General features: G+C 45.1%; 91 protein-coding genes and 1 riboswitch. Of the genes, 47 read left to right on the forward strand and 44 right to left on the reverse strand.

What is annotated here, in order from left to right; all coding sequences use genetic code 11:
* Positions 1-100: 100 nt before the first annotated feature.
* A complete protein-coding gene (locus tag AB6E08_RS06110) occupies positions 101-646 on the forward strand; it encodes a gamma carbonic anhydrase family protein (RefSeq protein WP_050642894.1) in 546 nt (181 codons plus the stop codon).
* Here AB6E08_RS06110 and AB6E08_RS06115 read toward each other — a convergent pair.
* From AB6E08_RS06115 to AB6E08_RS06130, 4 genes are all read right to left on the reverse strand, one after another.
* Positions 643-912: a DUF1488 domain-containing protein gene (locus tag AB6E08_RS06115; protein WP_372064189.1), complete on the reverse strand. Its 270-nt coding sequence runs from the start codon at positions 910-912 to the stop codon at positions 643-645. The two genes, AB6E08_RS06110 and AB6E08_RS06115, sit on opposite strands and share 4 nt — an antisense overlap.
* A gap of 17 nt (positions 913-929) precedes the next feature.
* On the reverse strand, positions 930-1760 hold the full coding sequence (gene aroE, locus AB6E08_RS06120; protein WP_012605082.1) for a shikimate dehydrogenase: 831 nt from the start codon (positions 1758-1760) through the stop codon (positions 930-932).
* Positions 1761-1835: 75 nt separating this feature from the next.
* Entirely contained in the window at positions 1836-2753 is a 918-nt protein-coding gene (gene hemF / locus AB6E08_RS06125; RefSeq protein WP_248402644.1) for an oxygen-dependent coproporphyrinogen oxidase, read from the reverse strand.
* Between the two features lie 19 nt (positions 2754-2772).
* Positions 2773-3330, reverse strand: coding sequence for an L-threonylcarbamoyladenylate synthase (locus tag AB6E08_RS06130; RefSeq protein ID WP_041472946.1), 558 nt, complete (start codon positions 3328-3330; stop codon positions 2773-2775).
* Between the two features lie 195 nt (positions 3331-3525).
* Here AB6E08_RS06130 and purE point away from each other — a divergent pair, with 195 nt between their 5' ends.
* Both purE and AB6E08_RS06140 read left to right on the forward strand, forming a co-directional pair.
* The gene (purE, locus tag AB6E08_RS06135; protein WP_135445436.1) at positions 3526-4011 is read left to right on the forward strand and encodes a 5-(carboxyamino)imidazole ribonucleotide mutase; all 486 of its coding nucleotides are present in this window, start codon (positions 3526-3528) and stop codon (positions 4009-4011) included.
* 5 nt (positions 4012-4016) lie between these two features.
* Positions 4017-5147 (forward strand): 5-(carboxyamino)imidazole ribonucleotide synthase, encoded by a 1131-nt coding sequence (locus AB6E08_RS06140; protein ID WP_372064192.1) that lies wholly within the window; start codon positions 4017-4019, stop codon positions 5145-5147.
* Positions 5148-5214: 67 nt separating this feature from the next.
* Here AB6E08_RS06140 and AB6E08_RS06145 read toward each other — a convergent pair whose 3' ends face one another.
* Genes AB6E08_RS06145 through AB6E08_RS06160 form a run of 4 tightly spaced genes read right to left on the reverse strand, consistent with a single transcriptional unit; the run spans position 5215 to position 8477 of the window.
* A complete protein-coding gene (locus AB6E08_RS06145) occupies positions 5215-5784 on the reverse strand; it encodes a type I DNA topoisomerase (protein WP_372064194.1) in 570 nt (189 codons plus the stop codon).
* A gap of 12 nt (positions 5785-5796) precedes the next feature.
* Positions 5797-6273, reverse strand: coding sequence for a DUF494 family protein (locus tag AB6E08_RS06150; protein WP_009848094.1), 477 nt, complete (start codon positions 6271-6273; stop codon positions 5797-5799).
* 3 nt (positions 6274-6276) lie between these two features.
* The gene (gene dprA, locus AB6E08_RS06155) at positions 6277-7389 is read right to left on the reverse strand and encodes a DNA-processing protein DprA (protein WP_372064197.1); all 1113 of its coding nucleotides are present in this window, start codon (positions 7387-7389) and stop codon (positions 6277-6279) included.
* Positions 7386-8477 carry a LysM peptidoglycan-binding domain-containing protein gene (locus AB6E08_RS06160; RefSeq protein ID WP_372064199.1) on the reverse strand — a complete coding sequence of 364 codons (1092 nt, stop codon included), beginning with the start codon at positions 8475-8477 and terminating at the stop codon, positions 7386-7388. The genes dprA and AB6E08_RS06160 overlap by 4 nt, the downstream gene beginning before the upstream one ends.
* A gap of 140 nt (positions 8478-8617) precedes the next feature.
* Here AB6E08_RS06160 and def point away from each other — a divergent pair, with 140 nt between their 5' ends.
* The 6 genes from def (at position 8618) to AB6E08_RS06190 (ending at position 15145) form a co-directional block, all read left to right on the forward strand.
* Positions 8618-9130: a peptide deformylase gene (gene def, locus AB6E08_RS06165; protein ID WP_372064201.1), complete on the forward strand. Its 513-nt coding sequence runs from the start codon at positions 8618-8620 to the stop codon at positions 9128-9130.
* A 38-nt stretch (positions 9131-9168) separates the two neighbouring features.
* Positions 9169-10134, forward strand: coding sequence for a methionyl-tRNA formyltransferase (gene fmt / locus AB6E08_RS06170; RefSeq protein WP_017099686.1), 966 nt, complete (start codon positions 9169-9171; stop codon positions 10132-10134).
* 119 nt (positions 10135-10253) lie between these two features.
* Positions 10254-11534: a 16S rRNA (cytosine(967)-C(5))-methyltransferase RsmB gene (rsmB, locus tag AB6E08_RS06175; protein ID WP_017099685.1), complete on the forward strand. Its 1281-nt coding sequence runs from the start codon at positions 10254-10256 to the stop codon at positions 11532-11534.
* A gap of 110 nt (positions 11535-11644) precedes the next feature.
* Complete coding sequence (gene trkA / locus AB6E08_RS06180; RefSeq protein WP_004735766.1) at positions 11645-13021, forward strand: Trk system potassium transporter TrkA; 1377 nt, start codon at positions 11645-11647, stop codon at positions 13019-13021.
* Between the two features lie 97 nt (positions 13022-13118).
* Complete coding sequence (locus AB6E08_RS06185) at positions 13119-14564, forward strand: TrkH family potassium uptake protein (RefSeq protein ID WP_017099684.1); 1446 nt, start codon at positions 13119-13121, stop codon at positions 14562-14564.
* 26 nt (positions 14565-14590) lie between these two features.
* Positions 14591-15145, forward strand: coding sequence for a DUF3157 family protein (locus AB6E08_RS06190; RefSeq protein ID WP_009848100.1), 555 nt, complete (start codon positions 14591-14593; stop codon positions 15143-15145).
* A 22-nt stretch (positions 15146-15167) separates the two neighbouring features.
* On the opposite strand, the gene AB6E08_RS06195 is transcribed toward AB6E08_RS06190, so the two are convergent.
* Together AB6E08_RS06195 and AB6E08_RS06200 are read right to left on the reverse strand one after the other, a co-directional pair.
* Positions 15168-15821, reverse strand: coding sequence for a hemolysin III family protein (locus AB6E08_RS06195; protein WP_004735763.1), 654 nt, complete (start codon positions 15819-15821; stop codon positions 15168-15170).
* Positions 15822-15994: 173 nt separating this feature from the next.
* Positions 15995-16786 carry a sporulation protein gene (locus AB6E08_RS06200; protein ID WP_009848102.1) on the reverse strand — a complete coding sequence of 264 codons (792 nt, stop codon included), beginning with the start codon at positions 16784-16786 and terminating at the stop codon, positions 15995-15997.
* Positions 16787-17069: 283 nt separating this feature from the next.
* Here AB6E08_RS06200 and AB6E08_RS06205 point away from each other — a divergent pair, with 283 nt between their 5' ends.
* The 6 genes from AB6E08_RS06205 (at position 17070) to AB6E08_RS06230 (ending at position 22184) form a co-directional block, all read left to right on the forward strand.
* Positions 17070-17237 carry a hypothetical protein gene (locus tag AB6E08_RS06205; protein WP_009848103.1) on the forward strand — a complete coding sequence of 56 codons (168 nt, stop codon included), beginning with the start codon at positions 17070-17072 and terminating at the stop codon, positions 17235-17237.
* Between the two features lie 131 nt (positions 17238-17368).
* Positions 17369-17632, forward strand: coding sequence for a YihD family protein (locus tag AB6E08_RS06210; protein ID WP_009848104.1), 264 nt, complete (start codon positions 17369-17371; stop codon positions 17630-17632).
* A gap of 326 nt (positions 17633-17958) precedes the next feature.
* Positions 17959-19377 (forward strand): cytochrome c oxidase accessory protein CcoG, encoded by a 1419-nt coding sequence (ccoG, locus tag AB6E08_RS06215; RefSeq protein ID WP_009848106.1) that lies wholly within the window; start codon positions 17959-17961, stop codon positions 19375-19377.
* Positions 19378-19451: 74 nt separating this feature from the next.
* Complete coding sequence (locus tag AB6E08_RS06220; RefSeq protein ID WP_029225329.1) at positions 19452-20438, forward strand: serine/threonine protein kinase; 987 nt, start codon at positions 19452-19454, stop codon at positions 20436-20438.
* A 53-nt stretch (positions 20439-20491) separates the two neighbouring features.
* The gene (locus AB6E08_RS06225; RefSeq protein ID WP_012605095.1) at positions 20492-21091 is read left to right on the forward strand and encodes a thiol:disulfide interchange protein DsbA/DsbL; all 600 of its coding nucleotides are present in this window, start codon (positions 20492-20494) and stop codon (positions 21089-21091) included.
* A gap of 139 nt (positions 21092-21230) precedes the next feature.
* Positions 21231-22184, forward strand: a complete 954-nt coding sequence (locus AB6E08_RS06230) for a DUF2860 domain-containing protein (protein ID WP_372064206.1) — start codon at positions 21231-21233, stop codon at positions 22182-22184.
* Between the two features lie 141 nt (positions 22185-22325).
* On the opposite strand, the gene AB6E08_RS06235 is transcribed toward AB6E08_RS06230, so the two are convergent.
* A complete protein-coding gene (locus AB6E08_RS06235) occupies positions 22326-23849 on the reverse strand; it encodes a YifB family Mg chelatase-like AAA ATPase (protein ID WP_135382206.1) in 1524 nt (507 codons plus the stop codon).
* 471 nt (positions 23850-24320) lie between these two features.
* On the opposite strand from AB6E08_RS06235, the gene ilvG reads away from it, so the two are divergent.
* Genes ilvG through ilvA form a run of 5 tightly spaced genes read left to right on the forward strand, consistent with a single transcriptional unit; the run spans position 24321 to position 30656 of the window.
* Positions 24321-25967, forward strand: coding sequence for an acetolactate synthase 2 catalytic subunit (ilvG, locus tag AB6E08_RS06240; RefSeq protein WP_017103134.1), 1647 nt, complete (start codon positions 24321-24323; stop codon positions 25965-25967).
* A gap of 1 nt (position 25968) precedes the next feature.
* A complete protein-coding gene (ilvM, locus tag AB6E08_RS06245; protein ID WP_009848112.1) occupies positions 25969-26253 on the forward strand; it encodes an acetolactate synthase 2 small subunit in 285 nt (94 codons plus the stop codon).
* Between the two features lie 12 nt (positions 26254-26265).
* The gene (locus AB6E08_RS06250) at positions 26266-27234 is read left to right on the forward strand and encodes a branched-chain amino acid transaminase (protein ID WP_017103133.1); all 969 of its coding nucleotides are present in this window, start codon (positions 26266-26268) and stop codon (positions 27232-27234) included.
* 33 nt (positions 27235-27267) lie between these two features.
* Entirely contained in the window at positions 27268-29109 is a 1842-nt protein-coding gene (ilvD, locus tag AB6E08_RS06255; RefSeq protein ID WP_009848114.1) for a dihydroxy-acid dehydratase, read from the forward strand.
* A gap of 2 nt (positions 29110-29111) precedes the next feature.
* Entirely contained in the window at positions 29112-30656 is a 1545-nt protein-coding gene (gene ilvA / locus AB6E08_RS06260; RefSeq protein WP_017099679.1) for a threonine ammonia-lyase, biosynthetic, read from the forward strand.
* A gap of 96 nt (positions 30657-30752) precedes the next feature.
* Here ilvA and punR read toward each other — a convergent pair whose 3' ends face one another.
* On the reverse strand, positions 30753-31667 hold the full coding sequence (gene punR / locus AB6E08_RS06265; RefSeq protein ID WP_009848116.1) for a DNA-binding transcriptional activator PunR: 915 nt from the start codon (positions 31665-31667) through the stop codon (positions 30753-30755).
* Positions 31668-31830: 163 nt separating this feature from the next.
* On the opposite strand from punR, the gene punC reads away from it, so the two are divergent.
* Positions 31831-33042, forward strand: coding sequence for a purine nucleoside transporter PunC (punC, locus tag AB6E08_RS06270; protein ID WP_017099678.1), 1212 nt, complete (start codon positions 31831-31833; stop codon positions 33040-33042).
* Positions 33043-33165: 123 nt separating this feature from the next.
* On the opposite strand, the gene glmU is transcribed toward punC, so the two are convergent.
* The 23 genes from glmU to AB6E08_RS06385 form a co-directional block, all read right to left on the reverse strand.
* Positions 33166-34527, reverse strand: a complete 1362-nt coding sequence (glmU, locus tag AB6E08_RS06275; RefSeq protein WP_029222948.1) for a bifunctional UDP-N-acetylglucosamine diphosphorylase/glucosamine-1-phosphate N-acetyltransferase GlmU — start codon at positions 34525-34527, stop codon at positions 33166-33168.
* Positions 34528-34709: 182 nt separating this feature from the next.
* Positions 34710-35132, reverse strand: a complete 423-nt coding sequence (locus tag AB6E08_RS06280; protein WP_004735742.1) for a F0F1 ATP synthase subunit epsilon — start codon at positions 35130-35132, stop codon at positions 34710-34712.
* Positions 35133-35150: 18 nt separating this feature from the next.
* Positions 35151-36554, reverse strand: a complete 1404-nt coding sequence (atpD, locus tag AB6E08_RS06285; RefSeq protein WP_009848119.1) for a F0F1 ATP synthase subunit beta — start codon at positions 36552-36554, stop codon at positions 35151-35153.
* Positions 36555-36588: 34 nt separating this feature from the next.
* Positions 36589-37455, reverse strand: a complete 867-nt coding sequence (atpG, locus tag AB6E08_RS06290; protein ID WP_009848120.1) for a F0F1 ATP synthase subunit gamma — start codon at positions 37453-37455, stop codon at positions 36589-36591.
* A gap of 48 nt (positions 37456-37503) precedes the next feature.
* Complete coding sequence (gene atpA, locus AB6E08_RS06295) at positions 37504-39045, reverse strand: F0F1 ATP synthase subunit alpha (protein ID WP_009848121.1); 1542 nt, start codon at positions 39043-39045, stop codon at positions 37504-37506.
* Positions 39046-39058: 13 nt separating this feature from the next.
* Positions 39059-39592 carry a F0F1 ATP synthase subunit delta gene (gene atpH / locus AB6E08_RS06300; RefSeq protein WP_009848122.1) on the reverse strand — a complete coding sequence of 178 codons (534 nt, stop codon included), beginning with the start codon at positions 39590-39592 and terminating at the stop codon, positions 39059-39061.
* Between the two features lie 15 nt (positions 39593-39607).
* Positions 39608-40078: a F0F1 ATP synthase subunit B gene (atpF, locus tag AB6E08_RS06305; protein WP_010433231.1), complete on the reverse strand. Its 471-nt coding sequence runs from the start codon at positions 40076-40078 to the stop codon at positions 39608-39610.
* A gap of 59 nt (positions 40079-40137) precedes the next feature.
* Positions 40138-40395 (reverse strand): F0F1 ATP synthase subunit C, encoded by a 258-nt coding sequence (gene atpE / locus AB6E08_RS06310; protein ID WP_004411110.1) that lies wholly within the window; start codon positions 40393-40395, stop codon positions 40138-40140.
* A 49-nt stretch (positions 40396-40444) separates the two neighbouring features.
* Positions 40445-41242 carry a F0F1 ATP synthase subunit A gene (gene atpB / locus AB6E08_RS06315; RefSeq protein ID WP_009848124.1) on the reverse strand — a complete coding sequence of 266 codons (798 nt, stop codon included), beginning with the start codon at positions 41240-41242 and terminating at the stop codon, positions 40445-40447.
* 8 nt (positions 41243-41250) lie between these two features.
* Positions 41251-41640 (reverse strand): F0F1 ATP synthase subunit I, encoded by a 390-nt coding sequence (locus tag AB6E08_RS06320; RefSeq protein ID WP_008221392.1) that lies wholly within the window; start codon positions 41638-41640, stop codon positions 41251-41253.
* A gap of 192 nt (positions 41641-41832) precedes the next feature.
* A complete protein-coding gene (locus AB6E08_RS06325) occupies positions 41833-42714 on the reverse strand; it encodes a ParB/RepB/Spo0J family partition protein (protein ID WP_371707307.1) in 882 nt (293 codons plus the stop codon).
* A gap of 23 nt (positions 42715-42737) precedes the next feature.
* Entirely contained in the window at positions 42738-43511 is a 774-nt protein-coding gene (locus AB6E08_RS06330; RefSeq protein ID WP_371995790.1) for a ParA family protein, read from the reverse strand.
* Positions 43512-43525: 14 nt separating this feature from the next.
* A complete protein-coding gene (gene rsmG, locus AB6E08_RS06335; protein ID WP_009848127.1) occupies positions 43526-44158 on the reverse strand; it encodes a 16S rRNA (guanine(527)-N(7))-methyltransferase RsmG in 633 nt (210 codons plus the stop codon).
* Positions 44158-46053: a tRNA uridine-5-carboxymethylaminomethyl(34) synthesis enzyme MnmG gene (mnmG, locus tag AB6E08_RS06340; RefSeq protein ID WP_012605106.1), complete on the reverse strand. Its 1896-nt coding sequence runs from the start codon at positions 46051-46053 to the stop codon at positions 44158-44160. The genes rsmG and mnmG overlap by 1 nt, the downstream gene beginning before the upstream one ends.
* A 480-nt stretch (positions 46054-46533) precedes the next feature.
* Positions 46534-46968 carry an FMN-binding protein MioC gene (gene mioC, locus AB6E08_RS06345; RefSeq protein ID WP_009848129.1) on the reverse strand — a complete coding sequence of 145 codons (435 nt, stop codon included), beginning with the start codon at positions 46966-46968 and terminating at the stop codon, positions 46534-46536.
* 50 nt (positions 46969-47018) lie between these two features.
* A complete protein-coding gene (gene mnmE / locus AB6E08_RS06350) occupies positions 47019-48380 on the reverse strand; it encodes a tRNA uridine-5-carboxymethylaminomethyl(34) synthesis GTPase MnmE (RefSeq protein WP_029222947.1) in 1362 nt (453 codons plus the stop codon).
* Positions 48381-48509: 129 nt separating this feature from the next.
* On the reverse strand, positions 48510-50129 hold the full coding sequence (yidC, locus tag AB6E08_RS06355; protein ID WP_009848131.1) for a membrane protein insertase YidC: 1620 nt from the start codon (positions 50127-50129) through the stop codon (positions 48510-48512).
* A 2-nt stretch (positions 50130-50131) separates the two neighbouring features.
* Positions 50132-50389, reverse strand: coding sequence for a membrane protein insertion efficiency factor YidD (yidD, locus tag AB6E08_RS06360; RefSeq protein WP_004735802.1), 258 nt, complete (start codon positions 50387-50389; stop codon positions 50132-50134).
* Positions 50356-50679: a ribonuclease P protein component gene (gene rnpA, locus AB6E08_RS06365; protein ID WP_029223763.1), complete on the reverse strand. Its 324-nt coding sequence runs from the start codon at positions 50677-50679 to the stop codon at positions 50356-50358. Before rnpA ends, yidD begins: the two co-directional genes overlap by 34 nt.
* Positions 50680-50724: 45 nt before the next feature.
* On the reverse strand, positions 50725-50859 hold the full coding sequence (gene rpmH, locus AB6E08_RS06370; protein WP_004735800.1) for a 50S ribosomal protein L34: 135 nt from the start codon (positions 50857-50859) through the stop codon (positions 50725-50727).
* 194 nt (positions 50860-51053) lie between these two features.
* A complete protein-coding gene (locus AB6E08_RS06375; RefSeq protein ID WP_135445416.1) occupies positions 51054-51803 on the reverse strand; it encodes an amino acid ABC transporter ATP-binding protein in 750 nt (249 codons plus the stop codon).
* Positions 51800-52471: an amino acid ABC transporter permease gene (locus AB6E08_RS06380; protein ID WP_372064212.1), complete on the reverse strand. Its 672-nt coding sequence runs from the start codon at positions 52469-52471 to the stop codon at positions 51800-51802. The genes AB6E08_RS06375 and AB6E08_RS06380 overlap by 4 nt, the downstream gene beginning before the upstream one ends.
* Before the next feature lie 134 nt (positions 52472-52605).
* Positions 52606-53355 (reverse strand): amino acid ABC transporter substrate-binding protein, encoded by a 750-nt coding sequence (locus AB6E08_RS06385; protein ID WP_372064214.1) that lies wholly within the window; start codon positions 53353-53355, stop codon positions 52606-52608.
* Positions 53356-53664: 309 nt separating this feature from the next.
* Between AB6E08_RS06385 and dnaA the strand changes: the two genes are divergently transcribed.
* The 5 genes from dnaA to AB6E08_RS06410 all read left to right on the forward strand — a co-directional run bounded on the left by dnaA (position 53665) and on the right by AB6E08_RS06410 (position 60796).
* The gene (gene dnaA / locus AB6E08_RS06390) at positions 53665-55086 is read left to right on the forward strand and encodes a chromosomal replication initiator protein DnaA (RefSeq protein WP_372064216.1); all 1422 of its coding nucleotides are present in this window, start codon (positions 53665-53667) and stop codon (positions 55084-55086) included.
* Positions 55087-55167: 81 nt separating this feature from the next.
* Complete coding sequence (gene dnaN / locus AB6E08_RS06395) at positions 55168-56268, forward strand: DNA polymerase III subunit beta (RefSeq protein WP_017107516.1); 1101 nt, start codon at positions 55168-55170, stop codon at positions 56266-56268.
* A gap of 74 nt (positions 56269-56342) precedes the next feature.
* Positions 56343-57422: a DNA replication/repair protein RecF gene (gene recF / locus AB6E08_RS06400; RefSeq protein ID WP_017103129.1), complete on the forward strand. Its 1080-nt coding sequence runs from the start codon at positions 56343-56345 to the stop codon at positions 57420-57422.
* A gap of 17 nt (positions 57423-57439) precedes the next feature.
* Positions 57440-59857: a DNA topoisomerase (ATP-hydrolyzing) subunit B gene (gene gyrB / locus AB6E08_RS06405; protein WP_017099671.1), complete on the forward strand. Its 2418-nt coding sequence runs from the start codon at positions 57440-57442 to the stop codon at positions 59855-59857.
* A 504-nt stretch (positions 59858-60361) separates the two neighbouring features.
* Positions 60362-60796, forward strand: a complete 435-nt coding sequence (locus AB6E08_RS06410) for an Hsp20 family protein (RefSeq protein ID WP_009848140.1) — start codon at positions 60362-60364, stop codon at positions 60794-60796.
* 119 nt (positions 60797-60915) lie between these two features.
* On the opposite strand, the gene AB6E08_RS06415 is transcribed toward AB6E08_RS06410, so the two are convergent.
* Positions 60916-62166 carry a valine--pyruvate transaminase gene (locus tag AB6E08_RS06415; protein WP_017103128.1) on the reverse strand — a complete coding sequence of 417 codons (1251 nt, stop codon included), beginning with the start codon at positions 62164-62166 and terminating at the stop codon, positions 60916-60918.
* Between the two features lie 331 nt (positions 62167-62497).
* Between AB6E08_RS06415 and AB6E08_RS06420 the strand changes: the two genes are divergently transcribed.
* Genes AB6E08_RS06420 through AB6E08_RS06485 form a run of 14 tightly spaced genes read left to right on the forward strand, consistent with a single transcriptional unit; the run spans position 62498 to position 73989 of the window.
* The gene (locus AB6E08_RS06420) at positions 62498-62716 is read left to right on the forward strand and encodes a Flp family type IVb pilin (RefSeq protein WP_009848142.1); all 219 of its coding nucleotides are present in this window, start codon (positions 62498-62500) and stop codon (positions 62714-62716) included.
* Between the two features lie 3 nt (positions 62717-62719).
* Entirely contained in the window at positions 62720-63157 is a 438-nt protein-coding gene (locus AB6E08_RS06425) for a prepilin peptidase (RefSeq protein WP_372064219.1), read from the forward strand.
* 7 nt (positions 63158-63164) lie between these two features.
* Positions 63165-63953: an RcpC/CpaB family pilus assembly protein gene (locus tag AB6E08_RS06430; protein WP_017103126.1), complete on the forward strand. Its 789-nt coding sequence runs from the start codon at positions 63165-63167 to the stop codon at positions 63951-63953.
* A gap of 10 nt (positions 63954-63963) precedes the next feature.
* The gene (locus AB6E08_RS06435; RefSeq protein WP_009848145.1) at positions 63964-65283 is read left to right on the forward strand and encodes a type II and III secretion system protein family protein; all 1320 of its coding nucleotides are present in this window, start codon (positions 63964-63966) and stop codon (positions 65281-65283) included.
* A complete protein-coding gene (locus AB6E08_RS06440; protein WP_372064221.1) occupies positions 65280-65798 on the forward strand; it encodes a hypothetical protein in 519 nt (172 codons plus the stop codon). The genes AB6E08_RS06435 and AB6E08_RS06440 overlap by 4 nt, the downstream gene beginning before the upstream one ends.
* Before the next feature lie 24 nt (positions 65799-65822).
* Positions 65823-67046 carry a P-loop NTPase gene (locus tag AB6E08_RS06445; RefSeq protein ID WP_017099667.1) on the forward strand — a complete coding sequence of 408 codons (1224 nt, stop codon included), beginning with the start codon at positions 65823-65825 and terminating at the stop codon, positions 67044-67046.
* A 9-nt stretch (positions 67047-67055) separates the two neighbouring features.
* Positions 67056-68339 (forward strand): CpaF family protein, encoded by a 1284-nt coding sequence (locus AB6E08_RS06450; RefSeq protein WP_135385717.1) that lies wholly within the window; start codon positions 67056-67058, stop codon positions 68337-68339.
* 9 nt (positions 68340-68348) lie between these two features.
* Complete coding sequence (locus AB6E08_RS06455) at positions 68349-69269, forward strand: type II secretion system F family protein (protein ID WP_372064224.1); 921 nt, start codon at positions 68349-68351, stop codon at positions 69267-69269.
* On the forward strand, positions 69269-70174 hold the full coding sequence (locus AB6E08_RS06460) for a type II secretion system F family protein (RefSeq protein ID WP_372064226.1): 906 nt from the start codon (positions 69269-69271) through the stop codon (positions 70172-70174). Before AB6E08_RS06455 ends, AB6E08_RS06460 begins: the two co-directional genes overlap by 1 nt.
* Positions 70167-70946, forward strand: coding sequence for a tetratricopeptide repeat protein (locus AB6E08_RS06465; protein WP_372064228.1), 780 nt, complete (start codon positions 70167-70169; stop codon positions 70944-70946). Before AB6E08_RS06460 ends, AB6E08_RS06465 begins: the two co-directional genes overlap by 8 nt.
* On the forward strand, positions 70936-71421 hold the full coding sequence (locus AB6E08_RS06470; RefSeq protein ID WP_372064230.1) for a TadE/TadG family type IV pilus assembly protein: 486 nt from the start codon (positions 70936-70938) through the stop codon (positions 71419-71421). The genes AB6E08_RS06465 and AB6E08_RS06470 overlap by 11 nt, the downstream gene beginning before the upstream one ends.
* A complete protein-coding gene (gene tadF, locus AB6E08_RS06475; protein ID WP_009848153.1) occupies positions 71396-71974 on the forward strand; it encodes a tight adherence pilus pseudopilin TadF in 579 nt (192 codons plus the stop codon). Before AB6E08_RS06470 ends, tadF begins: the two co-directional genes overlap by 26 nt.
* 16 nt (positions 71975-71990) lie before the next feature.
* Positions 71991-73298 carry a hypothetical protein gene (locus tag AB6E08_RS06480; protein WP_372064232.1) on the forward strand — a complete coding sequence of 436 codons (1308 nt, stop codon included), beginning with the start codon at positions 71991-71993 and terminating at the stop codon, positions 73296-73298.
* A 49-nt stretch (positions 73299-73347) separates the two neighbouring features.
* A complete protein-coding gene (locus AB6E08_RS06485) occupies positions 73348-73989 on the forward strand; it encodes an OmpA family protein (protein WP_017099661.1) in 642 nt (213 codons plus the stop codon).
* Positions 73990-74004: 15 nt separating this feature from the next.
* Here the strand turns inward: AB6E08_RS06485 and AB6E08_RS06490 are convergent, their stop codons facing one another.
* The 4 genes from AB6E08_RS06490 to glyQ all read right to left on the reverse strand — a co-directional run bounded on the left by AB6E08_RS06490 (position 74005) and on the right by glyQ (position 79163).
* The gene (locus AB6E08_RS06490) at positions 74005-75387 is read right to left on the reverse strand and encodes a sensor histidine kinase (protein WP_017099660.1); all 1383 of its coding nucleotides are present in this window, start codon (positions 75385-75387) and stop codon (positions 74005-74007) included.
* 1 nt (position 75388) lies between these two features.
* Entirely contained in the window at positions 75389-76069 is a 681-nt protein-coding gene (locus tag AB6E08_RS06495) for a response regulator transcription factor (RefSeq protein ID WP_009848157.1), read from the reverse strand.
* Between the two features lie 110 nt (positions 76070-76179).
* Positions 76180-78246, reverse strand: coding sequence for a glycine--tRNA ligase subunit beta (gene glyS, locus AB6E08_RS06500; protein ID WP_372064235.1), 2067 nt, complete (start codon positions 78244-78246; stop codon positions 76180-76182).
* 2 nt (positions 78247-78248) lie between these two features.
* Positions 78249-79163, reverse strand: coding sequence for a glycine--tRNA ligase subunit alpha (gene glyQ, locus AB6E08_RS06505; protein WP_009848159.1), 915 nt, complete (start codon positions 79161-79163; stop codon positions 78249-78251).
* A gap of 210 nt (positions 79164-79373) precedes the next feature.
* Positions 79374-79549, forward strand: a riboswitch (yybP-ykoY riboswitch).
* 34 nt (positions 79550-79583) lie between these two features.
* Between glyQ and AB6E08_RS06510 the strand changes: the two genes are divergently transcribed.
* Both AB6E08_RS06510 and AB6E08_RS06515 read left to right on the forward strand, forming a co-directional pair.
* Positions 79584-80138 (forward strand): TMEM165/GDT1 family protein, encoded by a 555-nt coding sequence (locus AB6E08_RS06510; protein WP_372064237.1) that lies wholly within the window; start codon positions 79584-79586, stop codon positions 80136-80138.
* 151 nt (positions 80139-80289) lie between these two features.
* Positions 80290-80544 (forward strand): hypothetical protein, encoded by a 255-nt coding sequence (locus tag AB6E08_RS06515; protein WP_004736676.1) that lies wholly within the window; start codon positions 80290-80292, stop codon positions 80542-80544.
* 83 nt (positions 80545-80627) lie between these two features.
* Here AB6E08_RS06515 and tusA read toward each other — a convergent pair whose 3' ends face one another.
* Entirely contained in the window at positions 80628-80879 is a 252-nt protein-coding gene (tusA, locus tag AB6E08_RS06520) for a sulfurtransferase TusA (protein WP_004736675.1), read from the reverse strand.
* Positions 80880-81028: 149 nt separating this feature from the next.
* Here tusA and AB6E08_RS06525 point away from each other — a divergent pair, with 149 nt between their 5' ends.
* Entirely contained in the window at positions 81029-81214 is a 186-nt protein-coding gene (locus tag AB6E08_RS06525) for a hypothetical protein (protein WP_004736674.1), read from the forward strand.
* A 156-nt stretch (positions 81215-81370) separates the two neighbouring features.
* Positions 81371-82312: a LysR family transcriptional regulator gene (locus tag AB6E08_RS06530; RefSeq protein WP_012602956.1), complete on the forward strand. Its 942-nt coding sequence runs from the start codon at positions 81371-81373 to the stop codon at positions 82310-82312.
* A gap of 109 nt (positions 82313-82421) precedes the next feature.
* On the opposite strand, the gene AB6E08_RS06535 is transcribed toward AB6E08_RS06530, so the two are convergent.
* The 3 genes from AB6E08_RS06535 to fadB all read right to left on the reverse strand — a co-directional run bounded on the left by AB6E08_RS06535 (position 82422) and on the right by fadB (position 87006).
* Complete coding sequence (locus AB6E08_RS06535; RefSeq protein WP_102462814.1) at positions 82422-83402, reverse strand: MDR family oxidoreductase; 981 nt, start codon at positions 83400-83402, stop codon at positions 82422-82424.
* Between the two features lie 242 nt (positions 83403-83644).
* Positions 83645-84808, reverse strand: coding sequence for an acetyl-CoA C-acyltransferase FadA (gene fadA / locus AB6E08_RS06540; RefSeq protein ID WP_004736671.1), 1164 nt, complete (start codon positions 84806-84808; stop codon positions 83645-83647).
* 26 nt (positions 84809-84834) lie between these two features.
* A complete protein-coding gene (gene fadB, locus AB6E08_RS06545) occupies positions 84835-87006 on the reverse strand; it encodes a fatty acid oxidation complex subunit alpha FadB (RefSeq protein WP_372064240.1) in 2172 nt (723 codons plus the stop codon).
* A 227-nt stretch (positions 87007-87233) separates the two neighbouring features.
* On the opposite strand from fadB, the gene AB6E08_RS06550 reads away from it, so the two are divergent.
* From AB6E08_RS06550 to hemG, 3 genes are read left to right on the forward strand one after another with little or no spacing between them, the layout of a single operon-like run.
* Positions 87234-87857, forward strand: coding sequence for a YigZ family protein (locus AB6E08_RS06550; protein WP_004736669.1), 624 nt, complete (start codon positions 87234-87236; stop codon positions 87855-87857).
* Positions 87858-87891: 34 nt separating this feature from the next.
* On the forward strand, positions 87892-89349 hold the full coding sequence (locus tag AB6E08_RS06555; protein WP_017077285.1) for a TrkH family potassium uptake protein: 1458 nt from the start codon (positions 87892-87894) through the stop codon (positions 89347-89349).
* Between the two features lie 9 nt (positions 89350-89358).
* Positions 89359-89886, forward strand: coding sequence for a menaquinone-dependent protoporphyrinogen IX dehydrogenase (gene hemG / locus AB6E08_RS06560; protein ID WP_017100519.1), 528 nt, complete (start codon positions 89359-89361; stop codon positions 89884-89886).
* The last annotated feature ends 59 nt before the right edge of the window (positions 89887-89945 follow it).

Consider the following 89945-nt stretch of genomic DNA (forward strand, 5'->3'; position numbering starts at 1 on the left):
TACTTTTTTGATTGTTCGAGCGTTTTTTGTTCAAAGCACTCCATTTTCACTAGTATTCCCCTTAATTAAGAGCTTAAGGTGCCTATATAAAGGAGGATTTATGAGTTCAATACGCAGTTATAAAGGAATATCCCCTCAGATTGGGCAAGGTGTCTATATAGATACAAGTTCGGTACTGGTTGGTGATATCAAAATCGGTAACGACTCTAGCGTGTGGCCTTTGGTTGCAGCTCGAGGGGATGTGAACCACATTCATATCGGAGAGAGAACGAATATCCAAGATGGTAGTGTCTTGCACGTCACCCATAAGAATGCTGAAAACCCTGACGGTTATCCTCTATTAATAGGTAATGATGTCACTATCGGGCATAAAGTAATGCTGCATGGCTGCACCATTGAAGATCGTGTACTTGTTGGTATGGGAGCGATCGTGTTGGATGGCGTGATTATCCAAAAAGAAGTGATGATTGGTGCTGGTAGCTTAGTGCCACCAAACAAGGTACTTGAAAGCGGTTATCTCTATGTAGGAAGCCCAGTAAAACAAGCACGTCCATTAAACGACAAAGAACGTGCTTTCTTACAAAAGTCCGCTGACAACTATGTTCAGAATAAAAATGACTATCTAGACTCTGTGCTGCCAGTCTAAAGCGCTTTGATCTGAATCCGATTAGAGGAGTCATACTCCTCTTCTTCTATTAACTCTTCCGCTAGCTCTTCAATATCGAAACGTAACTCTGAAAAGATAGCTAAAGCTTGATCGCCTTCTTCTATATATTTACCTGCCAATCGTGATAATTCTTCAATAGACATGACACATTCAATCAATGCACCCGACTGTTGTGCTGGGAAGGTGATTGATTGATTCTCTTCATCCCAATCTTGGATATCAGGAAATATAATTGATTGATTCATTTTTTATAAATACCTCATTACATCTCTAGGTTTTTACGTAATTCTCTTAAAATCTGTTTTGTTCCCGGACGAAGACCACGCCAAAGCATAAAGCTCTCTGCTGCCTGCCCCACTAACATACCCAAACCATCATAAGCAGCATGAACACCATTATCTAATGCCCATTGATTGAATACCGTGGTTCCCGATCCATAAACCATGTCATAAACGGTGCTATTAGAATTGAAAATAACGTCAGACACTTCAGGAAGCTGCCCACTTAGGCCAGATGAGGTCGAGTTAATAATGACATCAAAGCCTTCATTAACATCACTTAGCCCTATACCTTTGATATTTCCATGCGACGAAAACATCTCAGCCAGAAGTTCAGCCTTTGAGCTGGTTCGATTAGCGACCACCAGCTGTTGTGGCTTTTGGTCGAGAAGAGGTTGAATCACTCCTCTCGCAGCACCACCAGCGCCAAGAAGAAGAACACGTGCTCCTTTTAGCGTGACTTGATGTTGAAGCAGGTCTTGAACTAAGCCCTCACCATCGGTGTTATCACCAATGATTTCTCCGTCATCTAACTTCTTAAGGGTATTTACGGCACCGGCCAGTTCAGCCCTCTCAGTTAGGCGATTGGCAAACTGATAGGCATCTTCTTTAAAAGGTGCTGTGACGTTACATCCTCGACCACCTTCGCTGAAAAAGGCTTTGGCCGCAGTGATAAATTCACCATGCTCTGGCTGTAATGCTGAATAGGTAAGTTGTTGGCTGGTTTGGCGAGCAAATAATGTGTGAATGAATGGCGATTTGCTTTGCCCAATAGGGTTACCGAAAACGGCATAACGATCTACTTGCTGTGTCATATCCTTACCTAACAGAAATAAAAAAGGGTCATCTATATAGATGACCCTATCACTATCCCTATAAGGAAGGAAGAACTACCAAACTCGAGGCTTTAGGTAGTCGCTATAAAGCAGAGCTTCTGGTGAACCCGCTTGTGGCTCGTAGCGGTATTCCCAGCGAGCCAATGGCGGCATCGACATCAATATAGACTCTGTGCGACCACCGCTTTGTAGACCAAATAGGGTGCCACGGTCATACACTAAGTTAAATTCAACATAGCGACCACGACGATAAAGTTGGAAATCACGCTCGCGCTCACCATAAGGCGTCTCTTTGCGTCGTTCTACAATTGGTAAGTATGCGGCTGCGAAACCTTCACCGACCGCCTGCATATAAGCAAAGCTCTTTTCAAAGCCCCACTCGTTAAGATCATCAAAGAACAACCCACCCACACCACGTGTTTCATCTCTATGCGGAAGATAGAAGTACTTATCACACCACTCTTTGTGCTCTTGATAAACATCGTCACCAAATGGCGCACAAAGATCTTTGGCTGTTTGATGCCAAGATTGGCAATCTTCATCGACAGGATAAAATGGCGTTAAGTCAAAACCACCACCAAACCACCAAATTGGGTCTTCCCCTTCTTTTTCTGCTATGAAGAATCGAACGTTCGCGTGTGAGGTAGGGATATATGGGTTTTTAGGGTGGATAACTAATGAAACCCCCATCGCCTCAAACTTACGTCCGGCTAATTCAGGGCGATGAGCTGTAGCTGAGGCAGGCATAGCCTTACCCGCTACGTGAGAGAAGTTAACCCCACCTTGCTCAAATACCGCACCGTTGGTCATCACACGAGTTCGACCACCGCCACCCAGGCGCTCGCCAGGTTCACGCTGCCATGCATCTTCTTCAAACAGTGCAGTACCATCAGCTTGCTCAAGCTGCTGGCAAATCGAATCTTGTAGGCTCAGTAAAAACTGCTTTACTGCTTCTTTATCAATTGCTGACATCTTTCTTCCTCTGCAGGGTTTAACCCTGTCTTAATATTTTCGACGTTTTTGCATCTCTAATTTCGCTTGGCTTCTCACGACCACCCGTTTGACCTTCTAAAATAGCCACCAAATGTTGGCCAAGTTGCTGCTGAACTTCTTCAGTCGTCATACAAGGCGGCTCGCCGGTCAGGTTAGCACTGGTAGAGGTTAACGGCTTACCAAACTCATTACACATTCTTTGAACCAAAGGGTGATCAGTCACTCGTACCGCGATGGAATCAAATTGACCACTTACCCAGTCAGTAACTTTGCTGCTGGTTGGCATGATCCAAGTGACTGGACCTGGCCATGTCGCTTTCACTGTTGCCAACTGCGCTTCCGTCAATTGGCTTTCATCAATGTAAGGTAACAGTTGCTCGTAGCTCGCAGCAATTAAGATCAACCCTTTCTCGATCGGTCGCTGTTTTAAGTCGAGTAATTTCTTGATGGCTTGTGGATTATCGGGATCACAACCGACCCCAAAAACGCCTTCGGTCGGGTAAGCAATGACTTCACCTTGTTGTAATGCCTGCAAAGTATGTTGAAAGTTATCCACGGGTTGCCTCATTAATTCAGTTATCTAACTCACTAAGTGTACAAATTATCATTCACTGTGACTAAAGCTATTTGTTTATAAAATGTATCAATTAACAACTTAGACTGACGCAAACGTTTTCCTTAGGCGATTTTACCCGTATAATGCGCGCAAAATATCTAATCACTAATTAAATCGTACCTGAAGGAGTTTGAGATGACTGTCGGTATTATCATGGGTTCTAAATCTGATTGGCCAACAATGAAGCTAGCTGCAGAAATGTTGGATCAGTTTGGCGTGGCGTACGAAACAAAAGTGGTTTCTGCTCACCGCACACCTCAGTTGCTTGCAGACTACGCAACCAGTGCGAAAGAGCGCGGTATTAAAGTGATTATTGCTGGTGCTGGCGGTGCAGCGCACCTTCCGGGCATGGCGGCTGCTTTCACAAGCGTACCAGTTCTGGGTGTTCCAGTTCAGTCTAAAGCACTGAAAGGCATGGACTCTCTGCTTTCTATCGTGCAGATGCCAAAAGGTATCGCGGTAGGTACTTTGGCTATCGGTGAAGCTGGCGCTGCCAATGCAGGCATCCTAGCGGCTCAAATCATTGGTACACACAATGAAGAAGTAATGACAAAAGTAGAAGCGTTCCGCTCTGAACAAACAGAAACGGTTCTGGCTAATCCAAACCCTGCAGAGGACTAATTTCCATGCATGTTCTTGTGTTAGGCGCGGGCCAACTTGCTCGCATGATGTCCCTAGCTGGGGCACCGCTGAATATTGAAATTTCTGCTTTTGATGTTGGCAGCAAAAATATTGTTCACCCATTAACGCAAGCGATTCTAGGTAACGGCTTAGAAAATGCGATTGAGCGTGCGGACGTCATTACTGCTGAATTCGAACATATTCCTCACGATGTACTTGAGGTATGTGAGCGCAGCGGTAAGTTCTTACCGACAACAGAAGCAATTAAAGCTGGCGGTGACCGTCGCCTTGAAAAAGCTCTGTTAGACGAAGCAAACGTGAAAAACGCTAAGTACTACGTGATTAACTCTCGCGAAGACTTTGACGCTGCGATCGCTCACGTTGGCTTACCAATGGTACTGAAGAGCACACTAGGCGGCTACGATGGCAAAGGTCAATGGCGCTTAAATACATTAGACAATGTTGACGCGACTTGGACAGAAATGGCTGAGTGCATTGCCGCAACAGACAACCAAGCGATTGTGGCTGAAGAGTTTGTTCCGTTTGACCGCGAAGTATCACTGGTTGGTGCTCGTGGTACCAATGGCGAGATTCAAGTGTACCCACTGGCTGAGAATGTTCACACCGACGGCGTATTGAGCTTATCGACAGCGATTGATGACATTGAACTGCAAGAGCAAGCAAAAACCATGTTCACCGCTGTTGCAGAACGTTTGGATTACGTTGGCGTGCTAGCACTTGAGTTCTTTGATGTTCAAGGTTCACTGCTGGTTAATGAGATTGCACCACGCGTTCATAACTCTGGCCATTGGACACAGCAAGGCGCTGAAACTTGTCAGTTTGAGAACCACCTACGTGCTGTGTGTGGTATGCCACTAGGCAGTACTAAACTGATTCGCCCAACCGCAATGATCAACATTCTTGGTGAAGATACCCTACCTGGGGCTATTCTAGCTCAAGGTGGCTGTCATGTTCATTGGTATGGCAAAGAGAAGCGTGCAGGTCGTAAGATGGGCCACATTAACGTGAGCGCTGACTACAACGCAGAACTGCAAAGAGCGTTATGCTCACTGGCAGACATTCTCGATAAGCAAGCTTACCCTGCTGTGCATGAGTTTGCTGAGCAGATGAAGTAGCCGACATTGTGGATTTGATATAAAAATGGCGCTCATTGAGCGCCGTTTTTTTGTCTATAACATCAGGTTATTGAGATTGAATGTGATGACACTTGCGATCAGCGCATTGTTTCTTGGTTCCATTGGCTGCTTTCTTCTCAATTAACAACGGGAACTGACACTGTTCACAACGACCGATAATAGGTGGTTGGTTTACTGCGAACTTACACTTAGGATAGTTATCGCACGCATAAAAGGTTTTGCCATAGCGAGATTTACGCTCAACCAAATGGCCTCTGCCACACTCAGGGCAGGCAACAAGTGGCTGCTCTTCAGGTTGCTCTTTCGGTTGGTCCAAAGATTCGATGTGATTACACGTTGGGTAACTACTACAACCAATGAACATCCCAAAGCGACCTTGCCTTAATACCAATTCGTTTTGGCATTTAGGACACGGCACACCCAGCTCTTTCACCACATGACCATCATTTTGATGAAGAGGTTTGATGTAATCACAGCTCGGATACTGCTTACAGCCTAAAAATGGGCCGTGCTTACCATGGCGAAGCTGAAGCTCCCCACCACACTGTGGACATGGTTCATGCTCTAACGCATGTTCATGTGCTGAAAAAAGCTGATTATCAATCTTACTACTCATGACAAGCCTGTATTAATGCAAGATACCTTGCTCTTTGGTGTACAACAGCTCTTCCATTTGCGTGTAAGCACTTTCATTACCCGGCACATTAAATAGCACCATTAAGATAATCCATTTCAGATCATCCAATTCAAATTCGTTGGTCTCAAGCCCCATCACACGATCAATCACCATTTCACGAATCTCTGTCGTAAGCACGTTGATCTGCTCAAGGAACAATAAGAAGCCTCGACACTCCATATTAATACGTGAAATCTCTCGACTGGTATAAATACGCATCGAGGTATTGGAACACACACTAATCGCCGCTTGGTTCTCGGTATCTTGCAATGCAGCAAGATCTTCTAACCAATGGAGGGCCTTATAAATATCATCTTGGTGAAACCCTGCTCGAAGAAGCTCATCTTCCAGCTCATCTTGATCCACCTGCAATTCAGAATCGCTATGGATGTAGGTTTCAAACAAGTACATCAGTATGTCCATCATCATAGCTTAGCCTCTCCCCTTTCGAATATAGCCACCGGAAACTGCAACAACATGCCCTGAGAGCTCAAGCTCTAAAAGCTGCATCATGACCTCATGCACAGGTATATGGGTTCTCTGTGCCAAAATATCAACGGGTGTCGCCTCTAATCCTACGTTAGCTAACAGCTGTGGAAATGGCAATTGTTCATTTTCACTCTCATTCGGCGTAGGCTCGAACAAACTGGGCTGCTGATCTATAGACCAGTCTAACAGACTCTTTATTTCGATCAGAACATCTTGAGCATTTTGCACCAAACATGCACCGGCTTTAATTAAGCTATTGCCGCCACGGCTGGTAGGGCTATGAATTGAACCGGGCAGCGCAAACACTTCTCGGCCTTGCTCCATGGCATAGCGAGCTGTAATCAAAGAGCCGCTCTTCTCAGCCGCTTCAACTACCAAGGTTCCGAGCGATAATCCACTTATAATACGGTTACGGCGAGGGAAATGTTCAGGTCGTGGTTTGGCACTTGGGCGAAACTCTGAAACCAATGCACCATTTTCACAGATCCTATCGGCTAAGTTTCTGTGCCGCGCTGGGTAAATGGAATCTAAGCCAGAGCCCAGCACTGCGAAAGTCTCCCCTCCTTTATCCAAAGCACCATCATGAGCATAACCATCAATACCCAACGCTAAGCCACTAGTGACAATCAAGCCATTTTGGACGAACTCTTTGGCGAAGGACTTCGCTGTCTGCAGCCCTTCGATACTGGCATTACGGCTACCAACCATCGCGATCTGAGGCTCGATCAGTTTTTCAACGTGACCTTTAACGAAAAGTACGCTTGGCGCAGAGGCGATCTCGTTCAGTAGTTTCGGATAATGTGAGCAATTAGGGGTAATGATGTGATGGTTAGTTTGTTTTGCTTGCCATGCTAAGCAAGCCTCCACTTCTCTAGGGGCTTGCTGTCTTAAGTAGGATATTTGCTTGGCTGACAAACCAATCGCTTGCAGCTGCTGGCTGGAGTAACCAACAATATTCGATGGGGAATCAGCACTCAGCAGACGAGAAAGACGCTTACCACCCAGTTGTGGAACAAAGCTCAGCGAGAGCCAAGCGATCAGTTGTTGCTCATTCACTCGGTGCCCTTAACCTCTTCCGTCAACGCAAGGTCTAAAGGCGATACCGCCAGAATGTCATTACTAACCGGCTTGGAGCTTTGAGTGATCAACGCCAAGCTAAAATACTCGTAAGGGCGAATAACCATCAAACTACCGAGTGAGGTACTTGGCAACTGCACCTTATCGCTCGCCGCTGACTCTTTATAGCTGTATTCACCTTGCTTACCAAACACCACAGCCCCGCTCTCGCTAAGAGTGAACATAGAGCCTTGACGAAGGTTGTCCTGTGAGCCTTTATTAATAACGACCACCTGATTCTTTGCACTGTATTGGCTGCCATCTAACGAACCCAAGATATTAGCAAACTGACCCGCCGCACTAGGCGCAGGATAAAACGTGGTTGAGAGCTTCACCAGATCAACGCCAAGCTCTGGTAACACGAGGTCGTTAAGCAGCACCTCTTGCAGTTGAGTCTCTATCTGTAAGCTACTGAACTCAGTGTCCACTTCTTTTAAGCGTGCCGTGGCGACCAAACGCAACGAGGTCATACTCGCTTGAGGTTGCTGTCGCTGGTAGGTTTCAACGGCGCGGTAGATACCCCACTTTTGATGTTGTTGGTTACCCGAGATAAACAACCGGTCTTCACCCGATAAGAATCTCTTACCATCACTCGTTCCTAACACTCGTTGAGCCGATTGAATATCTTGCTGTTCAACCAAGCGATCAGATTGTAGGTAAGGAAGAACCAATCCTTCATTGACGGTTGGCACCGCTTTCTTCTCCGAGACACGAATCTTAGGGCTCAGCTTGATAACCGGTTTAAGACTCAATACCGGTTCACCATTAATCCAAACCAAAGACAGTTTATCTCCGGGATATATAAGATGAGGGTTTTCTATCTCAGGGTTTACCTGCCATAACCTTGGCCACAACCACGGGCTATCAAGATACATCGCAGATATATCCCATAAGGTATCGCCCTTTACCACCACATACGCCTCAGGTGCGCCCTGCTTAATGGTTAAAGGTTGAGCACTATTTTCAGCCACAACGGCGAACGAAAGCGAGGCACAAACAAGAGAAAAAATGGGAGAAAAATGACGCATGACCTAGGTTCCTTGGTCTGAATATATGACATCTGATTAGAGAATTAACTTCAGGATGCTGTCATTTGACCTCTAAAATGTCTAGAATTGAGCCAACAAGGTTTAAGCTGTTTCGGCACAGTTCAATATTTCGAGTGTATATGTCTGTATTACAAGTATTAACATTACCAGATGATCGTCTACGTACCGTGGCGAAACCGGTAAAAGAAGTTACCCCAGAGATTCAAAAGTTCGTTGATGACATGATTGAAACCATGTACGACGAAGAAGGTATCGGCCTTGCTGCAACGCAAGTAGATTTCCACCAGCGCATCGTTGTTATCGACATTTCAGAAACACGTGACGAGCCTATGGTCCTGATCAACCCTGAAATTACCGACAAACGTGGCGAAGATGGTATCGAAGAAGGCTGTCTATCTGTACCAGGCGCTCGAGCTCTAGTCCCTCGCGCTGCAGAAGTAACGGTTAAAGCATTCGACCGTGAAGGCAACGAATTCACATTCGACGCTGACGACCTTCTGGCTATCTGTGTTCAGCACGAACTTGACCACCTAGAAGGCAAGTTGTTTGTTGATTACCTATCGCCACTAAAGCGCAAACGTATTCAAGATAAGCTAGCGAAGATTAAACGTTTCAACGAGAAACAAGGTTAATAACCGCTGCTATTACTAAATTAAGAAGGAAGTCTACCTTGAGTCAATCTTTAAGAATTGTCTTCGCAGGTACTCCGGATTTCGCCGCCCGTCACTTGGCGGCGTTGTTGTCTTCGGAGCATGAAGTTATTGCTGTTTACACACAGCCAGATCGTCCAGCAGGCCGCGGTAAAAAATTGACTGCGAGCCCGGTAAAAAACATCGCACTTGAAAACAATATTCCGGTTTACCAACCAGAAAACTTCAAGTCAGATGAAGCTAAGCAAGAGCTAGCAGATTTGAATGCTGACATCATGGTTGTTGTCGCTTACGGCTTGCTTCTTCCACAAGCTGTATTAGATACGCCTCGCTTGGGTTGTATCAACGTGCATGGTTCAATCCTGCCACGCTGGCGTGGTGCTGCTCCTATCCAACGCTCTATCTGGGCAGGTGATAAAGAGACAGGCGTGACGATCATGCAGATGGATATCGGCCTTGATACCGGTGATATGCTCAGCATCGCGACGCTACCAATCGAATCTACAGATACTAGTGCGTCAATGTACGAGAAGTTAGCTGGTCTTGGTCCTGATGCGCTTGTTGAGTGTTTAGCAGACATAGCTTCTGGTAAGGCTGTTGCTGAGAAGCAAGACGACGAACTTGCTAACTACGCGAAGAAGCTGAGCAAAGAAGAAGCTAAAATTGATTGGAATGACAGTGCAGAACACATCGAACGTTGTGTGCGCGCTTTCAACCCGTGGCCAATGAGTCACTTTGCGATTGTTGATAGCAGCTCTAATGATGAAAAAAGCATTAAAGTTTGGCAGACACGTGTTGATGAAGAATCGACATCTGCGCCAGCTGGCTCAATCATCAAAGCAGATAAGACTGGTATTTATGTTGCGACTGGCGACAAAGTACTAGTATTGGAACAGCTACAAGTTCCAGGCAAAAAAGCCATGTCAGTTCAAGACATCTTGAACTCACGTGCAAGCTGGTTTGAAGTTGGTACTCAACTTTCTTAACCGCTTTAAAGCTACTCAATATGTACTTAAAAACGTGTAGCTTGTAAAAACACTATTTAGAAAACCTTTACGAGGGCAGAGATGCCCTCATGTATTCAAATAAATATTCGGTACCCCTCATGAATGTTCGCGCTGCTGCTGCAAATGTCCTATTCCAAGTTGTCGATAAAGGCCACTCTCTTTCACACGCTCTCCCTGCGGCTCAAAAAACGATCCGTCCGCGAGACCATGCTCTACTGCAAGAGATTTGCTACGGCGCACTTCGTTACCTGCCTCGCTTAGAGTCAATCGCTAACGAACTGATGGAAAACTCGCTTAAAGGTAAAAAGCGCGTATTCCACCACCTGATCTTAGTAGGCATTTACCAGTTGAGCTTTATGCGCATTCCTTCGCATGCTGCCGTTGCTGAAACAGTTGAAGCAACCAAAACACTGCGCGGCCCAAGCCTGAGTGGTTTGATCAACGCAGTGCTTCGCAGCTACCTGCGCGATCAAGAAGAGCTAGATGAGAAAGCCGTTAGCCACAATGCGGGCAAATACAGCCATCCAAGCTGGATCCTAAAAATGCTTCAAGAAAGCTACCCAGATCAGTGGGAGCAATTAGTTGAAGCAAACAACAGCAAGGCACCAATGTGGCTGCGTGTAAACCGCCAACACCACACTCGTGACGAGTATGTTGAACTGCTTAAAAACGAAAACATTGAATACACGCTGCACCCTGAAGCGGCTGATGCCATAAAATTAGCGTCACCTTGTGATGTTACTTTGCTTCCTGGTTTCGACCGAGGCTGGGTATCAGTACAAGACGCTGCAGCTCAGCTTTCTGTTGATTACCTAACACCAAAAGATGGTGAACTAATCCTAGACTGCTGCGCAGCACCTGGCGGTAAAACTGCACACATTCTTGAACATACTCAAGACACTGAAGTGGTTGCAATCGACAGTGATATTAAACGCCTAGACCGCGTTTACGATAACCTTGAACGCCTACAACTGCGTGCCGACGTGATCTGTGGTGATGCTCGCTACCCTGAAGAGTGGTGGACAGGCAGTCAGTTTGACCGCATCCTACTTGATGCTCCGTGTTCAGCGACGGGTGTAATCCGCCGTCACCCTGACATTAAGTGGCTACGCCGTGCATCTGATATTGATGCACTAGCAGAGCTGCAAAGTGAGATTTTGGATGCAATGTGGCGCCAGCTAAAAGAAGGCGGCACCATGGTTTATGCGACATGTTCTATCACGCCGCAAGAAAACGTGCTGCAAGTGAAAGCATTCTTAGAGCGCACCGAGAACGCAACGCTAGTTGGGTCTGATATCGAAAAACCGGGTCGTCAAATACTACCTGGTGAAGAAGATATGGATGGCTTCTACTACGCAGTTCTAGTAAAACAGGCATAACAACTAACAGCGGCTAAGAATTTATTTCTTAGCCGCTGTTTCTTTCTAGTGCATTATCAAAGCGAAAAGAGATCACTAGAATTACAACGGCAAAAAATAAGAGAAAGGCTATGAAGATCATTATTCTAGGTGCTGGACAAGTTGGCGGTACCCTTGCTGAAAACCTAGTGGGTGAAAACAATGACATCACGATTGTCGACCGTAATGCCGACCGACTTCGTGAACTTCAGGACAAATACGACCTTAGAGTTGTAAACGGTTATGCCAGCCACCCGAACACACTACGTGAAGCGGGCGCGCAAGATGCCGACATGTTGGTTGCCGTAACCAACATGGATGAAACCAACATGGCCGCATGTCAGGTTGCCTTTTCTCTGTTTAACACACCAAACCGTATTGCCCGTATCCGCTCTCCACAGTATTTAGAAGAGAAAGAAGCACTCTTCAAATCAGGGGCGATTCCGGTCGATCATTTGATTGCCCCAGAAGAACTCGTCACCAGCTACATCGAGCGCCTGATTCAATATCCAGGTGCATTGCAGGTTGTGAGCTTTGCTGAACAGAAGGTTAGCCTAGTAGCAGTAAAAGCTTACTACGGTGGACCATTGGTTGGTAACGCACTGTCTGCTTTGCGTGAACACATGCCGCACATTGATACTCGTGTAGCCGCTATCTTCCGTCAAGGTCGCCCTATTCGCCCACAAGGCACTACCATCATTGAAGCCGATGATGAGGTTTTCTTCGTCGCAGCAAGTAACCATATCCGCTCTGTAATGAGTGAGCTTCAACGCCTAGAGAAGCCGTACCGCCGCATCATGATTGTTGGTGGCGGTAACATTGGTGCAAGCTTAGCTAAACGCCTTGAGCAGAGCTACAGCATCAAGCTTATCGAACGCAGCTACACTCGCGCCGAGAAGTTATCTGAAGAATTAGAAAACACCATCGTATTCTGTGGTGATGCAGCCGACCAAGAACTGCTAACCGAAGAGAACATCGATCAGGTGGACGTGTTCATTGCCCTAACCAATGAAGATGAAACCAACATCATGTCAGCGATGCTGGCGAAGCGAATGGGTGCCAAGAAAGTAATGGTGCTGATTCAGCGTGGCGCTTATGTCGACCTTGTTCAGGGTGGTGTGATTGATATTGCTATCTCGCCACAGCAAGCGACCATTTCTGCGCTGCTTACCCACGTTCGTCGTGCTGATATTGTAAATGTATCATCTCTACGCCGTGGTGCTGCTGAGGCTATCGAAGCGATTGCTCACGGTGACGAAACCACCTCTAAGGTTGTTGGTCGAGCGATTGGCGACATCAAACTACCACCGGGTACCACTATTGGTGCGATTGTTCGCGGAGAAGAAGTACTTATCGCGCACGATAGAACCGTAATCGAACAAGATGACCACGTAGTGATGTTCCTAGTGGACAAGAAATACGTACCTGATGTTGAGTCTCTATTCCAACCGAGCCCGTTCTTCTTATAGCCTTGTTCTCGTAAGCATCGTTCTCGCAACTTTCTTTTTGTGGGAACGACGCTCCGACACAAAGCTGTAATCAATTAAAGCTATGGTCTATTAAGCTATGGTCAACTTTCGTCCGATATTATTAGTAATAGGGTTAGTGTTATCAAAACTCGCCCTTTTCATGTACATCCCCACATTGGTTGCCTTCTTTACTGGCACCGGTGGTTTTCTCGAGTTTGGTCAATCGGTCGTGATCACGCACATTGTGGCGTTCATCTGCTTGAGTTTAGGCCGCTCCGCTAAGTTTCGATTGGGGGTGCGGGATATGTTCCTGATCACCTCTCTGGTCTGGACTATTGCCAGTGCCTTTGCTGCATTGCCGTTTGTCTTCATCAACCACATCAGCTTCACTGACGCCTATTTTGAAACCATGTCTGGTATCACCACAACAGGCTCAACCGTATTAAGCGGCTTAGACAGCATGGCACCAAGCATCCTATTGTGGCGTTCAATACTGCAATGGTTAGGTGGCATCGGCTTCATCGTTATGGCGGTAGCAGTTCTACCAATGCTCAACGTTGGTGGTATGCGCCTGTTCCAAACCGAATCATCCGATTGGTCAGATAAAAGTAGCCCACGAGCGAAAACAGTCGCGAAAAACATCGTGGCGGTTTATTTGGTTCTGACTGGCTTATGCATCATTAGCTATCTGTTTGCAGGCATGGGCATCTTCGATGCGATCAATCATGCCTTCACAACACTGTCGACGGGTGGTTACTCAACATCAGATGGCTCAATGAACCACTTCTCTAATAGTGCTCACTGGGTAGGAACACTGTTCATGTTCCTTGGCGGCCTGCCGTTCTTACTGTTTGTTAGCGCACTGCGAGGCAGAAAACTCTCAATACTCTACAAAGATGCGCAAGTCAGAGGCTTCACTTACCTATTCTTAGTCACCAGTGCCGTGATCTCCACATGGTTGGTCATGAGAGATGGCTACACAGTCATGGATGCGATGCGAGTTTCGATGTTCAACATCGTATCAGTCGTCACCACAACCGGTTTTGGCTTAGAAGACTTCACCGCGTGGGGTGCACTACCAACTACCTTGTTTGCATTCCTAATGATGGCGGGTGCTTGCTCGGGTTCAACCTCTGGCGGTATCAAAATCTTCCGCTTCCAGATCGCGATGACCATGCTCCACAAACAAATGATGAAGCTAATTCACCCATCGGGCGTGTTTGTTCAACGCTACAATCAGCGACCTGTGAATGACGACATTGTGCGTTCACTCGTCGCATTTGGTTTGATGTTCTTTATTACGATTATCTTAATTGCTGGTGGTTTGAGTGCGATGGGGTTAGACCCAATAACAAGCATCTCAGGCGCTATCACAGCCGTTGCCAACGTGGGCCCAGGCATGGGCAGCGTGATCGGTCCAACCGGGAACTTTGCTCCACTGCCAGACGCCGCTAAATGGTTGCTAAGTTTAGGCATGCTAATGGGACGACTCGAGATACTGACGCTCATTGTTCTATTTTTCCCAGCCTTTTGGCGACGCTAATTCCGCGAATATTTAAGGAAACACAGATGAAATCATACGTACTTCTCGCTAGCGCATTGCTCGCAAACTCAGTATTCGTAAGTTCTGCCTTTGCTGATCAAATGGTCACATTGTCTGATGGTAAGCAAGTGTTACTAAAAGACGATTTTACTTGGCAGTATGTGAGTAACGCATCATCGAATGCAGAGTCAGCATTGACGAGTATTCCTGTAGCCAAAAACACACGCGGTACCACAATCAAGATTGGAGACACCAAGCCAAGCTTGCAGCTTTCCAAATCAGGTGTGGACGTTTTGATTGGGGCAGGACTCTACGAGAATGAACAGCTAATCTTACCTATTTCAGTCACTAACCAAAGCACAGAAGCCGTCGTGCTAGTTACGCTAAATATCACTGTCTACTCACCAACGGGTGAGCTGCTGCATCAAGGCAGTATCAACACTTGGCAATCCATTAAGCGCCTTGCTGATACCTACCTTCGACCACAAACTTCGGCAGAAGGTAAATACTTAGCGATCGATGTTGATAAGTATCCTGAATATAAAATAGACGTGGAGATCACTGACGTTTCTACCCGTTAGGGGCATACCGGTTCAATCAAAACTAAACCGGTGTCACAAACAGATAGATAGCGAAGAAATGGCAAGCGCAGCCCGCCAATACAAACAAGTGCCAGATGGCATGGTTATAAGGGATGCGTTTTGCCACATAGAAAATCACACCCAGCGAGTAAATCACTCCGCCAACTGCCAGTAACACCAAACCACCTATATCGATATTCATCGCTAATTGATAAACAACTATCAAAGATAGCCAACCCATCGCTAGGTAAATGAACAGCGATAAACGCTTGAATCGATAAACGAAGGCTATCTTCATGATGATGCCCACTAGCGCAATCCCCCAGATCACCGCCATCAAGCCCATCGCTAATGGAGTTCTTAAGCCCACTAAGAGAAACGGCGTGTAACTGCCCGCAATCAACAAATAAATCGCACAGTGGTCAAGGGTTTTGAGTAAGCGCTTGGTTTTCTCAGTGGTGATAGAGTGGTACAACGTGGAGGCGAGAAAGAGCAGAATAATACTGCTGCCATACACAGCCATACTAGCAACAGTTAGCATGTCGGCTTGGTAATCAAACGCACGAATAAGCAGCAAGATCAGACCAACCACGCCGAGCACAACGCCCAAGCCATGGGTTATTGCATTAGCGCGTTCTTCGATGTCACTGTATTCGCTGGCTGATGATGCAGACATGAATATCCTACTAGAGTAAATGTTCGATTGACCCAGTATTGCACATTAAGCTTACACGTGTAAGCTTAAATTTTTATGACACCTTTTATGACATTAATGACGCCTGAAATATGTAATGAGGCTAAAAGATCCAAAACTAAATAACCAAAGAGTTAATTAAAGGGTTATAGGAACTAAGAGGCGTTATCTAGATATTCAAGTACCATCTTGCCAGCATCTTGTGGTGAGGTATCCAGTGGCACACTCAATTGACGCTGTAGCTTACCAACGCCTAGCAAGCTAGCTAACATGCCTTTTGCACCATCGCGATTTCTATCAATCTCGAACCACAACTTCAGCTCTGTTTCATCACGATGAGCCACCACTTCCAATTCACGCCAACGGCCATGATAAGGACCCGTCGTCGGCACAAACTCAAACTCTTGTACAAACGGCAGTTCAAAGCCTTTGACCGCTTCACATTCCACTTGACGAATACGCAGGCCTTGAGCTTCAAGCTCGTTAAAAATACCATCGAGCAGTGGGTCGGGACGAACCGTTAAGGTGTCTTTATCCGATGGGTCAATCGCCATCGCAATATCCAACCCGGTTTCCAGCCATACCTTTGAATCACCAATCGTAACCGGTGTGTTCAGTGGCACATCAAACTCACATTCAAAGTCACGGGTTTCACCCGGTTGAATCACAAAGGCATACGGCAAGCTCCATTTTGCCAGCGAGTATGTCTGGTGCATTCGGCGTTTATGACCGCCCTCTTGCCCTTGCGAGTTCGCGGTAACTTCTTTGACGTAGCGACAGCATAAGTTGAGATCAATGTTATCGATCTCCTGCGGCTGAGCACCTCCGTAGACATGTACAATAATGCTCGCCTTCTTACCTGGATAAAGCACTTCCTGTTGCAATACAGAATCCACCTTGGCAGATCCAATTCCAAAACTTGCTAACGTTTTCTTTAAGAACGACATATGCACCTCCTTTAAAACATCATCTTAAGCCTGAAAGAGGTTCAAACTCAAATATACTGCTCACACTATTTTAGCTCTAATATCGTTTAATTATCACTCAGGCGTCGATCGATAACTTAGATAGTGATAATCTAACCCTTGATATGCATGCATATCATTATCCTGATTTATTTTTCGGATTGGCGAAAGCCAGACGAGTGACGCTTCAAGCAATTGAGGCGGAGCTCATGATAAATCAGGCCATTAGATTGGCAATGGATATGCCTGACCGTTAGGTAAATTAATGCGCCCAACAGCTGTCAGGTTCTCGCACACCAACCGTAGTGCGATGCGTCGTCGTAGTGGCTTTGTTGCTGCTCCAACGGCTAAGAAATTGGCTCCTACAATGACTCTCGTTGAGAAGGCTGCTTTATTAGCACCGACTGCAACAAAAGTAATTAAAGCCGCTTAACAAAAAGCGCAGTTTATACTGCGCTTTTTTCTTGCCCGCTCCCATCTTGAAATGTGTTTACACATTGGTATTCCCTACCCGATTTGATACCTTAGCCACAAATCATTATAAAATTTGTGGAGAAATAAAGTATGAAGTGCCACCGCATTGAAGAACTGCTTGAACTGATGGAGCCTGAGTGGCAGAAAGATCAAGAGCTTAACCTATTAGAGTTCATCATTAAGCTATCAAAAGAAGCGGGCTACCAAGGTAAGCTTGAAGAGCTAACTGACGATGTTCTTATCTACCATCTAAAAATGCGTAATAGCGAAAAAGATGAAATGATCCCAGGCCTTAAAAAAGACCAAGAAGATGATTTCAAAACCGCAATTCTAAAAGCGCGTGGCCTTCTTTAGTCGCCTATTTATTTAGGGCTCAATTGCCGTATAGATAAAACACTCAATGTTTAAAAGCGACCACTCGGTCGCTTTTTTGTTTCTGTTCGCTATTTTTTCGTCACAACTGTTATGACTTTTGTTGTTAAAGGTTGATAGCGTTAAAGAAATGAGAACAAGATTGTCGCTATAATCGCCATCCATAAGAATCTTCTAAAATAATAAGAGTGAGTGCGATACCAACAAATGCACCAAGCTCAATTTCTACAGGTTCTCTAAACCATACTTTCAAGTAATGTCGTCATGCTCGAGTTAACCGGGCAAACAAGCCACAAAAAGGATAGTCCATGAGTCAGGATAAAATCGATATCAAAGATGTGACTCCTAAAACCTTTAACCCAAAAACACATAAAGGTAATGGAGATCGATTTAACCCAAGTAACCGAATCTATGTTCGAGAAAGCAAAGGTAAATTCCAACAACTTCGTCGTTACGGAGGTTGGTTCTTACTTTTACTTTTTGCGCTTATCCCATGGATCCCATTTGGTGAACGACAAGCGATCTTGCTCGATATAGGTAGCCAGCAGTTCAACTTCTTTGGCACCACGCTATACCCACAAGATCTAACGCTACTCGCTATCCTCTTCATGATTGCGGCGTTTGGCTTGTTCTTCATAACCACCTTCTTAGGGCGAGTCTGGTGTGGCTACCTGTGTCCACAAACCGTCTGGACCTTCATGTACATCTGGTTCGAAGAGAAACTGGAGGGTGCTGCCAATAAGCGAAGAAAACAAGACTCGGGCAAACTGACGAGCAATTTAATTCTCAGAAAAACCATCAAACACATCGCATGGTGGGCGATTGCGATTGCGACGGGCTTAACCTTTGTCGGTTATTTCATCCCAATCAAAGAGCTGGTGGTTGGCTTCTTTACCTTTAACTCGACTTTTTGGCCTGTGTTTTGGGTATTGTTCTTTGCTGGGTGTACTTATGCGAATGCCGGATGGATGCGTTCTATTGTTTGTCTGCACATGTGTCCTTACGCGCGTTTCCAATCGGCAATGTTCGATAAAGATACCTTCATCGTGGGTTACGACACTGAACGAGGTGAAAGCCGCGGCCCTCGCTCTCGTAAAGCCGATCCAAAAGAACTTGGTCTAGGCGACTGTATTGACTGTAATTTATGCGTTCAAGTGTGCCCGACGGGTATCGATATTCGTGACGGTCTGCAATACGAGTGTATTAACTGTGGCGCGTGTATTGATGCTTGTGACAACACCATGGAACGTATGGGTTATGAGAAAGGTCTGATCAACTACACCACCGAACATAGGCTTGAGGGGCACTCAACCAAGGTGATGCGTCCTAAGCTCTTGGGCTATGGCGTAATACTGATCGTTATGTTGGGGCTGTTTTTCGCACAAATCGCGAGTGTTGATCCTGCAGGCTTAAGCGTTCTGCGCGATAGAAACCAACTATTTAGAATCAATAGCCAAGGGCTTGTCGAAAATACTTACAACTTGAAAGTCATCAACAAGACTCAGCAAGAGCAAGAGTACAAACTTGATGTCAGCGGGCTACCGGATTCTATCTGGTACGGTAAACAAAAGATTACCGTAGACCCAGGTGAGGTTTTAAACCTTCCTATCAGTTTGGGCGTCGATCCAGAAAAACTGAGCTCACCAGTTTCGACAATTCAGTTTATACTCTCGGATAATGAAGAGTTTACGATGAAAGTCGAAAGCCGCTTTATCAAAAAGCTCTGATACCAGTCACCTTAGTGCTAGGTATAACAACCCAATAAATGGAAAAAGGCTCAGTAATGAGCCTTTTTTATTCTATGACGATGCAAGCCTTTAACTTTGATAACCTGACTCCTGACTTCATGTGGTACGCACTGGAGAGTATTGGAGTCCGTGCTGAATCCGGGCTTCTCGCTCTCAACAGTTACGAAAATCGAGTGTATCAATTCACCGATGAAGACCGTAAACGCTACGTCGTTAAGTTTTATCGTCCGCAGCGCTGGAACAAAGCACAGATCCAAGAAGAACACGACTTCGCGTTAGAGCTAATCGAACAAGAGATGCCAGTCGCTCCACCCATACGAGTCAACGGCGCAACCTTGCATGAATATCAAGGCTACCTATTTGCCTTATTTGAAAGTGTTGGTGGCAGACAGTACGAAGTCGACAATCTAGACCAATTGGAAGGCGTTGGGCGTTTCCTTGGTCGTATTCATAAAGCCAGCGCGGGGAGAACATTCCAACATCGCCCAACCATCAGCTTAGATGAATACCTTTATCAACCACGTAAAATTCTAGAGAACTCTCAGTTTATCCCGACACACCTAGAGAACGCGTTCTTTAATGATGTCGACCTTCTGATCAAAGAGCTAGAGAGCCAGTGGCCAAGCAATATTGAAAATATCCGCCTGCATGGTGACTGCCACCCTGGCAATATCTTATGGCGTGACGGGCCAATGTTCGTCGATCTTGATGACGCACGTAACGGCCCTGCGATACAAGATTTGTGGATGCTGCTCAACGGCGAGCGTCAAGATAAGCTAATGCAACTGGATACTCTGCTAGAGAGCTATCAAGAATTTTGCGATTTTAATACCGCGCAACTGAAACTAATCGAACCACTACGCGGTCTACGTATGGTGCATTACATGGCATGGTTGGCGAAACGATGGAACGATCCTGCATTTCCTCTAGCCTTCCCATGGTTTAATGATCCAAAATATTGGGAGCAACAAGTACTTGCTTGTAAAGAGCAAATTGCTACCCTGCAAGAGCCACCACTTTCGTTAATGCCTCAGTGGTAACAGCAATCGCAACACAACTAGATAAAAATTCAAACATAATGGAGATTGGATAAATGAAAAAGCTATTCGCATTTTTCTCATTGATCATGTTGAGCCTTTCAGCTCACGCTGCGAAATTTAACGAAGGTGAACACTACAAAGTTCTCGATCTAGAAGCATCAAAAAAACCAATGGTGACAGAGTTCTTCTCTTTCTACTGCCCACACTGTAATAGCTTTGAACCAATCATCCAGCAGCTAAAACAACAGCTACCAAAAGACGCTAAGCTACAGAAGAACCATGTTTCATTCATGGGTGGCAACATGGGTCTGCCAATGAGCAAAGCTTACGCAACCATGATTGCCCTGAAAGTTGAAGACAAAATGGTGCCAGTGATGTTTAACCGCATCCACACCATGAACAAGCCACCACGCGATGAAGCAGAATTGCGTCAAATCTTCCTAGACGAAGGCGTTGATGCTAAGAAATTCGATGCGGCATACAACGGCTTTGCAGTCGACTCTATGGTTCGCCGCTTCGACAAAGCATTCAAAGACAGCGGTCTTTCTGGTGTTCCTGCGGTCGTCGTTAACAACCGCTACCTAGTAGACGCTCAAGGTATCAGCTCTCTCGATGAGTACTTCGAGCTCGTTAACTTCCTACTTAAGAAGTAACGTATTGATTAAAGGAAGCTTCGGCTTCCTTTTTTGCACTAGTTCAAAAATATTCATAGATAAACAATCATCCTGAAAACGTTGTGCTTTACTGATATTAATATCCAGTCCTAAGAACTGGTAGGCAAGGAGCCTTTGAATGAAAATAAAAATAACGCTTTTGGCACTGAGCATTGCAACCTCTCCTGCTTTTGCCAAGCTTGCAGACGAACAAGGTTTCAGTGGTGAAATTTCTATTAATACAGGGGTTACCTCTTCCACCTCAAACTTTAATACCGATGCAGATAGCACCATTTCGTCCATTAACCAGAAAGCCTCATCTGAGAGCTCATTTCTTATCGCTCCTTTGGGTAGTATTGCTTACACCTTTGGCGAAAAATTAAATCACCAGGTATACACAGGTACAACTCGTGATGACGTAGCAACAGGTACTGTGGTGCTTGAATTGGGTTATAAATACCAACTAGAGTCAGGCATGACCATCGACGCTTCACTTCTGCCGACTGTCATGTCTGGTGCGACTTGGGCCGATCCGTACAACACCACTTCAGGTCGCACCAAAACGGATGAAACAGGCAATGCCTTTCGTTTGAAACTAAGTAGCATTGCGGGCTCAGCTTTCTCGTTAGACATGGCCTACGCCACCAAAGATGTAGAAGATGATCGAGTTAGAGAAGAACTTCAGCGTGATGCCAATACTTTCTATCTGAAAGGTCAGTACCGTCAACCAATCAATCGCACCATGATGTTAGTACCATCATTGATTTACCAATCAAGTTCTGCCGATGGCAAAGCTGCCTCTTATGAACAGTTTGGCGGTGAAGTGAGTTTGTTTGGCGGTATGGGTCGTCACCAATACGCACTAACAGCGGGCTATAACCAACGCTCTTACGATGCAAGCAACCCTATCTACAGCAAGAAGCGCAGCGACGACAACATCAACCTATTTGCCGCGTATGAATATGATCAATTCATGGACTGGGAAAACTGGTCGTTTGTTTCACTTGCGGGCTACGGCACCAGCGACTCGAACATTACCTTCTACGATGAATCACAATACATCGTCTCAGTCGGCCTGAACTACAAGTTCTAGTTAGGCATCACTGATCGCTAATAACCATTAGTTCATAACAATTGGTTCATAACAACGAAAGCCTACGTAAAAAGCAGGCTTTCTTGTTTCTATACCAATCACAGTAAATAAATGACCCGTTGTTTACTAGGATTGGTATGACTACACCGCTTGAGCCGTAAGTTGCTTCAACAATCGATCCATCGCTCGGTAACCAAGCGCTTCCGATAAATGCTTCTTTTCAATCTGTTCGTTACCGTCTAGGTCTGCAATGGTTCGCGCTACCTTAATAATGCGATGATAAGCACGAATTGATAAACCTAATCGATGCAGAGCCGTTTCCAGAAATTCTGCATCCTCACGCCTCAATGGGCAGTACTTTTCAATTTCTCGGCTACCTAACAGTGCGTTCGACTTATGGTTTCGAGATAACATCAACTGACGCGCTTGTTTAACTCGTTGCTTCACGACTTGAGTGGTTTCACCACGGTCACCTCCTTCGGCTAACATCCCTTTGGGCAATAGAGGGATCTCTAACGACATATCAAATCGATCCAATAACGGCCCTGATAGTCGATTGAGGTAACGCAGGATAATTTGCGGGTTCGCTCGAGCTTGATTGCCCTCATAATAACCTGTTGGGCTTGGGTTAAGTGCACCAACTAATTGAAAGCGAGCAGGGAAACGTGTCTTGCCTGCCACGCGTGAAATAATGATCTCACCTGACTCTAGTGGCTCTCGTAGTGAATCAAGTACCTTACGCTCAAACTCTGGCATCTCATCAAGAAACAATAAGCCATTATGTGCTAAAGAGATCTCACCGGGGCGAGGTATCGAGCCACCACCGACCAATGCTGCCATCGAACTCGAATGGTGTGGAGAACGGAAAGGTCGTTGTTTCCAGTTGTATTGATTGATTTCTTGTTGTGTTAAAGAAGCCACCGAAGCGGTTTCCATCGCCTCGTCGTCACTCATCTCAGGTAACAAATCGCGCAATCGAGACGCCAACATGGTTTTTCCAGTTCCGGGCGGGCCGAGAAAAAGAAGGTTATGGTTGCCCGCTGCGGCGATCTCCAGTGCTCGCTTACCTTGTTGCTGGCCAATAATATCTTGTAGGTCACGATTATCAGACACATCGACATGATGATGCTCGGTTCGATATAAACCAAGCTGAGCCTGGCCACACATATCAGCGCAAACCTCCAACAAGGTTTGTGCAGATTTATGCGCTCCCTTGCCAACTAAGGCCGCCTGATCACCGTTATGGTGCGGAACCACCAAGCATCGCTCAACACTATCCGCCGCTAATGTTGCTGGTAGCACTCCTTTGACTGAACGCAGCTCTCCCGATAACGCCAACTCACCGATAAATTCATGTTGAACTATTTTTGATGTAGGAAGCTGATCTGACGCCACCAAAATCCCAAGCGCAATTGGCAGATCGAAACGTCCTCCCTCTTTGGGTAAATCTGCAGGTGCAAGGTTGACCGTGATTCTTTTCGATGGAAATTCAAAGCGAGAATTGATGATGGCACTCCTGACTCGATCTTTAGATTCCTTAACCGTCGTTTCAGGTAAACCCACCAGCGTAAAACCGGGCATTCCGTTGCTAATATGCACTTCCACAGTCACTTCTGGTGCCTCTACACCCACACTAGCTCGGCTATGAATTATTGCGAGTCCCATAACTTTCCTTTGTCTTTGATTTAAAAGTATTCACTCTGGATATTCATTGCTCACCAAAGCGATAAGGTTGTTATATAGCGTGGTGGAATGGTGTTTTAATGTGAAAAAAGAATGACATTTTCCTTGTCATGCAGCAGATTTGTGTGATAACACTAGAGATGTAGACATTTACTTAAGACAATAAACGAGAAAACTCGAACTTTATGACATTTAACGCTCGCATTTACGCACTGATTAACCTGATTATCGTAGTCATTATTGAGACTGCGCGGGGGCGAGTGGGAAAAAAGTAACCACGAATTAGAAAAAACCCCCGCACTGAAAAGTCCGGGGGTTTTTTCTAATTTAGACATTCGATTTTATATTTTGAAACATTTTCGGCTTTGCCGATTTACAGGAAGAATGGGAGCACAAGATGTGCAGAGACAATGGAAACAATTACCAAAACAAAGGTAATACGGAGGAATTACGATGAAAGGCGCAGAACTGGTCGTATCCGCACTCAAGCAACAAGGCATTGAGACCGTATTTGGTTACCCTGGCGGTGCCATCATGCCAATCTACGATGCACTCTATGACGGCGGGGTTGAACATATCCTATGTCGTCATGAGCAAGGCGCTGCAATGGCCGCTATCGGTATGGCTCGAGCAACGCAAGACGTCGCTGTTTGTATGGCAACCTCAGGCCCGGGGGCAACTAACCTAGTCACAGGTCTTGCTGATGCTTTTATGGATTCCATCCCACTCGTAGCTATCACTGGTCAAGTTGCTAGTTCCCACATTGGTACCGATGCATTCCAAGAAATGGATGTGATTGGTATGTCTCTGTCATGTACTAAACACAGCTACCTTGTTACCGATATTGAAGATCTTGCGCCGACATTGGCTGAAGCATTTATCGTTGCAAAAGCAGGACGTCCCGGTCCGGTTATTGTCGATATAGCTAAAGACGTTCAATTAGCAGAGTCCCCTGTGAAAGTTCTTCCTGAATTTACACCACCAGCCATTCCCGTAGTGACAACGGATGCCATTGAGCAAGCTCAGTACTTCTTGTCTCAAGCGACTCGTCCTGTTTTATACGTAGGTGGTGGCGTTCAACTGGCGAAAGCAACCGATGCAGTTCGTGAGTTTTTACGTCTAAATCCAATGCCTGCAGTAAGCACACTAAAAGGCTTAGGCACCATTGAACGTGACGACCCACACTACCTGGGTATGCTGGGTATGCACGGCACCAAAGCCGCTAACCTAGTGGTTCAAGAAAGTGACCTGTTAATTGTTGTTGGCGCTCGTTTTGATGACCGAGTTACTGGTAAGCTCGACACCTTTGCACCGCACGCTAAAGTTATCCATATTGATATCGATGCTGCTGAGTTCAGCAAACTACGTCTTGCCGATGCACCAATTCGTGGTGACATCAACAAGATCATGCCTCAACTGGAGCTAAGCCAAGACATCTCTTCTTGGGTTCATCACTCCGAAGGCCTTCGTAGCTCATTCAAATGGCGTTACGACCACCCTGGCGACCTTATCTTCGCACCTCTGTTGTTGAAACAACTGTCAGACATGATGCCTGCGAGTTCTATGGTTTCGACCGATGTTGGCCAACATCAGATGTGGGCAGCTCAACACATTCAGCCACGCGATCCACAAAACTTCATCACTTCAGCGGGCTTAGGCACTATGGGCTTTGGCCTACCTGCAGCCATGGGTGCATCGGTTGGTCGTCCTAATGACCAATCTATACTTATCTCAGGTGACGGCTCGTTCATGATGAACATTCAAGAGCTTGGTACGCTGAAGCGTCGCCAAATCCCAGTAAAAATGGTGCTGCTTAACAACTCGCGCTTAGGCATGGTTCGCCAATGGCAATCGCTGTTCTTTGATGGCCGACACAGTGAAACCATCTTGGATGACAACCCGGATTTCGTCATGCTAGCGAAAGCATTTGATATCCCGGGCAAAACCATCACGCGTAAAGAAGAAGTAGAACCAGCACTGAAAGAGATGCTAGAGAGCAAAACCGCTTACCTACTTCATGTTCTTATCGATGAAGAAGAGAACGTATGGCCACTAGTACCGCCAGGTGCTTCAAACAGTGAGATGTTGGAGAACACATAACATGAAAAGATACCTATTAGACATCAAAGCCGATGATAAGCCTGTACTACTAGAGCGTGTTCTTCGTGTTATCCGCCACCGTGGCTTTATTGTTAAGCAAGTAGCTGGCACTCAAAACCACGAAAGCAAAGTGGCGAGTGTTGAGATCATTGTCGACAGTGAGCGTCCGATCTCTTTCTTGGTAAACCAAATCGAAAAACTGTGGGATGTGCGTACCGTTGACGTTATCTCGATCAGCCGTAATGAATTGCCAAACAACAACTTACAACAAAAGATAAACGCATAAGGAACCGCTAACATGACAGCTAAAACAGCAGACTATATTTGGTTTAATGGTGAGATGGTTCCTTGGGCAGAGGCGAACGTTCACGTCCTGACTCACGCAATGCACTACGGTACTTCTGTGTTTGAAGGTGTTCGTTGCTACAACACACCAAAGGGTCCGGTTATCTTCCGTCACCCAGAGCATGCTAAGCGCCTAAAAGACTCAGCAAAAATCTACCGCTTCCCTATTCCTTACACTGAGGAAGAAATTATGGATGCGACTCGCGAAACGCTACGCCAAAATAAGCTAGAGTCAGCGTACATCCGCCCTCTCGGCTTTGTCGGTAACGTTGGCTTAGGTGTTTGCCCGCCTGAAAACACAGAGATGGATCTGATCATCGCTGCTTTCCCTTGGGGTTCTTACCTAGGCGAAGAAGCGCTAGAAAACGGCGTTGATGCGATGATTTCTAGCTGGAACCGTGCCGCTCCAAACACTATCCCAACCGCAGCAAAAGCCGGTGGTAACTACCTATCTTCACTACTGGTTGGTGGTGAAGCTCGCCGTCATGGTTACGATGAAGGCATCGCACTGAGTGTTGATGGTTACCTTTCAGAGGGTGCAGGTGAGAACATCTTTGTGGTACGTAACGGCGTACTATCAACGCCACCAGCGACCAGCGCAATTCTGCCGGGTATCACTCGTGATTCGATCATGACACTAGCAAAAGACATGGGTTATGAGATCCGTGAGGAGAACATTGCTCGTGAAGCACTATACCTTGCCGATGAAGTATTCATGACAGGCACAGCTGCCGAAATCGTTCCGGTTCGCAGCGTAGACAAAATTACAGTAGGTGAAGGCAAACGCGGTCCTATCACTGAAAAAGTTCAAGCGGCTTACTTTGGTTTATTCAATGGCACGACTGAAGATAAGTGGGGCTGGTTAGATTATGTTTACCCAGCAGACCAAACTTCAGCAAACCAAACGCAAACAACTAAGTAAGCAACAGCCAAATATTTTATAAGGATTTAAGCAATGCCAATCTATCGTTCAGCAACGACTACCCACGGACGCAACATGGCTGGTGCGCGCGCTTTATGGCGTGCAACTGGCGTTAAAGATGATGACTTCGGTAAGCCGATCATCGCGGTTGTAAACTCGTTCACTCAATTTGTACCAGGCCACGTTCACCTTAAAGACATGGGTCAACTGGTTGCGGGTGAAATCGAGAAAGCCGGCGGTATCGCTAAAGAATTCAACACCATCGCAGTCGATGATGGTATCGCAATGGGCCACGGCGGTATGCTGTACTCACTGCCATCACGTGAGCTTATCGCAGACTCGGTAGAGTACATGGTCAATGCACACTGTGCAGATGCGATGGTGTGTATCTCTAACTGTGACAAAATCACTCCGGGAATGATGATGGCAGCAATGCGCCTTAACATCCCAGTGATCTTTGTATCAGGCGGTCCAATGGAAGCAGGTAAAACCAAGCTTTCAGATCAAATCATCAAGCTCGACCTTGTTGATGCGATGATTCAAGGCGCCGATCCAACGATTTCAGACGAGCAAAGTGAGCAAGTAGAACGTTCTGCATGTCCAACCTGTGGTTCATGTTCAGGTATGTTCACAGCAAACTCAATGAACTGTCTAACAGAAGCACTTGGCCTATCTCAGCCGGGTAACGGTTCAATGCTGGCGACGCACGCAGACCGCGAAGAACTGTTCATCAATGCCGGTAAGCGCATCGTTGATCTAACCAAGCGTTACTACGAGCAAGACGACGAGTCAGCACTGCCACGCAACATCGCAAACCGCGCTGCTTTCGATAATGCGATGGCGCTTGATATCGCAATGGGTGGTTCTAGTAACACCGTTCTTCACCTTTTAGCAGCCGCTCAAGAAGGCGACATTGATTTCGATATGGATGATATCGATGCGATGTCTCGCCGTGTACCACACCTATGTAAAGTGGCACCTTCAACACCGAAGTACCACATGGAAGACGTTCACCGTGCTGGTGGCGTAATGGCTATCCTTGGTGAACTTGACCGTGCAGGTCTATTGAACAACCAAACTCGCACTGTGCTTGGTCTAAGCATGCAAGAGCAACTTGCTCAGTACGACATCATGCAGACAGAAGACGAAGCCGTGCTTAAGTTCTTCCGTGCTGGCCCTGCGGGCATCCGTACAACTAAAGCTTTCTCACAAGATTGCCGTTGGGATCGCCTTGATGACGATCGCAAAGAAGGTTGTATTCGCACTAAAGAAAACGCATTCAGCCAAGAAGGCGGCCTAGCGGTACTTTCAGGTAACATCGCGGTTGATGGTTGTATCGTTAAGACCGCGGGTGTTGATGAAGAAAACCTTAAATTCCAAGGCCCTGCTATCGTATTCGAAAGCCAAGATACGGCAGTAGACGGCATCTTAGCGGGTAAAGTAAAAGCCGGCGAAGTGGTTGTTATTCGTTACGAAGGTCCTAAAGGTGGTCCGGGTATGCAAGAGATGCTCTACCCAACGACTTACCTAAAATCTATGGGGCTAGGAAAGTCGTGTGCGCTTCTAACTGACGGACGTTTCTCTGGTGGTACATCAGGCCTGTCTATCGGTCACGCATCTCCAGAAGCTGCAAGTGGCGGTGTGATAGGTCTAGTAAACACTGGCGATATCATCACTATCGACATCCCTAGCCGCTCAATCACACTTGATGTGCCAGAAGCAGAGCTTGAAGCACGTCGCGTTAAACAAGATGCACTAGGCTGGAAACCAGAAAACCGTCAGCGTGAAGTGTCTTTCGCACTGAAAGCTTATGCAAGCATGGCGACCAGTGCCGACAAAGGCGCTGTACGTGATAAGTCTAAACTTGAGGGCTAACTATGAGTGATGACACCTCCAGCCCCCAAAAACAAACTGGCGCAGATTATCTGCGTCAGATCCTGAGAGCGCCGGTTTACGAAGCGGCAATCGTGACACCTCTGCAGGATATGCCACGTTTAAGCGCGCGCATTGGTAATCAGGTTCAGCTTAAACGAGAAGACCGTCAGCCGGTGCACTCGTTCAAGCTACGTGGTGCCTACAACATGGTATCAAGCCTTTCTGAACAACAGAAAGCCGCAGGTGTGATTGCTGCATCGGCAGGTAACCATGCTCAAGGTATGGCGCTGTCCGGTTCTAAGCTTGGTATTCAGACCACGATTGTGATGCCAAAAACGACGCCGGATATCAAGGTTGATGCGGTACGCGGATTTGGTGGTAACGTGGTTCTGCACGGCAGTAATTTCGATGAAGCAAAAGCGGAAGCGGAACGCCTATCGGCTGAACATGGCTTCACCTTTGTACCTCCTTTCGATCACCCACTGGTGATTGCAGGGCAAGGTACTATGGGCATGGAGATGCTGCAGCAAAACGGTCACATGGATTATATCTTTGTGCCGGTTGGTGGTGGTGGCTTAGCCGCTGGTGTTGCAGTGCTTATCAAACAACTGATGCCAGAGATTAAAGTGATTGCGGTAGAGCCTGAAGACTCAGCTTGCTTGAAAGCAGCACTGGATGCGGGTGAACCAGTGGTACTGGATCAGGTCAGCATGTTTGCTGATGGTGTTGCGGTTAAACGCATTGGTGAAGAAACCTTCCGTCTTTGCCAACAGTACATTGATGGTCATATTACAGTCTCTAGCGATGAAATCTGCTCTGCGGTAAAGGACATATTTGAAGACACCCGTGCAATTGCTGAGCCTTCAGGAGCGCTTGCTCTGGCAGGCCTTAAGAAGTTTGCAGAACAAAACCAACTGCAAAATAAGCAACTAGCAACGGTACTTTCTGGTGCGAACACCAACTTCCACGGTCTGCGTTATGTCTCTGAGCGTTGTGAATTGGGTGAGAAGCGAGAAGGTCTACTTGCGGTGACTATTCCAGAACGACAAGGTGCGTTCCTAGAGTTCTGTAACATTATTGGTGGTCGAGCGGTGACTGAGTTTAACTACCGCCACAACGACGAAAGCCTCGCGAATATCTTCGTTGGTGTACGTCTACAAGGTGGACAAGAAGAACTCGAACACATCATCAATGACCTACGTGAGGGCGGCTACCCAGTTGTCGACTTGTCTGATGACGAGATGGCAAAGCTGCACATTCGTTACATGATTGGCGGTAAACCATCGAAGCCATTGAAAGAACGTCTTTACAGCTTTGAGTTCCCTGAATACCCAGGGGCATTGATTAAATTCCTTGATACCTTAGGGACTCACTGGAATATCAGCTTGTTCAACTATCGTAACCATGGTGCTGATTACGGTCGCGTGCTGTGTGGTTTTGAGCTTGGTGATGACGATTTGGCTCAGTTCTCTACGCACTTAGAAGAACTCGGCTACCAATGCAAAGATGAAACCGATAACCCTTCCTACAAGTTCTTCTTGTCATAAGAGTTAACGACCGAATCAAAAAGAGCGAGTATTTACTCGCTCTTTTTATGGGCGAGACTAAAACCTAACCCGAATGATCTTCAACGGATCACATCATTAGATCGCTTTGCGATGATCCAACCAATCTTGGTGAAGCTGTTCACTCGATCCTAAATACTTAACCATCCACTCGATCAACTTATGGTTGTCGTCTTTACGCCACACTAAGCAGCAATGACTCTGCGGGCTTGGCTCGGGCAATATTTTTTCTACCAGCAAACCTTGCTCAATAATAGGTGCGGCGATATGCCTTGGCATGTAACCCACCCCAACACCATTTTTAAGACACTCTATCGCACTGTACCAGTTAGGTAACAATAGACGCCTTTGATTCGAAAAGTGCCCTGTGTGTCGCTTAGGTAGTACACTAGAGGTATCATCCAAACATATTGCTGGGTATTGACTGACAAAGGCTTCATTAAGGTTTTGCTCTCGCACACACGGGTGACTGGGTGACATCACAAATGCCCAATCTAACCGCCCCATATCCTTAACTTCAAAGTCACCACCAACCGGAATCGCCGAGGTTGCACCAATCACGACATCCGCCCTGCCCTGTGCAATGGCTTCCCAAGAGCCGTTAAACACTTCCATGTTAATCTGCAGCTCAGCGAACTCAAAGGTTTGATAAAACTCTTCAATCATAGGCTTCATCTTGTCGAGCTTAACCACGTTATCAAGCGTTAGGCGCAAGGTTTTCTTCCAACCACGCGCTGCTCGGCGAGTCTGGGCACTGAGTTCTTCCATCTGTCTCAGCAGTTGACGAGCCTCTTCAATAAACAGCTCTCCTGCAGGTGTCAGCTCTACTTTTCTTGGTAAGCGTCTGAAAAGTAGAACATCAAGCTCTTGCTCTACCTGCCTAACCCCATAGCTGATCGCTGAGGGCACTTTGTGCAACTGTTCAGCAGCTGCGGTAAAACTACCCAAGCGCGCCACAGTGTCGAGCATTTCTAACGAGGATTTAGAGAACATAAGCCTTCAAATTTTTTGATTGATAACCACATATTTTAGCGTTTTATTTTATCAGGTCTGAAAAATAGAATGTCAGCACAAATAAACAGGGGCTTTCACTTCTGTATATCAAACAATTTTTTTGATGATAAAAACATCACTACCTTTAGCTTAATGGCATCTTATGAATATTTCTAAATTTCAATTAGTCTACCTTGCAGTTCTTTCAATGCTTGGCTTTATTGCGACTGATATGTACCTTCCTGCATTTAAGGCAATGGAAGTTGATTTCGCAACCGGCCCAGAGCAAATTGCTCTGTCTCTAACTGTATTCCTTGGTGGTATGGCACTAGGTCAGCTTCTTTGGGGTCTCGCAAGTGACAAGTATGGTCACCGCAACACGCTGGCAGTCGGTCTAGTAATATTCACCGCAGCTTCATTTGGCTTAGCATTCAGTACCGAAGTATGGCATCTACTGACACTGCGCTTCATTCAAGCGATCGGTGTATGTGCGCCTGCGGTAATTTGGCAAGCCATGGTTATCAAGCGTTACTCTCAGAGCAGTAGCCAGCAAATTTTTGCTACTATCATGCCTCTAGTAGCGCTATCTCCAGCATTAGCACCTCAACTGGGTGTGTTGCTAGCAGACAGCTTTGGCTGGCACAGTATCTTCATTACATTGACTTTGATGGGCGCACTACTAATTGCAACAACAATGGCTCAACCAAAAGAAGCGCCTGAAGTAAAGCAGACATCGATTAAGACAGACATCAAGATGTTGATAAAATCAAAGCCTTACATGGGTAATGTTTTAATGTTTGCTTCGGCATCTGCAGCGTTCTTCGCTTACCTAACGGGTATGCCAGAGATAATGGCTCAGCTAGGTTATGAAGCAAAAGACATCGGTTTGAGCTTTATCCCACAGACAATCGCGTTCATGGCGGGTGGTTATTTCGGTAAGCAAGCGGTGAAGAAATATGGCGATGGCGTTGTACTAAGAAATCTTATCGGTTTGTTCAGCGTTGCAGCTATGCTTATCTTCATTGCATCACAGTGGGAACTGACGTCAATCTGGCCTCTACTTGCGCCTTTCTGTTTAATTGCTGTAGCAAACGGTGCACTTTACCCAATCGTAGTAAACCGTGCTCTATCAAGTGCCAAGCAAAGCCCAGCAACAGCTGCTGGCCTACAAAACAGCCTGCAAATCAGTATCAGTGGCCTATCAAGTGCATTAGTCGCGGCAATGGCTAGCCAAGCACTAAGCGCAACGGGTATCGCGGTTGTGATTTGTTTGGGTGCATTGTGGGTTGGCTATATTGTTTCAAACAAAGAGCTTTCTGAACACTTCGCGACACCAGACAACTCTCGAGTGGTCGCTGACGAGAAACAAGACTAGTTTCTAGGTTAAAGAAAACAAAAAAGAGCGAGATTAATCGCTCTTTTTTTATATCTAGATATCTAAGAAAAACCAGTAGCAGTGCTATTAGCTCTATCGCAGTCATCTGATTTATAGTTGAGACTACTTTTTCTTAGTCGGACGCTGCCAGTTGGCAATCTTGCGCTCTTTCGCACGGCTGATAACTAGCTCATTTTCAGAAACATCGCGCGTTACTGTAGAGCCAGCACCAACGGTAGCACCATTACCAATCGTAACAGGCGCTATTAATTGGCTGTCAGAGCCAACAAATACGTCATCGCCAATGATGGTCTTAAACTTGTTCGCACCATCGTAGTTACAAGTGATAGCACCCGCACCCACATTTACACGTTGACCGATCTCAGCATCACCTAGGTAAGTAAGGTGATTCGCTTTAGAACCCTCACCAAGACGAGTGTTCTTCACTTCAACAAAGTTACCTACATGCGAATTGTTACGCATGTCAGCTCCAGGACGTAAGCGAGTGAATGGACCAACCGTACAGTCTTCACCAATTGTCGCACCTTCGATTACGCTGTATGGGCGAACGATAGTGTTGTCATCAATCTCACAGTCTTTAAGTACACAACCAGTGCCGATAACCACATTGTCGCCAATGCTTACACTGCCTTCAATGATAACGTTAGTATCAATCTCAACATCCATACCACACTGCAATTCTCCACGTAAGTCAAAGCGGCTTGGGTCGCGTAACATTACGCCTTGCTTCAATAGCTTGTCTGCTTGTTCAGCTTGGTAAGCGCGCTCTAGACGAGCCAGTTGTGAGCGGTCATTCACGCCTTCAACTTCAATTGGGCTTACTGGATGTACAGCCTCAACCGCACGCCCTTCATCGTGAGCCGCTGCAATAACGTCAGTCAGGTAGTATTCACCTTGTGCGTTATCGTTGCTTAAGCCAGACAACCAACGCTTCAGATCGCCACCAGTAGCCACCATAACGCCAGTATTAATCTCTTTGATAAGCTTCTGCTCATCGGTTGCATCTTTTTGCTCAACGATAGCGACAACCGGGCCATTGCGACGAATGATACGACCGTAGCCCATCGGGTTGTCTAACACGACCGTTAGTAGTGCGATACCACCGTTTGGTTGAGCGTCTAATAGGTTTTCAATGGTTTCAGGAGAGATCAGTGGAACATCACCGTATAGCACCAAAACTTTTTCATCATCAGCGAAATGTGCAGATGCTTGATCTACAGCGTGACCAGTACCTAGCTGCTCAGCTTGCAGTGCCCAATTTACAGATTCTTCAGCTAGAGTAGCCTTCATCTGATCACCACCGTGGCCGTAAACCAGGTTGATATTTTGAGCGCCTAAACCATTACATGTATCGATAACATGCTTCACCATTGGCTTACCCGCAAGCGTGTGCAGAACCTTTGGTGTGTTTGAATACATGCGAGTGCCTTTGCCCGCCGCGAGAATCACTGCGCTAAACTTCATTGTAAACCTATCCAACAGTATTTTTATTAAGCCGATATTGTAACCGTTTTTGGCCAAAAAATTAAATCACAATAACCATTTAACCAGTAGTGATGCTTAAAAGATGCATTTTTCAGAACCTAAAAATGCAAAAAGGCGACCCTTAGGTCGCCTTTATCTCAGAGTCTATAATCTTAAAAAGATTAACGACGCTGCTTTGTCAGTTCGATAACTCGTAACTGAGCAATGGCTTTAGCCAGTTCACCGGCCGCTTGTGCGAAGTCTATGTCGCCATGCTGATTTTGGATATTCTCCACAGCCTTGCGTTTAGCTTCTTCCGCCTTTGCTGCGTCTAGCTCTTCACCACGGATAGCTGTATCAGCCAGTACAGTCGCTGTACCAGGCTGAACTTCTACCATACCACCAGAAACATAAATAATTTCTTCGTGGCCGTGCTGCTTAACAATACGCACCATACCAGGCTTGATAGCGGTCAGCAGTGGAGTGTGACCATGGAAAATACCAAGCTCACCCTCACTACCGGTCACCTGAAACGTCTCAACAAGACCAGAGAAAATTTGTTTCTCGGCACTTACAACGTCTAGGTGAAAGGTTATTGCTGCCATATCGCCTCCTAGTTAGCCTTATAGCTTCTTAGCATTCTCGATAGCTTCGTCAATTGCACCACAGTACATGAACGCTTGCTCTGGAATGTCATCGTATTCACCAGATAGAAGACCTTGGAAGCCACGTAGAGTCTCTTTAAGAGGTACGTAAACGCCTGGGTCACCTGTAAATACTTCCGCTACGTGGTAAGGCTGAGTTAGGAACTTCTCAATCTTACGAGCACGAGATACAACTTGCTTATCTTCTTCAGATAGCTCGTCCATACCTAGGATAGCAATGATATCTTTCAGCTCTTTATAGCGCTGAAGAGTAGACTGAACGCCACGAGCGATGTCGTAGTGTTCTTGTCCAACTACCAATGGATCCAGTTGACGTGAAGTAGAATCTAGCGGGTCGATCGCTGGGTATAGACCCATAGATGCGATGTTACGGTTAAGTACAACCGTTGCATCCAAGTGAGCGAACGTTGTTGCTGGAGACGGGTCAGTCAAGTCATCCGCAGGTACGTATACCGCCTGTACAGACGTGATAGAACCAGCTTTAGTTGACGTGATACGCTCTTGTAGAACACCCATTTCTTCAGCTAGTGTAGGTTGGTAACCTACCGCAGAAGGCATACGACCTAGAAGTGCTGATACTTCAGTACCTGCTAGTGTGTAACGGTAGATGTTATCAACGAACAGTAGAACGTCACGACCTTCGTCACGGAAACGCTCTGCCATTGTTAGACCAGTCAGTGCAACACGTAGACGGTTACCTGGTGGCTCGTTCATCTGGCCGTAAACCATCGCTACTTTTGATTCTTCAGGTTTTTCGATGTTTACAACACCTGCTTCCTGCATCTCAAAGTAGAAATCGTTACCTTCACGAGTACGCTCACCTACACCTGCAAATACAGATAGGCCTGAGTGTTGAAGTGCGATGTTGTTGATAAGTTCCATCATGTTAACGGTCTTACCTACACCAGCACCACCGAATAGACCGATTTTACCACCCTTAGCGAATGGACAAATCAAGTCGATTACTTTAACACCAGTTTCTAGAAGAGCTGTCTCGTTAGACTGCTCTTCGTAGCTTGGAGCTTCACGGTGAATGGCGTAATGCTCTTCAGCACCAATTTCGCCACACTCATCAATCGCGTCACCTAGGACATTCATGATACGACCCAATGTCTTAGTACCTACTGGTACTGAGATTGGAGCGCCAGTATTTTCAACTGTCAAACCACGACGTAAACCATCAGAGCTACCCATTACGATTGCGCGAACTACGCCACCGCCAAGTTGTTGCTGAACTTCAAGAACTAGACGCTCTTTCACTTCATTAACATTCAGAGCATCGTATACACGAGGTACTTCGCCCTGTGGGAACTCTACGTCGACTACCGCACCGATGATCTGTACGATCTTACCTGTAGCCATCGTTAATCCTCTAACTATTTAGTTTTACCTAAGCTTAAACCGCAGCTGCGCCTGAAACGATCTCAGAAAGTTCTTGTGTAATCGCCGATTGACGGGCTTTGTTATACACAAGTTCTAAGTCATCAATAATGTCACCAGCATTATCTGTTGCTGATTTCATTGCAATCATTCGAGCCGCTTGCTCACAAGCAAGGTTCTCGACCACACCTTGGTACACTTGAGATTCGACATAGCGAACCAATAGTGCATCTAGTAGTGGTTTTGGCTCGGGCTCATAAATGTAGTCCCAAGAATGACTGCGTTTCATTTCTTCGCTGTCTGATTTAGGCAAAGGAAGTAATTGATCGATCGTTGGTTCTTGAACCATAGTGTTTTCAAACTTGTTGAACACTACGAACAGGCGATCTAGTTCGCCTTCATCATATTTCTTCAGCATAACGCTCACAGAGCCAATCAAGTCTTCAAGGCTTGGACGATCGCCCAGACCAGAAACTTGAGCTGCTACTTTCGCGCCGCTGTTGTTGAAAAATGCTGTTGCTTTAGAGCCTACAATTGCAAGCTCAACATCAGCACCTTTCTCAGACCAATCTTTCATGTCGTTCATGGCTTTCTTGAACAAGTTAATGTTCAAACCACCACAAAGACCACGGTCTGTAGAAACGATGATGTAACCAACACGTTTGGCTTCACGTTCCTCAAGATAAGGATGCTTATACTCGAGGCTACCATTAGCCAAATGACCGATCACTTTACGCATTGTTTCTGCATATGGACGAGTAGCTTCCATTGCGTCTTGAGAACGACGCATTTTTGAAGCTGCTACCATTTCCATTGCTTTCGTAATCTTCTGTGTGCTTTTAACACTACCGATTTTATTACGTATCTCTTTTGCGCCGGCCATCGTTACTCTCCGTTAATGGTATGAGGTGGCCCTAAGACCACCTACCAATTACCAGGTCTGGGTTGCCTTGAAATCGTCAACAAGCTTCTTCAGCTCAGCTTCGATTTCTTTGTTGAAAGCACCCGTTGCGTCGATCTGTGTTACTAGATCAGCGTATTGACCACGAGCAAACGACAGTAAAGCAGCTTCAAAGTCTAGAACTTTAGAAAGTTCAACGTCTTGAAGGTATCCACGCTCTGCAGCGAAGATTACTAGAGCTTGGTCAAATACAGACATAGGAGCGTATTGCTTCTGCTTCATCAGTTCTGTAACTTTTTGACCGTGGTCTAGCTGCTTCTTAGTCGCTTCATCAAGATCCGAAGAGAACTGAGCAAATGCTGCAAGTTCACGGTATTGAGCTAGAGCAGTACGGATACCGCCAGATAGCTTCTTGATGATTTTAGTCTGCGCCGAACCACCTACACGAGAAACTGAGATACCTGGGTCAACAGCTGGACGTACGCCCGCGTTGAATAGCTCAGTTTGTAGGAAGATCTGACCATCAGTAATCGAGATTACGTTCGTTGGTACGAATGCAGATACGTCACCAGCTTGCGTTTCGATGATAGGAAGAGCTGTTAAAGAACCAGTCTTGCCTGTCACTTCGCCGTTAGTGAATTTTTCTACGTATGCTTCGCTTACACGAGCTGCACGCTCTAGTAGACGAGAGTGAAGGTAGAAAACATCACCTGGGAACGCTTCACGACCTGGTGGACGCTTTAGTAGTAGCGAGATTTGACGGTAAGCGACGGCTTGTTTAGATAGATCATCATAAACAATCAGTGCATCTTCACCGCGATCACGGAAGTATTCGCCCATCGCACAACCAGCATACGGTGCAAGGTATTGCAGCGCTGCAGATTCAGAAGCAGATGCAACAACAACAACAGTGTTTGCTAGTGCGCCGTGCTCTTCTAGTTTGCGAACTACGTTAGCAATAGTCGACGCTTTTTGGCCGATAGCTACGTAGATAGAGAAAATACCAGAATCTTTTTGGTTAATAATCGCATCGATCGCCATTGCTGTTTTACCAGTTTGACGGTCACCGATTACTAGCTCACGTTGACCACGACCGATAGGGATCATTGAGTCAACAGACTTGTAACCAGTTTGAACAGGTTGATCTACCGATTTACGGTCGATTACACCTGGTGCGATAATTTCTACAGGCGAAGTCAATTTAGCTTCGATTGGACCTTTACCATCAATTGGCTCACCTAGCGTGTTTACAACACGACCAAGCATTTCAGGACCTACTGGTACTTCTAGAATACGACCAGTACCTGTAACTTTCATGCCTTCCTGTAGGTCAGCATACGGGCCCATTACAACAGCACCAACCGAATCACGGTTCAAGTTTAGTGCTAGCGCGTAACGGCCACCCGGTAGTTCGATCATTTCACCTTGCATCACGTCCGCTAGGCCGTGGATGCTAAGGATGCCATCGCTTACAGAAACGATAGTACCTTCATTGCGAGCTTCACTAACAACGTCGAAAGATTCAATACGTTGTTTAATTAGATCGCTAATTTCAGTGGAATTAAGTTGCATGCTCCAATCCCCATTAAGACTGCAATGCATCGCTCAGGCGGTCTAAACGACTGCGCGCTGAGTTATCGATGACTAGGTCTCCGGCTCGAATAATAACTCCACTAAGTAGAGTCTCATCTATACTGCAATTCAGCTGAACTTTGCGCGCTAAGCGCTGTTCCAATTTGCTGCTGATCTCTGCACGTTGTTCTTCAGAAAGTTCTACCGCTGAAGTTACTTCAACGTCGATCTCTTTCTCATACTCTTTTTTGAGTATAAAGAACTCTTTACAAACATCAGGAAAAGCCATTAAGCGGCCATTCTCTGCCATCACTTTAATTAAGTTCTGACCGAATTCATCAAATTGTTCGCCACAAATTACAATGAATACTTCAGCTAATTTTTCAGCAGTCATAGAACCGCTTAATAAATTGTGAACATCATCATTTTGTGCCACTTCGGCAGCAAAAGTAAGCATTTGACCCCATTGGTCTAGCTCACCTTTATCTACCGCAAAGTCAAACGCTGCTTTAGCATAGGGGCGTGCGATTGTAGTCAAATCAGACATATACAGCCCCTTGCTTTAAAGTTTTGCAGTAATGTTGTTAAGAAGATCATCGTGTACATCTTTATCGATAGTACGTTCAAGGATTTTCTCAGCACCAGCTATAGCCAGAGTTGCGACTTGTTTGCGCAGGTCATCACGGGCACGTGTACGCTCTGCTTCAATTTCTGCTTCAGCTTGCGCTAAGATCTTCTGGCGTTCTGCCTGAGCCTCTTCGCGTGCTTCATCAATAATTTGAGCTTTACGTTTGTTTGCCTGATCAATAACCTCAGTTGCAGTGCGCTTTGCTTCTTTCATTTGCTCAGAAGCGTTGGCTTGTGCCAGGTTCAAGTCTTTAGCAGCGCGTTCAGCGGCTACTAGACCGTCAGCAATTTTTTTCTGACGTTCTTCAATTGCTTGCATGATTGGTGGCCATACATATTTCATGCAGAACCAAACAAACAGTGAAAAAGCAATTGCTTGACCTAGCAGAGTTGCGTTCATATTCACAACAGCTACCCCTCGTTAAGAATCAACTACAAAAATTTAATTAACTATTTAGAAGTTAATTAGCCTGCTAGTTGACCAACAAATGGGTTAGCAAACGTGAATAGTAGTGCGATTACGATACCGATCATTGGAACAGCATCCAATAGACCAGCGATGATGAACATCTTAACTTGTAGCATTGGAGCCATTTCAGGTTGACGCGCAGCGCCTTCTAGGAATTTACCACCAAGAATAGCAAAACCAATTGCAGTACCTACGGCACAAAGACCAACAATGATAGCAACAGCGATTGCTGAAAAACTTAGTACAGTTTCCATTTACGTTCTCCGATTAACATTAATAGTTAGAATAAAGCTTAAAAATTTTTTAGTGATCACTATCTTCATGAGCCATTGATAAGTAAACGATTGTCAACATCATGAAAACAAACGCTTGAATCAAAATAACCAAGATATGGAAGATAGCCCAAGGTAGTGCACCTACCCATTGTAAGTACCACGGTAGCATTGCCGCGATAAGAATAAACACCACCTCACCCGCAAACATATTACCAAATAAACGCATACCTAGAGATAGTGGCTTCGCTAATAACGAAATTACCTCAAGTACCAAGTTAAATGGAATCATGATTGGGTGATTAAATGGATGCAGTGCCAATTCTTTAGCAAATCCGCCTAGACCTTTCACTTTGATGCTGTAGTAGATCATCAGAGCAAAAACACCTAAAGCCATTGCCATTGTTATATTAACATCAGCTGTAGGAACCACTTTCAAGTAAGGGATACCTAGCCAATGCTCTGCAGGATATGGTAAGAAATCGATAGGCACTAAGTCCATCAAGTTCATAATGATAATCCAGCAGAATATAGTCAGTGCTAGTGGGGCAATCAGAGGGTTGCGGCCATGGAAAGTTTCTTTAACGTTGTCACCAACGAATTCCACTACCATTTCAACAAAACACTGAAGCTTACCAGGTACACCTACTGTTGCTTTCTTAGCGACTGAGCGAAAAACCCAAAGGAATAACATCCCTGTCAACACCGAAAAAAACAGACTGTCTATATGTACGTTCCAGAAACTTGTCTCCTCTACAAGACCAAACTTAGCTAAAGAAAGGTTTTGTAAATGGTGTTCAATGTATCCGGATGCTGTTGGCGCAGCCATAACTCATCCTATTTTTTATTGTTAATGAAAAGCACTGGCGCAAAGATATTAATACCTAGAACCAGTAAATAGGTCAGTTTGAGGGGAATTAATTCCACCTGCATATACATGTAGACGATAGAGAATAGTAGAACTGTGATTAAGATTTTGAGCGCTTCACCTGCATAGAACGACGCCGCAACTAACTTAGTTGCGCGAGCTCCACAAAATAGAAAAGCACACACACAAAAAACTACATTCGCGATGACAAAAATACCGCCACCGATTAATGCAGCAAAACCCCAATCAGGATTAACAGCTAAACCTAACCCTATCGCCACTAATATAACCGCGCTAAGCTCGATCAATAACATTTGCTTTGCAAGCACTCGTCCTGGTCTTGCTAACGCCGCTACCATGTATTCGTTCCTCTTTTAAGCCTACTTTGATACTCGCTTAAAAGCGTGCTGATAAATTGGCGAAAATTATACGTTCAGCCAAATTGATTGCAATAAGAATGCAGCAATCATTTACATTTTTGTATACAAACCGACAACTTTTGTACGAAATCACTTGTTCATTACATAATTGACCTAAATCAATTATCTCACTTAGTACTCTAATTTAGCAATAAGTTGATCTAATTTGTGAGGCTCATCAAGAGTAATTGTCACTTTTGACTTCCCACTAACAGAACGAGTAACTGAAACGTTTGCTTGCAATTTTTCCGTGAGTCTTCGTGAAAGTTCGATAGCTTCAGTGTCTTCTTGCTTCGATTCTGATTCAACGTCTGGCTTTAAGCACTTTTTAACAAGCTGCTCAGTTTGACGCACGGTCATTTTTTTGGTTGCCGCAGTGTTTGCTGCCTCAACCTGGGTATCGCCTTCGAGCGCAAGCAATGCTCTAGCATGCCCCATTTCCAGGAGTTTGTTGGAAACTAAACCTTTTACTTCACTTTCGAGCTGATTTAGACGTAATAAGTTACTAACCGTTGCTCTCGATTTACCGATCACTTCAGCAACCTGTTGATGTGTCAGCTCAAATTCGTTCTGCAAGCGCTCTAACGCTTGTGCTTCTTCGATAGCATTCAAGTCTTCACGCTGAATGTTCTCGATCAATGCCATTGCAATCGCGGCCTTGTCTTCGACTCTCTTAATTAAACATGGCACTTGCTTAAGGCCAGCTTGACGAGCAGCTCTCCAACGACGTTCGCCAGCAATAATCTCAAACTGGTCGTGTGCTAAGGGGCGTACAACGATTGGCTGAATAATACCTTGAGATTGGATTGATGCTGCCAGCTCTTCTAGCGCTTCCGTCGCAATATCCTTACGCGGTTGATATACACCTGGCTTTAAGCAACCAACAGCCAATTCGATAAGCTCACCATCAGCCGACAACGCCTGACTATAAGAAGCAACTTGCTGCTTTTCACGAGCTAATGAGCTAGTTGCAAGCAATGCATCTAGCCCCTTTCCTAAACCACGCTTAGACATTGAGCGAATTCCTTTGGTTGGACCTATACTGGGACTTCTTCACGACGTAACATTTCGCCAGCAAGAGCAAGATATGCCTTAGCTCCTGCAGAATATTTGTCGTAGTACATTGCTGGCTTGCCATGACTCGGCGCTTCTGCCAGACGCACATTTCTAGGGATCACAGTTCGATAGACTTTGCTACCGAAGTGCTTTTTGAGTTGATCAGATACTTCGTTCGATAAGCGGTTACGAGGATCGTACATAGTACGCAGAAGACCTTCAATCTTCAGATTCTCATTTACCACCGCAGCGAGCTTGCTAATGGTATCCATCAACGCAGTCAAACCTTCCAGAGCAAAGTATTCACATTGCATAGGAACCAATACGGAATCGGCCGCAGCCATCGCATTAATTGTAAGAAGATTTAATGACGGTGGGCAATCGATAAAGATGAAATCATAGTTACTACGAATGGGTGCCAACGCGTTCTTTAGGCGAACTTCACGAGCAAACACTTCCATCAATTTGATTTCTGCCGCTGTAACATCACCATTTGCGGCGATAAGGTCATAATTGCCAGATGTACTTCGGCAAACTACCTCATCAAATGGGCTGTCTTCAACCAGCAAATCGTAAGCAGTTGCTTCAACCTGATACTTGTCAACACCGCTCGCCATCGTGGCATTACCTTGAGGATCGAGGTCAACAACCAATATCTTGCGCTTTGTTGCCGCCATTGATGCTGCCAAGTTAATGCAAGTTGTTGTTTTTCCTACGCCACCCTTCTGGTTGGCAATTGCTACGATTTTACCCACTATGGCCTCGCTGATTATCCCTGACGCGATAAAGTAACTAGATGACGCTCTCCATCAAGCTCTGGCACTTGCAAAGCTTTAATGTCTGTCACTGAACACCATTCAGGTAACAGGTCGATTTCGTCTCTAGGATGTTGTCCCTTAAGAGCCAAAAATACACCGGATTGCTCTTTAGGTAAATGATGACACCACTCTACCATGTCTGTCATTGATGCAAATGCGCGACTGAGCACGGCATCAAACTTTTCTTCTGGTTGAAATTCTTCAACGCGACTTTGAATCGGCACCACGTTGTCGATACCCAGCTCATGAATCACTTGCTTGATAAAACGAATACGCTTACCCAAGCTGTCTAGCAAGTAAAACTCGCAGTCAGGATTCATGATTGAGAGCGGAATCCCAGGAAGACCAGGGCCTGTGCCAACGTCAATAAAGCGCTTGCCTTGTAAGTGAGTGCTAACAATGATGCTATCTAAGATATGTTTCACCATCATTTCTTGCGGATCACGAACTGACGTCAGATTGTATGCTTTGTTCCACTTGTTTAGTAACTCAACGTAGCCAACCAATTGGCTGCGTTGCTTTTCAGATACTTCAAGTTCAGTCTGGCCAATCAGGTGATCCAGTTTTTCGCGTAATGCGCTCATTATGCTTCCTCACCTTTTTTCAACAGGCCGTGTTTTTTCAAGTAAACCAACAGAATTGAAATTGCAGCAGGTGTGATACCTGAGATTCGCGATGCAATACCAATTGAGTCTGGTTTAGCGGTAGTTAGTTTTAGAACCACTTCGTTAGAAAGCCCTTTTACCTTACTGTAATCGATGTCAGCCGGCAGTTTGGTGTTTTCATGACGCAGTGATTTTTCAATTTCATCTTGTTGACGTTGGATATAGCCATCGTACTTCACTTGGATCTCAACTTGCTCTGAGGCTTGTTGATCTTCCAGTGCAGGACCGAAACGATCCAACGACGTTAGCTGTGAATAAGTCATTTCAGGACGACGAAGAAGATCTTCACCACTCGCTTCACGAGACATTGGTGTTTTCAGGATCTGGTTCAATTGATCAATATCTTCAGATTTTGGATTAATCCATGTTTCTTTAAGACGTTGACGCTCTTTCTCCATGTTTTCCATCTTCTCGTTGAATCGCGTCCAACGAGCATCGTCGACCAAGCCAAGTTCACGTGACTTTTCAGTCAAACGGATATCAGCGTTGTCTTCACGAAGCAACAAGCGGTATTCCGCGCGAGATGTAAACATGCGGTACGGTTCTTTGGTACCCATTGTCGACAAGTCATCGATAAGTACACCCATGTAAGCTTGATCGCGGCGTGGGCTCCAGCCCTCTTTGCCTTGCGTAAACAAACTCGCATTCAAACCGGCCATTAAGCCTTGTGCTGCAGCTTCTTCGTAGCCAGTGGTGCCATTGATTTGCCCTGCAAAGAACAACCCCTTAATAAACTTGGTCTCGTAAGTCAGTTTAAGATCGCGAGGGTCAAAGAAATCGTACTCAATCGCGTAACCAGGACGAACGATGTGTGCGTTCTCAAAACCTTTCATTGAGTGAACGATTTTTACCTGAACATCAAACGGCAAACTGGTTGAAATACCATTAGGGTATAACTCGTGCGTCGTTAGGCCTTCAGGCTCAATGAAAATTTGGTGACTGTTTTTATCAGCAAAGCGCATCACTTTGTCTTCAATCGACGGACAGTAACGAGGGCCAATACCTTCAATCACACCAGCGTACATCGGGCTGCGATCGAGGTTGGCACGAATAACGTCATGCGTATTTTCGTTAGTGTGCGTGATGTAACATGGAATCTGACGCGGCTGCTGAGCTCGGTTACCCATGAATGAGAAAACCGGAGTCGGATTATCGCCGTGTTGAACCTCAAGCTCAGAAAAATCAACGCTGCGTGCATCAATGCGAGGAGGTGTACCTGTTTTCAGGCGATCAACACGAAATGGAAGATCACGAAGACGGTCAGCGAGCGCGATCGATGGTGGATCACCCGCACGTCCACCCGATGAACTTTCCATACCAATATGAATCTTACCGCCTAGGAATGTGCCTACCGTTAAGACCACAGCATTAGCGCGGAATTTGAGGCCCATTTGCGTAACCACACCCACCACTTGATCTTGTTCAACGATCAAGTCATCAACCGACTGTTGGAACAGAGTTAGGTTTGGTGTGTTTTCAAGAACATTACGGACAAAGGCTTTGTAAAGTGCGCGGTCAGCTTGTGCACGAGTTGCACGTACCGCAGGGCCTTTTGATGCGTTTAATGTTCTGAACTGAATACCTGCATGATCAATAGCTTGCGCCATTAATCCACCCATAGCATCGACCTCTTTTACCAAGTGGCCCTTACCGATCCCGCCAATGGCTGGGTTACAAGACATCTGTCCCAACGTATCGATATTATGAGTTAGTAATAACGTACTTTGACCAGTACGTGCAGATGCGAGTGCGGCTTCCGTTCCTGCATGGCCACCACCAACAACGATGACGTCAAATTTTTCGTGATAAAGCATGAACCGACCTCAGGTACTCAAACGTTTCTAGATTGATAAAAAGGAGCGATATTCTACCTGTTTTCATAGCTTGAGAAAACGTTTTTGGAATTTTTCGAAAAAGCTGTTTTTAATTAATATAGATAAGATCTTTAGAGAGATCTTTTATTAGATCTATTATTAGGATCGAGGGTGTCTGTGGGTAAGTAGAAAATGATCAACAAGATCATGGATCTTTTTTGGATCAAAGGGTGTGATCTAACTTTGATCATAATGAGGATTAGCTGGGATCAAAATGGCTACTTATGCACAAGGGGGAATTACCTAGAAAGTTGTTATTTGGATAACTATAGGTTGATCACCGTATATGTATGATCTTATCCACAGAGAAAATTGAAAAAAAGGACATGTATTTCGATTTATTTTCAAAAAAGTTATTCACAATCACGATTTTCAGAGACAAAAAAAGCGGCATAAGCCGCTTTTTAGAAGATTGGGGTGTTAAAACTGGTCACTATGATCGTTAAACCATTCCTCTGCAGCATCTTCTGGGACCGGTGTTTCAAGAACATCGATGGTAAAACAGCCAGAAATCGCTTGAGCACCGAGCTCTTTTAGTTGGCTGTGGACTGATTTACCTGCCAAACAGAAGGTATCGTAGCTCGAATCTCCAAGCGCCACTACAGCAAAGCGAACCTGGCTTAAATCTGGAGATTGCTGGGTCAATGCGTCGATAAACGGCTTAATATTATCTGGAAATTCACCGGCACCATGAGTTGAAGTGACCAACAACCAAAAGCCTTGTTGGGGGATATCATCGTATTCAGGCTGATTATGAAGGGTTATTTCATGACCTTGCTCTTCAAGAAGATCATTAAGGTGATCGCCAACGTACTCTGCACCACCTAAGGTGCTACCTGTAATAATGTGGATCATTAAGCTGTCCTTACTAAAGAAGAAGGCCAGCATGAGCTGGCCTTTTAAGGTTATTTACCAATACAGAATGAAGAGAAGATGCGACCTAAAAGATCGTCTGAACTGAACTCACCCGTGATCTCATTGAGGTGCTGCTGAGTAATTCGAAGCTCTTCCGCTAAAATCTCACCCGCCATGTAGCCTTCAAGCTGCTGTTGGCCGATATCTAGGTGTTCTGATGCTCGTTCTAGGGCATCTAAGTGACGACGACGTGCCATAAAGCCACCTTCATGACCACCAGCAAAGCCCATACAATCCTTTAGATGACTACGCAGAGCGTCGACACCTTGGCCTGTTTTGGCTGATAAGCGAATCAGGGTTGGATCGTTAACATGACAAATGCCTAACTCTTCACTGGTTTGATCCGCTTTATTACGAATTACCGTCATTCCGATGTTGTCTGGTAGACGATCAACGAAATCTGGCCAGATATCTTTCGGGTCGGTTGCGTCTGTTGTTGTGCCATCAACCATAAATAAAACTCGGTCTGCCTGAGCTATTTCTTCCCAAGCACGTTCAATACCTATCTTTTCTACTTCATCAGAGGCCTCACGTAGGCCTGCGGTATCAATAATATGCAGTGGCATGCCATCAATATGGATATGTTCACGCAGTACATCACGCGTAGTGCCGGCAATATCAGTCACAATGGCAGATTCTTTGCCTGACAATGCATTTAATAGGCTCGATTTACCCGCATTTGGGCGACCTGCAATCACGACTTTCATACCTTCACGCATGATGGCACCTTGATTGGCTTCTTGGCGCACAGCTTCGAGATTGTCGATGATAGCCTGTAAGTCAGCACTTACTTTACCGTCAGCAAGGAAATCAATTTCTTCTTCAGGGAAGTCGATAGCCGCTTCAACGTAGATTCTTAGGTAAATCAGGGAATCTACCAGTGTATTAATACGCTTTGAGAATTCACCTTGCAGGGATTGTAGTGCAGATTTCGCTGCTTCTTCTGAGCTTGCGTCAATCAGGTCAGCAATCGCTTCGGCTTGAGTTAAATCCATCTTGTCGTTTAAGAAGGCACGCTCTGAAAACTCACCTGGACGCGCAGCACGCACGCCTGAGATCGCGAGGATTCGTTTGATTAGCATATCCATCACCACCGGACCGCCGTGGCCTTGCAGCTCTAACACGTCTTCGCCAGTAAACGAATGTGGGTTAGGGAAGAAAAGCGCGATACCTTGGTCTAGTTCGATGCCATCGTGAGATTTAAACGGGAGGTACTCAGCGTAGCGAGGCTTAAGTGTTTTTCCTGTTACTTCTAGGGCAACCTGAGTCGCCAATGGGCCGGAAACGCGGATAATACCGACGCCACCACGGCCTGGCGCGGTCGCTTGAGCAACAATCGTATCTGTAGTCATAGGTGTGCCTGCTAGCATGTGAAAGCCAAAGAGGGCATTCACGATTAATCAATTAGCTGAATTGTAATCAGCTAAAAACAAAAAGGCGACCTTTTGGTCGCCTTTCTTTATCTCTTTCTATTATCGAACTTACTTAGAATGTAAGCCTTTCTTTTCCAGTGCGCGGTAGATAAGCGTTTGCTGAATTAGAGTTACGATGTTCGATACTAGCCAGTAAAGAACCAGACCTGAAGGGAAGAACAGGAAGAAGAATGTGAACATAACCGGCATAAAGGTCATGATCTTCTGCTGCATTGGATCCGTTACAGTTGTCGGGCTCATCTTCTGGATTAGGAACATTGAAGCACCCATCAGAAGTGGCAAGATGTAGTATGGGTCTTGTGCTGAAAGGTCAGTAATCCAACCGAAGAACGGTGAGTGACGCAGTTCAACAGACTCCATTAGTGCCCAGTATAGCGAAATGAAGATAGGCATTTGAAGAAGGATAGGTAAACAGCCACCTAGTGGGTTTACTTTCTCTTTCTTGTAAAGCTCCATCATTTCTTGACTCATGCGTTGACGGTCGTCGCCAATACGCTCACGCATTGCAGTCAGCTTAGGCTGAAGCATACGCATTTTCGCCATAGACGTGTACTGAGCTTTCGTTAGTGGGTACATAGCACCACGAACGATGAAAGTTAGACAGATGATTGCCAGACCCCAGTTCACAACGATGCCTTGAATAAATGAAAGCAGAGTATGAAGTGGTTTAGCAATGAACCATAACCAACCGTAGTCAACTACTAGGTCTAGGTTTGGTGCAACAGCAGCCATTTGGTCTTGAAGTTTAGGACCAACCCAAAGCGTTGCTTTGAAGCTTGCTTCGTCGCCAGTAGCGATGGTTTTGTTCGGCATGCGAACACCGATGTCGCCAAGGTTACCAATTACACGAGTGTAAAGGTTGCTGCCTGCTTCGTCGCGTGGAATCCAAGCACTTGCAAAGTAGTGTTGAATCATCGCTGCCCAACCTTGACCGTTTGCTAGGTTAAGAGAAAGGTTGCGATCTTGCATGTCGTCGAAGCTGTATTTTTTGTAACGCGTATCTTCCGTAGAGTAAGCACCACCACGGTAAGTTGGCATTGTTAGGCTACCACCGTCATCCATAACGTTTTGACGTAGGTGAGCGTACATGCCGAATGTTGCGTTATTGCCAGAGTTGTTGACTACATCGTATTCAACGTCAATCGCGTAGCTGCCGCGCTTAAGGACGAATGTTTTTGTGTAATCCAGGCCGTTCGCTTGGTAAGTCATTGGGATGCGTAGTTCATCTTGACCTTCAGCCAACGTGAAGCTGTCTGCTGAAACCGTGTAGCTAGGGCGGTTAGTGCTGCTTAAATCGATACCTTGAGGACCCACTAGACCGCTTTGAGCGATAAATTGGTGACCAGGCTCGTTTTTAAGAAGAACAAAAGTGTCTTCAGAATCGAACTCAGCAGAGTAATCGTTTAGGTTTGCTGTAACGACATCACCACCAACCGTATCAATTGACAGAGTCAGAACATCAGTTGTTACTGTGATAGTTTTAGCAGAAGCAACTTGACCAGGAGCCGGGTCTAGATCATCTGCATAAGATGGCGCTGGTAGGGTGCTGCCAGATTGTGCCTGCTCAACCGCTTGTGGAGCTGGGTTCTGAGCTACGTTCCATTGCTGGAACAGTAGGAAAGAAACCAAAGCCAATGCGATTAACAGGATATTACGTTGAGAATCCATCGTTATTTATCTCTGTCTTGTTTTTGGACTGGTGGAACGGGGTCAAAGCCCCCTTCGTTCAAAGGATGGCATTTTAATAGACGTTTGCCTGATAACCAACACCCTTTTACAAAACCGTGAGCTTTCAACGCTTCTATCGCATATAAAGAGCAGGTTGGAGTAAATCGGCAGCGTGGGCCGATGAGTGGACTAATAAACCATCTATAAAAATAGATGGGTATTAGCGCTATCCACGCGAAGGGCGAGACAGGCGAAGCCATAATTTGTCGAGTAGCTTGAACATTTCTTCATTGCTTAAATCTTGCGCGCTCTTCTTAGCGATTACAACATAATCTTTGTTAGGAAGTTTGTGTTGAGTGTTACGAAAACTTTCACGAGTAAGACGCTTGAATCGATTACGACCCACGGCGGTTTTAATCTGCTTTTTCGGAACGGCTAATCCAAGGCGAGGATTTGAAAGAGAGTTATTTCGGGCAATGATGGTGAAATGAGGGGAGCCTGCTCGATGAGCTTGCTTGAAGACATTCTGATAATGTTCGGGAGTTAACAAGCGTAACTCCCGACCGAAGGCTAGCTTATTCAAAATAATCAAAGATTACTTAGAAAGACGCTTACGGCCTTTTGCACGACGTGCATTGATTGTTGCGCGACCGTTCTTAGTAGCCATGCGAGCACGGAAACCGTGTGTACGCTTACGCTTTAGAACTGTAGGTTGAAAAGTGCGTTTCATTGTAATTACCTTACTGATCAGTAGTTTTAGGTTTTTGTTAAACCCGGCGTGGGCATTTTTTCTCTTCTTTATATAAGAAAGGAAAACCGACGCCTCTCAACAAAGAGGCGGAATTGTAATCACTGTCACAAAAAGTGTCAATGATTGGGTTAACTAAAATTCCGGTCGGGGGATTATACGTAGAATAACTAAAATCACAAGGATCCTTCGTCGATCCCGACCTTATTTAAGAATTTCTTTAATTTAGGATCCTGTGGATTACCAAAAATATCCTGTGGAGATCCCTGTTCGACAATGTGGCCATCAGCCATGAAGATCACTCGGTCTGCGACCTCTCTAGCGAACTGCATTTCGTGAGTAACCACCAGCATGGTTTGATGCTGATTTGCTAGTTTTTTCATTAGGTTAAGCACTTCGCCAACCCATTCAGGATCAAGCGCTGAAGTCGGCTCATCAAACAGTAAAAGCTCTGGTTGTAGAGCCATTGCACGGCCAATACCAACCCGTTGCTGCTGGCCACCAGAGAGCGCGGCTGGGTAGCTATCAGCTTTCTCTCCTAAGCCAATGTCGTCGAGTATTTGTTGTGCTTTTTCATGGGCTTGCTTCTTTTTCCAACCACGAACGGTAATCAAACCTTCAGCTATATTCTGTCTCGCGGTTTGGTGAGCAAATAGTGCATAGTTTTGGAATACAAAACCAGTCTTACGACGCAGTGCAAGCACCTCTGCTTTGGTGTGTTTCTGAGCATCAACCTTAATATCATCAATCGAAATAATACCTTGATCGGCTTGCTCTAGAAAATTCACACAACGCAGCAGGGTAGACTTACCCGTACCACTTGAACCTATGATGACAATTATCTCACCTTGTTTGATTTCTAGGTCGATCCCTTTCAAAACTTCGGTGTCACCAAACTGCTTGTGGATATTTTGTAATTTGATCATCGTACATACGCCTTATTCAGTTTCACTTCGGCCCAAATTTGAATACGAGTGAGGATAACCACTACGCCCCAGTAAATCAGCGCGACTGCTAAGAAAGCCTCGAAGAAGCGGAAACTTGAAGAAGCTTCCATCTGAGCTTTAGCCATGATTTCGGCTACACCTAAGGTGAATGCAAGTGAAGTCGACTTGATCATGTCGATGAAATAGTTCATTAAAGAAGGCAGTGCTACGCGGGTTGCTTGCGGCAAGATCACTCGGCGCATCGCTTGACTGGTTGTCATACCGACTGAGAGGCTGGCTTCCATCTGGCTACGATCAATACCGATAATCGCGGCACGAATACTTTCTGCCATATACGCGGCAAAGTGCAGGGTTAAGCCAATTACAGCGGCGTTGAAAGCATCCAACCCAACCATCCACGGGAATACTTGTGGTAAGCCGTAATAAAGGAGGAAAAGCTGTACCAACAGTGGTGTGCCTCGAAAGAAGCTAATGTACAGCTGGCTCAGTTGGTCGAGTACTGGGATTTTGAATACACGAATATTCGCCAGTATCAGAGACAGGATCAGAGCAAAGAACAAGCCCCAAGTTGCCATCTCCATCGTGGTGCCTAAATACTTCAGTAGTATTGGCAACAGCTCTAGCATGTAATTAAAGTCAAATCCCATAATCTATCTCGTATTAGTATTGGAAGTGTTGTTCTATTTGGAAATACTGTTCTATCAGGCTTTTAATCAGTGCACAAAAGCAAAAAGCCCACCGCCGTGTAAAGCAGTGGGCCTCGAATGGAGATAGTGAGTGATTACTTCTGAGTAATGTCCGCACCAAACCATTTCTGAGAGATACTTTCTAGCGTACCATCTGCGCGCATTGCTGCTAATGCTTGGTTTACTTCTGCTTGCAGTTTTTTACCGTTGTCGTTGTCCACGAAAGGCCAAGCGTTTTCAATGGTTTCGAATGGCTGACCCGCTAGCTGTAATGGTAGCCCCGTCTTCTTGATAAGCTCTAGTGCTGATAGGCGATCCATTACGAATGCATCGGCACGACCAAGAGCGACATCATGCTCAATACCTGTATCGTAGGTTTTAACATTGATCTTGCCATCTTTATCGTAGCTGCGAAGCAGTTGTTCAAAGTTTGAACCTAGGTTTACCGCAACCGTCTTGCCATCAAGGTCTTCGATACCCTTAATGCTGTCATTACCTTTACGAACGGTAATTTGTGCACCGTCTACTACGTATGGGTCTGCGAATAGGTATTTCGCTTTACGTGCATCCGTCATTGTAATTTGGTTTGAAATGGTATCGATACGACCCGTTTCAAGAAGACCAAACAGACCAGAGAAGTTTGCCGTTACGTATTCAACCTTGTAATCGTTAAGCTTACCGATCTCATCCCATAAATCCACTTCAAAACCTTGTAGTTGGTCTTGTTTAACGAACGTAAACGGGAAGTAGCGACCAGACATGCCGACTTTAACTTCAGTCGCGGCTTGAACAGTAGCAGCAGAGAGTGCGATAGCCGCAATTGCAGCCTTAATCCAGTTATTCATTTGGTAACTCCTTATATTTATAGGGTTGGATGTTACTGGGAAAATGCTCAATAGAATAAATAACCAGATGTTATTAACCATAACCAGATCGCATTCTCGATTTGGGGATAACTAGCAAGGATCCGGGCATAAGTGGATCATTGTGTGAGTAAATTAGGGGCAAGATGTGTGGATCCACCGATTATTTACAAATTTATTGTGAATAACTTGGATCTTATTCACTGGATCTGTGATCAATTGCTGGTGATCTGACTTATCAACAGGTAAAATTAACGGTCATTTCATATAACTTAAATAGAGTGGGGCACCGTGTCATCTTCGCTTTGGTTGCAATGCTTGCAACAGCTTCAAGAAGAGTTACCAGCTACAGAATTCAGTATGTGGGTACGTCCGTTACAAGCGGAGCTCAATGGTAATACTCTAACTCTATTTGCACCAAACCGATTTGTACTCGATTGGGTGCGCGATAAGTACCTAAATAGCATTAACCGTTTGCTACAAGAATATTGTGGTAATGATATTCCGCATCTTCATTTTGAAATTGGGAACAAACGAGTTACTGCTCCAAAACCTGAGACTATCGCCCCAGCTCGTACCCGTACAGCCGCTGATGTGGCCGCTGAATCGTCAGCACCTGCGCAGTTACAAGCTCGTAAGCCTGTTCACAATATCTGGCGTGATGAAGAGCCTGTAGCGGTTGATCTTAACCACCGTTCAAACGTAAACCCAAAACATAAGTTCAATAACTTTGTTGAGGGTAAATCAAACCAATTGGGTTTGGCGGCGGCACGTCAGGTTTCTGATAATCCAGGAACAGCTTATAACCCGTTGTTTTTATACGGTGGCACCGGTTTAGGTAAGACACACTTGTTGCACGCGGTGGGTAATGCCATTGTTGATAATAAGCCGAATGCGAAAGTGGTTTACATGCATTCTGAGCGCTTTGTTCAGGATATGGTGAAGGCGCTACAAAATAACGCGATTGAAGAATTTAAGCGCTACTACCGTAGTGTTGATGCTTTGCTTATCGATGATATCCAATTTTTCGCGAATAAAGAGCGCTCTCAAGAAGAGTTCTTCCATACCTTTAATGCGCTGCTTGAAGGCAACCAACAGATCATCCTAACCTCTGACCGTTATCCAAAAGAGATCAACGGGGTAGAGGATCGTCTTAAATCTCGCTTCGGCTGGGGTTTGACGGTTGCGATTGAGCCACCAGAGCTTGAGACTCGTGTTGCGATCTTAATGAAGAAAGCCGAAGACCACCAAATTCACCTTGCGGATGAAGTGGCATTCTTTATTGCTAAGCGTTTACGCTCTAACGTTCGTGAGCTTGAAGGCGCATTGAACCGTGTTATTGCGAATGCAAACTTCACAGGCCGTCCGATCACGATCGATTTCGTGCGTGAAGCACTGCGTGACTTGCTTGCCCTGCAAGAAAAACTCGTCACCATTGATAACATTCAAAAGACAGTCGCTGAATACTACAAAATCAAAGTTGCTGATCTATTATCTAAACGCCGTTCTCGTTCTGTTGCTCGTCCACGCCAACTGGCGATGGCACTGGCTAAAGAGTTAACTAACCACAGCTTGCCTGAGATTGGCGATGCATTCGGTGGCCGTGACCACACGACCGTACTGCATGCTTGTCGTAAGATTGCTCAGTTGCGTGAAGAGAGCCACGACATTAAAGAAGATTATTCGAACTTGATTCGTACCCTTTCTTCTTAATACACAGTATTCTTAACCTTAATAAGCAGAATCTTGGCCACGTACTATTACGCAGTGCCATTTAGACCGTAAGAGCAAGATATGAAATTTACCATTGAACGTAGTCACCTGATTAAGCCATTACAACAAGTATCTGGCGCACTCGGTGGCAGGCCAACGCTTCCAATTCTAGGAAATCTACTGATTAAAGTAGAAGATAACGTGTTGTCGATGACAGCAACGGATCTAGAAGTTGAACTGATCAGCCGTGTAACGCTTGAAGGTGATTTCGAAGCGGGCAGCATTACTGTACCTTCACGTAAATTCCTAGATATCTGTCGTGGCTTGCCAGACAGCTCAGTGATCACCGTGGTATTGGATGGTGACCGTGTTCAGGTTCGCTCTGGTCGTAGCCGCTTCTCATTGGCAACATTACCTGCGGCAGATTTTCCAAATATTGAAGACTGGAGCAGTGAAGTTGAAGTGTCAGTGACACAAGCTGAGCTGCGCGGTCTTATCGAGAAAACCCAATTCTCAATGGCGAACCAAGATGTTCGTTATTACCTCAACGGTATGTTGTTTGAGATTGAAGGTTCAATCCTACGAAGTGTCGCAACTGATGGTCACCGTATGGCGGTATCTCAAGCACAATTGGGTGCCGATTTTGCTCAGAAGCAGATCATTGTTCCTCGTAAAGGTGTGCAAGAGTTAGTGAAGCTACTGGATGCACCAGAGCAACCGGTAACGCTGCAGATTGGTAACTCTAATGTGCGTGCTGAAGTGAACAACTATGTCTTCACTTCTAAGCTGGTTGATGGTCGTTTCCCTGATTATCGCCGCGTAATGCCGCAAAATACTACCAAGACACTTGAAGCTGGTTGTGATGAATTACGTTCAGCATTTTCTCGTGCTGCGATTCTGTCGAATGAAAAATTCCGTGGTGTTCGCGTTAATCTTGTAGATAGCGAGATGCGTATTACCGCGAACAACCCAGAGCAAGAAGAAGCGGAAGAAGTGCTAGACGTAACCTTTGATGGTGATGCACTAGAGATTGGTTTCAACGTAAGCTACGTGTTGGATGTTCTGAACACACTACGTTGTGAGCAAGTTCGCATCTCAATGTCAGACGCCAATGCGAGTGCTCTTATCGAGAACGCACAAGACGACAGCGCGATGTACGTTGTTATGCCTATTCGCTTATAAGCGTTGTTTGTGATGTTTACTGATCAACAACGTTTACCTATCGAGTCGTGATTGAAGATTAATATGAAGACGTTATGCCTTTATCGCGCTTAATCGTTAAGCAGTTTAGAAATATAGAAGCCTGTGACATTCAACCGTCATCAGGCTTTAACTTTCTTATAGGGGCTAACGGGAGCGGAAAAACCAGTGTCCTTGAAGCGGTATATCTGCTCGGACATGGTCGCTCATTTAAGAGTTCACTCACCGGCCGTATCATACAAAACGAGTGCAGTGAGCTGTTTGTACATGGCCGTTTTATGACCTCGGATCAATTTGAGCTGCCAATTGGCATTAATAAGCAGCGCGATGGCACAACAGAGGTTAAAATAAGCGGTCAAACTGGGCAAAAATTGGCTCAGTTAGCTCAGGTTTTACCTTTGCAGTTGATTCACCCGGAAGGGTTTGATTTACTAACCGATGGACCTAAGCATCGCCGCGCATTTATTGATTGGGGAGTCTTCCACAGTGAGTCCGGCTTTTATGATGCATGGGGCAGGGTAAAGCGCCTCAATAAGCAGCGAAACGCCTTATTGAAAACGGCAACACACTATCGAGAACTGAGCTATTGGGACCAAGAATTGGCCCGTTTAGCGGAAAGTATCAGCCAGTGGCGTGCCACTTACGTTGAACAGCTTAAAGAAGTCGCCGAAGAAATCTGTGCGACCTTCCTTCCTGAGTTTGAGATAAAGATTAACTATTATCGTGGTTGGGACAAAGACACTCCATACGCCGAGATTTTAGAAAAGAATTTTGAAAGGGATCAGCAGCTTGGTTACACCTTTAGTGGGCCAAACAAAGCGGATCTGAAGATAAAAGTGAACGGCACTCCAGTGGAAGATGTCTTGTCACGAGGTCAATTGAAGTTGATGGTGTGCGCGCTGCGAGTAGCACAAGGGCAACACCTCACTCAAATGACAGGTAAGCAGTGCATCTATTTGATAGATGACTTTGCTTCCGAATTAGATAGCCAACGCCGAGCACGTCTTGCTGAGTGTTTAAAGGCGACCCAGGCTCAAGTTTTTGTAAGCTCTATTACCGCTGATCAGATTGCAGATATGCATGACGAAAATAGCAGGATGTTTCATGTGGAACATGGCAAAATAGAGCAAGGATAATTAGTCAGAGAGTAACTATGTCAGATAATTACGATTCATCGAGTATTAAAGTACTGAAGGGTCTGGATGCGGTACGTAAGCGTCCTGGAATGTACATTGGCGACACGGATGATGGTACCGGTCTGCACCACATGGTTTTTGAGGTGGTAGATAACTCTATTGATGAAGCGCTAGCTGGTCACTGTAATGACATCATTGTAACTATCCATGAGGATAGCTCAGTGTCTGTAAGCGATGACGGCCGTGGTATTCCAACAGAATTGCACCCAGAAGAAAAAGTATCAGCAGCAGAAGTAATCATGACGGTTCTTCACGCTGGTGGTAAGTTCGATGATAACTCGTACAAGGTATCTGGTGGTCTGCACGGTGTTGGTGTTTCAGTAGTTAACGCACTTTCTAAGCAAGTTACTCTTACTATCCACCGCGGTGGCAAAATCCACACTCAAACTTACAGCCACGGTGAGCCTCAAGCGCCACTAGCGGTTATCGGTGATACGGATAAAACCGGTACAGAGATTCGTTTCTGGCCGAGTGAAGAAACCTTCACTAACATCGAGTTCCATTACGACATTTTAGCTAAGCGTCTACGTGAGCTATCATTCTTGAACTCAGGTGTATCAATTAAGCTAATTGATAAGCGTGAAGAAGACAAAATGGATCACTTCGAATACGAAGGCGGTATCCAAGCGTTTGTTGAACACCTTAATACCAATAAAACACCAATCATCCAAAAGATTTTCCACTTTGATTCAGAGCGTGATGACGGCATTACCGTTGAAGTTGCAATGCAGTGGAACGATGGTTACCAAGAAAACATCTACTGTTTCACTAACAACATCCCTCAACGCGATGGTGGTGCTCACTTAGCGGGTTTCCGTGCTGCACTAACGCGTACTCTGAACAGCTTCATGGATAAAGAAGGCTTCTCGAAGAAAGCGAAGACTTCAACATCAGGTGATGATGCTCGTGAAGGTTTGACGGCGATTGTTTCGGTGAAAGTGCCAGATCCTAAGTTCTCAAGCCAAACGAAAGACAAGCTGGTTTCTTCAGAAGTGAAGTCTGCCGTTGAGTCTACGATGGGTGAGAAGCTATCTGAGTTCCTAATTGAGAACCCAGGTGAAGCGAAAATCGTTTGTTCTAAAATTATCGATGCAGCGCGTGCTCGTGATGCAGCGCGTAAAGCTCGTGAGATGACTCGTCGTAAAGGCGCATTAGATTTAGCGGGTCTTCCAGGTAAACTAGCTGACTGTCAGGAAAAAGATCCTGCTCAGTCTGAACTATACATTGTGGAAGGAGACTCTGCTGGCGGATCAGCCAAGCAGGGGCGTAACCGTAAGAACCAAGCAATCCTACCGCTTAAAGGTAAAATCCTTAACGTAGAGAAAGCGCGTTTCGATAAAATGCTGTCTTCTCAAGAAGTCGCAACGCTAATCACAGCCCTTGGTTGTGGTATTGGCCGTGATGAATACAACCCAGATAAACTGCGTTACCACAACATCATCATCATGACCGATGCCGATGTCGATGGTTCTCACATCCGTACACTGCTACTGACGTTCTTCTACCGTCAAATGCCAGAGTTGATTGAACGTGGTTACATCTACATTGCTCAACCGCCACTTTACAAAGTGAAGAAGGGTAAGCAAGAGCAGTACATCAAAGATGAAGATGCGATGAACCAGTATCAAGTATCTTTGGCTTTAGACAATGCAGAACTGCACGTAAATCCTGAAGCACCTGCGTTTGCCGGTGAAGGCTTAGAGAAGCTTGTTCAGCAATACAATGCAGGCATCAAGCTGGTTGATCGTATGAGCCGCCGCTACCCACGCGCATTGGTTCACGAACTGATTTACGTTCCTCGCCTAACCGCTGAGCAGTGTCATGATGACGCGGTGGTTGAAGCTTGGGGTAAGCAGCTAGTAGAGCAGCTAAACGGTAAAGAAGCGGGTGCAAGCCAATACAGCCTTGAAGTTGAAAAACACGAAGAGCTAGGTTTAAGCGTTCCTAAGATTGTGGTTCGTACTCATGGTGTGACTCATGAACACGTATTGAGCATTGATCTTATTAACTCTAAAGAGTTTGGTAAGTTAGCGGATCTTTCTGAAGCTCTTGAAGGCTTGATTGAAGAAGGTGCTTACATTAAACGTGGTGAGCGTACTCAAGAAGTTTCTAGCTTCGTTGAAGCTCTTAACTGGTTAGTGAAAGAGTCTCGTCGTGGTCTAAGCCTACAACGATACAAAGGTCTAGGTGAGATGAACCCTGATCAACTTTGGGAAACAACAATGGATCCTGAAACTCGTCGTATGATGCAAGTAACGATTGAAGATGCTGTTGGTGCTGATCTGTTGTTTACAACGTTGATGGGTGATCAAGTTGAGCCTCGTCGTAACTTCATTGAAGAGAACGCACTGAAGGTAGCGAACTTAGACGTTTAGTATCTTTGATACTTCGCTCTTTCGCTTAATTTCTGTGTTAGAGGTGCTCACATACATTCGTATGCTCCGCGCCTCTTCCTTGAACTAAAACGAAATAGCTTCGTCTCAAAAAACTCAATATCTTATTGAAAAGACTGTCAGAAATGACGGTCTTTTTTGTTTTTAAGTGATTGAAAAATATTGGATTGGAAAAATAATTGAAAATAAGCGCTTGAAACTGATTTGCTCAATCCACATATCTAGTTGTGAAGAGGATGACTGTCTTGCTCTACAAGAGAAGAAACAGAACCTTCATAATCGTTGCTAGAGTATCGCTCAATAGAGGATAACTTTGGCAGCACACAATTTAAAAATTGATTCATTGCCATGTCCCAGTGTTGTCGCCAAACGAGGTGAAACCCGTGGAATGCGAACTGAATCCCTTAGCTGTTTACTGGATCTCTCACAGGTTCGATCTCAGTAAAATTCACGGCTAAGACTATTGCTTACTAAAAGGATAGCATTATGAGAACTGTAGATTTCACTCCACTTTACCGCAACGCAATCGGCTTCGATCGTCTATTCAACATGATGGAAGCGAACACATCGAAGAACTCTTCTGGCGGTTACCCTCCATACAACATCGAGCAAAAAGACGAGAACAACTACCGTATTACTATGGCCGTTGCTGGTTTTGCTGATGACCAATTAGATCTTACTCAGAAAGAGAACATGCTAATTGTTAAAGGTGAGCGTAAAGCAGAAGCAGAGAAAACCTTCGTATACCAAGGTATCGCAGAGCGTGATTTCGAGCGTAAATTCCAACTGGCAGACTACGTAAAAGTGGTGGGCGCAAGCATGGAAAATGGTCTTCTTCACATCGACCTAGAACGCGAAATCCCAGAAGCGATGCAACCACGTAAGATTGCTATTAATGGTAATAGTCTTCTAGAAGGTTAAGCGTTATTAGCTCATTTAAGCTAATAAATCTCGGGAAGTAGAAGTGAAAGAGCACCAGTACCTTGAAGAAGGTCGGTGCTCTTTTTTGCATTTGGTCTACGGTAAGCTAAAAGCTCTGATTACTGCTCTGAGTAAGCTTTTTTCACTTCTTCAGCAATGATAGCAATACCTTTTTGCATCGCCTCATCATCTTGTACGTAGTTCATGCGTAAGCACTGGTGAGCATGATCCCACTCGTCTTCTTGGCCGATAAAGAAGTATTCACCCGGAACAATCAATACGCCACGAGCTTTCAGGCGGTCGTACAGCTCCATGGTGGTAATCGGCAGCTCATCAAACCATAGCCATAAGAAAATAGCGCCTTCAGGCTTGTGGATACGGAAGCGAGGGTCATCGATCGCTTCTTGTAAAAGCTCAACCGCACGTAGAGATTTCTCTTTATAGAAAGGTTTGATTACTTCACTGCTCAAACGCAATAAATCGCCTTTTTCAATCATATGATTGGCAATTGCCGGCCCAACACTGCTCGGCGCTAAGCTGATAATGCCATTCATGTTAGTCAGAGCTTGTGTTACTTCTTCGCTCGCAATCACGATACCGCAACGTACACCCGGTAAACCAAGCTTAGATAAGCTCATGCACAGAATCGTATTTTCATTCCAGAACGGTTCCACATCTTCAAAGATGATGTTTGGAAACGGCAGGCCGTAAGCATTATCGATCAGTAGTGGGATGTTGTTTTCGCGCGCCAGTTTATCCAGTTTACGCACTTCTTCGTCGGTCAGTACGTTACCGGTTGGGTTGGTTGGGCGAGAAGCACAGATAGCGGCAACCGAGTCATCAACCTTTAGCTGTTCAAAATCAACGTGGTATTTGAACTGCCTGTTTTCAAGCAGTTCGATCTCTGGGTGGTAAGAGATAAAAATATCGTCATCAATGCCCGCATCGCCGTAGCCGATGTATTCCGGTGCGATCGGCAACAAGATTTTCTTGTGAGAACCGTCTGGCTGTTGACCCGCTAATAGGTTGAATAGGTAAAAGAAGCCACTCTGACTGCCATTAGTCAGGCTGATGTTCTTCTCGCTGATGTCCCAACCATAGGTCTCTTTCAGCATTGCCGCTAACGATTTGATGAAGCTGTCTTTGCCCTGCGGACCATCGTAGTTGGCGAGGGCGGCGATGAGTTCTCCACTGGCGAGCATGTCGGCACTGGCTTGGTTAAAGTAATCGAGCATGGCTGGGATCGCGGCTGGGTTACCACCACCGAGCATGATTGCGCCAGGAGTGCGCAGGCCATCATTCAAATCATCCATTAAACGAGTGATTCCAGAGTATCGATTAAACTTTTCACCAAACTTTGAGAATTGCATTGCTTCGTATACCTAATTCATTGTGATTATTATTCGTAGATTATGATCAATCTTATGAACCCGAGCGTGGCGGGTTACAGTGGGTAATCTTTGAACATACCGCAATGTTTTTGCGGCGCAAAGCACGAATTGCCCTCACACGAAAAAAACTTCTCTTCTCACCGCTCCCGTTTAATCACTTTTTTCACTTTAAACTGAACTCAAACTGAATAGAACGACGGCAAATGTCAGAGCAATGTGAGGAAGGTCACTCTTGGATTGCTCAAAAATAGCGCACTGAATATTATTTCCTCCGAAGAAAAAACAACCTATCTATCTTTTGGAGAAACGAATGTTAACTAATTTATTTGTTAGAACTCAGCTATTTATTCAATCTTTTAATAATGATCAACGTGGTGTTACAGCGATTGAATACGCAATCCTAGGTGTGTGTATGTCAGCAATCGTATTGGCTGTATTTAACGACTCTCTTCGTGAAGCTTTAGAAGGTGCTATCACAACCATCACTAATAATATTGAAGCCGCTAATTCGTCGCCAAGTGTAGGTTAATTAATGCCTCATAAACTGTGGTGGTTAATTCCCTTAGCCACCATGGCTGCAATCGTCAGTTATCAAGATATCCGATACCGAATAATACCTAATGGAGTGGTGGTAGCTGTTGCTCTCTTGGGTGTTTTTTATATCTGTCAAACCGAAAAGTTTGAGCAGTTTTATAATTTTTTCATAGTGTTAGCCGTCGGCGCAGTTTTATTTCATTTCAATGTTATAGCTGCTGGAGACAGTAAATTATTGGCTGTATTCAGTTTAATGGTATCGCCCAATATGATGTTGTTGGCGGTTAATGTGATTTTATTTGCAGGTGGAACCCTAGCGATTACTCAGTGGGTATTAGGAAAAACAACTGGTAATTCTGAGTGGATAAATAGAGGCGTTCCTTATGGGGTACCTATTTGTCTAGGAAGCCTACTAGGTATAGCTGCATCGTTATAGGTGAATCATGAACTCCAAAATCATTCTTGGCTTAGCGTTTCTCGCTATATCTATAGGCCTCTATGGTGTGGTGAATGTACCGATGGATACTTTCCCCGTTCAGCCTGAAGAACCCATTATAGAAGTGACTTTTAAGGTATGGAAATTAACTCACCCGGCAGTGAAAGGTCAGCAGCTGAAGCGTAGCGACTTCGTTATAGAGTACTTGCCTGAAGCTCGTGCAGCGCTATTGGGAATCGATCGAAACATTGAGTTAGATTGGAATGCTCCTCAATTCGCAGTGCATGACATTGCCGCATATGAGCTGGTGGACTTGAATATGTTGACATCTCCTGGAGACAGTCAGTACTTACAGGCGGTGATCCGCCCTGGATTTGTGCCTTATAACGTTACGGTACCGGGAAGAGATGTACTAGGTGGCACCATCGCAGTCGGAGATTTAGTCGATATATCTGTTCTTTCAACGCCGGATCAGAACTTATCAAGTGAGGATACGGTGTCAGATATTCAACATCTCACTATGGTGCCATTACTGGCCCAAATACCGGTTTTGGACATGGTGACGTCAGAAAAAGCAGTGAGCACGTTAACGTTGGAAAAAGAGACTCAGGTGACATTGATCTTACAAGTGACGAATCAACAATTGGCACAACTCACGGTGGCACAGCGGATTGCAGAAGTGGCCGTGCACAAGTCATTGGGTAAGGAATTTTCTGATGATCTAGAAGCTGATTCTTCAGACATCATTCCAAGCAGTGGCGGCACTGGTGGAATTCGTGAATACCGTTTTGAGTAGGGCGTTAACCATGAAAACAACAATGTTGACTTTAGTATTGGTTCTGCTGCTTCCATTCGAGGTTTTGGCTCAAGGCTCGACTAATTTAGCTCAGGGAGAAGCTAAAACCTTTTCGATTCGAGGGGAAATCGCTTCTGTTTTTATCTCAGGGAAGAATATTGCAGATTACCAAGTGATTGATAGTAATAAGGTCGTGGTGTTTGGGAAGAATATAGGATCTGCCTCGTTTATCGCATTTGATGCGAAAGGACGTGAATTATTTAACCGCTTATTGTTGGTGAATAAAAGTTATCGCGAAATAGAGCAACAAATTGATGTGCTGTTTCCCGATGCGGAAGTGTTTGTAGCAGGCATCGGTGAGAACGTTGTTCTGAGTGGTGTCGTCGCTAATGAACAGGAAAAGGATAACATTCACCAGTTGGTGGGTGAGCTTTTGGGGAAAACAGCGAACTCAACCTCTTTTCAAATGAGTGATGAAGAGAGTGACGACATTGATGTGGGTTTTATGACTCAACTTAATTACGCAGGCGTCGTGAATAATATCGAAATATCAGCGACTAAGCAGGTGAACGTTAAGTTGACCATTGCAGAGGTATCGCACTCTTTTATGCAAGACTTCGGCATCAAGATGGGCAGCAATGGTACGCCCGGCATCTTTGTGGATCAACTTACTCATTTTAGTGCTAGCGATATTGTCTCTGTTATTTCAGCTTTAGGTACCGATAGCGTTGGTCAAGTTCTAGCTGAACCTAATTTGTCGGTGATTTCAGGTGAGAAAGCGAGTTTCTTAGTGGGTGGAGAACTGCCCGTTGTGACGGTTATAGATGGTGCAACCAACGTTGAATATAAGGAATTCGGTGTGCGACTGGAATTACTGGCTAAGGTGCTTCGAGATGACAAAATTAAGCTAGCACTGACACCAGAGGTTAGCTCCCTAGATGGTAGTTACAGCAGTGACAACTTTGATTTACCAGCATTAAGAACACGACGCGCCCAGACAACCGTGGAACTGGGGGATGGACAAAGCTTCGTTCTTGGTGGGTTGCTTAACAGTGAAGAGAAAGAGTCACTGACTCGAATTCCCTACATTGGTGATATACCTATTATCGGTGCTTTGTTTCGCCATACAGGAACCGAACGTAGTAAAACTGAGTTAGTCATTGTAGCGACCGTTAATTTAGTTCAACCAGTCAAAGCGGAGCAGATCCAATTACCGACGATGAAAAAGACTAGCACGCTCAAGCGCTTTTTTGGACTAGGCAGTGGCTATGAACAATCACAACAAAAGTGGGCTGATGAAGTTTTGTCTGCTGGAGGGTTTAGCCAATGAAATCATTGATGGTTACTTTGTTTACCGCCGTCATTGTTACAGGGTGTGTTGACCGTATATCGGAGCCTCGCGGAACGGAAGTTGAAGTTTTTCCTGTGACTTATCAACTTAAACTTCGCTCTGACCAACCCCTGTTGGTGACCAGAAAAGTGAGTGAGTTTATCTTGGGTTACCCTAAAAATGTAAAGGTGGCGCAATGGAAAATACGTACCAAAGGGAACGGGAATCAGGCGCTTTATAAAGAGGTTGTGAGCCAGTTAATCCAAGCTGGTGTGATGTCGAGTCAGATTGAATACAGTCAAATAGGTTATAGCCCAAATGAGCATAACTCAAACGCATCAGATCCGTTACCACTAGAGAGTCGCTTTGACTTAAGTCTTTCAGTCACAACATATAAGACCAAACTAGAAATTTGCCGCCAGGAACGGGTCGGCGAGTATGGGAATGGAAGCTTAGGGTGCAATGTGGACACGAGCCGTTGGCAGTCAATGGTCAACCCGCACAAAGCAATCTAATTACTAACTGTTAGAGAATTTCAGATGTTTGATTTAGTGAATAAACTAAACAGTGCGGAACCTAAAAAATCGGAGAAACAGAATCGTTGTGCGATGCTTTTCCAAACCGAGATATGCCGCGACTTCATCCAAAAATCGTTCAGATTTGAAGGGTTGATTGAGCCTAGCTCGTTCGCCAGCCAAGACACAAATGTGACTAGATTAGAGCAATACCCAGATGTTGAAGTGGTATTTGTTGAATTAAATCAAAGCCAAGATATTGTCGCTGATGCTCAGTTATTGACTCATACCTTACCTCCTCATGTGTCAGTGATCATTATTGGCAGTGAAGATACCATATCCATCATTCGAGCCTTAAGACAGTTGGGTTTCTATTACTTGTTTTGGCCAGCGGGTGAAGCGGAAACGATCGATTTTTATCACAACGTTTCCCGTAACCACGCAGCACAACAAGGCGTGAGTACAAATCGTAAAGCCAAGCAAATAGCAGTCATGGGCGTGAAAGGTGGGGTCGGTACTTCACTTGTAGCGTGTGAGATATCTCGCCGTTTGGCCAAGCATCAAAATGCGAGTACTTTGCTAGTCGACTATACCTACACTGGCAGCAATATTGACGTGATGTTAGGGCTTAAGAAGTTTACTAAGCGCAGTGTTCAAAAAGGCACCCTTACTACAGGAGTGGATAATGATATCGCGACAAGCTTGGTACAAAATATTGAAAAAAATTTGTCACTTCTTGCGGTGGAATCAGATGAGTTTGGCCGTGATGAGTTATTCCAATACACCCAGTCTTTAAAGAAGCAGATGATTTCAAGTCATGCTTTTGTCGTGGAAGACTATTCTCACACTGCGACAACCAATGAAGAGTTTAGACAAGCGGTGGGGAAACTAGATGCTTTAGTCTTGGTATTTGATGCAACAGTATCTTCATTAAGAGAGCTGAATCGAATTCGTTCTGAAATCGACGTGCATTATCCCAACCTTGTCGTACTGACGGTAATGAACCGCTCTCGACCACATAACGCAGCGTCAATTAGTGAGGCGGATGTAGTTAAGTATTTTGGTCGAGAGGCAGACGCGAATTTAGTGTTTGATTTCAAAGCTAATCAATACCTACTTCAAGGTGAGCTGCTTAGTGAATCACGTTCTGAAATGAAATACGGACTGCAAACGTTAGTTGCCTTATTGATGGGAGAGAAAGTTGCGGAAAAAACAGCATTTTCATTCTTCCAGTGGTTAAAACGGTAAGGGGACGATATGGAACATGCACAGCGCATTTATTTACAACTGCGTAAGCAGATATTTGATGCACTGGATGCCAGTGTTATTGAAAGCTTACCGCGTCTAGAGTTAGAAGCTCAGTTAGCTAGCGCAGTTGATATGCTAGTGAGTCGAGATCAGTTATCTATTTCATCACTGGCAAAATCAGAATATGTCACCAGCATGGTACATGAGTTAGTTGGCCTCGGGCCTTTGCAGGTGTTGATGGATGATGACTCGATCACCGACATCATGATCAATGGCCCACAACAGGTTTATATTGAGCGTCATGGCTTAGTCGAGAAAGCACCTGTTCGATTTATCGATGAGAAGCAGTTGCTTGATATTGCTAAGCGCATCGCTAGTCGTGTTGGGCGCAGGGTCGATGAGTCTTCTCCTACTTGTGATGCCCGGTTAGATGATGGTAGCCGTGTGAATATTGTCATTCCTCCTATCACATTGGAAGGGACGTCAATCTCGATTCGTAAGTTTCAAAAGCAAAGTATTGGTTTTGAAGAATTAGTTGAATTTGGGTCTCTTACTCCCGAGATGGCAGGTTTACTTCAATTAGCTGCACGTTGCCGACTCAATATTATTGTATCTGGTGGTACGGGATCGGGAAAAACAACGTTACTTAATGCTTTATCACAGCATATATCAGAGGGTGAACGAACCGTCACTATTGAAGATACCGCTGAGTTAAGGCTTCAGCAGTCACATGTTGTTCGAATGGAAACTCGTCATGAGGGCATTGAAGGGACGGGGGCTATTACCGCTCGAGATTTAGTGATTAATTCACTGCGAATGCGCCCAGACCGAATTATTGTGGGTGAATGCCGTGGTGGTGAAGCATTTGAAATGCTGCAAGCCATGAATACTGGGCACGATGGTTCAATGTCTACGTTGCACGCCAATACACCACGAGATGCTTTGGCTCGTGTCGAATCAATGGTGATGATGGCGACCAATAATTTGCCCTTAGAAGCGATCCGCCGCTCAATTGTAAGCGCGGTCGATTTAGTCGTTCAGGTCAGCCGATTACATGATGGTTCTCGAAAGATCATGAATATCACTGAAGTGGTCGGTATTGAGGGAAGCAACGTGGTGTTAGAAGAGTTGTTCTCTTTCCAAACTTCACCTCACAGCCCTGATGGTCGCATTCGAGGTAGTTATGTGACATCTGGTGTTATGGCTCGTTCTGCGCTTTATGAAAAAGCCCGTTTCTTTGGTGTAGAGCAGAAGTTAACTCAAGTGATTGAGTCTATGACACTCAATCAATAGGAGTGAGACATGTATTGGTTGATTATTTTGGGTGGGGCAATACTCATGATTGTAGCGCTTAAGCCGAATAGAGCTCCTTCTGTTGATGAGTATTTATCACAGCAAGCGAAAGGTAATCTGAAAAGCGATCTGAGTTTTACGCAACAAGCGGTTAATTTTGCCAGTCTTTCTGATCGTAACTTCAAACAGAAACTTCATGTGCGTTGGGATAACTTACAGCGCCAACTTGGAAAAATGGCATTAGGTAAGGTCGTCATTTTTTCTGTTGTAGCACTGCTTGCGATCGGCACTCTTAATCAAATGTCACTGCGCTTACCTTGGTTCGAAATTTTGCCTTTGACTCTCATTACCGCTTGGTTTTTGGGTTATCTCCATTTACAGAAACGAGAGAAAAAACGCTTTGAAGAAACCTTCCCTGATGCGTTGAACATGCTGGCAAGTTCCCTTAGTGCGGGTGAAAGCATAGGGCGAGGCATTGGGTATGTAGGGAAGAAACTTGAAGGTGAGGTAGGTAAAGAGTTTAAGCTGATGAGCGAGCGCCTCAATTTAGGCGAGCCGATTGATGATGTGTTTCGTAAATATTGTCGTCGCTTTCCGTATCCGTCGTTTCATTTTTTTGTCATTACCTTGCGAGCTAACATGCAAAGAGGAGGGCAATTAAAAGAGGTGATGTCACGTCTGAATCGACAAATGTTCGAAGCGAGAGCTGTAGAAAGAAAAAAGTTTGCTCTTACTTCAGAGGCTCGTATCTCCGCAAAAATTGTAGGAGCAACACCATTCTTCTTTCTGTTTATTTTGCAGTTTCTTAGTCCTGAAAATTTTGAGTTCGTAATGCACCACCCAGAAGGGAGACCGATTCTTTACTACCTCATCACAAGTGAAAGTATCGGCATGCTGATCATCTGGGCGTTAATGAAAAAGGTGAAGTAATGGCTTCTTCAATAAACTTCTCGAACGTTGGGTTATTTTTCGCCTGGGCCGGCGTAGCATTTGGCTTGTTGCTCATATTTTATTGGTTAGTCGTGTGTACTCAGAAAAAACACCGTATCGCAGCCTTAGCGAAACATCATCGATTGGCCGAACAGTCAAAAGAGGCAGAAATAAAACTGAATCGTTGGTTGACGCCCATGTCGACTATTTTCGTCACCTCCGAAAGTGATATTGCAGTGCGCTTTGCTAATGCAGGCGTGAGTGACATCCGGTGGGCTCAATGGTTTATGCCACTGAAGTACAGTGCGTTGTTTATCGGGCAAGTGGTTGTTGCAGGCGTGTGTTGGTTTTTTGAGGTTTCGTCTGAATCATGGATCGCGATAGCTGCGGGGTGGGCTATGGTGGTTATTGTGATACCTGACCTAGTCTTGAGCTCGATGGCTAAAAACCGTCAACGTCGAATCTCTCGTCAAATGCCGTACCTGATTGACCTAATGGCGATTTGCGTCCAAACCGGCATGACAATCGAAGCATCAATGAAATACCTCTCCATTGAAATGAAAAGCTTTGATAAAGAGCTTTCTAGCTTGTTGGAGGTGACAAACCAACGGGCTCGTTTGGTCGGAATGGAAAATGCCTTAGAGGAGTTGTATCGCAAGGTTCCATCACCAGAAGTTCGTAGTTTTGTGATGACGCTGACGCAGAGCATTCAACATGGATCCTCGATTTATAACGTGTTAACGACGTTGGCAGGCGATATTCGAGAAGTGCAAATGCTAGAGCTGGAAGAAGAAATAGGGAAGTTAGCTGCCAAGATGTCGATTCCACTGATCGTGTTTATCTTGATCCCAATTGTATTCGTAATTGCCGCTCCGGGGGTAATGAGGATGATGCTTAATGTTTAAGAAAATAATCGCGCTAACGTTAGTTTTAATGTTGGCGGCATGCAGTTCAACTCAAGCGAGTTGGCAGAAAGATGAGTCAAAAGAGGCGATCTATCAAAAAACACATAATTACGTTCAGTTAACCCGTTTGTATAAAAATCAGCTGCAGCAATACGACGCTGATGAAGTGAGAGAAAAACTCTCGAATACATATTTAGCTATGGGCGATGCTGAGTCGGCTCTGTTTTACATTGCGCCTGTTACTCAAAAATCACAACCCAGTGTGAACAGTTTATTGATGCAAGCGAAAGCATACGGTGAATTAGGTCAGTACCCAGCAGCGATCAGTAGTGCTAAACAAGTATTAGTGGAAAATGCTACACATGCGGCAGCCGAGAATTTACTGGGAACGTTTTATGGTTACAGCTATCAGTTTGATCTATCTCGTCGGTATTTTGAACGCGCGCGCGAGCATTTTTATGACTCGGTATCCGTGAATAATAATTTGGCTGTGCTCGATATTACGCAAGAGCATTATCAAGCAGCTATGGAGCGTTTATTACCATTGTATAAGCGCGGTCAGATGAACGAACAGATGATGGCAAACTTGACGTTGAGTATGGCTAAGTTGGGCCGCTACCCGTTTGTCGAAAGTGTGTTGAGTGAAAGATACAGCAAGCACCAAATCCAAAAAATTTATCAGGCGTTGCGCCACCACACTCCTTATTCATTAGAGAGCCAAACGCTGGCAGTCAGTGGTCTTTCGTTATCGGAGGCGGGTAATGCGATATAAGCAAAAGGGTGTCGCGAGCATAGAGTTTGCGGTGGGCTTTTTTGCTTTTTGGTTGATGTGTATGGCGTGGGTTGAGATGAGCTATATCTCGTACATTTCGGCGATCAACGACTTGGCGATTTCAGAAGTGGCTCGCACAGCTAAAAAGGGCTCAGGAAATTATCTCGATACGGTAGATAAGGTTTTGCACCGAGAAGGCAGTATTTGGAATCAGGTAGTCGACGGCGACAATTTTCAAGTCACGATTCATTACTCTCAAAGCCTGAATGATCTAGCCAGTATTACCGACCAGTGCAGTATTTTGGGTAATCAGAAATTCAAAGAATGCGGTGATGCTGATAATGCTGCGCTTGCCATTTATCGAATTAACTACCGTTTTTCACCTATCTTTAGCTACTTCTTCACGACTCAGAATTTAATGAGCAGAGAGATGATTGTTGTGCAGGAATATGAAAGGTCAAAATTTGAAATTTAGAACCCTAAAGCATGGGAATTTGAAGAGTAAGCAGCAGGGGGTTTTTAGTATTGAGTTTGCCATGGTCGCTGTATTTTTCAGCTTATTGATTGCTTTCAGTGGTGACGTGATCATCAAGCTTTCATTGAAAGGAAAACTCGATCGACTCTCTTATTCACTGGTCAATGTACTTAAAGAGAGAACCCAACTTTATGATACTGATTATCAGCTTACAACTAAAGAAGTCGATGATATCGATATCATTGCTCAGCATTCCTTACTGCGTACCTTTGGTCATTTTGAACGGGAACACTATGGGTTGTTGGTGGAAGAGTTGAGCTTCAAACAAGTGGGTACCCCCAACCCCGCGATCAGTGAAAAACGCGGTGTCGTTGCCTGCAGAATAAAGCAAACCATTGATTCATTAGAGTCCATGACGGTAGTGACTAACCGAGGTCGAGAAATGCCCCTGTACCGAGTGACGGTTTGTTATGAATCGGATAATTGGATTGGTGGTATTTTGGGGCGTGAGTTTACTCACGTGATGTCTGATTCTGTCGTGATCGGCAGGTAGAGCGAAGAGAAAGGCTATGAGACACGCTATGCGTAAGCAGTCTGGCCATGCAGCTATGCTGTTTGCCATGATGATCCCAGCTTTGTTTGGAGTGTTTATGCTTGGTTCTGATGGTGCCCGCGCATTACAAACCAAAGCTCGATTAGAGGAAGCTTCAGAAGCGGCTGTTCTAGCGGTATCAGCAAAAGATGAGCAAGACCACCAATTGGCGGAGCGCTATATTCAGCATTATCTATATGACATGGACTCGATCCTAGATATTGAAGTTAAGAAGCTAGGGTGTGATGAGATACCTGAATGTGTTGCTGCTACGGAAAGAGGCGAAGCACGCTACTTTGAATATCGTGTTGCGAGTCAAACACTGCACAAGTCCTGGTTTCCTGGTAACGATGTGATTTCTGGCTTTGGTGATAGCTTCAATGTGACGGGATCATCGAAAGCACGACGCTATCAAAGCCAGCCGATAGACATTACTTTTATCGTCGATTTTTCAGAATCTATGAATGACTCGTGGAGTGGTGGTCGGCATTCTAAGCTAAATGATCTGAAAGACATTATTGAAGATGTGGCTGATGAACTCGGCGCGTATAACGATCTATATCCAGAGCACCCTCATCGGGTTGCACTTACCGGTTTTAATCGCCGAACCATCAATAAAGATAAGAATGATAACTTAGTGGTTCGTGATCAGCGGGTAGTTTCAAGAGAAGGTGAATACGATAAAGACGATACGGTGAATTTTAACAAAACGATAGCTCAACAATTTATCGTTAAAGGAGAAGCCTCGCGTGTGCCTAATGGCGATGATGATGCACGGTTCTACGACCTCTATTTTACCACCGATTTTTCATCCTTCACTAAAACGGTCAAGAAATTCAAAGCTGGGGGAGGCACTGCTTCACTGCAAGGCATTATTCGTGCAGGGCAAATTGTGACTTCAATGTCGAAGAACCAAAAGCAGCTGATCATTATTCTGTCTGATGGGGAAGATTGGAATCACTACGCAGGGCAAACCAATAAGCTTGTGTCGAAAGGTATGTGTAGCAACATTCTTAATATGGTCAACGGCGGCAAAGTTTCGGCAGATAATACGCATGATGACATAGAGGTAATTGGCGGGGTAAGCCAAGGAATGATGACACCTGATGGTGAACGAATGAACGCGCGCATGGCTGTGATTGGTTTCGATTATGAACTTAATAAAAACGTGGGTCTGCGTAATTGCGTTGGCCGAAATAATGTTTATAAGGCTGAAAACAAGGAAGACATTCTCAATAAAATTTTGGGATTAATTACGGAAGAAGTGGGTCACTTAGCGCAATAGAGATATGTGACATCCTTTTTATTAACTGAATATTATTAAGAGAGCAAAAATGAAAACGCTTATATCTGTTATGTCTTTATTTACTCTGTCGTTTTCTATACTGGCAGCCCCTTTAAAACCAGATACTAACGAACTACTTTATCATTACTGCCATATGAGCGACTCTGAACTTGAGAAGACGGTAACGATCGGTCAGGGGAAGAAAGTGATGTATCACCAAGGCCCGTTCATGCAAGTGAACACAAGCACAGCTAATCAAGCGATTAAAAATCTGATTCAAGATAAGTTAACTCAAGTATCAGAAAGTGCTGATTGCGCACAATACTTACTGAGTCGAACTAAATTTGTAGAAGGTAAGTTGGCTCGTGAGGTGTTGGCTCGCGTGACTTTTGATTTCGATGACGATGAACTGAATCAAAAATCTCGTTATTTATTGTTAAACCTTATAGCTAAACTTGAACATCAAACTCCCGAATTTATCGTCACGGGGAATACCGACTCAAAAGGTAGTGATAGTTACAACTTAAGCTTGGGCTTGCAGCGCTCGAATGCTGTTGTTGGGTATTTGAAAGAGCAAGGCGTAAATATTGAAGACCTGACAGTGAGTTCACAAGGTGAGGCGAACCCAGTGCAGAGTAACGAGACTGAATCCGGTCGCCATAACAATCGCAGGGTTGATATTCACTCTTAACCCTGCCCTACAAATTTAACTTGTTGGGAGCAGTATTTTTAAAACGACACCCACGGATGGGTTATCTGATTGCTCAAACCAGATTGTCCCTTTGTAGCTATGGAGTATCTCATCACATAGCGCCAAACCTAATCCTGTACCATGGGTCTTCTGATCGGCTCTTACGCCACGTTGAAATAAGGTTTGGCTGATCGAGTTATCTATTACTGGCCCATCATTATAGATCTCAATCAGGATCTGCTGTTCGCTTTGAGTGGCTTTGAATTCGATAGAGGTTTGTGCGAACCGATAAGTATTTTCTAATAGGTTACCGAGCACTTCCATAAGATCATCTTTATTAAGAGGCACGGTCTGTTGGTCGTCAAACTGAGTGATGAATTGGATCTTTTTGTCGGCATGGATTTTCGTAAACATGCCTACTAGGCTGTCGAGGATTGGTTTTATCGGTGTCGATGAAGTCGTTATACCTTTAACGCCTAGCGAAGCCCTTTTGAGTTGTGCCTGAATTAAGCTATCCATTTCTAACAGTTGTTGGTTGATTTGGTCATTCTTTGTTTTGGATGAGTCTTCATCAAGTAATGCTTGAGAAACTGTCACGCGAGTCTTCAAACTATGGGCGAGATCATTGAGAGAACGCTTATAACGCTCCTGATTTTCTTTTTGTTGGTATAGCAATTCGTTCAATGCACTGGTGACGCTATGTAAATCTTCAGGGTATGACTGGGCTAATTGGTTTTGTTTACCCTGCTTTATGTCATTCAGTTCATTCTCTAGTCGAGTAAACGGCGCAAAACTAATACGATAAAAAACCAAAAGTAGAGCACTGATCAAAGCAAGCGCAACCACTAACACTCCAACCGCGGTGTATTTTAACTGATGTATGGGTTCTATTTTCTCTTCGACCCTTTGGGTAAAGATAACTCTGCCATCTTTTTTTTCCTGGAAACCTTTCCAGAGAATTGTGTGGACAATAAAAGCGGCGCCATTCGGTCTTTCAACCAAACGAATAGTATCTATGGGGAAATTTAGATCATGACACAGTTCGTTGACTTGAGATTGGCTGACGCCTATCTCTGATAGCAGCTTAGCTCGTCTTTCAATATTTACTGATGTCCATACTTGTTGATTGTTGTGATCACATAGAGTGACGCTAGTGTTGGGAGACTCTTTCGCATAGAACCTATCCCACTCCGTCAATGGCGGTATTTCCCCAGAAGACAGCAGTTCATTGATTACAGCAGGCAATTCTCGAAGGGTATTTTTCGAGTAGTACTCAAAAAGTTGGTGTTTTTGACTGTTGTAGTAGAACCAGGCGCTAGTGAGTACCATTGAAATCATAATGGAAGCAGCAACGGCGAATGTCCGACGTCTGAACTGAGTTTTGTACAGTCTTTTCATACTACTTGGCTTCTAGTTCAAAACGATAACCTTGCCCGCGAATGGTGCTGATCAGCTTAGCTTGAGTGTATTGCGTTAACTTTTTACGTAAGCGTGAAACGATAACCTCAATATTGTTTAGCTGAACATTTTCACCCTGCGCATAAAGGGAGTCTGCGATTTGTTGTTTAGATACGATTTGTAAGCAATGGCGAATTAAGTACTCGAATATTTGAAATTCTAAGGCTGTAAGTTCAATCAGAGCGTCATCGTAACTGATACGTTTGGCTTGAGTGTCTAAGGTGAGCGATTGCGCTTTGATTTGGGAAGCGGAAAACCCTTGATTGCGACGAACAAGCGCCTCAAGGCGAGCGTGTAGCTCTTCAAATTGGAAGGGCTTGGTAAGGTAATCATCAGCCCCGGAGTTAAGCCCTTCTACTTTATCTTGCCAGTTGCCACGTGCGGTTAAGATTAATATTGGGACTGCAATTTCTTTACGACGTATTTGCTTGATCAGCGTAATGCCATCAAAGTCAGGGAGGCCAAGGTCAATGATCATCACATCTGTATTGGACTGTTTTTGAATCGTTTGTAAACATGCAGAAGCTGTTCTATCTGCATGGACAGTATGTCCTTGCTCACTGAGCTGAGAAGATAGGTGGTGATTCAATATTTCATTATCTTCAACCAAAACAACCAGCATGTAATATCCCTATCTACAATAATATTCAACCAGATAGAGCTTACACTAGCTTTGGATAAAAAAAAGGGAGAAGCCAAAGCTTCCCCCTTAATATTTATTCCAAATTGGTTTTACTTCTGTAGTAAAGAAATATCAGCAATCTGTAGGAACAGGTTACGTAGGTTGTTCAGTAGCGTTAGACGGTTCTTCTTAAGCGCTTCGTCATCAGCCATAACCATTACGTTATCGAAGAATGCATCAACAGGTTCACGTAGATCAGCAAGCTTGCTTAGGGCTTCTTGGTAGTTGCCTGTTGCGAATGCTGGTTCTAATGCTTCTGTCATTACTTCAACGTTTTCAGCCAGTGCTTTCTCTGCGTCTTCTTGAAGAAGAGCAAGATCGATTTCAGCAGGTAGCTCGCCATCGAATTTAGCAAGGATGTTACCTACACGCTTGTTCGCTGCTGCTAGTGCTTCTGCTGCTTCCAGTTCACGGAAGTGAGAAACCGCTTTAACACGTTGGTCAAAGTCAGCTGGCTTAGTTGGACGACGTGCTAGTACCGCTTGGATGATATCAACGCTGAAACCAGCATCTTGGTACCATGCGCGGAAACGACCTAGCATGAAGTCGATAACGTCAGCTTCAACATTGTCGTTAGTTAGCTTGTCGCCTAGTAGCTCTTTCGCTTTACCGATTAGATCGGTTAGGTCTAGGTTGTAGCCGTTTTCAACGATGATACGTAGCACACCTAGTGATGCACGACGTAGAGCGAATGGGTCAGAACCTTTTGGTGCTTGGCCAATACCGAAGATACCTACGATAGTGTCTAGCTTGTCTGCCATTGCTACTGCTGATGAAATACCAGTGCTTGGCAGTGTGTCACCCGCGAAACGAGGCATGTACTGCTCGTAAAGTGCTAGTGCTACTTGCTCGTCTTCACCATCGTGAGTCGCGTAGTGCATGCCCATCACACCTTGAGTATCCGTAAATTCGAATACCATAGATGTCATTAGGTCACACTTAGCCAGTAGGCCTGCACGCTTAGACTTTTCAACGTCAGCATCGATTTGCTCAGCGATGTAGCCAGCAAGTTCTGTGATGCGGTCGGTTTTGTCTTTGATAGTACCCAATTGCTTCTGGAAGATAGCTTGGTCTAATTCAGCAAGACGGTCGATCAGCGGGCGCTTACGGTCTGTGTTGAAGAAGAACTCAGCATCAGCAAGACGTGGACGTACAACCTTCTCGTTACCTTCGATTACGTGACGAGGCTCTTTAGACTCGATGTTCGAAACGAAGATGAAGTTTGGCAGAAGATTTTTATCAGCGTCATACACTGGGAAGTACTTCTGGTCGCCTTTCATGGTGTAAACCAAAGCTTCAGAAGGTACTTTTAGGAACTCTTGCTCAAACTTAGCAGTAAGCACCACTGGCCATTCAACCAAAGAGGTAACTTCTTCAACAAGGTCATCTTCTAGGTCTGTAATACCGCCAACCGCGTCTGCTGCTTTTTTAGCATCAGCAAGAATGATCGCTTTACGCGCATCGTAATCTGCCATTACTTTACCGCGCTCTTCTAAGATCGCAGGGTATTGGTCAGCAGAGTCGATTGTGAACTCTTGTTCGCCCATGAAACGGTGGCCACGGATAGTACGAGCAGAAGCTACGCCTAGGATTTTGCCTTCAACAAGCTCATCACCTAGTAGTACTGTCAGTGTTTTCACTGGACGGATAAATTGAATGTCTGAGTTACCCCAGCGCATTGCTTTAGGAATTGGTAGGCCAGCGAGAGCTTTCGCAGCGATGTCCATCACCAATTCTTGAACAGGTTTGCCAGCCACTTCTTGTTTGAAAAGAAGCCACTCGCCTTTGTCTGTTTTCAGGCGGTCAGCTTGCTCAACAGTAATACCGTTACCACGAGCCCAACCTTGTGCAGCTTTAGTCGCGTTGCCTTCCGCATCGAATGCGACAGAAATTGCAGGACCGCGCTTCTCAACGACTTTGTCTGCTTGGCCTTCAGCCAGTGCAGTCACTTTAAGTGCTAGACGACGAGGTGCTGCGTACCACTTGATGCCTTCGTGAGAAAGCTCAGCCGTTTTAAGACCCGCTTCAAAGTTAGAAGCAAAGGCTTCTGCTAGAGAACGAAGTGCTGTTGGTGGAAGCTCTTCCGTACCTAGTTCAATTAGAAAATTCTTCGCCATGATTATTTATCCTTCTTACACATTGGGAAGCCAAGCGCTTCACGTGACGCGTAGTACGCCTCTGCAACAGCTTTAGTCAGGTTGCGGATACGAAGGATGTAACGTTGACGCTCTGTTACAGAGATAGCTTTACGCGCATCAAGGATGTTGAATGCGTGACCTGCTTTCAGAATGCGCTCGTAAGCTGGAAGCGGCAGTGGCTTCTCAAGCTCAAGTAGCTCTTTACACTCTTTTTCGCACTGGTCGAAGAAAGTGAATAGGAAATCTACGTCTGCGTGCTCGAAGTTGTATGTTGATTGCTCAACTTCATTTTGGTGGAAGATATCACCGTAAGTCACGTTAGAACCGTCTGGTGCTACGTTCCATACAAGGTCGTAAACAGAGTCTACTTCTTGGATGTACATTGCTAGACGCTCGATACCGTAAGTGATCTCGCCCGTTACAGGCTTACACTCAAGACCGCCAACTTGTTGGAAGTAAGTGAATTGAGTCACTTCCATACCGTTTAGCCATACTTCCCAACCAAGACCCCATGCGCCTAACGTTGGGTTTTCCCAGTTGTCTTCTACGAAGCGAATATCGTGAACAAGTGGGTCGACACCAAGAACTTCAAGCGAGCCTAAGTACAACTCCTGGATGTTATCTGGAGAAGGTTTTAGAGCTACTTGGAATTGATAGTAGTGCTGCAGGCGGTTCGGGTTTTCACCGTAACGACCATCAGTCGGACGACGAGAAGGTTGAACGTATGCCGTAGACATTGGCTCTGGGCCAAGTGCACGTAGACATGTCATTGGGTGAGAGGTGCCAGCACCTACTTCCATATCTAGTGGTTGAACAATGGTACAACCGTTTTGTGCCCAGTAATCCTGCAGCGCGAGGATCATTCCCTGGAAGGTTTTGATATCGTATTTTTGCATAGTCAGGTTCGCGCGATTCTTTTAAATGAATGATAAAAATAACCTCTGAGTATACCGAGATATTGGTAAAGCGAGTAGGGGTAATCTTGTTTAATTAGTGGTCTAAAATGTCGTTTAGTGGATTTTTTTGCCTTTAATGTTTGTTTTTCGGCACAAGTGGATATTTTGATAACTTTGACTCTTGTGTTTGAAAGCGTGGGTGATTAAAATCTCGCGGTCTTTGGGGAGTAGCTTACTTATTCATATCCTATTGAATGAGTTCGTTCGTCAACATAATTGATGCAAAATCATCATGGCGTTCGAGGCAACCACCACCTTGGTGGCGCTTAGCAAGACCTTAGACAAGCATCGTGAACCGGGATGGGGCGCGAGGTTTGTCTTTGGTTAAATATAATAATCCTCATCCCAAATGAGCATGTCGTGAGCGTTTTAGCAATTTCAATTACAACTGTCGCCTTAGCCGAGATCGGTGATAAGACTCAGTTGTTATCCCTTTTATTAGCCAGCCGATATCGAAAACCGCTACCTATTATTGCGGCTATTTTCTTTGCCACCATTGCCAACCATGCCCTTGCTGCGTGGCTAGGTGTTGTGGTCGCTGATTATTTATCTCCTGAGGTACTTAAGTGGGTGCTGGTGGTCAGTTTCATTACGATGGCAGGCTGGATTCTGATTCCGGATAAATTAGATGACGATGAACAGATCTCGAACCGAGGGCCGTTTGTCGCCAGTTTTATCGCTTTCTTCATTGCTGAGATCGGTGATAAGACTCAGATTGCGACATCGATTCTAGGGGCTCAATATTCGGATGCATTAACGTGGGTCATTCTCGGTACTACCATTGGTATGTTGCTGGCGAATGTGCCTGTGGTGATCATTGGTAAGCTATCGGCAGATAAGATGCCACTTGACCTGATTCGCAAGATCACAGCCTTGTTGTTCGTGGGTTTGGCTATCGCAGCAGCGTTCTATTAAGCGGTAGTATTGAGTCCTATTATACTCAATCAGTAGAGTAATGTGTTGTAGGTCATACTCTTACAGTATTGTGGGGTTTATCGAGCGAATGGACATATAACTGTCATACTTGTCATGATATTTTAATCTTGTGAGTTAAGAACACGAGGGCATGATTATGTTGACGCGTTATATGGGTATTACTCCACAAAGCCAAAGTTATCTATTTACCTTTGGTCTTGCACTTACACTACTAGGCATGGTGTTGACGGACATGTGGCTACCAATGGTGGCTGGTTCGATGATCATGACCGGGCTTGCGGTAGAAGCTTGGATTCGGGTCGCGCATATTATTCCTATGCGAAAAGATATCCGAGAAATTCAGCATCAGCTTGAGCATCTGCAAAATAAATCTAGAAACGAATAAACAAAAAGCCGCTCGTACTCTGAGTTCTGTTGAAGAACATAAGGTACGAGCGGCTTTTTTGATACTTGATAGTCGGTGGGGCGTTACGCCTCCAATCCCTTTCTGATCAAATACTGGTAAGGCAACGTTTCTGTCGCTTGGCCTACCAACTGGTGATCCATGAATCGACAAAAGCTCGGAATATCACGAGTTGTCGAAGGATCGTCAGCTTTTACCAGTAACACATCGCCATCCTGCATGTTTCTAATTGTCTTCCTGACCATCATTACTGGCTCTGGGCAACGCAGGCCTTCAGCTTCTAAAGTGTGGGTTGCCAGTTCAGGTTTGAATGTCATGGTTTGTATCTCTATATCTATCTAACGAGTGAATAATACGTCTGCAGAAAAAATATGCAATAAGTGCTTGGCAAACGGAACCATTTCCTATAACTTAATTAACAAGTTGATAACAACTCAAATCAAAGGCAACTAGCTAAGGAGTGGCGATGTTGACAGGATTAGATAGATTAACAATTTATTCAGTTCTCTGTTTTATTTCTTTTTGTGCGTTAGTACTACGCTCATCGACAGAGACCTCTCTAATGCCAATTTTTGGCATAGTAGCAACGATTATTGGTATTTGGGTAGAGATGCGCCGTTGGCAAGGCATAGCCGAGGAGCAAGAGCACTAACCTGAATACAGCAAGCAAATTCCAATACGACAATATTCCGACACTATCCCCAGATTTTCTTGGGCTTCCCCGCGTAATTGCGGGATTTTTTTTATCTAAAGCATGCTATAAACAACTTAGTGACCAATGATAATTGTATACAGCTAGGTAAGTGGCGTGGAATTAGAAGACATCTATCGTAGAGACCTGAATTTACTGGTCGCCTTAAAGGTATTGATTGAAGAGGGCAGTGTTAGTCAAGCTGCGCTTCGTCTTAACCTAAGCCAGTCGGCAACCAGCCGAGTATTAGGCCGCTTAAGAGAACTACTCAATGATCCCCTGTTTACACGCCAAGGTCAGCACCTTATTCCCACTAAGAAAGCTCTCGAGATCAGCCAGCGCATTGATCAGCCTTTAGAATCATTCCGTCAGTTGCTTAGTCCGAGTGATTTCGATCCTTACTATTGCAGTGAGCGTTTTTTAATTGCGACCACTGACTACGCGATGCAAACTATCTTGCCTTATGCTCTGCCGAAGATTTATGAGCAAGCGCCGAACATCTCTTTGGAGTTTGCACCATTGCAGCATGAGCATTTGTTTAAACAGCTCAGCACCGAACGTGTCGATATGGCGATTTGTCGCCCGAGTGGCAGCATTGCACCACTTCATCAAGAGGTATTGGGGCCGGTCGGTGTGTCGTGTCTGTTATCTAAGAATCACCCATTAGCCGATAAGCCTTTAAGCCTTGAAGACTATGTATCACTCCCGCACGCGATGATTGCGATCAGTGATGGTGTTAAGGCTTTATTAGATAACGCGTTAGCCAATCAACAGCCTCGTAAAATGGTGTTGCGTGCTTATCACCTTGAAGCCGCATTAGCGATTGTCGATAGAATGCCGTTGGTGATCACTGTACCAGCCGATCTGGCTTATTTGGTGGCAGAGCGCTATGACTTGGTTGTTAAGCCATTACCATTTGAGTTTATGCCGTTTGATTACTCGCTGATCTGGCACTCGCGCTGCGATTCTTCTGCCTCGCAACAATGGTTAAGAAGAGTAGTAAAAGAAGAGTGTGGTGAGTTGATTCAGAAGCGTATTGCGGATGTAGGTTTGGGTTAACTTAACTTAGATCTAGTTTTGGTTTACTCGAACCAAATGACCAAAATGCAAAAGGGCTGATTACTATCAGCCCTTTGTTGTTCTGAGATATTTGAGCTTTAGTTGATTACTAAAGCTTTATAACTACACGACCAGTGATTTGACCGTTAGTGATGTCTTCTGCAGCTTGAATTGCGCCATCTAAAGACACTTCTTTGGTTGCTTGAGCGTAGAAAGACTCTGGTAGTAGCTCAGCCAGTTGTTCCCACGCTTTAATGCGTTTTTCACGAGGGCACATTACAGAATCAACACCCTGTAGACGAACATTACGCAGAATGAATGGCATTACCGTGGTTGGTAAGTCAAAACCGCCTGCTAGACCACACATTGCAACCGCGCCGTTGTAATCAATTTGTGCCAATACTTTCGCAAGTACTTTGCTGCCTACCGTATCGATAGCACCAGCCCACAGTTGTTTCTCAAGTGGCTTCGCCGGTTCTTCTAGTTCAGAACGCTCTACAATGCGTGTCGCGCCTAGTGATTTAAGTAGTTCACCGTTTGCAGAAGCACGGCCAGTAACCGCTGCTACTTTGTAGCCTAGTTGGTTTAATAGCGTAATAGACACGCTGCCTACGCCGCCACTTGCACCTGTTACTAAGATTTCACCGTCTTCTGGTTTGATGCCTGCATCTACGATAGCTTGCACACAAAGCATTGCTGTGAAACCTGCTGTACCGATCGCCATTACTTTCTTAGCGTCTAGACCCGCTGGCATTGGCACTAACCAATCACCGTTTAGGCTCGCTTTTTCAGCCATGCCACCCCAATGACCTTCACCAACACCCCAACCCGTTAGAACAACTTCGTCACCCGCTTTGTAGCGTGGGTCATCAGATTGTGAAACCACACCTGAAAGGTCGATACCAGGAACCATAGGGAAGTTACGAACAATGCGCCCTTTGCCTGTAATCGCCAAACCATCTTTGTAGTTCAAAGAAGAGTAGCTCACATCAACCTTCACGTTACCTTCTGGTAATTGAGATTCATCAATTTGAGATACTGATGCGATAGTTTTTTTATCTTCTTGATTTAGTACAAGTGCTTTAAACATGATCTGCTCCGTGGGAGGAATATTAGGAAACTGAAGTAACTTTAGTTGAATCATCGAAGAAAAAATAATGAAACATCAACATTGAATCTATGCGTTTTGTGCATAGATGTGAGTGGTGCTTTTTCTCTCGCTAAGTTCGCTGAACGAATCGATACATTATTGGACGCCGAGCAATAAAAAGTGCAGCTATATAAATATAGCTGCACAAAAGATTACTCTACAAGTATTACAACCAACGACCGCTATGGGCGTTCAAATACCGTTGCAATACCTTGGCCTAAACCAATACACATGGTCGCTAAGCCGTATTTCACGTCTTGCGCTTCCATCAGGTTGATTAGGGTTGTTGAGATACGAGAACCAGAACAGCCCAGTGGGTGACCAAGAGCAATCGCACCACCGTTAAGGTTTACTTTCTCGTCAACTACATCCAGTAGACCTAGGTCTTTCGCACATGGAAGAGATTGAGCAGCAAACGCTTCGTTTAGCTCAATCACACCCATATCTTCGATGGTTAGGCCTGCACGTTTAAGTGCTTTTTTCGTCGCTGGTACTGGGCCGTAACCCATGATTGAAGGATCGCAGCCAGCGATAGCCATCGACTTCACGCGAGCGCGAATCTTCAGGCCAAGTGCATTGGCTTTCTCTTCGCTCATGATCAGCATTGCCGATGCACCATCAGACAGTGCTGATGAAGTACCTGCTGTTACCGTACCGTTTGCTGGGTCAAATACCGGGCGAAGCTGAGATAAGCCTTCAACCGTAGTTTCTGGGCGAATGACTTCATCGTAATCCAGAGTGAACAGTGAACCGTCTGCTGCGTGAGCTTCTGTTGGCAGGATTTCGTTTTTGAAACGACCTTCAACTGTTGCTGCTTGAGCTCGAGCATGTGAGCGCGCTGCGAATGCATCTTGGTCTTCACGGCTAATACCGTGCATTTTACCTAGCATCTCAGCAGTTAGGCCCATCATGCCGGCAGCTTTTGCTACGTGTTTTGACATTCCAGGGTGAAAATCAACACCGTGGTTCATTGGTACGTGGCCCATGTGCTCGACACCACCAATCAGGCAGATTTCAGCATCACCAACCATGATAGAGCGGGTTGCATCATGCAGAGCTTGCATAGATGAGCCACATAAACGGTTGACTGTTACCGCACCAATCTCAATCGGTAGACCAGCAAGCAAAGCAGCGTTACGTGCGACGTTAAAGCCTTGCTCTAGCGTTTGTTGTACACAACCCCAGTAAATGTCTTCAATCTCGACAGGGTTCACTTCTGGGTTGCGCTCTAAAATGCCTTTCATCAAATGTGCAGACAGATCTTCAGCACGAGTGTGACGGAAAGCTCCACCTTTGGAGCGTCCCATTGGGGTACGAAGGCAATCAACAACAACTACATTTTTCATTTTGCTATTCCTTTTCCAAACGTGGGTTACAGAGAACTGGCTTGTTGACCGTCGTAAAAGCTTTCGCCCTTCGCTGCCATATCAAGCAATAGTTGAGGAACTTGGTACATTGCACCTAAGTCTTGGTAGCTCTTCGCCATTTCAACGAAGTTACCAATACCCACACTGTCTAAGTAGCGGAATACGCCTCCTCTGAATGGAGGGAAGCCTAAACCGTAAACCAGTGCCATATCCGCTTCTTGCGGTGTCGCGATGATGCCTTCTTCTAAACAAAGCACCACTTCGTTGATCATAGGAATCATCACACGTTGGATAATTGTCTGGTCATCAAAGTCTTGTGGCTGTTGGCATACGTCAGCCAGGATAGGAAGAATGTCTTCGGAGAAGGTTTTCTTCGGGCGACCACGTTTGTCTACGCTGTACGTGTAGAAACCGCTGCCGTTCTTCTGGCCGTATTTTTCAGCGACGTAAAGTGCGTCAATTGCATCACGACCTTCTTTACCCATACGCTCTGGGAAACCTTGCGCCATTACTGCTTGTGCATGATGTGCTGTGTCTAAACCTACAACGTCTAACAAGTACGCAGGGCCCATAGGCCAACCGAACTTACGTTCCATGACTTTATCGATCTTAGTGAAGTCAGCACCGTCGCGTAGCAACATGCTGAAACCGCCAAAGTAAGGGAAAAGTACACGGTTAACGAAGAAGCCTGGGCAGTCGTTAACAACGATAGGGGATTTACCCATCTTCGCTGCGTACGCAACCACACGATTGATTGTTTCTTCTGAAGTATGCTCGCCACGGATGATCTCAACCAAAGGCATGCGGTGCACTGGGTTAAAGAAGTGCATGCCACAGAAGTTTTCTGGGCGCTTCAAAGATTTCGCTAACAGGTTGATTGGAATCGTAGAGGTGTTTGATGTAAGAACTGTGTCTTCACCAACCAAACCTTCCACTTCACTCAGTACGGCTGCTTTTACTTTCGGGTTTTCTACAACCGCTTCCACAATCACATCTGATTGCTCAACACCTGCATAATGTAGACTTGGAGTAATCGAAGACAGAATACCTGCCATCTTGAACCCATCAAGGCGACCGCGTGATAAGCGTTTATTCAACAGCTTAGAAGCTTCGTTCATACCAAGATCAAGAGACGCTTGTGCGATGTCTTTCATCATCACTGGCACGCCTTTCAATGCTGACTGGTAAGCAATACCGCCGCCCATGATGCCAGCGCCAAGTACTGCTGCGCGTTCCGTTGCTTTATTCGCAGACTTACCAGCTTGTTTTGCTAAGCCTTTAATGTATTGGTCATTCAAGAATAAACCGACCAATGCTTTCGCTTCTTCAGATTTTGCTAGCTTAACGAAGTGTTTACGCTCGATGTCTAGTGCTGCATCGCGATCGCTACGTGCTGCTTCTTCGATAGCAATCACCGAAGTGATGGGTGCTGGGTAATGAGGCCCTGCTTTTTGAGCCACTAAGCCCTTAGCCATGGTAAAGCTCATCATCGCTTCTAGTTTGCTTAGTGAAAGCGCTGATGTTTTTTGTTTACGACGTAGCTGCCAATCGAGTTTCTCATTGGCTGCTAGAGAAACAGTGTTAATCGCTGCTTCTAATAGTTGGTCTGTTTCAACAATCGCATCTAACAAGCCAACTTTAAGTGCTTCATCTGCACGGCATGCTTTGCCTTGCGTGATAATTTCCATTGCACTGTCAGCACCGATAACACGTGGCAGACGCACACAACCACCAAATCCAGGCATGATGCCAAGTTTGGTTTCTGGTAGGCCTATGCTGGTGGTCTTGTCACCGATACGAAAATCGGTCGCTAAGACACATTCACAGCCGCCACCAAGGGCATGGCCACGCATCATTGAAAGAGTTGGGACAGGAAGGTCTTCGAGCTTGCTGAAGATTGAATTAGCGAATCTTAACCATTCATCAAGTTCTGCTTCTGGCTTAGCAAATAGGCCAAGAAATTCAGTGATGTCTGCGCCTACGATGAACGCGTCTTTGTTTGAAGTTAAGATTAAACCACGTAATCCAGCGTGAGCATTAAGAGCATCTAACGCTTTGTCTAGTGATTCTAAAGTAGCAAGGTCGAGTTTGTTTACAGAGGCCGGAGCACAGAAGCTAAGTTCTGCAATACCATCTTGTAATTCCTTTACCTGTAAGGTGTTAGCTTGGTAAATCATTGTCTATCTCCATGACATACAATCCACGATTGTTTGAGAGAATCTTGTTATCTTTCTATTATTGTAGAACACCTGGTAAGACCAGTTGTTCTAGTCTGTACCTCTGCTTGGTGAATTTCAATACATTTTTTAAACAATTGTTTAACATTGTGCGATGGCACAGATCCTCTAACCCTTATTATTCACGCGTGATACACTTCGCCGCTCTTATTAATTAAGTTAACGATATGAATGAACAGCCCTATTTAATACCGTCAGCGTCGGCTTTATTTGAAGAAGAGATAAAAAAGAGCGTTTTTATTACTCATCTTGCTCATACTCCAAGTGTAGAAGCTGCTAAGCAGTTCGTTGAACAGGTAAAAAAAGAGCATTCTTCAGCGCGACATAACTGTTGGGGCTTTGCTGCAGGGCGACCTGAAGACTCGATGAAGTGGGGCTTTAGTGATGATGGCGAACCCTCGGGTACTGCTGGAAAGCCTATCTTGGCGCAACTGTCTGGTTCGGGTGTTGGCGAGTTAACGGCTGTAGTCACTCGCTATTCAGGCGGAATCAAGCTCGGTACTGGTGGTTTAGTTAAGGCTTATGGTGGTGGAGTACAACAAGCTCTCAAGCTGCTTCAAACTATCGAGAAAAAAATAACCACAAAATTACGGCTAGAGTTAGACTATGGTTTTGTGCCGATTGCACAATCCATCATGGCTCAGCATCAGGCTGTTGAAGTCCAAGCGGATTATGGTGTTCAAGTTGAGCTTATTATTGAAATAGAGCTCCTTCAGGTAGATTCGTTTACCCAAACCATGATCAATAAAAGCGGTGCTAAGGCACTGGTAACGAAAGTCAAAGACAACTAGGAAGTGTGAAGCATTTCGCTTCGTTCAATAGCTCATGCAATTTCGCTCAATTATTCGAATCGTCGGATTATTATTAGCACTTTTTAGTGTATCAATGCTCGCACCTGCGCTCGTCGCTCTGATCTATCGAGATGGTGCGGGTGTGCCATTTGTGACGACCTTTTTTGTTCTCTTATTCTGTGGAGCAACCTGCTGGTTTCCAAACCGACGTTATAAGCATGAATTGAAAGCGCGTGATGGCTTCTTGATTGTTGTTTTATTCTGGACGGTAATCGGTAGTGCTGGTGCGCTGCCGTTTTTGATCGCCGATAACCCCAATGTGTCGGTAACCGATGCTTTCTTCGAATCCTTCTCTGCATTAACAACCACGGGCGCGACCGTTATTGTCGGCCTCGATGATCTGCCTAAGGCGATTCTGTTTTACCGCCAGTTCCTGCAATGGTTTGGTGGTATGGGTATCATCGTATTAGCGGTAGCCATCCTTCCTGTTCTCGGCATCGGTGGTATGCAGCTATATCGTGCAGAAATCCCGGGTCCAGTAAAAGACAGTAAGATGACTCCGCGTATTGCTGAAACGGCAAAAGCGCTTTGGTACATCTATCTGAGTCTAACGATTGCTTGTGCGGTGGCGTTTTGGCTTGCAGGCATGAGCTTCTTTGATGCTATCAGTCATAGCTTCTCTACTATTGCGATTGGTGGCTTCTCGACTCACGATGCGAGTATGGGCTATTTCAATAGTCCGGCTATCAACATGATTACGGTCGTGTTCCTTCTTATCTCTGCGTGTAACTATTCGCTTCACTTTGCTGCATTTGCTTCTGGTGGTGTGCATCCTAAGTATTATTGGAAAGATCCTGAATTCCGCGCCTTTATCTTTATTCAAGCAGTCTTGTTCTTAGTTTGTTTCTTATTACTGCTTAATCACCACTCTTATGACTCGTATTACGATGCCTTTGATCAAGCCTTGTTCCAAACGGTATCTATATCGACGACAGCAGGCTTCACCACTACAGGTTTCTCCGAGTGGCCATTGTTCTTACCTGTTCTGCTTCTGTTCTCTTCTTTTATAGGGGGCTGTGCAGGTTCAACGGGCGGTGGTATGAAAGTTATTCGAATCTTATTGCTTACTCTACAAGGTGCTCGTGAAATGAAGCGTCTTGTTCACCCGCGTGCTGTCTATACCATCAAAGTTGGCGGTTCTGCGTTACCACAACGTGTTGTTGATGCGGTTTGGGGCTTCTTCTCTGCATACGCATTGGTTTTTGTGGTTTGTATGTTGGCTCTTATTGCTACTGGGATGGATGAGCTGAGTGCTTTCTCTGCCGTAGCGGCAACATTGAATAACCTTGGCCCTGGCTTAGGTGAAGTGGCAATGCACTTCGGCGATGTGAATGATAAGGCCAAATGGGTGTTGATCGTATCTATGCTGTTTGGTCGTTTAGAGATATTCACCTTATTAATTTTGTTGACCCCTACGTTTTGGCGTAGCTAAGGACATATTGTGGCAAAAGCTCTATTTTTGTATTCAAGCCGTGAAGGGCAAACCAAGAAGATCTTGAACTATATAAAAGAAGAAATGAATGAGTTCGAATGTGAGCTTCAAGATCTGCACACTATTAGTAATGTCGACTTTGCTCAATACGACAGAGTGTTGATTGGTGCATCTATTCGTTACGGCCACCTTAATAAGAAGCTATATAAGTTCATTGATGCCAACCTTACTCAGTTGCAATCCAATAAGGTTGCTTTCTTTTGCGTTAACTTAACAGCTCGTAAAGAAGACCAAGGCAAAGATACTCCTGAAGGTAGCGTCTATATTAAGAAGTTCCTTCTTAAGTCCCCGTGGCAACCAACTTTGATCGGTGTATTCGCGGGCGCCCTCTATTACCCTCGTTATAACTGGTTCGATAAAACCATGATTCGCTTCATTATGAATATGACAGGCGGAGAAACGGATACAACCAAAGAAGTCGAGTACACAAATTGGGGAAAAGTCTCTTTATTCTCTAAGAAACTACAAGAGATGTAAGAGAAAAGCCTACTTTTGAGGCGTTTTGAGTTCTTTTTAATCGAACGAATAAAAAAACG

Origin of the sequence: Vibrio sp. 10N.247.310.24 (genome assembly GCF_041467175.1) — a bacterium.
In the GTDB taxonomy this organism is placed as follows: Bacteria; Pseudomonadota; Gammaproteobacteria; order Enterobacterales; family Vibrionaceae; genus Vibrio; species Vibrio tasmaniensis_A.

What these genes read in the sequence shown, in the direction of transcription:
- AB6E08_RS06110 (WP_050642894.1), top strand. Translation starts at nt 101, where the DNA reads ATGAGTTCAATACGCAGTTATAAAGGAATATCCCCTCAGATTGGGCAA.
- AB6E08_RS06115 (WP_372064189.1), bottom strand. Translation starts at nt 912, where the DNA reads ATGAATCAATCAATTATATTTCCTGATATCCAAGATTGGGATGAAGAG.
- aroE (WP_012605082.1), bottom strand. Translation starts at nt 1,760, where the DNA reads ATGACACAGCAAGTAGATCGTTATGCCGTTTTCGGTAACCCTATTGGG.
- hemF (WP_248402644.1), bottom strand. Translation starts at nt 2,753, where the DNA reads ATGTCAGCAATTGATAAAGAAGCAGTAAAGCAGTTTTTACTGAGCCTA.
- purE (WP_135445436.1), top strand. Translation starts at nt 3,526, where the DNA reads ATGACTGTCGGTATTATCATGGGTTCTAAATCTGATTGGCCAACAATG.
- AB6E08_RS06140 (WP_372064192.1), top strand. Translation starts at nt 4,017, where the DNA reads ATGCATGTTCTTGTGTTAGGCGCGGGCCAACTTGCTCGCATGATGTCC.
- AB6E08_RS06145 (WP_372064194.1), bottom strand. Translation starts at nt 5,784, where the DNA reads ATGAGTAGTAAGATTGATAATCAGCTTTTTTCAGCACATGAACATGCG.
- AB6E08_RS06150 (WP_009848094.1), bottom strand. Translation starts at nt 6,273, where the DNA reads ATGATGATGGACATACTGATGTACTTGTTTGAAACCTACATCCATAGC.
- AB6E08_RS06160 (WP_372064199.1), bottom strand. Translation starts at nt 8,477, where the DNA reads ATGCGTCATTTTTCTCCCATTTTTTCTCTTGTTTGTGCCTCGCTTTCG.
- def (WP_372064201.1), top strand. Translation starts at nt 8,618, where the DNA reads ATGTCTGTATTACAAGTATTAACATTACCAGATGATCGTCTACGTACC.
- rsmB (WP_017099685.1), top strand. Translation starts at nt 10,254, where the DNA reads ATGAATGTTCGCGCTGCTGCTGCAAATGTCCTATTCCAAGTTGTCGAT.
- trkA (WP_004735766.1), top strand. Translation starts at nt 11,645, where the DNA reads ATGAAGATCATTATTCTAGGTGCTGGACAAGTTGGCGGTACCCTTGCT.
- AB6E08_RS06185 (WP_017099684.1), top strand. Translation starts at nt 13,119, where the DNA reads ATGGTCAACTTTCGTCCGATATTATTAGTAATAGGGTTAGTGTTATCA.
- AB6E08_RS06190 (WP_009848100.1), top strand. Translation starts at nt 14,591, where the DNA reads ATGAAATCATACGTACTTCTCGCTAGCGCATTGCTCGCAAACTCAGTA.
- AB6E08_RS06195 (WP_004735763.1), bottom strand. Translation starts at nt 15,821, where the DNA reads ATGTCTGCATCATCAGCCAGCGAATACAGTGACATCGAAGAACGCGCT.
- AB6E08_RS06200 (WP_009848102.1), bottom strand. Translation starts at nt 16,786, where the DNA reads ATGTCGTTCTTAAAGAAAACGTTAGCAAGTTTTGGAATTGGATCTGCC.
- AB6E08_RS06205 (WP_009848103.1), top strand. Translation starts at nt 17,070, where the DNA reads ATGCGCCCAACAGCTGTCAGGTTCTCGCACACCAACCGTAGTGCGATG.
- AB6E08_RS06210 (WP_009848104.1), top strand. Translation starts at nt 17,369, where the DNA reads ATGAAGTGCCACCGCATTGAAGAACTGCTTGAACTGATGGAGCCTGAG.
- ccoG (WP_009848106.1), top strand. Translation starts at nt 17,959, where the DNA reads ATGAGTCAGGATAAAATCGATATCAAAGATGTGACTCCTAAAACCTTT.
- AB6E08_RS06220 (WP_029225329.1), top strand. Translation starts at nt 19,452, where the DNA reads ATGACGATGCAAGCCTTTAACTTTGATAACCTGACTCCTGACTTCATG.
- AB6E08_RS06225 (WP_012605095.1), top strand. Translation starts at nt 20,492, where the DNA reads ATGAAAAAGCTATTCGCATTTTTCTCATTGATCATGTTGAGCCTTTCA.
- AB6E08_RS06230 (WP_372064206.1), top strand. Translation starts at nt 21,231, where the DNA reads ATGAAAATAAAAATAACGCTTTTGGCACTGAGCATTGCAACCTCTCCT.
- AB6E08_RS06235 (WP_135382206.1), bottom strand. Translation starts at nt 23,849, where the DNA reads ATGGGACTCGCAATAATTCATAGCCGAGCTAGTGTGGGTGTAGAGGCA.
- ilvG (WP_017103134.1), top strand. Translation starts at nt 24,321, where the DNA reads ATGAAAGGCGCAGAACTGGTCGTATCCGCACTCAAGCAACAAGGCATT.
- ilvM (WP_009848112.1), top strand. Translation starts at nt 25,969, where the DNA reads ATGAAAAGATACCTATTAGACATCAAAGCCGATGATAAGCCTGTACTA.
- AB6E08_RS06250 (WP_017103133.1), top strand. Translation starts at nt 26,266, where the DNA reads ATGACAGCTAAAACAGCAGACTATATTTGGTTTAATGGTGAGATGGTT.
- ilvD (WP_009848114.1), top strand. Translation starts at nt 27,268, where the DNA reads ATGCCAATCTATCGTTCAGCAACGACTACCCACGGACGCAACATGGCT.
- ilvA (WP_017099679.1), top strand. Translation starts at nt 29,112, where the DNA reads ATGAGTGATGACACCTCCAGCCCCCAAAAACAAACTGGCGCAGATTAT.
- punR (WP_009848116.1), bottom strand. Translation starts at nt 31,667, where the DNA reads ATGTTCTCTAAATCCTCGTTAGAAATGCTCGACACTGTGGCGCGCTTG.
- punC (WP_017099678.1), top strand. Translation starts at nt 31,831, where the DNA reads ATGAATATTTCTAAATTTCAATTAGTCTACCTTGCAGTTCTTTCAATG.
- glmU (WP_029222948.1), bottom strand. Translation starts at nt 34,527, where the DNA reads ATGAAGTTTAGCGCAGTGATTCTCGCGGCGGGCAAAGGCACTCGCATG.
- AB6E08_RS06280 (WP_004735742.1), bottom strand. Translation starts at nt 35,132, where the DNA reads ATGGCAGCAATAACCTTTCACCTAGACGTTGTAAGTGCCGAGAAACAA.
- atpD (WP_009848119.1), bottom strand. Translation starts at nt 36,554, where the DNA reads ATGGCTACAGGTAAGATCGTACAGATCATCGGTGCGGTAGTCGACGTA.
- atpG (WP_009848120.1), bottom strand. Translation starts at nt 37,455, where the DNA reads ATGGCCGGCGCAAAAGAGATACGTAATAAAATCGGTAGTGTTAAAAGC.
- atpA (WP_009848121.1), bottom strand. Translation starts at nt 39,045, where the DNA reads ATGCAACTTAATTCCACTGAAATTAGCGATCTAATTAAACAACGTATT.
- atpH (WP_009848122.1), bottom strand. Translation starts at nt 39,592, where the DNA reads ATGTCTGATTTGACTACAATCGCACGCCCCTATGCTAAAGCAGCGTTT.
- atpE (WP_004411110.1), bottom strand. Translation starts at nt 40,395, where the DNA reads ATGGAAACTGTACTAAGTTTTTCAGCAATCGCTGTTGCTATCATTGTT.
- atpB (WP_009848124.1), bottom strand. Translation starts at nt 41,242, where the DNA reads ATGGCTGCGCCAACAGCATCCGGATACATTGAACACCATTTACAAAAC.
- AB6E08_RS06320 (WP_008221392.1), bottom strand. Translation starts at nt 41,640, where the DNA reads ATGGTAGCGGCGTTAGCAAGACCAGGACGAGTGCTTGCAAAGCAAATG.
- AB6E08_RS06325 (WP_371707307.1), bottom strand. Translation starts at nt 42,714, where the DNA reads ATGTCTAAGCGTGGTTTAGGAAAGGGGCTAGATGCATTGCTTGCAACT.
- rsmG (WP_009848127.1), bottom strand. Translation starts at nt 44,158, where the DNA reads ATGAGCGCATTACGCGAAAAACTGGATCACCTGATTGGCCAGACTGAA.
- mnmG (WP_012605106.1), bottom strand. Translation starts at nt 46,053, where the DNA reads ATGCTTTATCACGAAAAATTTGACGTCATCGTTGTTGGTGGTGGCCAT.
- mioC (WP_009848129.1), bottom strand. Translation starts at nt 46,968, where the DNA reads ATGATCCACATTATTACAGGTAGCACCTTAGGTGGTGCAGAGTACGTT.
- mnmE (WP_029222947.1), bottom strand. Translation starts at nt 48,380, where the DNA reads ATGACTACAGATACGATTGTTGCTCAAGCGACCGCGCCAGGCCGTGGT.
- yidC (WP_009848131.1), bottom strand. Translation starts at nt 50,129, where the DNA reads ATGGATTCTCAACGTAATATCCTGTTAATCGCATTGGCTTTGGTTTCT.
- yidD (WP_004735802.1), bottom strand. Translation starts at nt 50,389, where the DNA reads ATGGCTTCGCCTGTCTCGCCCTTCGCGTGGATAGCGCTAATACCCATC.
- rpmH (WP_004735800.1), bottom strand. Translation starts at nt 50,859, where the DNA reads ATGAAACGCACTTTTCAACCTACAGTTCTAAAGCGTAAGCGTACACAC.
- AB6E08_RS06375 (WP_135445416.1), bottom strand. Translation starts at nt 51,803, where the DNA reads ATGATCAAATTACAAAATATCCACAAGCAGTTTGGTGACACCGAAGTT.
- AB6E08_RS06380 (WP_372064212.1), bottom strand. Translation starts at nt 52,471, where the DNA reads ATGGGATTTGACTTTAATTACATGCTAGAGCTGTTGCCAATACTACTG.
- AB6E08_RS06385 (WP_372064214.1), bottom strand. Translation starts at nt 53,355, where the DNA reads ATGAATAACTGGATTAAGGCTGCAATTGCGGCTATCGCACTCTCTGCT.
- dnaN (WP_017107516.1), top strand. Translation starts at nt 55,168, where the DNA reads ATGAAATTTACCATTGAACGTAGTCACCTGATTAAGCCATTACAACAA.
- recF (WP_017103129.1), top strand. Translation starts at nt 56,343, where the DNA reads ATGCCTTTATCGCGCTTAATCGTTAAGCAGTTTAGAAATATAGAAGCC.
- gyrB (WP_017099671.1), top strand. Translation starts at nt 57,440, where the DNA reads ATGTCAGATAATTACGATTCATCGAGTATTAAAGTACTGAAGGGTCTG.
- AB6E08_RS06410 (WP_009848140.1), top strand. Translation starts at nt 60,362, where the DNA reads ATGAGAACTGTAGATTTCACTCCACTTTACCGCAACGCAATCGGCTTC.
- AB6E08_RS06415 (WP_017103128.1), bottom strand. Translation starts at nt 62,166, where the DNA reads ATGCAATTCTCAAAGTTTGGTGAAAAGTTTAATCGATACTCTGGAATC.
- AB6E08_RS06420 (WP_009848142.1), top strand. Translation starts at nt 62,498, where the DNA reads ATGTTAACTAATTTATTTGTTAGAACTCAGCTATTTATTCAATCTTTT.
- AB6E08_RS06425 (WP_372064219.1), top strand. Translation starts at nt 62,720, where the DNA reads ATGCCTCATAAACTGTGGTGGTTAATTCCCTTAGCCACCATGGCTGCA.
- AB6E08_RS06430 (WP_017103126.1), top strand. Translation starts at nt 63,165, where the DNA reads ATGAACTCCAAAATCATTCTTGGCTTAGCGTTTCTCGCTATATCTATA.
- AB6E08_RS06435 (WP_009848145.1), top strand. Translation starts at nt 63,964, where the DNA reads ATGAAAACAACAATGTTGACTTTAGTATTGGTTCTGCTGCTTCCATTC.
- AB6E08_RS06440 (WP_372064221.1), top strand. Translation starts at nt 65,280, where the DNA reads ATGAAATCATTGATGGTTACTTTGTTTACCGCCGTCATTGTTACAGGG.
- AB6E08_RS06445 (WP_017099667.1), top strand. Translation starts at nt 65,823, where the DNA reads ATGTTTGATTTAGTGAATAAACTAAACAGTGCGGAACCTAAAAAATCG.
- AB6E08_RS06450 (WP_135385717.1), top strand. Translation starts at nt 67,056, where the DNA reads ATGGAACATGCACAGCGCATTTATTTACAACTGCGTAAGCAGATATTT.
- AB6E08_RS06455 (WP_372064224.1), top strand. Translation starts at nt 68,349, where the DNA reads ATGTATTGGTTGATTATTTTGGGTGGGGCAATACTCATGATTGTAGCG.
- AB6E08_RS06460 (WP_372064226.1), top strand. Translation starts at nt 69,269, where the DNA reads ATGGCTTCTTCAATAAACTTCTCGAACGTTGGGTTATTTTTCGCCTGG.
- AB6E08_RS06465 (WP_372064228.1), top strand. Translation starts at nt 70,167, where the DNA reads ATGTTTAAGAAAATAATCGCGCTAACGTTAGTTTTAATGTTGGCGGCA.
- AB6E08_RS06470 (WP_372064230.1), top strand. Translation starts at nt 70,936, where the DNA reads ATGCGATATAAGCAAAAGGGTGTCGCGAGCATAGAGTTTGCGGTGGGC.
- tadF (WP_009848153.1), top strand. Translation starts at nt 71,396, where the DNA reads ATGAAAGGTCAAAATTTGAAATTTAGAACCCTAAAGCATGGGAATTTG.
- AB6E08_RS06480 (WP_372064232.1), top strand. Translation starts at nt 71,991, where the DNA reads ATGAGACACGCTATGCGTAAGCAGTCTGGCCATGCAGCTATGCTGTTT.
- AB6E08_RS06485 (WP_017099661.1), top strand. Translation starts at nt 73,348, where the DNA reads ATGAAAACGCTTATATCTGTTATGTCTTTATTTACTCTGTCGTTTTCT.
- AB6E08_RS06490 (WP_017099660.1), bottom strand. Translation starts at nt 75,387, where the DNA reads ATGAAAAGACTGTACAAAACTCAGTTCAGACGTCGGACATTCGCCGTT.
- AB6E08_RS06495 (WP_009848157.1), bottom strand. Translation starts at nt 76,069, where the DNA reads ATGCTGGTTGTTTTGGTTGAAGATAATGAAATATTGAATCACCACCTA.
- glyS (WP_372064235.1), bottom strand. Translation starts at nt 78,246, where the DNA reads ATGGCGAAGAATTTTCTAATTGAACTAGGTACGGAAGAGCTTCCACCA.
- glyQ (WP_009848159.1), bottom strand. Translation starts at nt 79,163, where the DNA reads ATGCAAAAATACGATATCAAAACCTTCCAGGGAATGATCCTCGCGCTG.
- AB6E08_RS06515 (WP_004736676.1), top strand. Translation starts at nt 80,290, where the DNA reads ATGATTATGTTGACGCGTTATATGGGTATTACTCCACAAAGCCAAAGT.
- tusA (WP_004736675.1), bottom strand. Translation starts at nt 80,879, where the DNA reads ATGACATTCAAACCTGAACTGGCAACCCACACTTTAGAAGCTGAAGGC.
- AB6E08_RS06525 (WP_004736674.1), top strand. Translation starts at nt 81,029, where the DNA reads ATGTTGACAGGATTAGATAGATTAACAATTTATTCAGTTCTCTGTTTT.
- AB6E08_RS06535 (WP_102462814.1), bottom strand. Translation starts at nt 83,402, where the DNA reads ATGTTTAAAGCACTTGTACTAAATCAAGAAGATAAAAAAACTATCGCA.
- fadA (WP_004736671.1), bottom strand. Translation starts at nt 84,808, where the DNA reads ATGAAAAATGTAGTTGTTGTTGATTGCCTTCGTACCCCAATGGGACGC.
- fadB (WP_372064240.1), bottom strand. Translation starts at nt 87,006, where the DNA reads ATGATTTACCAAGCTAACACCTTACAGGTAAAGGAATTACAAGATGGT.
- AB6E08_RS06550 (WP_004736669.1), top strand. Translation starts at nt 87,234, where the DNA reads ATGAATGAACAGCCCTATTTAATACCGTCAGCGTCGGCTTTATTTGAA.
- AB6E08_RS06555 (WP_017077285.1), top strand. Translation starts at nt 87,892, where the DNA reads ATGCAATTTCGCTCAATTATTCGAATCGTCGGATTATTATTAGCACTT.